The organism is Enterobacter sp. PI-10 (genome assembly GCF_027947695.1).
In the GTDB taxonomy this organism is placed as follows: Bacteria; Pseudomonadota; Gammaproteobacteria; order Enterobacterales; family Enterobacteriaceae; genus Enterobacter; species Enterobacter vonholyi.
Genome location: NZ_JAJNOG010000005.1, coordinates 1 through 115,343 on the forward strand (window position 1 = coordinate 1; position 115,343 = coordinate 115,343).

The 115,343-nt window shown below is 56.6% G+C and carries 101 protein-coding genes, 1 pseudogene and 1 other annotated feature (1 of these 103 running past the window's edge); of the genes and pseudogenes, 61 read left to right on the top strand and 41 right to left on the bottom strand.

The window, feature by feature from the left end; translation table 11 throughout:
• Positions 1-306: 306 nt before the first annotated feature.
• Complete coding sequence (locus tag LRM19_RS12760; protein WP_271369043.1) at positions 307-1,014, top strand: FadR/GntR family transcriptional regulator; 708 nt, start codon at positions 307-309, stop codon at positions 1,012-1,014.
• A complete protein-coding gene (gene mdtD / locus LRM19_RS12765; RefSeq protein WP_271369044.1) occupies positions 1,011-2,444 on the top strand; it encodes a multidrug transporter subunit MdtD in 1,434 nt (477 codons plus the stop codon). The genes LRM19_RS12760 and mdtD overlap by 4 nt, the downstream gene beginning before the upstream one ends.
• On the opposite strand, the gene rbsR is transcribed toward mdtD, so the two are convergent.
• From rbsR to kup, 7 genes are all read right to left on the bottom strand, one after another.
• Positions 2,410-3,402 (bottom strand): ribose operon transcriptional repressor RbsR, encoded by a 993-nt coding sequence (rbsR, locus tag LRM19_RS12770; RefSeq protein WP_111964226.1) that lies wholly within the window; start codon positions 3,400-3,402, stop codon positions 2,410-2,412. The genes mdtD and rbsR overlap by 35 nt on opposite strands.
• A 3-nt stretch (positions 3,403-3,405) precedes the next feature.
• Entirely contained in the window at positions 3,406-4,335 is a 930-nt protein-coding gene (rbsK, locus tag LRM19_RS12775) for a ribokinase (RefSeq protein WP_271369167.1), read from the bottom strand.
• A gap of 107 nt (positions 4,336-4,442) precedes the next feature.
• Positions 4,443-5,333 (bottom strand): ribose ABC transporter substrate-binding protein RbsB, encoded by an 891-nt coding sequence (gene rbsB, locus LRM19_RS12780; RefSeq protein WP_008503498.1) that lies wholly within the window; start codon positions 5,331-5,333, stop codon positions 4,443-4,445.
• 27 nt (positions 5,334-5,360) lie between these two features.
• Entirely contained in the window at positions 5,361-6,326 is a 966-nt protein-coding gene (gene rbsC / locus LRM19_RS12785; protein WP_021242657.1) for a ribose ABC transporter permease, read from the bottom strand.
• 4 nt (positions 6,327-6,330) lie between these two features.
• Complete coding sequence (rbsA, locus tag LRM19_RS12790; protein ID WP_271369045.1) at positions 6,331-7,836, bottom strand: ribose ABC transporter ATP-binding protein RbsA; 1,506 nt, start codon at positions 7,834-7,836, stop codon at positions 6,331-6,333.
• A gap of 7 nt (positions 7,837-7,843) precedes the next feature.
• Complete coding sequence (rbsD, locus tag LRM19_RS12795; protein ID WP_003862392.1) at positions 7,844-8,263, bottom strand: D-ribose pyranase; 420 nt, start codon at positions 8,261-8,263, stop codon at positions 7,844-7,846.
• Between the two features lie 216 nt (positions 8,264-8,479).
• Positions 8,480-10,348, bottom strand: coding sequence for a low affinity potassium transporter Kup (gene kup / locus LRM19_RS12800; protein ID WP_271369046.1), 1,869 nt, complete (start codon positions 10,346-10,348; stop codon positions 8,480-8,482).
• A gap of 222 nt (positions 10,349-10,570) precedes the next feature.
• Here kup and ravA point away from each other — a divergent pair, with 222 nt between their 5' ends.
• Together ravA and viaA are read left to right on the top strand one after the other, a co-directional pair.
• Positions 10,571-12,067: an ATPase RavA gene (ravA, locus tag LRM19_RS12805; RefSeq protein WP_115876782.1), complete on the top strand. Its 1,497-nt coding sequence runs from the start codon at positions 10,571-10,573 to the stop codon at positions 12,065-12,067.
• Positions 12,061-13,512 carry an ATPase RavA stimulator ViaA gene (gene viaA, locus LRM19_RS12810; RefSeq protein WP_271369047.1) on the top strand — a complete coding sequence of 484 codons (1,452 nt, stop codon included), beginning with the start codon at positions 12,061-12,063 and terminating at the stop codon, positions 13,510-13,512. Before ravA ends, viaA begins: the two co-directional genes overlap by 7 nt.
• Here the strand turns inward: viaA and asnA are convergent, their stop codons facing one another.
• Positions 13,513-14,505: an aspartate--ammonia ligase gene (gene asnA, locus LRM19_RS12815; RefSeq protein ID WP_133295375.1), complete on the bottom strand. Its 993-nt coding sequence runs from the start codon at positions 14,503-14,505 to the stop codon at positions 13,513-13,515.
• A gap of 151 nt (positions 14,506-14,656) precedes the next feature.
• Between asnA and asnC the strand changes: the two genes are divergently transcribed.
• The 21 genes from asnC (at position 14,657) to LRM19_RS12920 (ending at position 35,938) form a co-directional block, all read left to right on the top strand.
• Entirely contained in the window at positions 14,657-15,115 is a 459-nt protein-coding gene (asnC, locus tag LRM19_RS12820) for a transcriptional regulator AsnC (RefSeq protein WP_008500198.1), read from the top strand.
• A gap of 90 nt (positions 15,116-15,205) precedes the next feature.
• On the top strand, positions 15,206-15,655 hold the full coding sequence (mioC, locus tag LRM19_RS12825; protein WP_271369048.1) for an FMN-binding protein MioC: 450 nt from the start codon (positions 15,206-15,208) through the stop codon (positions 15,653-15,655).
• Between the two features lie 374 nt (positions 15,656-16,029).
• Complete coding sequence (gene mnmG / locus LRM19_RS12830; RefSeq protein WP_127732687.1) at positions 16,030-17,919, top strand: tRNA uridine-5-carboxymethylaminomethyl(34) synthesis enzyme MnmG; 1,890 nt, start codon at positions 16,030-16,032, stop codon at positions 17,917-17,919.
• 107 nt (positions 17,920-18,026) lie between these two features.
• Positions 18,027-18,650: a 16S rRNA (guanine(527)-N(7))-methyltransferase RsmG gene (rsmG, locus tag LRM19_RS12835; RefSeq protein WP_115876778.1), complete on the top strand. Its 624-nt coding sequence runs from the start codon at positions 18,027-18,029 to the stop codon at positions 18,648-18,650.
• 616 nt (positions 18,651-19,266) lie between these two features.
• Entirely contained in the window at positions 19,267-19,647 is a 381-nt protein-coding gene (atpI, locus tag LRM19_RS12840) for a F0F1 ATP synthase subunit I (RefSeq protein ID WP_008500194.1), read from the top strand.
• Positions 19,648-19,655: 8 nt separating this feature from the next.
• Positions 19,656-20,471 carry a F0F1 ATP synthase subunit A gene (atpB, locus tag LRM19_RS12845; RefSeq protein WP_008500193.1) on the top strand — a complete coding sequence of 272 codons (816 nt, stop codon included), beginning with the start codon at positions 19,656-19,658 and terminating at the stop codon, positions 20,469-20,471.
• A 49-nt stretch (positions 20,472-20,520) separates the two neighbouring features.
• Positions 20,521-20,760 (top strand): F0F1 ATP synthase subunit C, encoded by a 240-nt coding sequence (atpE, locus tag LRM19_RS12850; protein ID WP_000429386.1) that lies wholly within the window; start codon positions 20,521-20,523, stop codon positions 20,758-20,760.
• A gap of 48 nt (positions 20,761-20,808) precedes the next feature.
• Positions 20,809-21,279, top strand: a complete 471-nt coding sequence (gene atpF / locus LRM19_RS12855) for a F0F1 ATP synthase subunit B (RefSeq protein WP_014072436.1) — start codon at positions 20,809-20,811, stop codon at positions 21,277-21,279.
• Positions 21,280-21,293: 14 nt separating this feature from the next.
• Positions 21,294-21,827, top strand: coding sequence for a F0F1 ATP synthase subunit delta (atpH, locus tag LRM19_RS12860; protein WP_023309790.1), 534 nt, complete (start codon positions 21,294-21,296; stop codon positions 21,825-21,827).
• Between the two features lie 12 nt (positions 21,828-21,839).
• Positions 21,840-23,381, top strand: coding sequence for a F0F1 ATP synthase subunit alpha (gene atpA / locus LRM19_RS12865; protein ID WP_006808751.1), 1,542 nt, complete (start codon positions 21,840-21,842; stop codon positions 23,379-23,381).
• A gap of 51 nt (positions 23,382-23,432) precedes the next feature.
• A complete protein-coding gene (atpG, locus tag LRM19_RS12870; protein WP_024907886.1) occupies positions 23,433-24,296 on the top strand; it encodes a F0F1 ATP synthase subunit gamma in 864 nt (287 codons plus the stop codon).
• Between the two features lie 31 nt (positions 24,297-24,327).
• The gene (atpD, locus tag LRM19_RS12875; protein ID WP_003862362.1) at positions 24,328-25,710 is read left to right on the top strand and encodes a F0F1 ATP synthase subunit beta; all 1,383 of its coding nucleotides are present in this window, start codon (positions 24,328-24,330) and stop codon (positions 25,708-25,710) included.
• Positions 25,711-25,730: 20 nt separating this feature from the next.
• Positions 25,731-26,150 (top strand): F0F1 ATP synthase subunit epsilon, encoded by a 420-nt coding sequence (locus LRM19_RS12880; RefSeq protein WP_003862360.1) that lies wholly within the window; start codon positions 25,731-25,733, stop codon positions 26,148-26,150.
• 138 nt (positions 26,151-26,288) lie between these two features.
• Positions 26,289-27,659, top strand: coding sequence for a bifunctional UDP-N-acetylglucosamine diphosphorylase/glucosamine-1-phosphate N-acetyltransferase GlmU (gene glmU, locus LRM19_RS12885; protein WP_115876777.1), 1,371 nt, complete (start codon positions 26,289-26,291; stop codon positions 27,657-27,659).
• A gap of 226 nt (positions 27,660-27,885) precedes the next feature.
• Positions 27,886-29,715 carry a glutamine--fructose-6-phosphate transaminase (isomerizing) gene (gene glmS, locus LRM19_RS12890; RefSeq protein ID WP_048990817.1) on the top strand — a complete coding sequence of 610 codons (1,830 nt, stop codon included), beginning with the start codon at positions 27,886-27,888 and terminating at the stop codon, positions 29,713-29,715.
• A 321-nt stretch (positions 29,716-30,036) separates the two neighbouring features.
• Positions 30,037-31,077 carry a phosphate ABC transporter substrate-binding protein PstS gene (gene pstS, locus LRM19_RS12895; RefSeq protein WP_008500186.1) on the top strand — a complete coding sequence of 347 codons (1,041 nt, stop codon included), beginning with the start codon at positions 30,037-30,039 and terminating at the stop codon, positions 31,075-31,077.
• 128 nt (positions 31,078-31,205) lie between these two features.
• Complete coding sequence (gene pstC, locus LRM19_RS12900) at positions 31,206-32,165, top strand: phosphate ABC transporter permease PstC (protein ID WP_262809015.1); 960 nt, start codon at positions 31,206-31,208, stop codon at positions 32,163-32,165.
• Positions 32,165-33,055, top strand: a complete 891-nt coding sequence (pstA, locus tag LRM19_RS12905) for a phosphate ABC transporter permease PstA (RefSeq protein ID WP_111964235.1) — start codon at positions 32,165-32,167, stop codon at positions 33,053-33,055. Before pstC ends, pstA begins: the two co-directional genes overlap by 1 nt.
• A gap of 47 nt (positions 33,056-33,102) precedes the next feature.
• Complete coding sequence (gene pstB / locus LRM19_RS12910; RefSeq protein WP_008500183.1) at positions 33,103-33,876, top strand: phosphate ABC transporter ATP-binding protein PstB; 774 nt, start codon at positions 33,103-33,105, stop codon at positions 33,874-33,876.
• Positions 33,877-33,902: 26 nt separating this feature from the next.
• A complete protein-coding gene (gene phoU / locus LRM19_RS12915) occupies positions 33,903-34,628 on the top strand; it encodes a phosphate signaling complex protein PhoU (protein ID WP_008500182.1) in 726 nt (241 codons plus the stop codon).
• A 161-nt stretch (positions 34,629-34,789) separates the two neighbouring features.
• A complete protein-coding gene (locus LRM19_RS12920) occupies positions 34,790-35,938 on the top strand; it encodes an esterase (protein ID WP_271369168.1) in 1,149 nt (382 codons plus the stop codon).
• 31 nt (positions 35,939-35,969) lie between these two features.
• Here LRM19_RS12920 and yieH read toward each other — a convergent pair whose 3' ends face one another.
• Positions 35,970-36,635 (bottom strand): 6-phosphogluconate phosphatase, encoded by a 666-nt coding sequence (gene yieH / locus LRM19_RS12925; RefSeq protein WP_271369054.1) that lies wholly within the window; start codon positions 36,633-36,635, stop codon positions 35,970-35,972.
• A 165-nt stretch (positions 36,636-36,800) separates the two neighbouring features.
• Here yieH and adeP point away from each other — a divergent pair, with 165 nt between their 5' ends.
• Complete coding sequence (gene adeP, locus LRM19_RS12930; RefSeq protein WP_271369169.1) at positions 36,801-38,138, top strand: adenine permease AdeP; 1,338 nt, start codon at positions 36,801-36,803, stop codon at positions 38,136-38,138.
• Between the two features lie 91 nt (positions 38,139-38,229).
• Here the strand turns inward: adeP and LRM19_RS12935 are convergent, their stop codons facing one another.
• The 10 genes and pseudogenes from LRM19_RS12935 to LRM19_RS21220 all read right to left on the bottom strand — a co-directional run.
• Positions 38,230-38,796, bottom strand: a complete 567-nt coding sequence (locus LRM19_RS12935) for an NADPH-dependent FMN reductase (RefSeq protein ID WP_014833835.1) — start codon at positions 38,794-38,796, stop codon at positions 38,230-38,232.
• A 36-nt stretch (positions 38,797-38,832) separates the two neighbouring features.
• A complete protein-coding gene (locus LRM19_RS12940; protein WP_271369055.1) occupies positions 38,833-39,579 on the bottom strand; it encodes a 4'-phosphopantetheinyl transferase family protein in 747 nt (248 codons plus the stop codon).
• Between the two features lie 122 nt (positions 39,580-39,701).
• A complete protein-coding gene (gene yidZ / locus LRM19_RS12945; protein ID WP_111964239.1) occupies positions 39,702-40,673 on the bottom strand; it encodes an HTH-type transcriptional regulator YidZ in 972 nt (323 codons plus the stop codon).
• A complete protein-coding gene (locus LRM19_RS12950; RefSeq protein WP_271369056.1) occupies positions 40,642-41,817 on the bottom strand; it encodes an MFS transporter in 1,176 nt (391 codons plus the stop codon). The genes yidZ and LRM19_RS12950 overlap by 32 nt, the downstream gene beginning before the upstream one ends.
• Before the next feature lie 111 nt (positions 41,818-41,928).
• The gene (gene mnmE / locus LRM19_RS12955) at positions 41,929-43,293 is read right to left on the bottom strand and encodes a tRNA uridine-5-carboxymethylaminomethyl(34) synthesis GTPase MnmE (RefSeq protein ID WP_032644252.1); all 1,365 of its coding nucleotides are present in this window, start codon (positions 43,291-43,293) and stop codon (positions 41,929-41,931) included.
• A 72-nt stretch (positions 43,294-43,365) separates the two neighbouring features.
• A complete protein-coding gene (gene yidC / locus LRM19_RS12960; RefSeq protein WP_115876769.1) occupies positions 43,366-45,009 on the bottom strand; it encodes a membrane protein insertase YidC in 1,644 nt (547 codons plus the stop codon).
• Between the two features lie 2 nt (positions 45,010-45,011).
• Positions 45,012-45,269: a membrane protein insertion efficiency factor YidD gene (yidD, locus tag LRM19_RS12965; RefSeq protein WP_001307474.1), complete on the bottom strand. Its 258-nt coding sequence runs from the start codon at positions 45,267-45,269 to the stop codon at positions 45,012-45,014.
• Complete coding sequence (gene rnpA, locus LRM19_RS12970; protein ID WP_032640303.1) at positions 45,233-45,592, bottom strand: ribonuclease P protein component; 360 nt, start codon at positions 45,590-45,592, stop codon at positions 45,233-45,235. Before rnpA ends, yidD begins: the two co-directional genes overlap by 37 nt.
• 16 nt (positions 45,593-45,608) lie before the next feature.
• Entirely contained in the window at positions 45,609-45,749 is a 141-nt protein-coding gene (gene rpmH, locus LRM19_RS12975; RefSeq protein ID WP_000831330.1) for a 50S ribosomal protein L34, read from the bottom strand.
• A gap of 228 nt (positions 45,750-45,977) precedes the next feature.
• A pseudogene (locus LRM19_RS21220) lies at positions 45,978-46,028 on the bottom strand (hypothetical protein); the annotation flags it as partial.
• Between the two features lie 320 nt (positions 46,029-46,348).
• On the opposite strand from LRM19_RS21220, the gene dnaA reads away from it, so the two are divergent.
• The 4 genes from dnaA to gyrB are packed head-to-tail and all read left to right on the top strand — an operon-like array spanning position 46,349 to position 52,361.
• Entirely contained in the window at positions 46,349-47,743 is a 1,395-nt protein-coding gene (gene dnaA, locus LRM19_RS12980; RefSeq protein ID WP_010426558.1) for a chromosomal replication initiator protein DnaA, read from the top strand.
• 4 nt (positions 47,744-47,747) lie between these two features.
• Positions 47,748-48,848, top strand: a complete 1,101-nt coding sequence (dnaN, locus tag LRM19_RS12985) for a DNA polymerase III subunit beta (protein WP_223580806.1) — start codon at positions 47,748-47,750, stop codon at positions 48,846-48,848.
• A complete protein-coding gene (recF, locus tag LRM19_RS12990) occupies positions 48,848-49,921 on the top strand; it encodes a DNA replication/repair protein RecF (RefSeq protein ID WP_150326369.1) in 1,074 nt (357 codons plus the stop codon). The genes dnaN and recF overlap by 1 nt, the downstream gene beginning before the upstream one ends.
• A gap of 28 nt (positions 49,922-49,949) precedes the next feature.
• A complete protein-coding gene (gene gyrB, locus LRM19_RS12995) occupies positions 49,950-52,361 on the top strand; it encodes a DNA topoisomerase (ATP-hydrolyzing) subunit B (protein WP_127729011.1) in 2,412 nt (803 codons plus the stop codon).
• 34 nt (positions 52,362-52,395) lie between these two features.
• Here gyrB and LRM19_RS13000 read toward each other — a convergent pair whose 3' ends face one another.
• On the bottom strand, positions 52,396-53,331 hold the full coding sequence (locus tag LRM19_RS13000) for a LysR family transcriptional regulator (protein ID WP_271369059.1): 936 nt from the start codon (positions 53,329-53,331) through the stop codon (positions 52,396-52,398).
• A 109-nt stretch (positions 53,332-53,440) separates the two neighbouring features.
• On the opposite strand from LRM19_RS13000, the gene LRM19_RS13005 reads away from it, so the two are divergent.
• The 3 genes from LRM19_RS13005 (at position 53,441) to LRM19_RS13015 (ending at position 56,674) form a co-directional block, all read left to right on the top strand.
• Positions 53,441-54,466 (top strand): zinc-dependent alcohol dehydrogenase family protein, encoded by a 1,026-nt coding sequence (locus LRM19_RS13005; RefSeq protein ID WP_271369060.1) that lies wholly within the window; start codon positions 53,441-53,443, stop codon positions 54,464-54,466.
• A gap of 115 nt (positions 54,467-54,581) precedes the next feature.
• On the top strand, positions 54,582-55,394 hold the full coding sequence (yidA, locus tag LRM19_RS13010) for a sugar-phosphatase (protein WP_271369061.1): 813 nt from the start codon (positions 54,582-54,584) through the stop codon (positions 55,392-55,394).
• A 50-nt stretch (positions 55,395-55,444) separates the two neighbouring features.
• A complete protein-coding gene (locus LRM19_RS13015; protein WP_271369063.1) occupies positions 55,445-56,674 on the top strand; it encodes a DUF3748 domain-containing protein in 1,230 nt (409 codons plus the stop codon).
• On the opposite strand, the gene LRM19_RS13020 is transcribed toward LRM19_RS13015, so the two are convergent.
• Positions 56,671-57,003 carry a YceK/YidQ family lipoprotein gene (locus tag LRM19_RS13020; RefSeq protein ID WP_096150942.1) on the bottom strand — a complete coding sequence of 111 codons (333 nt, stop codon included), beginning with the start codon at positions 57,001-57,003 and terminating at the stop codon, positions 56,671-56,673. The two genes, LRM19_RS13015 and LRM19_RS13020, sit on opposite strands and share 4 nt — an antisense overlap.
• A 248-nt stretch (positions 57,004-57,251) precedes the next feature.
• Positions 57,252-57,323 (top strand) — a sequence feature (ROSE (Repression Of Heat Shock gene Expression) occurs in the 5'-region of heat shock genes and acts as an RNA thermometer to modulate expression.).
• Here LRM19_RS13020 and ibpA point away from each other — a divergent pair.
• From ibpA to LRM19_RS13035, 3 genes are all read left to right on the top strand, one after another.
• Positions 57,317-57,727 carry a small heat shock chaperone IbpA gene (gene ibpA, locus LRM19_RS13025; RefSeq protein ID WP_008500162.1) on the top strand — a complete coding sequence of 137 codons (411 nt, stop codon included), beginning with the start codon at positions 57,317-57,319 and terminating at the stop codon, positions 57,725-57,727. (Overlaps the previous feature by 7 nt.)
• Before the next feature lie 133 nt (positions 57,728-57,860).
• Positions 57,861-58,289 carry a small heat shock chaperone IbpB gene (gene ibpB, locus LRM19_RS13030; RefSeq protein ID WP_271369064.1) on the top strand — a complete coding sequence of 143 codons (429 nt, stop codon included), beginning with the start codon at positions 57,861-57,863 and terminating at the stop codon, positions 58,287-58,289.
• Positions 58,290-58,454: 165 nt separating this feature from the next.
• Positions 58,455-60,116: a putative transporter gene (locus LRM19_RS13035; RefSeq protein ID WP_271369065.1), complete on the top strand. Its 1,662-nt coding sequence runs from the start codon at positions 58,455-58,457 to the stop codon at positions 60,114-60,116.
• Here the strand turns inward: LRM19_RS13035 and LRM19_RS13040 are convergent.
• Positions 60,084-60,830 (bottom strand): GntR family transcriptional regulator, encoded by a 747-nt coding sequence (locus LRM19_RS13040; protein WP_023618235.1) that lies wholly within the window; start codon positions 60,828-60,830, stop codon positions 60,084-60,086. The two genes, LRM19_RS13035 and LRM19_RS13040, sit on opposite strands and share 33 nt — an antisense overlap.
• A gap of 221 nt (positions 60,831-61,051) precedes the next feature.
• Between LRM19_RS13040 and LRM19_RS13045 the strand changes: the two genes are divergently transcribed.
• The 4 genes from LRM19_RS13045 (at position 61,052) to LRM19_RS13060 (ending at position 64,770) form a co-directional block, all read left to right on the top strand.
• On the top strand, positions 61,052-62,674 hold the full coding sequence (locus LRM19_RS13045) for an alpha-glucoside-specific PTS transporter subunit IIBC (protein WP_271369066.1): 1,623 nt from the start codon (positions 61,052-61,054) through the stop codon (positions 62,672-62,674).
• A complete protein-coding gene (locus LRM19_RS13050; protein ID WP_271369067.1) occupies positions 62,671-63,993 on the top strand; it encodes a 6-phospho-alpha-glucosidase in 1,323 nt (440 codons plus the stop codon). The genes LRM19_RS13045 and LRM19_RS13050 overlap by 4 nt, the downstream gene beginning before the upstream one ends.
• Positions 63,994-64,085: 92 nt before the next feature.
• On the top strand, positions 64,086-64,433 hold the full coding sequence (locus tag LRM19_RS13055) for a YidH family protein (RefSeq protein WP_115876760.1): 348 nt from the start codon (positions 64,086-64,088) through the stop codon (positions 64,431-64,433).
• Complete coding sequence (locus LRM19_RS13060; RefSeq protein ID WP_271369068.1) at positions 64,423-64,770, top strand: DUF202 domain-containing protein; 348 nt, start codon at positions 64,423-64,425, stop codon at positions 64,768-64,770. Before LRM19_RS13055 ends, LRM19_RS13060 begins: the two co-directional genes overlap by 11 nt.
• 35 nt (positions 64,771-64,805) lie before the next feature.
• On the opposite strand, the gene dsdA is transcribed toward LRM19_RS13060, so the two are convergent.
• Together dsdA and dsdX are read right to left on the bottom strand one after the other, a co-directional pair.
• Entirely contained in the window at positions 64,806-66,092 is a 1,287-nt protein-coding gene (dsdA, locus tag LRM19_RS13065) for a D-serine ammonia-lyase (RefSeq protein ID WP_271369069.1), read from the bottom strand.
• A 17-nt stretch (positions 66,093-66,109) separates the two neighbouring features.
• Positions 66,110-67,447, bottom strand: coding sequence for a D-serine transporter DsdX (dsdX, locus tag LRM19_RS13070; protein ID WP_271369070.1), 1,338 nt, complete (start codon positions 67,445-67,447; stop codon positions 66,110-66,112).
• A 204-nt stretch (positions 67,448-67,651) separates the two neighbouring features.
• On the opposite strand from dsdX, the gene dsdC reads away from it, so the two are divergent.
• Both dsdC and LRM19_RS13080 read left to right on the top strand, forming a co-directional pair.
• The gene (gene dsdC / locus LRM19_RS13075; protein WP_271369071.1) at positions 67,652-68,578 is read left to right on the top strand and encodes a DNA-binding transcriptional regulator DsdC; all 927 of its coding nucleotides are present in this window, start codon (positions 67,652-67,654) and stop codon (positions 68,576-68,578) included.
• An 84-nt stretch (positions 68,579-68,662) separates the two neighbouring features.
• Positions 68,663-69,751 (top strand): cellulase family glycosylhydrolase, encoded by a 1,089-nt coding sequence (locus LRM19_RS13080; protein WP_271369073.1) that lies wholly within the window; start codon positions 68,663-68,665, stop codon positions 69,749-69,751.
• On the opposite strand, the gene emrD is transcribed toward LRM19_RS13080, so the two are convergent.
• From emrD to tisB, 4 genes are all read right to left on the bottom strand, one after another.
• On the bottom strand, positions 69,654-70,838 hold the full coding sequence (gene emrD, locus LRM19_RS13085; protein ID WP_248175547.1) for a multidrug efflux MFS transporter EmrD: 1,185 nt from the start codon (positions 70,836-70,838) through the stop codon (positions 69,654-69,656). The two genes, LRM19_RS13080 and emrD, sit on opposite strands and share 98 nt — an antisense overlap.
• Positions 70,839-71,013: 175 nt before the next feature.
• Complete coding sequence (locus LRM19_RS13090; protein WP_127729032.1) at positions 71,014-71,847, bottom strand: EamA family transporter; 834 nt, start codon at positions 71,845-71,847, stop codon at positions 71,014-71,016.
• A gap of 62 nt (positions 71,848-71,909) precedes the next feature.
• Positions 71,910-72,356, bottom strand: coding sequence for a GNAT family N-acetyltransferase (locus LRM19_RS13095; protein ID WP_021242692.1), 447 nt, complete (start codon positions 72,354-72,356; stop codon positions 71,910-71,912).
• A 64-nt stretch (positions 72,357-72,420) separates the two neighbouring features.
• Complete coding sequence (tisB, locus tag LRM19_RS21225; RefSeq protein WP_008500146.1) at positions 72,421-72,510, bottom strand: type I toxin-antitoxin system toxin TisB; 90 nt, start codon at positions 72,508-72,510, stop codon at positions 72,421-72,423.
• 523 nt (positions 72,511-73,033) lie between these two features.
• On the opposite strand from tisB, the gene ivbL reads away from it, so the two are divergent.
• The 8 genes from ivbL (at position 73,034) to LRM19_RS13135 (ending at position 80,863) form a co-directional block, all read left to right on the top strand.
• A complete protein-coding gene (gene ivbL, locus LRM19_RS13100; RefSeq protein WP_057979964.1) occupies positions 73,034-73,132 on the top strand; it encodes an ilvB operon leader peptide IvbL in 99 nt (32 codons plus the stop codon).
• Positions 73,133-73,238: 106 nt separating this feature from the next.
• Positions 73,239-74,927 (top strand): acetolactate synthase large subunit, encoded by a 1,689-nt coding sequence (ilvB, locus tag LRM19_RS13105; RefSeq protein ID WP_115876750.1) that lies wholly within the window; start codon positions 73,239-73,241, stop codon positions 74,925-74,927.
• Positions 74,928-74,930: 3 nt separating this feature from the next.
• Complete coding sequence (ilvN, locus tag LRM19_RS13110; protein ID WP_008500144.1) at positions 74,931-75,218, top strand: acetolactate synthase small subunit; 288 nt, start codon at positions 74,931-74,933, stop codon at positions 75,216-75,218.
• Between the two features lie 77 nt (positions 75,219-75,295).
• Positions 75,296-75,889, top strand: coding sequence for a transcriptional regulator UhpA (gene uhpA / locus LRM19_RS13115; RefSeq protein ID WP_271369076.1), 594 nt, complete (start codon positions 75,296-75,298; stop codon positions 75,887-75,889).
• Positions 75,886-77,391 carry a signal transduction histidine-protein kinase/phosphatase UhpB gene (gene uhpB / locus LRM19_RS13120; RefSeq protein WP_127729034.1) on the top strand — a complete coding sequence of 502 codons (1,506 nt, stop codon included), beginning with the start codon at positions 75,886-75,888 and terminating at the stop codon, positions 77,389-77,391. Before uhpA ends, uhpB begins: the two co-directional genes overlap by 4 nt.
• On the top strand, positions 77,384-78,703 hold the full coding sequence (locus LRM19_RS13125; protein ID WP_115876748.1) for an MFS transporter: 1,320 nt from the start codon (positions 77,384-77,386) through the stop codon (positions 78,701-78,703). Before uhpB ends, LRM19_RS13125 begins: the two co-directional genes overlap by 8 nt.
• Positions 78,704-78,843: 140 nt before the next feature.
• Positions 78,844-80,235, top strand: coding sequence for a hexose-6-phosphate:phosphate antiporter (gene uhpT / locus LRM19_RS13130; RefSeq protein ID WP_023309834.1), 1,392 nt, complete (start codon positions 78,844-78,846; stop codon positions 80,233-80,235).
• Between the two features lie 175 nt (positions 80,236-80,410).
• Positions 80,411-80,863, top strand: coding sequence for a DUF1198 domain-containing protein (locus LRM19_RS13135; protein WP_271369078.1), 453 nt, complete (start codon positions 80,411-80,413; stop codon positions 80,861-80,863).
• On the opposite strand, the gene LRM19_RS13140 is transcribed toward LRM19_RS13135, so the two are convergent.
• A complete protein-coding gene (locus tag LRM19_RS13140) occupies positions 80,860-81,780 on the bottom strand; it encodes a LysR family transcriptional regulator (protein WP_271369079.1) in 921 nt (306 codons plus the stop codon). The two genes, LRM19_RS13135 and LRM19_RS13140, sit on opposite strands and share 4 nt — an antisense overlap.
• Before the next feature lie 339 nt (positions 81,781-82,119).
• Here LRM19_RS13140 and LRM19_RS13145 point away from each other — a divergent pair, with 339 nt between their 5' ends.
• Positions 82,120-83,340, top strand: coding sequence for an MFS transporter (locus LRM19_RS13145; protein ID WP_271369081.1), 1,221 nt, complete (start codon positions 82,120-82,122; stop codon positions 83,338-83,340).
• Between the two features lie 91 nt (positions 83,341-83,431).
• Here the strand turns inward: LRM19_RS13145 and LRM19_RS13150 are convergent, their stop codons facing one another.
• A complete protein-coding gene (locus LRM19_RS13150; protein ID WP_127729040.1) occupies positions 83,432-84,430 on the bottom strand; it encodes an aldo/keto reductase in 999 nt (332 codons plus the stop codon).
• Between the two features lie 207 nt (positions 84,431-84,637).
• Here LRM19_RS13150 and nepI point away from each other — a divergent pair, with 207 nt between their 5' ends.
• The 3 genes from nepI to LRM19_RS13165 are packed head-to-tail and all read left to right on the top strand — an operon-like array spanning position 84,638 to position 86,398.
• Entirely contained in the window at positions 84,638-85,828 is a 1,191-nt protein-coding gene (gene nepI / locus LRM19_RS13155; protein ID WP_249576786.1) for a purine ribonucleoside efflux pump NepI, read from the top strand.
• Positions 85,829-85,884: 56 nt separating this feature from the next.
• A complete protein-coding gene (locus tag LRM19_RS13160) occupies positions 85,885-86,157 on the top strand; it encodes a type II toxin-antitoxin system Phd/YefM family antitoxin (RefSeq protein ID WP_041911702.1) in 273 nt (90 codons plus the stop codon).
• Positions 86,132-86,398 (top strand): Txe/YoeB family addiction module toxin, encoded by a 267-nt coding sequence (locus LRM19_RS13165; RefSeq protein ID WP_041911701.1) that lies wholly within the window; start codon positions 86,132-86,134, stop codon positions 86,396-86,398. Before LRM19_RS13160 ends, LRM19_RS13165 begins: the two co-directional genes overlap by 26 nt.
• 1 nt (position 86,399) lies before the next feature.
• On the opposite strand, the gene LRM19_RS13170 is transcribed toward LRM19_RS13165, so the two are convergent.
• The 6 genes from LRM19_RS13170 to LRM19_RS13195 all read right to left on the bottom strand — a co-directional run bounded on the left by LRM19_RS13170 (position 86,400) and on the right by LRM19_RS13195 (position 92,311).
• Positions 86,400-87,305 carry a DMT family transporter gene (locus tag LRM19_RS13170; protein ID WP_115876741.1) on the bottom strand — a complete coding sequence of 302 codons (906 nt, stop codon included), beginning with the start codon at positions 87,303-87,305 and terminating at the stop codon, positions 86,400-86,402.
• A 134-nt stretch (positions 87,306-87,439) separates the two neighbouring features.
• Positions 87,440-88,819 carry a carbohydrate porin gene (locus tag LRM19_RS13175; protein ID WP_111964264.1) on the bottom strand — a complete coding sequence of 460 codons (1,380 nt, stop codon included), beginning with the start codon at positions 88,817-88,819 and terminating at the stop codon, positions 87,440-87,442.
• A 138-nt stretch (positions 88,820-88,957) separates the two neighbouring features.
• Positions 88,958-89,260, bottom strand: coding sequence for a PTS lactose/cellobiose transporter subunit IIA (locus LRM19_RS13180; RefSeq protein ID WP_029741865.1), 303 nt, complete (start codon positions 89,258-89,260; stop codon positions 88,958-88,960).
• Between the two features lie 2 nt (positions 89,261-89,262).
• Positions 89,263-90,642: a glycoside hydrolase family 1 protein gene (locus tag LRM19_RS13185; RefSeq protein WP_271369084.1), complete on the bottom strand. Its 1,380-nt coding sequence runs from the start codon at positions 90,640-90,642 to the stop codon at positions 89,263-89,265.
• A gap of 17 nt (positions 90,643-90,659) precedes the next feature.
• On the bottom strand, positions 90,660-91,985 hold the full coding sequence (locus LRM19_RS13190; RefSeq protein ID WP_121426070.1) for a PTS sugar transporter subunit IIC: 1,326 nt from the start codon (positions 91,983-91,985) through the stop codon (positions 90,660-90,662).
• An 11-nt stretch (positions 91,986-91,996) separates the two neighbouring features.
• On the bottom strand, positions 91,997-92,311 hold the full coding sequence (locus LRM19_RS13195; RefSeq protein ID WP_032644367.1) for a PTS sugar transporter subunit IIB: 315 nt from the start codon (positions 92,309-92,311) through the stop codon (positions 91,997-91,999).
• A 293-nt stretch (positions 92,312-92,604) separates the two neighbouring features.
• Here LRM19_RS13195 and LRM19_RS13200 point away from each other — a divergent pair, with 293 nt between their 5' ends.
• The gene (locus LRM19_RS13200; protein WP_271369088.1) at positions 92,605-93,555 is read left to right on the top strand and encodes a LacI family DNA-binding transcriptional regulator; all 951 of its coding nucleotides are present in this window, start codon (positions 92,605-92,607) and stop codon (positions 93,553-93,555) included.
• A gap of 48 nt (positions 93,556-93,603) precedes the next feature.
• Here LRM19_RS13200 and LRM19_RS13205 read toward each other — a convergent pair whose 3' ends face one another.
• The gene (locus LRM19_RS13205) at positions 93,604-93,900 is read right to left on the bottom strand and encodes a YicS family protein (protein ID WP_115876738.1); all 297 of its coding nucleotides are present in this window, start codon (positions 93,898-93,900) and stop codon (positions 93,604-93,606) included.
• A gap of 141 nt (positions 93,901-94,041) precedes the next feature.
• Between LRM19_RS13205 and LRM19_RS13210 the strand changes: the two genes are divergently transcribed.
• The 6 genes from LRM19_RS13210 (at position 94,042) to LRM19_RS13235 (ending at position 111,513) form a co-directional block, all read left to right on the top strand.
• Positions 94,042-94,461 (top strand): GNAT family N-acetyltransferase, encoded by a 420-nt coding sequence (locus tag LRM19_RS13210; RefSeq protein WP_248175554.1) that lies wholly within the window; start codon positions 94,042-94,044, stop codon positions 94,459-94,461.
• Positions 94,462-94,607: 146 nt separating this feature from the next.
• Entirely contained in the window at positions 94,608-95,408 is an 801-nt protein-coding gene (gene nlpA, locus LRM19_RS13215) for a lipoprotein NlpA (RefSeq protein ID WP_271369091.1), read from the top strand.
• Positions 95,409-95,529: 121 nt separating this feature from the next.
• Positions 95,530-96,309, top strand: a complete 780-nt coding sequence (locus tag LRM19_RS13220) for an MBL fold metallo-hydrolase (RefSeq protein ID WP_248175555.1) — start codon at positions 95,530-95,532, stop codon at positions 96,307-96,309.
• A 26-nt stretch (positions 96,310-96,335) separates the two neighbouring features.
• A complete protein-coding gene (locus LRM19_RS13225; RefSeq protein WP_271369094.1) occupies positions 96,336-97,289 on the top strand; it encodes a GlxA family transcriptional regulator in 954 nt (317 codons plus the stop codon).
• 182 nt (positions 97,290-97,471) lie between these two features.
• Entirely contained in the window at positions 97,472-99,169 is a 1,698-nt protein-coding gene (locus LRM19_RS13230) for a ShlB/FhaC/HecB family hemolysin secretion/activation protein (RefSeq protein ID WP_271369170.1), read from the top strand.
• Positions 99,170-99,183: 14 nt separating this feature from the next.
• Entirely contained in the window at positions 99,184-111,513 is a 12,330-nt protein-coding gene (locus tag LRM19_RS13235; RefSeq protein WP_271369095.1) for a hemagglutinin repeat-containing protein, read from the top strand.
• Between the two features lie 617 nt (positions 111,514-112,130).
• Here the strand turns inward: LRM19_RS13235 and LRM19_RS13240 are convergent.
• The 4 genes from LRM19_RS13240 to LRM19_RS13255 all read right to left on the bottom strand — a co-directional run.
• Positions 112,131-113,219 (bottom strand): AAA family ATPase, encoded by a 1,089-nt coding sequence (locus LRM19_RS13240; RefSeq protein WP_271369097.1) that lies wholly within the window; start codon positions 113,217-113,219, stop codon positions 112,131-112,133.
• Between the two features lie 145 nt (positions 113,220-113,364).
• On the bottom strand, positions 113,365-114,324 hold the full coding sequence (locus LRM19_RS13245) for a YbgA family protein (RefSeq protein ID WP_111964276.1): 960 nt from the start codon (positions 114,322-114,324) through the stop codon (positions 113,365-113,367).
• A gap of 102 nt (positions 114,325-114,426) precedes the next feature.
• Positions 114,427-114,840, bottom strand: a complete 414-nt coding sequence (uraH, locus tag LRM19_RS13250; protein WP_271369099.1) for a hydroxyisourate hydrolase — start codon at positions 114,838-114,840, stop codon at positions 114,427-114,429.
• Between the two features lie 99 nt (positions 114,841-114,939).
• A protein-coding gene (locus LRM19_RS13255; protein WP_111964278.1) for a MerR family transcriptional regulator crosses the window boundary here: on the bottom strand, positions 114,940-115,343 show its 3' portion. The gene runs 322 nt beyond the window's last position; the window shows 404 of its 726 coding nt (coding positions 323-726); its start codon lies off the right edge, out of view; the stop codon is at positions 114,940-114,942.

Sequence of the window (115,343 nt, forward strand, 5' to 3'; positions counted from 1 at the left end):
CGCTTCGCTTTTCGCAGCGGCGCGGGGTGTGCATATTACGCCTTCCCGCTTCAGAGTCAAGCGTTTATTTACGCTATTCTCTGCTGACCCGGCGGCGTGTGTGCCGTTGTTCCGTGTCAGTGGAGGCGCATTATAGGGAGTTATTCCGACGTGACAAGAGGAAATTTAAAAAAAGTTTTCATCCGCGTTTTTTTTCACCACCAGAGGTGAAATCAAGCTACAAATTGTTCTATTTGATGTATCTGCAACCACAATCACATTCGAGGTGGCATAATTATCAGCATGTATCTTTAAGGAATAAAAGCGATGCCATTAAGCGCACAACAGCTGGCCGCCCAAAAAAACCTGTCGTACGTGCTGGCAGAAAAGCTGGCGCAGCGAATTTTAGCGGGTAAATATGCCCCCGGTAGCATCCTGCCGGGTGAAATGGAGCTGGGTGAGCAGTTTGGGGTGAGTCGTACCGCGGTTCGCGAGGCGGTAAAAACCCTGACGGCAAAAGGTATGGTGCTTCCACGTCCTCGCATTGGCACACGCGTAATGCCACAGAGTAACTGGAATTTTCTCGATCAGGAGCTGCTCTCCTGGTGGATGACGGACGATAACTTTCATCAGGTCGTCGATCACTTTCTGGTGATGCGCAGCAGCCTTGAACCTCAGGCATGTCTGCTTGCCGCTACGCTGGGAACAGCAGAGCAGAAAGCGCAGCTTAACGCGTTGATGGCAGAGATGGTGTTCCTGAAAAAACACTTCAACCGCGAACGCTGGGTTGAGGTCGATATGGCCTGGCATGAACACATCTATATGATGAGCGCCAATCCGTTCCTTACCTCTTTTGCCTCTTTATTTCATTCGGTGTATCACACCTACTTTACCTCTATTACACAAAACGAAGTGGTAAAACTGGATTTGCATCAGGCGATAGTGGATGCCATCCAGGAAAGCGACGGGCAACGAGCCCTGAGTGCGTGCCAGGCATTGCTGGCCGCGCCAACCCACCAGCAGGTAAATAAATGACAAAGAAAAAAGCGCGCAGCATGGCCGGATTGCCGTGGATTGCAGCCATGGCGTTTTTTATGCAGGCACTGGATGCCACCATCCTCAACACCGCGCTTCCCGCTATTGCGCAAAGCCTCAACCGTTCCCCACTGGCGATGCAGTCAGCCATCATCAGCTACACCCTGACGGTGGCAATGTTAATACCGGTCAGCGGCTGGCTGGCCGACCGCTTTGGCACCCGCAGAGTTTTCATGCTGGCCGTAACGCTCTTTACGCTCGGTTCGCTGGCCTGTGCGCTCTCCTCATCATTAACAGAGCTGGTTATCTTCCGCGTATTGCAGGGCATCGGCGGCGCGATGATGATGCCCGTGGCGCGCCTTGCCCTACTGCGAGCCTACCCGCGCAGCGAATTACTTCCCGTGCTCAACTTTGTTACCATGCCAGGCCTTGTTGGCCCGATACTTGGACCGGTACTCGGTGGCGTGTTTGTCACCTGGGCAAGCTGGCACTGGATCTTCCTGATTAATATTCCAATTGGCGTTGCGGGGCTGCTGTATGCCCGCAAATATATGCCGAACTTCACCACGCCAAGGCGCAGCTTCGACATGGGCGGCTTTTTCCTGTTCGGCCTGAGCCTGGTGTTATTCTCCAGTGGGATGGAGCTGTTTGGCGAGAAGATCGTCGCAACGTGGATAGCGCTCTCCGTTATCCTGGGCGGTATTCTGTTATTTCTTCTTTATATACGTCACGCGCGCCGCCACCCGACACCGTTAATCTCCCTGGGGCTCTTTAACACCCGAACCTTTTCCGTAGGGATTGCAGGCAACATTGCGTCTCGTCTGGGGACGGGTTGCGTGCCGTTCCTGATGCCATTAATGCTGCAGGTGGGTTTCGGCTACCCGGCCCTGATTGCTGGCTGCATGATGGCGCCCACGGCAATGGGCTCGATTCTGGCAAAATCAACCGTTACGCAGGTGCTGCGCTGGTTTGGCTATCGTAAGACGCTGATTGGCGTGACGGTCTTTATCGGTTTGATGATTGCGCAGTTTTCGCTGCAGTCCGCCGCGTTACCCGTCTGGATGCTGATCCTGCCGCTGTTTGTGTTGGGCATGGCGATGTCGACGCAGTTCACATCGATGAACACCATCACCCTCGCCGATCTGACTGACGAGAACGCCAGTAGCGGCAACAGCGTGCTGGCGGTAACGCAACAGCTGTCGATCAGTTTAGGGGTTGCCGTGAGTGCAGCGGTGCTGAGGTTTTATGAGGGTTTTGACAACGCAAATACCGTTGAGCAGTTCCACTATACCTTTATCACCATGGGCGCACTTACCGTGGTATCGGCGCTGGTCTTTATGCTGTTAAAACCGAAAGACGGCAGAAACCTGATTAAAGAGCGTCATAAAGAGAAAGCTAAACCGAACCGCGTTCCATCAGAACAGGAGTAAGCTGCAGGCGTTGTTGCTGCAGCGTGGGCTGCGCCATACGGTGGATCAACACATCTATGGCCAGCTCGCCCAGTTCATCCTTCGGCTGATGAATAGTAGTCAGCGGCGGCGTCATGTAGCGGGCAAGTTCAATATCATCGTAGCCAATCACCGCCATATCGTCCGGCACGCGTAGCCCCGCCTGGTACAACGCCTGATAGGCACCAAACGCCATCGCATCATTACCAATAAAGACCGCCTGCGGGCGCTGCGCTTGCGTCAGCAGTTTCTGCATAGCCTCGAAGCCACCGTTAAATTCGAAATCACCAGTGATCCGGTAGCCATCAGGAATGGCGAGCCCTGCTCGATCCATGGCGGAGAGATACCCTTCCAGACGCAAACGCGCCGGGGTTTTATCCAGCGGACCGGTAATACAGGCGATGCGGGTATAGCCTTTATCAATCAGATACTGAGTCGCCATATCACCACCCAGCAGGGAGTTATCCTGAATGAGATCGCTGGTTCCGTCGAATGGGGCCCAGTCCATCATCACGGTGGGAATAGAAGGATAGCGCTGGATGATCTCTTTCGAGGGCTGGTGCGTTTCGGTGCAGAGCAACAATAGCCCGTCGACGCGTTTTTGCATCAGCGTCTCCAGGTTACGATTCATGCGCTGCTCGTCACCTTCGGTGTTACACAGCACCAGGCTGTAGCCGCGCTCGAAGCAGCTGCGCTCCACGCCGCGAACCAGTTCTGAATAAAAGGGGTTGGTACTTGCGGTGATCAGCATACCGATAGTACGCGTCTGATTGAGCTTAAGGCTGCGCGCCAGCGCAGACGGCGCATAGTTGAGTTCTTTTACCGCAGCTTCGACTTTTTCCCGAATCGCCTCGCTGACGAAGCGATCTTTATTAATGACGTGGGAGACCGTCGAGGTAGAAACGCCCGCCATACGGGCGACATCTTTCATTGTAGCCAAGCGTTACCCCTGCTGACTTAAGAATTCATCGATCTCTTTACGCCACGGAACGGAAGGCTGGGCGCCCTTGCGCGTCACCGCAATCGCGGCAGCGGCGTGAGCGAAGCGAATAGCGTCATCCATTTTCTTGCCTTCCAGCAGCGCGGTCACCAGTGCACCATTGAAGGTGTCTCCCGCTGCAATGGTATCAATCGCCTTCACCTTAAAGCCCGGCACACGACGGCCTTCGCCATTGACGCTTGCCCACACCCCACGGCTGCCAAGGGTGATAATTACGGTGCCGATGCCCTTATCATGCAGTGCACGCGCGGCTCGTGCGGCATCGTCATCATTTTCTACGCGAATGCCCGTCAGCTTTTCGGCTTCGGTTTCGTTCGGCGTAATGATGTCCACCAGCGCCAGCAGCTCGTCTGATAATACACGTGCTGGGGCCGGGTTCAGTACAACAGTGGTATGATTTTCATGTGCAATTTTTGCGGCGGCCAGCACGCTTTCAACCGGTGATTCCAGCTGCATGAGCAGGGCTTCAGCTCCGGCGATGATTGCACGTTGCGCTTCTACGCGCTCCGTCGTCAGCGCAGCGTTAGCCCCAGCATGAATACCGATGACATTCTCACCTTCAGCGTTGACGAAAATCAGCGCCACGCCGGTAGATTCCCCTGCAACAACGCTGACCGGTGCGATATCAACGTTGTCGCTCGCGAGCTGCTTGCGTACACGCTCACCGGTATCGTCATCACCCGTGCAGGCGATAAACGCAATATTCGCCCTACTGCGACCCGCGGCCACGGCCTGGTTGGCACCTTTACCGCCAAATGCCACCTGATAATGATTACCCGTGACGGTTTCGCCCGGTGCAGGGAACGATTCAAGGTTAAGAATGTGATCGGCATTGATACTGCCAAGGACGACGAGGTTGCCTGCGGTTTTCATGGTTGGGTTGTCCATCTGAGAGCGCCACCGGTGTTACCCGGTGGCGTATGCCACACTTTTCTTTTATTGGTGTCCCTCAGGCAGCCAGCGACTGCCTGATTCGCCTTTTACTGCTTGATGACCAGCTTCAGGTCAACCGGGTATTTAGCCTGAACTTTTTCGCCCTTCAGCACTTTGTCGGCAGTTTCAACGCCAGTGGCGCCAATCTGCTCAGGCAGCTGAGCGATGGTCGCAGCCAGTTTGCCATCGTTTACCGCTTTTTCACCATCCGGCGTGCCGTCAAATCCGACAACCATCACATCAGATTTACCTGCAGTCTGCAGAGCACGCAGCGCACCGAGCGCCATTTCGTCGTTCTGCGCGAAGACCGCCTGCACATCAGGGTGTGCGGTCAGCAGGTTCTGCATGACGTTCAGACCTTTGGTACGATCGAAGTCTGCTGGCTGGCTCGCCAGCACGTTGAATTTGTGTGCAGCCACAGCCTGCTGGAAGCCTTCGCCACGCTCGCGGGCGGCAGACGTACCGGCAATCCCCTGCAGTTCGATAACTTTCGCGCCTTCGCCAGCTTTCTTCGCGATGTAATCACCCGCGATTTTGCCGCCCAGCACGTTATCAGACGCAATGTGGCTCACCACGTCGCCTTTGGTTGCCTGACGGTCCAGGGTGATCACCGGAATTTTCGCCTGGTTTGCCATTTTAACGGCGTTACCTACGGCGTCAGAGTCGGTTGGGTTGATCAGCAGAATCTTGGTGCCACGAACGGTTAAGTCCTGAACGTTAGCCAGCTCTTTCGCCGGGTTGTTCTGTGAATCCAGCACCACCAGGTTATAGCCCAGCTTGTCCGCTTCTTTCTGCGCACCGTCCTTCAGGGAGACAAAGAACGGGTTGTTCAGGGTTGAGACAACCAGCGCGATGGTATCTTTCGCCATGGCGTTAGCACTTACGGTTGCGCTCAGCGCGACAGCGGAAACCAGGGTAGCCAGTTTTTTCATGTTCATATCTAAGATGTCCTGTAGTGTCGTCAGTTACTGTTTTTTGTTGTCTACCAGTACCGCCAGCAAAATCACCACTGCCTTAACGATCATCTGGTAATAGGAGGAAACACCTAACAAATTCAAACCATTATTCAGGAAACCGAGAATCAGTGCGCCGATCAATGTCCCAACAATGCGACCTTTACCACCCGCAAGACTCGTACCGCCCAGAACCACTGCCGCGATAGCATCCAGCTCATACCCCGTACCCGCCGTCGGCTGCGCGGAAGAGAGGCGCGCCACTTCGATAATGCCCGCCAGTGACGCCAGCAGACCGCACAGGGAGTACACGATAACTTTGACTTTATTAACGCTGATACCGGACAAGCGCGTTGCCGCTTCGTTACCGCCCAGCGCATAAATATAACGGCCCAGACGGGTATGGTGCAGCATGTACCACGCCGCCAGGAAGACGATAGCCATGATCCAGACCGGTGTCGGAACACCCAGCGGGCGACCGATACCGAACCAGCCAAACAGATCGGCGTTATCGGTGAAGCCGGTATTGACCGGGCTGCCGTTGGTATAAACCATGGTCACCCCGCGCAGCAGCAGCATCATCACCAGCGTGGCGATGAATGCCTGAACGCGACCTTTTGCCACAATCACGCCGGTGACGGCGCCAATCGCGGCCCCTGCCGCCAGGGCCGCGGCCACGGCCACCAGGGCGTTGACTTCAATCCCGACAAGCGAAGCGGCGATCGCGCCGGTAAGGGCCAGCAGGGAACCGACGGACAGATCGATACCTGAGGTCAAAATTACCAGCGTCATGCCGACCGCCATAATGGCATTCACCGACGTCTGCTGCAGAATGTTGAACAGGTTATTAACGGTGAAAAAGTTCGGGCTCATGGTCGATACAATCGCGATCAGCACCAGCAGGGCAATCAGCGATTTTTGTTCCATCAGCCACGCCTTTGTGAAATAGCGGCGACCAGAAACAGCCTGGGTAGTCATCTTCTTACTCCTGATTCACGCGATTAAGCTTGCCCACAGCGGCAGCCATCAGAACTTCCTGGGTGGCCTGCTCGCGAGTGAATTCACCGCCGAGATGCCCTTCATGCATAACGATAATGCGATCGCTCATGCCTAATACTTCTGGCATCTCGGAAGAGACCAGAATGATGCTCAGACCGTCGGCCTTAAACTGGTTAATCAGCTGATAGATCTCTTTCTTCGCGCCCACGTCCACGCCGCGGGTTGGCTCGTCGAGGATCAGCACTTTCGGGCGCGTCATCAGCCCGCGCGCAATCGCCACTTTCTGCTGATTCCCGCCGGATAACAGGCCAATCGCCTGCTCCATCGACGGGGTTTTGACGTTAAAGAGGCGGATAAAATCACTGACCGCCTGCTGTTCGTCTTTATGCTTCAGGCTTCCACCGCTATGGCTGAAATAGCGCAGCGCGGTCAGGGACATGTTCTCTTTTACCGACATGCCCAGCACCAGGCCATCGCGTTTGCGGTCTTCGGAGATATAGACGATGCCGTTCGCCAGACCATCCTGCGGAGAGCGGGTGACCACTTCATGGCCGTCAAGGGTGACATAACCGCTGGTGCGCGGCAGTGCGCCGTACAACACTTTCATCAGCTCGGTACGTCCCGCCCCCATCAGGCCCGCCACGCCCAGGATCTCGCCCTGGCGCAGGGTAAAGGTCACGTCGTTCACGCCCGGACCGCAGAGGTTGTCTACCTTCAGGCGGATCTCTCCCGGCGCTTTATCCAGATGCGGATATTGATCTTCAAGCTTACGGCCCACCATCATTTCAATGAGCGTATCTTCGGTCAGCGTGGCCACTTCGCGCTCGGCAATAAACTGCCCGTCGCGGAAAACGGTGACGTCGTCGCAGATCTCGAAGATCTCTTTCATGCGGTGAGAGATATAGACAATCCCGCGCCCCTGCGACTTCAGCTCGCGGATAACGCGGAACAGGGATTCGGTTTCAGTATCGGTCAGGGCGTCGGTCGGTTCATCCATAATGATGACCTTCGACTCAAAGCTCAGCACCTTCGCGATTTCCACCATCTGCTGATCGCCAATCGACAAATCGCCTACCAGACGGTCGCTCTTAAAGCGCAGGTTCAGCTTCGCCAGCAGCTTGTCCGCTTCAGCATACATAGTTTTCCAGTCGATTTTGCCGAACCGGTTAACAAACTCGCGACCGAGGTAGATGTTTTCCGCAATGGTGAGCTGCGGGATCAGGTTCAGCTCCTGGTGAATAATGCCGATACCCGCTTCCTGAGAAGATTTCGGGCCAGTGAAGGTGGTTTCTTTACCCAGCCAGAGGAGTGAGCCAGCATCGCGTTGATAGATACCGGTCAGCACTTTCATCATGGTGGATTTGCCGGCGCCGTTTTCCCCCACCAGCGCCATTACGCGCCCGGGGTAGACGTTCAGCGCCGCGCCGGAGAGGGCTTTTACGCCCGGGAACGACTTATCGATCCCTTTGAGTTGCAGTAATGCGTCCATGATGGCCTCAGAAGGTGACGCCAGCACAGAGAATGATATTCGCATACGGGGAACACTCCCCGCTGCGAATTACCGCCTGACTGTCTGCGGTTTGTTGTTTGAACTGCTCGTGCGTTGTGTAACGAATTTCTATGGTGTTTCCCTGGTGTTGTTGCAGTTGCTCAATATGGCTGAGCAACGTTTCGTGGAGTTGCGGATTATGTTGTTTGATTTCCGCCGCGAGAATGGCTGCCTCAACCTGCATCTCCGCAGTCACGACTTCCAGTACTTGCATAAACGAAGGAACACCCTGCGTTAACGCCATATCAATACGGGTTGTGCTGCGCGGAACCGGTAAGCCTGCATCGCAAACCACCAGCGTATCGGTATGCCCCAGACGGGAAATAACCGATGAGATTTCTGAGTTGAGTACCGTGCCTTTCTTCATTTTCTTGCTCCACTAGCGAAACGTTTCGCTAAAAGTAGTGTAGCGCCAGAAATGTTCAGAAAACCATCATGACGTAACAGATTTGTGATCGACGTCGAAACGTTTCGCTAAGTGAAATATTGATGGGAGAAATAGCCCGACGGCGCTTCGCTTGCACGGGCCTACGGGTTTGGTAGGCCGGGTAAGCGCAGCGCCACCCGGCATTTTCGAAAGGACTTAAATCTCGACCTGCGTACCCAGCTCTATCACGCGGTTAGGCGGGATCTCAAACTGGTCAGGCGCGCGCAGGGCGTTACGCTGCAGGATCAGGTACAGCTTGCCGCGCAGGCGCAAATACCAAGGGCGCTTGCCGATGATAAGCGATTCGTGAGACATAAAGAACGACGTCTCCATCATCCGGCAGCTCAGCCCTTCAAGACCGCAGCGGTGGAACACCTCTTCCACGTTTGGCGTTTCACGCCAGCCGTAGCTCGCCACCACGCGCCAGAATGTCGGGGAGAGCTGCTCGATTTGCACACGACGCACGTTGTGAACGTAAGGCGCATCTTCAGTGCGCAGCGTCAGCAGGATCACGCGCTCGTGCAGCACTTTGTTGTGCTTGAGGTTATGCATCAGCGCGAAGGGAATGACGTTCAGGGCGCGAGACATGTACACCGCGGTGCCCGGCACGCGGACCGGCGGGGATTTCTCCAGAGAAGCGATCATCGCCTCAAGAGAGTTCCCGTGCTCGTGCATGCGGCGCAGCAGACGGAAACGCTCGCTTTTCCAGGTGGTCATGACGATGAACATCACCAGACCCAGCGTCAGCGGCAGCCAGCCGCCGGAGACAATCTTGTCGAGGTTTGCGGAGAACAGCGGCACGTCAATGCACAGGAAGCCCACCAGAATCATCGCCACGAGGAATTTATTCCAGTGCCAGTTTCGGTACGCCACCGTGGTGGAGAGAAGCGATGTCAGCACCATCGTACCGGTTACCGCAATACCGTACGCCGCCGCCAGGTTGCTGGAGTGCTCGAAGCTGATGATAACAATCACAACAGCGAAGTAGAGCAGCCAGTTAACGAACGGGATGTAGATCTGGCCCGACTCCATCTCAGAGGTATGGATGATGCGCATCGGAGAGAGATACCCCAGACGCACGGCCTGGCGCGTCAGAGAAAACACGCCGGAAATCACCGCCTGAGAGGCAATGACGGTCGCCAGCGTCGCCAGGATCAGCATCGGCACCAGCGCCCAGTCAGGCGCCAGCAGGAAGAACGGGTTCTTGATCGCTTCCGGATTTTTGAGCAACAGCGCGCCCTGTCCAAAGTAGTTCAGCACCAGCGACGGCAGCACCACAATAAACCAGGCCACGCGGATAGGCAGTTTCCCGAAGTGCCCCATGTCAGCATATAGCGCTTCAACGCCGGTAATGGAGAGCACGACGGCACCCAGCGCCACGAAGGAAACCACTTTGTATTCGAGGAAGAAATGCACGGCCCAGTAGGGGTTCAGCGCATGCAGCACTTCCGGGTTAGCAATAATGCTGCGCAAGCCAAGCGCGGCCAGGATAAGGAACCAGGCCAGCATAATTGGTGCAAACAGTTTACCCACCAGCCCGGTACCGTGCTTCTGGATCACAAACAGCAGCGTCAGCACGATTATGGCCAGCGGGACCACCCACGTATCAAGCTGCGGCGCAATGATCTCCAGCCCCTCTATCGCCGAGAGGACCGAAATCGCGGGCGTGATAACCACCTCGCCATAGAAGAAGCTGCCGCCAATCAGGCCGATAATCACCAGCACGGAGGTCATTCTGGCAGAGGTGTTGCGCCCTGCCAGGGACATCAGGGTCAGGATACCGCCTTCGCCCGCGTTATCAGCGCGCATAACGAAGGAGAGATATTTAACAGAAACCACCAGGATCAGCAGCCAGAAGATGAGGGACAGGAAGCCAAATACGGCATCGCGCTCAACACCAAAGCCAAACTGGCCGGACAGACATTCACGAAGCGTATAAAGCGGGCTGGTGCCAATATCACCGTAGACAACCCCGATCGCCGCAAGCGTTATTGCGGGTAATGATTGCTTATTATCAGTGCTCATAGACTAGTCTTTTCGTTTGAATAACAAATGTGTTCCTGGTCCCTTGGCCCACAAAAAGCGCACAGTATGCACGATTCAATGCAAAATCGTACCCCTAAATGCAACCGCATTAATGTAGCGCAAAGAAAATTGCGCCGCACTTCAGTCTATTACCAGCCCTGACTGAAACGTCTATACTCGCTTCAATTGGCCGCCACGACGGCGAAAGGATGCAAAACTATTATGGCTCACTCACATTTATTAGCAGAAAGAATTTCCCGCCTTAGCAGCGCGCTGGAGAAAGGCCTTTTCGAGCGTAGCCACGCCATTCGCCTCTGTTTACTGGCGGCGTTGAGCGGCGAGAGCGTGTTTTTGCTGGGTCCGCCGGGCATTGCCAAAAGCCTGATTGCCCGCAGGCTAAAATTTGCTTTTCAGAACGCCCGCGCCTTCGAATATCTCATGACCCGGTTTTCCACCCCAGAAGAAGTTTTTGGCCCGCTTTCCATTCAGGCACTGAAAGATGAGGGGCGCTATCAGCGTCTGACAGAAGGGTATCTTCCGGAGGCTGAAATTGTCTTTCTTGATGAGATCTGGAAAGCGGGACCGGCCATTCTGAACACCCTGCTCACGGCGATAAACGAACGTCGGTTCCGCAACGGCGCCAGTGAAGAAAAAATCCCAATGCGCCTGCTGGTGGCCGCCTCAAACGAACTGCCTGAAGCCGACAGCAGCCTGGAAGCGCTGTATGACCGTATGCTGATCCGCCTGTGGCTGGACAAAGTACAGGATAAATCCAACTTCCGCTCCATGCTGGTCAGCCAGCAGGACGAGAGCGAAAATCCGGTACCCGCTTCGCTGCAGGTGACGGATGAGGAGTACCACCAGTGGCAGCAGGATATTGGCAAAATCAAATTGCCGGACGCGGTATTCGAGCTGATCTATCTGCTGCGTCAGCAGCTTGATCACCTTCCCTCGGCGCCCTATGTCTCCGATCGCCGCTGGAAAAAAGCGATCCGTCTGCTGCAGGCCAGCGCCCTGTTCAGCGGCCGCGATGCCGTGGCGCCCATCGATCTGATCCTGCTGAAAGACTGCCTCTGGCACGACGCGGAAGGCATGAACCTGATGCAGCAGCAGCTTGACGTTTTGATGACCGGACACGCCTGGGGACAGCAGGCGATGCTCAATCAGTTGGGGGCGATTGCCCAGCGGCGCATCCAGCTCCAGCAGCAGCAAAGTGATAAAACCGCGCTGAAAGTGAATCGCCTGGGGGGGATGTTCGCACGCAAACCGCACTATGAATTACCCACCGAACTCACCAGCCCGACGCTGACCCTGCTGCTCCAACAGCCGCTTAAGCTGCATGATATGCAGGTGGTGCATGTGACGATTGAGCGCGAGGCGCTGGCACAGTGGCTGGATAAGGGCGGAGAGATCCGTGGAAAGCTCAACGGCATCGGTTTCGCGCAGCCGCTGAATATGGAAGTGGACAGCAGCCAGCACCTGGTGATCCGTGACGTCAGCCTGCAGGGCTCGCGTCTCGCGCTGCCGGGAACCGCCTCTGACAGCGTCCCCGAGGAGATTAAGCAGCAGCTGGAAGCGCTGGATACGGAATGGCACCAGCAGCACACCCGCTTTAGCGAGCAGCAAAAGTGCCTCTTTATTCATAGCGACTGGTTAGGTCGCATCGAAGCCAGCCTGCAGGACGTCAGCGCGCAGATTAAACAGGCGCGTCAATGCTAACTCTGGATACGCTTAACGTCATGCTGGCCGTCAGCGAGGAAGGGTTGATCGAAGAAGTGGTCATAACCCTTCTGGCTTCGCCGCAGCTGGCAGCCTTCTTTGAAAAATTTCCGAAGCTCAAAAAGGCGATGACGGACGATCTTCCGCGCTGGCGGGAAAATTTGCGTCAGCGGTTCAGGGAGACCGAAGTTCCGCCTGAGCTAACGGAAGAGGTGGCCTGTTATCAGCAGTGCCAGCGGCTCTCCACATCGCAGTTTATCGTTCAGCTTCCGCAAACCCTGACGCTGCTCGACAAGGTCCACTCTCCGTTTGCCAGCCAGGCCCGGGCGCTGGTCACGGATAACGCCACGTTCACTCCCGCACTGCACACCCTCTTCTTACAGCGCTGGCGCCTCAGCCTGGTGGTGCAGGCTACGACGCTAAACCAGCAGCTGCTGGACGAAGAGCGCGAACAGCTGCTCAGTGAAGTTCAGGAGCGCATGACCTTAAGCGGCCAGCTTGAGCAGGTGCTGGTGGAGAATGAAAACGCCGCAGGGCGTCTCTGGGATATGAGCGCCGGTCAGCTCCGGCGCGGGGACTATCAGCTGATCGTCAAATACGGCGATTTTCTGGCGCAGCAGCCCGAGCTGATGAAGCTTGCAGAACAGCTGGGTCGCTCAAGGGAGGCAATGTCGGTCCCAAAGAAAGATGCCCCCATGGAGACCTTCCGCACCCTGGTGCGCGAACCGGCTACCGTGCCGGAGCAGGTCGACGGGCTCCAGCAGAGTGATGACATTTTACGCCTGCTGCCCACGGAACTGAGCACGCTCGGGATGACCGAGCTGGAGTATGAGTTTTACCGTCGGCTGGTGGAAAAACAGCTCCTCACCTACCGGCTGCACGGCGAAGCCTGGCGCGAGAAGGTAAGCCAGCGCCCTGTGGTTCATCAGGATTTTGATGAACAGCCGCGCGGGCCATTCATCGTTTGCGTGGATACGTCCGGATCGATGGGTGGGTTTAACGAGCAGTGTGCGAAGGCGTTCTGTCTGGCACTGATGCGCGTGGCGCTCGCCGATCGCCGTCGCTGCTTCATCATGCTGTTCTCCAGCGAAGTCGTGGGCTATGAGCTGACGAACCAGCAGGGGATCGAGCAGGCAATCCGCTTCCTGAGCCAGCGTTTTCGCGGTGGAACCGATCTGGCAAGCTGTTTTCGCAGCATTGTGGAGCGTATGCAGGGCGGCGACTGGTACGACGCTGACGCAGTGGTGATTTCCGATTTTATTGCCCAGCGGCTGCCGGATGATGTGGTCAATAAGGTGAAGGAATTACAGCGGGTGCATCAACACCGTTTTCATGCGGTGGCGATGTCCGCCCATGGAAAACCCGGCATCATGCGCATCTTCGATCATATCTGGCGCTTTGATACCGGGCTGCGTAGCCGCCTGCTCAGACGCTGGCAGCGTTAATTACAGAAGAGAACCGACGCTTTCACGTACCTGCTGCGGCCAGACACCACACTGAACCTGACCGATATGAGGTAATTGCAGCAGCAGCATGGTCAGACGGGACTGGCCAATACCGCCGCCAATCGTCTGCGGCATTTCTCCGCGCAGCAGCGCCTGGTGCCACTCGAGTTTGAGACGGTCTTCATCACCGGTGACCGCCAGCTGGCGCTTCAGCGCGTCAGCATCCACGCGGATCCCCATAGAAGAGAGCTCGAATGCGTCTTCCAGTATCGGGTTCCAGACAAGAATATCGCCGTTCAGCCCGGCAAATTCGCCCTCACCCGCAGTACTCCAGTCATCATAATCAGGCGCACGAACGTCGTGGCGTTTGCCATCAGACAATTTGCCGCCGATACCGATCAGGAACACAGCACCTAATTCTTTGGCGATCGCACGCTCGCGGCCTTTGGCATCCAGATCCGGGAAACGGGTCAGCAGTTCCTGGCTGTGGACAAAGTGGATCGTATCCGGCAGGAACGTTGCCAGACCAAACTCTTTGCTCACTGCCGCTTCGGTTGCTTTGATCCCGGCGTAGATCGCCTCAACGGTGGATTTCAGCGTACCGATATGACGTTCACCATCACCCATTACGCGCTCCCAGTCCCACTGGTCAACGTAAACAGAATGAATCGGTGAAAGGCGATCTTCATCAGGGCGAAGGGCTTTCATGTGCGTGTAGAGCCCTTCGCCCGCGCTGAAGTCGTGTTGTCCCAGGGTCTGACGCTTCCACTTCGCCAGTGAATGAACCACTTCGAACTGGGCGTCTGGCAGTGTTTTCACTTTCACCTGTACCGCTTTTTCGCATCCAGAGAGGTTATCCTGCGTCCCGTCACCCACGCGGCTGAGGATCGGTGCCTGGACTTCAATCAGCCCAAGCTTCTCTTCCAGCTGGCGGGAAAAATGGGATTTTACGAAACTGATCTGGCGTTGTTTTGCGATGTAAGCGGTTTTCATTATTTATACTCCTGCGTCCTGTTGATATTGATTAAGCAACAGAAACGGCGACTTATTCAATAACCCATCAGCAAAAAGCCACCTTCATTTTTGATTCGATAAAATATAGCGCTAGAATAAAGTGATTCATTAATCTTCATAAGAAAAAGCTATGGAAAATTATCAGATCGACAATCTCGACCGCGGCATTCTGGAGGCCTTAATGGCTAATGCCCGCACCGCCTATGCCGAACTGGCAAAACAGTTTGGCGTCAGCCCGGGAACCATTCACGTTCGCGTAGAAAAGATGAAGCAGGCAGGGATCATTACCGGTGCGCGCATTGACGTTAGCCCAAAGCAGCTGGGTTACGACGTCTGCTGCTTCATCGGCATCATTCTTAAAAGCGCCAAAGACTACCCTTCTGCCCTGGCGAAACTGAACGCGCTGGATGAAGTCACCGAGGCGTACTACACCACCGGGCACTACAGCATCTTTATTAAAGTTATGTGCCGATCCATCGACGCGCTCCAGCAGGTACTTATCAACAAGATCCAAACAATCGATGAAATTCAGTCCACCGAGACCCTGATCTCCTTGCAAAACCCGATCATGCGTACCATCCGCCCGTGATCGGGCAAATTCATTCCCACATTTTCCACAGGTAGATCCCAGCTCGTTCACAGCGTACAATGGCCGTCTCTTTATCTGGGCGAGCGATCAATGGCGGACATTACCCTTATCAGCGGCAGCACCCTTGGTGGTGCGGAATACGTAGCGGAACATCTGGCTGAAAAGCTGGAAGAGGCGGGCTTTTCCACGGAAACCCTGCACGGCCCGTTGCTTGAAGATCTCCCGACTGACGGGGTCTGGCTGCTGATCACCTCCACGCACGGCGCGGGGGATCTGCCGGATAATCTGCAACCTTTATATGACGAACTGCTGGAACAGCAGCCCGACCTGTCAAACATCCGTTTTGGCGCAGTGGGGATCGGCAGTCGTGAATATGACACCTTTTGCGGGGCAATAGAGAAAGTCGAAGCCGCTGTTACCTCCTGCGGAGCAAAACAGCTGGGTGAAACGCTCAAGATCAACATCCTCGATCATGACATTCCCGAGGATCCAGCCGAGATCTGGCTCGCGGAATGGAAAAATTTACTCAAAAACGATTAAAGATCGCGCGAACAGATGTGGATAACTCTGGTTAAAAGCTCGTATTAACCCGTAGTTATCCAAATAACAACCGTAGCGCCGTTTTTGGCCTGTGTATAAAGTCGCGATCTGATCCCAGCTTATACGGTCCAGGATCACTGATCATTCACAGCAAACGATCCTTTCTAACTGCATGATCTTCTTTATGAGATCGGACTTATCCACACAGGTTCGCGATCCTAATAAGAGATCACAATAGAACAGATCTCTAAATAAAAAGATCTTCTTTTTAATAGCCCAGGATCCCAATGCTTTCTCGAAAGACTAAAGTTGAGTAGAATCCACGGCCCGGGCTTCAATCCATTTTCATACCGCTTTACGCGAGGCAGACCACCATGTTTTATCAGGATCCTTTTGACGTCATCATCATTGGCGGGGGTCACGCAGGCACTGAGGCCGCAATGGCCGCAGCGCGAATGGGTCAGCAGACCCTGCTTTTGACACACAATATCGACACGCTGGGACAAATGTCCTGTAATCCGGCGATTGGCGGCATTGGGAAAGGACACCTGGTAAAAGAAGTGGATGCACTTGGCGGCCTGATGGCGAAAGCGATCGATCGGGCCGGCATCCAGTTTAGGATACTAAACGCGAGTAAAGGTCCCGCTGTGCGTGCGACCCGTGCTCAGGCAGACCGCGTACTTTACCGTCAGGCGGTGCGTACCGCCCTGGAGAATCAGCCGAACCTGATGATCTTCCAGCAGGCGGTTGAAGATCTAATCGTTGAGAACGATCGCGTCGTGGGTGCCGTGACCCAGATGGGCCTCAAATTCCGCGCCAAAGCCGTGGTGCTGACCGTGGGTACATTCCTTGACGGTAAAATTCATATCGGTCTGGATAACTACAGCGGCGGCCGTGCTGGCGATCCGCCGTCTATTCCATTGTCTCGCCGTCTGCGCGAACTGCCGCTGCGCGTTAGCCGCCTGAAAACCGGTACGCCGCCGCGTATTGATGCGCGCACCATTGATTTCAGCGTGCTGGCGCAACAGCACGGTGATAACCCAATGCCGGTCTTCTCGTTCATGGGCAATGCGGCACAGCATCCGCAGCAGGTGCCGTGCTATATCACGCATACCAACGAGAAAACCCACGACGTGATCCGCAATAACCTCGATCGCAGCCCCATGTACGCCGGCGTGATCGAAGGGATCGGTCCGCGCTACTGCCCGTCGATCGAGGACAAAGTGATGCGCTTCGCCGATCGCAACCAGCACCAGATCTTCCTGGAGCCGGAAGGGCTGACCTCGAACGAAATTTACCCGAACGGCATCTCCACCAGCCTGCCGTTTGACGTGCAGATGCAAATTGTTCGCTCAATGCAGGGCATGGAGAACGCAAAAATCGTTCGCCCTGGCTACGCTATTGAGTACGATTTCTTCGATCCGCGTGACCTGAAGCCAACCCTGGAGAGCAAATTCATCCACGGTCTGTTCTTTGCGGGTCAGATTAACGGCACCACCGGCTACGAAGAAGCTGCTGCACAGGGCCTGCTTGCCGGTCTGAACGCCGCGCGTTTCTCTGCTGAGAAAGAGGGCTGGGCACCCGGCCGTTCTCAGGCGTATCTGGGCGTGCTGGTTGACGATCTCTGCACGCTGGGTACCAAAGAACCGTACCGTATGTTTACCTCTCGCGCGGAATATCGCCTGATGCTGCGTGAAGATAACGCCGACCTGCGTTTGACCGAAATCGGCCGCGAGCTGGGTCTGGTCGATGACGAACGCTGGGCGCGCTTTAACGAGAAGCTGGAGCGCATTGAACAGGAACGTCAGCGCCTGAAAACCACCTGGGTGAATCCGCAGGCGGAAACCGCTGCCGAAGTAAACGCTTACTTAACCGCGCCGATGTCGCGCGAGGCCAGCGGTGAAGATTTGTTGCGCCGTCCTGAAGTCACCTACGAGAACCTGGTCAAACTGACCGCGTTCGCGCCGGGCCTGGAAGATGCTGAAGCGGCAGAGCAGGTTGAGATCCAGGTTAAGTACGAAGGTTACATCGCGCGTCAGCAGGATGAGATCGAAAAACAGCAGCGTAACGAAAACACGCTGCTGCCGGAAATGCTGGACTACCGCCAGGTGACTGGCCTTTCCAACGAAGTGATCGCCAAGCTGAACGATCACAAACCGGTCTCGATCGGCCAGGCCTCACGTATCTCCGGCGTCACGCCTGCAGCGATTTCCATTCTGCTGGTGTGGCTGAAAAAGCAGGGCATGCTGCGCCGTAGCGCGTAAGGCCCGGAATATTGCCCGGTGGAGCAGCGCTTACCGGGCCTACTGAACCCGTAGGGCGGGTAAGCCAAGCGCCACCCGCCACCTAAGTTTTCCAACAGGTATTCACCGTGCTCAACAAACTCTCTCGTCTGCTGGATCAGGCAGGTATTTCGCTCACCGATCACCAGAAAAATCAGCTGGTGGCCTATGTCGATATGCTGAACAAATGGAATAAAGCGTACAACCTGACGTCTGTTCGCGACCCCAACGAGATGCTCGTTCGCCACATTCTCGACAGCATCGTGGTTGCCCCTTATCTGAAAGGTGAGCGTTTTATCGACGTGGGGACGGGCCCTGGTCTGCCGGGCATTCCGCTGTCGATTGTTCGCCCTGAGAGCCATTTCACGCTTCTGGACAGTCTTGGCAAGCGTGTGCGCTTTTTACGTCAGGTACAGCATGAGCTGAAGCTTGAAAATATTACGCCCGTGCAGAGCAGGGTAGAGGCGTTCCCGGCAGAGCCGCCGTTTGACGGGGTTATCAGCCGCGCATTTGCGTCGCTCAATGATATGGTGAGCTGGTGCAAGCACTTACCTGCTGAGAATGGCCGCTTTTATGCGCTAAAAGGGCAGTTGCCAGGCGATGAGATTGAACAGCTTCCGGACGGTTTTGCTGTTGAATCCATCGAGAAATTGAACATTCCTCAGCTCGATGGCGAACGTCATCTGGTGATAATTAAGCCAAACAATTTTTAAAAAATTAATAAAAAATGTGGAATTTGTGCTGTTCTTCGCATGTTAAAAAACAGCACAACTACAGGGGATTTACTGGTGAGCTTTTAACCTCGTTTTCACTAAGGTTTTTCTTCTGGTTAACCTGGTGACTATTCTTCCCCTGGAAGATAGTCATCTGTGAAAATATAAGTCTGCTAAAAGTGGAAAGCAGTAACCAGAACGCAATGTTAATTATTTATTAAGAATGTCAATAAAACGTTTTTGTTGTGTACCGGGCTGTTTTGAAAATAGTTGCGACATTTTGCGTTTAATTTCATAAAGATAAATTTCTGCGATTTGCGCCTTTGATAAATACAACCTTATCGCAAATGTGTGTTTTGTGATCTCGTGCACGCTTTATCGACAACGTTTTCGCGCTGTTTGCAGTTTTGGTCGAAGGTTGGTGCTTTACTCGAAAGTTAAAAAATAGCGGTGGGGAAAAATATTTAAACATTTATTCACCTTTTCGCTACTTAATGTTTGAAATCACGGGTGCGCACCGTATAATTTGACCGCTTTTTGATGCTTGACTCTGAGCCTTAAAGGACGTTTTATACGACACGCGGCATACCTCGAAGGGAGCAGGAGTAAAAACGTGATGTCTGTGTCGCTCTTGAGTAGAAACGTTGCTCGTAAGCTTCTGTTCATTCAGTTTCTGGCTGTGATAGCAAGTGGACTGCTGTTTAGCCTCAAAGACCCCTTCTGGGGCATCTCCGCCGTGTGCGGGGGTTTGGCAGTTGTGCTGCCAAACGTGTTGTTTATGATTTTTGCCTGGCGTCATCAGGCGCATACACCCGCCAAAGGCCGCGTGGCCTGGTCCTTCGCTCTCGGCGAAGTGTGTAAGGTGTTGCTGACCTTTGCTCTACTGGTGATGGCGCTGGCGGTTTTGAAAGTGGTCTTCATGCCGCTGATAGCAACGTGGGTTTTGGTGCTGGTGGTACAAGTTCTGGCTCCAGCTGTAATCAATAACAAAGGGTAAAAGGCATCATGGCTTCAGAAAATATGACGCCGCAGGATTACATAGGTCACCATCTGAATAACCTTCAGTTGGACCTGCGTACATTCTCGCTGGTGGATCCACATAACCCCCCGGCCACCTTCTGGACGATCAACATCGACTCCATGTTCTTCTCGGTGGTTTTGGGTCTTCTGTTCCTGGCCATGTTCCGCGGTGTTGCTAAACGAGCGACCAGCGGTGTACCAGGGAAATTCCAGACCTTCATCGAAATGATCATCGGCTTCGTCCATGGCAGCGTCAAAGACATGTACCATGGCAAGAGCAAGCTGATTGCTCCGCTGGCCCTGACCGTGTTCGTGTGGGTCTTCCTGATGAACCTGATGGACCTGCTGCCAATCGATCTGCTGCCGTTTATCGGTGAGCACATCTTCGGCCTGCCAGCGCTGCGTGTTGTACCGTCTGCGGACGTGAACATCACCCTGTCGATGGCGCTGGGCGTATTTATCCTGATTCTTTTCTACAGCATCAAAATGAAAGGCGTAAGCGGCTTTGTGAAAGAGCTTACCTTGCAGCCGTTCAACCACTGGGCGTTTATTCCGGTCAACCTGATCCTGGAAGGCGTTAGCCTGCTGTCCAAACCTGTTTCACTGGGTCTGCGACTGTTCGGCAACATGTATGCGGGTGAGCTGATTTTCATTCTGATCGCGGGTCTTCTGCCGTGGTGGTCACAGTGGGTTCTGAATGTGCCGTGGGCCATTTTCCACATCCTGATCATTACGCTGCAAGCCTTTATCTTCATGGTTCTGACGATCGTCTATCTGTCGATGGCGTCTGAAGAGCACTGATTTTTTACCAACACTACTACGTTTTAATTGAAACAAACTGGAGACTGTCATGGAAAACCTGAATATGGATCTGCTGTACATGGCTGCCGCTGTGATGATGGGTCTGGCGGCTATCGGTGCTGCGATCGGTATCGGCATCCTCGGGGGCAAATTCCTGGAAGGCGCAGCGCGTCAACCTGATCTGATTCCTCTGCTGCGTACTCAGTTCTTTATCGTTATGGGTCTGGTGGATGCTATCCCAATGATCGCTGTAGGTCTGGGTCTGTACGTGATGTTTGCTGTCGCGTAGTAGTAGTTTTAAAACCCTAAGCCACAGATATTAAAGAGGTATTGTGCTGTGAACATGAACGCAACAATCCTCGGCCAGGCCATCGCGTTTATTCTCTTTGTCTGGTTCTGCATGAAGTATGTATGGCCGCCTTTAATGGCTGCCATCGAAAAACGTCAGAAAGAAATTGCTGACGGTCTGGCTTCTGCAGAACGCGCTAAGAAAGATTTGGACCTTGCACAGGCCAACGCGACAGACCAGCTGAAAAAAGCGAAAGCGGAAGCTCAGGTTATCATCGAACAGGCTAACAAACGCCGTTCGCAGATCCTGGACGAAGCCAAAGCTGAAGCAGAACAGGAACGTACTAAGATCGTGACACAGGCTCAGGCAGAAATTGATGCTGAGCGTAAACGTGCTCGTGAAGAACTGCGTAAGCAGGTTGCGATTCTGGCTGTTGCTGGCGCCGAGAAGATCATCGAACGTTCCGTGGATGAAGCTGCTAACAGCGACATCGTGGACAAACTTGTCGCTGAACTGTAAGGAGGGAGGGGCTGATGTCTGAATTTGTTACGGTAGCTCGCCCCTACGCCAAAGCAGCTTTTGACTTTGCTGTCGAACACCAAAATGTCGATCGCTGGCAGGATATGCTGGCGTTTGCCGCTGAGGTGACGAAAAACGAACAAATGGCTGAGTTGCTTTCCGGTGCGTTAGCACCTGAAACTCTCGCCGCGTCGTTTATCGCCGTGTGCGGAGAGCAACTGGATGCCAACGGCCAGAACCTGATTAAGGTGATGGCAGAAAATGGTCGTCTCCGTGTGCTCCCGGATGTTCTCGAGCAGTTTGAGCACTTACGTGCCCTTAGTGAAGCAACCGCTGAAGTCGAAGTGACTTCTGCGACTGAACTGAGTAATGAACAGCTTGCGAAAATCACCGCCGCGATGGAAAAACGTCTGTCACGCAAAGTTAAGCTGAATTGCAAAATCGATAAGTCTGTAATGGCAGGCGTAATCATCCGTTCGGGTGATATGGTCATTGATGGCAGCGTACGCGGCCGTCTTGAACGCCTTGCAGACGTCTTGCAGTCTTAAGGGGACTGGAGCATGCAACTGAATTCCACCGAAATCAGCGAACTGATCAAGCAGCGCATTGCTCAGTTCAGTGTTGTGAGTGAAGCTCACAACGAAGGTACTATTGTTTCTGTAAGTGACGGTGTTATCCGCATCCACGGCCTGGCCGATTGTATGCAGGGTGAGATGATTTCCCTGCCGGGTAACCGTTACGCTATCGCACTGAACCTGGAGCGCGACTCCGTAGGTGCAGTTGTGATGGGTCCATACGCTGACCTCGCCGAAGGCATGAAGGTTAAGTGTACTGGCCGTATTCTGGAAGTACCGGTTGGCCGTGGCCTGCTGGGTCGCGTTGTTAACACCCTGGGTGCGCCAATCGACGGTAAAGGTCCGGTTGAGCACGATGGCTTCTCTCCAATCGAAGTTATCGCACCAGGCGTTATCGACCGTCAGTCCGTAGATCAGCCTGTTCAGACAGGTTATAAGTCCGTTGATGCCATGATCCCAATCGGTCGTGGTCAGCGTGAACTGATCATCGGTGACCGTCAGACCGGTAAAACCGCGATGGCTATCGACGCCATCATCAACCAGCGTGACTCCGGCATCAAATGCGTGTACGTGGCCATCGGCCAGAAAGCGTCCACCATTTCTAACGTGGTTCGTAAACTGGAAGAGCATGGCGCACTGTCTAACACCATCGTTGTGGTAGCGACCGCGTCTGAATCTGCTGCACTGCAATACCTGGCGCCATACGCCGGTTGCGCAATGGGCGAATACTTCCGTGACCGCGGTGAAGATGCGCTGATCGTATACGATGACCTGTCTAAACAGGCTGTTGCTTATCGTCAGGTTTCCCTGCTGCTCCGTCGTCCACCTGGACGTGAAGCGTTCCCTGGCGACGTATTCTACCTCCACTCTCGTCTGCTGGAGCGTGCTTCCCGCGTTAACGCGGAATACGTCGAGAACTTCACCAAAGGTGAAGTGAAGGGTAAAACGGGCTCTCTGACCGCTCTGCCGATCATTGAAACCCAGGCGGGTGACGTTTCTGCGTTCGTTCCGACCAACGTAATCTCTATTACCGATGGTCAGATCTTCCTGGAAACTAACCTGTTTAACTCCGGTATTCGTCCGGCAGTTAACCCGGGTATCTCCGTATCCCGTGTTGGTGGTGCTGCTCAGACCAAGATCATCAAGAAACTGTCCGGTGGTATCCGTACCGCGCTGGCACAGTATCGTGAACTGGCTGCGTTCTCTCAGTTCGCATCCGATCTGGACGAAGCAACCCGTAAACAGCTGAGCCACGGTCAGAAAGTGACCGAGCTGCTGAAGCAAAAACAGTACGCACCAATGTCTGTTGCTCAGCAGGGCCTGGTACTGTTCGCGGCTGAACGCGGTTACCTCGAAGATGTGGAACTGGCGAAAATCGGTAGCTTCGAAGCCGCTCTACTGGCTTACGTCGACCGTGATCACGCTCCGCTGATGCAAGAGATCAACCAGACCGGTGGCTATAACGACGAAATCGAAGGCAAGCTGAAAGCTATCCTCGATTCCTTCAAAGCAACCCAATCCTGGTAATCGTCCGGCGGCTTGTCTCAGGACAAGCCGCCTGGCATTGAGGAGAAGCTCATGGCCGGCGCAAAAGAGATACGTAGTAAGATCGCAAGCGTCCAGAACACGCAAAAGATCACTAAAGCGATGGAGATGGTCGCCGCTTCCAAAATGCGTAAATCGCAGGATCGCATGGCGGCCAGCCGTCCTTATGCAGAAACCATGCGCAAAGTGATTGGTCACCTTGCAAACGGTAATCTGGAATATAAGCACCCTTACCTGGAAGAACGCGACGTTAAGCGCGTGGGCTACCTGGTGGTGTCGACCGACCGTGGTCTGTGTGGCGGCTTGAACATTAACCTGTTCAAAAAACTGCTGGCGGATATGAAAGCATGGTCTGAAAAAGGCGTTCAGTGCGATATCGCAATGATCGGCTCTAAAGGCGTCTCTTTCTTTAACTCCGTTGGTGGCAACATTGTCGCTCAGGTGACCGGTATGGGTGATAACCCGTCCCTGTCCGAACTGATCGGCCCGGTTAAAGTGATGTTGCAGGCTTATGATGAAGGCCGTCTGGACAGACTGTACGTTGTCAGCAACAAATTCATTAACACCATGTCTCAGGTTCCAACGCTCACTCAGATGCTGCCGTTACCGGCATCAGAAGATGGCGAGCTGAAGCAAAAAACCTGGGATTACCTGTATGAACCCGATCCGAAACCGCTGCTGGATACCCTGCTGCGTCGTTACGTTGAATCTCAGGTTTATCAGGGCGTTGTAGAAAACCTGGCCAGCGAGCAGGCCGCACGAATGGTGGCGATGAAAGCCGCGACCGATAATGGCGGCAGCCTGATTAAAGAGCTGCAGTTGGTTTACAACAAAGCTCGTCAGGCCAGCATTACTCAGGAACTCACCGAGATCGTCTCGGGGGCCGCCGCGGTTTAACCAGGTTTACGAATTACGTAGAGGATTCAAGATGGCTACTGGAAAGATTGTCCAGGTAATCGGCGCCGTGGTGGACGTCGAGTTCCCTCAGGACGCCGTACCACGCGTGTACGACGCGCTTGAGGTACAGAATGGTAACGAGAGCCTGGTGCTGGAAGTTCAGCAGCAGCTCGGCGGCGGTATCGTGCGTACCATCGCGATGGGTTCTTCCGACGGTCTGCGTCGTGGTCTGGAAGTAAAAGACCTTGAGCACCCGATCGAAGTCCCGGTAGGTAAAGCAACACTGGGTCGTATCATGAACGTATTGGGTCAGCCAATCGACATGAAAGGCGACATCGGTGAAGAAGAGCGTTGGGCTATCCACCGCGCGGCACCTTCCTACGAAGAGCTGTCCAGCTCTCAGGAACTGCTGGAAACCGGTATCAAAGTTATCGACCTGATGTGTCCATTTGCGAAGGGCGGTAAAGTTGGTCTGTTCGGTGGTGCGGGTGTAGGTAAAACCGTAAACATGATGGAGCTGATCCGTAACATCGCGATCGAGCACTCCGGTTACTCTGTGTTTGCGGGTGTAGGTGAACGTACTCGTGAGGGTAACGACTTCTACCACGAAATGACCGACTCCAACGTTCTGGACAAAGTATCCCTGGTTTACGGCCAGATGAACGAGCCACCTGGAAACCGTCTGCGCGTTGCGCTGACCGGCCTGACGATGGCTGAGAAGTTCCGTGACGAAGGCCGTGACGTTCTGCTGTTCGTTGATAACATCTATCGTTACACCCTGGCCGGTACGGAAGTATCTGCACTGCTGGGTCGTATGCCTTCAGCGGTAGGTTACCAGCCTACGCTGGCGGAAGAGATGGGTGTTCTTCAGGAACGTATCACCTCTACCAAAACCGGTTCTATCACTTCCGTTCAGGCGGTATACGTACCTGCGGATGACTTGACTGACCCATCTCCAGCAACCACCTTTGCGCACTTAGATGCAACCGTGGTACTGAGCCGTCAGATCGCGTCTCTGGGTATCTACCCGGCCGTTGACCCGCTGGACTCCACCAGCCGTCAGCTGGATCCACTGGTTGTTGGTCAGGAGCACTACGACACCGCGCGTGGCGTACAGTCTCTGCTGCAGCGTTACCAGGAACTGAAAGACATCATCGCCATCCTGGGTATGGATGAACTGTCTGAAGAAGACAAACTGGTGGTAGCACGTGCGCGTAAGATCCAGCGCTTCCTGTCCCAGCCGTTCTTCGTTGCGGAAGTATTTACCGGTTCTCCAGGTAAATACGTTTCCCTGAAAGACACCATCCGTGGCTTTAAAGGCATCATGGAAGGCGAATACGATCACCTGCCAGAGCAGGCGTTCTACATGGTTGGTTCCATCGAAGAAGCTGTGGAAAAAGCCAAAAAACTTTAACGCCTTAATCGGAGGGTGATATGGCAATGACTTACCACCTGGACGTCGTCAGCGCAGAGCAACAAATGTTCTCTGGTCTGGTCGAGAAAATCCAGGTAACGGGTAGTGAAGGTGAACTGGGTATTTTCCCGGGTCACGCACCGCTGCTCACCGCCATTAAGCCTGGTATGATCCGCATCGTTAAACAGTTCGGTCACGAAGAGTTTATCTATCTGTCCGGCGGCATTCTTGAAGTGCAGCCTGGCAGTGTGACCGTTCTGGCCGATACCGCTATTCGTGGCCAGGATCTCGACGAAGCGCGAGCCCTGGAGTCGAAGCGTAAGGCTGAAGAGCACATTAACAGCTCTCATGGTGACGTGGATTACGCTCAGGCGTCTGCGGAGCTGGCCAAAGCGATCGCGAAACTGCGCGTTATCGAGTTGACCAAAAAAGCGATGTAACACCGGCTTGAAAAGCACAAAAGCCAGTCTGGATACCAGGCTGGCTTTTTTTTTCGGCCTTAATTCATGATGAAAAAGATGTAGAATTTTAAGCATCAAACGTTTTTACTTCACACTCAAACTACCGTCAGGATGCATATGTCAAACAGTGCGATGAGCGTGGTGATCCTTGCCGCAGGCAAAGGGACCCGCATGTATTCCGATCTGCCTAAAGTGCTTCACACGCTTGCTGGAAAGCCAATGGTGCAGCATGTCATTGATGCAGCGAATGAACTGGGTGCCAATCAGGTCCACCTGGTCTACGGCCACGGCGGCGATCTTCTTAAAAAGACGCTGAGCGACGACAAGCTCAACTGGGTGCTTCAGGCTGAACAGCTGGGCACAGGTCATGCGATGCAGCAGGCAGCACCGTTCTTTGCGGATGACGAAGACATTTTGATGCTCTACGGCGATGTCCCGCTGATCTCCGTTGAAACCCTGACTCGCCTGCGTGAAGCCAAACCGCAGGGCGGCATCGGTTTATTAACCGTCGTGCTGGACGATCCAACCGGTTATGGCCGTATCACCCGTGAAAACGGTAACGTCACGGGTATTGTTGAGCACAAAGATGCCAGCGACGAACAGCGCCAGATTCAGGAGATCAACACCGGTATCCTGATTGCCAATGGCGCGGATATGAAGCGCTGGCTGTCCAGACTCGACAACAACAACGCGCAGGGTGAATTCTACATCACCGACATCATTGCGATGGCGTATCAGGAAGGACGTGAGATTGCGGCGGTTCATCCGGCGCGTATTAGCGAAACCGAAGGGGTGAATAACCGCCTTCAGCTTTCCCGTCTGGAGCGTGTTTATCAGTCCGAGCAGGCTGAAAAACTGCTTCTGGCAGGTGTGATGCTGCGCGATCCGGCGCGTTTCGATCTGCGTGGTTCGTTATCTCACGGTCGTGACGTTGAAATTGATACTAACGTTATCCTCGAGGGTAACGTGACGCTGGGCAACCGCGTCAAAATCGGTGCCGGCTGCGTGATTAAAAACAGCATTATTGGTGACGACTGCGAAATCAGCCCGTACAGCGTGGTGGAAGATGCCCGTCTGGACGTGGCCTGTACCATCGGCCCGTTTGCGCGTCTGCGCCCGGGCGCAGAGCTGCTGGAAGGCGCTCACGTGGGTAACTTCGTGGAAATGAAAAAAGCGCGTCTGGGTAAAGGCTCGAAAGCCGGTCATCTGACCTATCTGGGCGACGCGGAAATTGGCAATAACGTGAATATTGGTGCAGGGACCATAACCTGTAACTATGACGGCGCGAATAAGTTTAAAACCATCATTGGTGATGATGTGTTCGTGGGCTCCGATACGCAGCTGGTGGCGCCTGTTACCGTGGGTAACGGGGTGACCATTGCAGCCGGAACAACCGTAACGCGCGATGTGGCCGAGAACGAGCTGGTGTTAAGCCGCGTTCCGCAGGTCAGCAAACAGGGCTGGAAACGTCCGGTGAAGAAAAAGTAACGGATTTACCCCTCTCCCCAAAGGAGAGAGGGGATCGTTCGGTGCGGTGTTTTTCTCCCTCGCCCCTTTGGGAAGAGGGCCGGGGTGAGGGGATAATATAATCCTCCCCCCACAAGCAGTACCCATAAAAATAACCCCACTCTCTACAAGGCTCGGGGCGCCCGGAAAGGGCAAATACAGGTCAGCGACAACGCAGGCATAATGCCTAAATTCGGAATCTAAAATTATGTGTGGAATTGTTGGCGCAGTTGCGCAGCGTGATATTGCTGAAATCCTTCTCGAAGGTTTACGTCGTCTGGAATACCGTGGTTACGACTCTGCCGGTCTGGCTGTCGTCGATGCAGAAGGTCATATGACCCGTCTGCGTCGTCTCGGTAAAGTGCAGATGCTGGCCCAGGCCGCGGAAGAACATCCGCTGCACGGGGGAACCGGTATTGCGCACACCCGCTGGGCGACGCACGGCGAACCGTCTGAAGGTAACGCGCACCCGCATGTGTCTGAACACATCGTGGTGGTGCACAACGGCATTATCGAAAACCACGAACCGCTGCGCGAAGAACTGAAAGCGCGCGGCTACACTTTCGTCTCAGAAACTGACACCGAAGTGATTGCTCACCTGGTGCACTGGGAGCTGGAGCAGGGCGGTACACTGCGTGATGCGGTGCTCCGTGCTATCCCTCAGCTGCGCGGTGCGTACGGTACGGTGATCATGGATTCCCGCGATCCGTCAACGCTTCTGGCCGCGCGTTCCGGTAGCCCGATGGTTATCGGTCTGGGCATGGGTGAAAACTTTATCGCCTCTGACCAGCTGGCGCTCCTGCCGGTTACCCGTCGCTTTATCTTCCTCGAAGAGGGTGATATCGCGGAAGTGACCCGTCGCAGCGTGACCGTCTTCGATACTAAAGGCGAGCAGGTGAAGCGTCAGGAGATCGAATCGAATCTGCAGTACGACGCGGGCGACAAAGGCGCTTACCGTCACTATATGCAGAAAGAGATTTACGAGCAGCCAAACGCCATCAAAAACACCCTGACCGGGCGCATTAGCCACGGTGAAGTGGATCTGAGCGAGCTGGGCGCAAACGCGAACGAACTGCTCAGCAAGGTCGAGCATATTCAGATCGTGGCCTGCGGCACCTCCTACAACTCCGGTATGGTTTCTCGCTACTGGTTTGAATCCCTGGCGGGCGTGCCGTGCGATGTGGAAATCGCGTCTGAATTCCGCTATCGCAAATCTGCGGTGCGTCGTAACAGCCTGATGATAACCCTTTCCCAGTCCGGCGAAACGGCGGATACGCTCGCAGCGCTGCGTCTGTCTAAAGAGCTGGGCTACCTGGGCTCTCTGGCCATCTGTAACGTCCCGGGCTCCTCGCTGGTGCGTGAATCCGATCTGGCGCTGATGACTAAAGCGGGCACCGAAATCGGCGTGGCTTCAACCAAAGCGTTTACCACGCAGCTGACCGTTCTGCTGATGCTGGTGGCGAAGCTTGCGCGTCTGAAAGGTGAAGATGCGTCCGTTGAGCATGACATCGTTCATGGTCTGCAGGCGCTGCCAAGCCGTATTGAGCAGATGCTGTCTCAGGACAAACGCATCGAAGCGCTGGCGGAAGATTTCTCTGACAAACATCACGCCCTGTTCCTGGGTCGTGGCGATCAGTATCCGATTGCGCTGGAAGGCGCGCTGAAGCTGAAAGAGATCTCCTACATCCACGCGGAAGCCTATGCGGCAGGCGAGTTGAAACACGGCCCTCTGGCTCTGATTGACGCGGATATGCCGGTCATCGTTGTGGCACCTAACAACGAACTGCTGGAAAAACTGAAATCTAACATCGAAGAAGTGCGTGCCCGTGGCGGTGTTCTGTACGTCTTCGCCGACAAAGATGCCGGTTTTGTCAGCAACGACAACATGCACATCATCGAGATGCCGCATGTGGAAGAGGTGATTGCACCGATCTTCTATACCGTTCCGCTGCAGCTGCTGGCTTACCATGTGGCGCTGATCAAAGGCACCGACGTTGACCAGCCGCGTAACCTGGCGAAATCAGTTACCGTAGAATAATCCCTTCAGGCTCCACCCTCGGGTGGAGCTTTTTTATCCCGCCCGGTTTGTTTTTAATCAATCCTGTCTCGTTTTTAATAATGACAATTTGTCATCTTCAGCTACTTTTTTCAGTGTCACATAAAGAAAATATTTCTGAAAACGTATTGTCATAAAAGTGGCTAACACGATGAAAATTAAGCTTTATTGAGCGATATTTTAAGTTAAATTTTCATTGTCATAAAACTGTCATAATTCGTACATTTATCTGTCACCTGTTTGTCCTATTTTGCTCATCGTAGCCACTAAACAACGATTTATGAAAATCTTGCAGGAGACATTATGAAAGTTATGCGTACCACTGTCGCAACTGTTGTCGCCGCGACCTTATCTCTGAGCGCGTTCTCTGTATTTGCAGAAGCAAGCCTGACTGGCGCTGGTGCAACCTTCCCTGCGCCGGTGTATGCCAAATGGGCGGATACCTACCAGAAAGAAACCGGTAACAAGGTTAACTATCAGGGTATCGGCTCCTCCGGTGGCGTGAAACAAATTACCGCGAACACGGTTGATTTCGGCGCATCTGACGCTCCGCTGTCTGATGATAAGCTGGCTCAGGAAGGCCTGTTCCAGTTCCCTACCGTGATCGGTGGCGTGGTCCTGGCGATCAACCTGCCGGGCGTGAAGTCGGGCGAGCTGGTGCTGGACGGCAAAACGCTGGGTGACATCTACCTGGGCAAAATCAAAAAATGGGATGACGAAGCGATCGCTAAGCTCAACCCAGGCCTGAAGCTGCCTTCTCAGAACATCGCCGTGGTTCGCCGCGCGGATGGTTCCGGTACGTCTTTCGTGTTCACCAGCTACCTGGCGAAAGTGAACGAAGAGTGGAAATCTAAAGTCGGCTCCGGCTCAACCGTTAACTGGCCTACCGGTCTGGGCGGTAAAGGTAACGACGGTATCGCCGCGTTCGTACAACGTCTGCCTGGCTCCATCGGCTACGTAGAGTATGCGTACGCGAAGCAGAATAACCTGTCCTACACCAAACTGGTGTCTGCAGACGGCAAACCGGTTAGCCCGACCGAAGAGAACTTTGCTAACGCTGCCAAAGGCGCTGACTGGAGCAAATCCTTCGCTCAGGATCTGACTAACCAGAAGGGCGAAGGTGCATGGCCAATCACCTCTACCACCTTCATCCTGGTGCACAAAGAGCAGAAGAAACCTGAACAGGGCGCTGAAGTGCTGAAGTTCTTCGACTGGGCATACAAAAACGGCGGCAAACAGGCTAACGCTCTGGATTACGCCACCCTGCCGGACAACGTGGTTGAGCAGATTCGTGCTGCATGGAAAACCAACGTGAAAGACAGCAGCGGTAAAGCGCTGTACTAACAGGATATATTTAACGAAGATGGCGGGTGGCGCTGAGCTTGCCCGCCCTACGGTTTAAGCTGTAGGCCCGATAAGCGTCAGCGCCACCGGGCATATTCGTAAAAACGTCTCAAACAGAAGAGTAATTTATGGCTGCAACCAAGCCTGCATTTAACCCTCCGGGTAAAAAAGGTGACATGATTTTCAGCGCGCTGGTCAAACTGGCTGCGCTGATTGTGCTATTGCTGCTGGGCGGCATTATCGTGTCTCTGATTTTCTCCTCATGGCCGAGCATCCAGAAATTCGGTTTATCCTTCCTGTGGACCAAAGAGTGGGACGCGCCGAACGACATCTACGGTGCCCTGGTGCCGATTTACGGCACGCTGGTAACCTCGTTCATCGCCCTGCTGATTGCGGTTCCGGTAAGCTTTGGTATTGCCCTGTTCCTGACGGAGCTGGCGCCAGGCTGGCTGCGTCGTCCGCTGGGTATTGCCATCGAACTGCTGGCAGCTATTCCGAGTATCGTCTACGGCATGTGGGGCCTGTTCATCTTTGCCCCGCTGTTCGCTACATATTTCCAGGAACCGGTGGGTAATGTCCTTTCTGCCATTCCGTTTGTGGGGGCCCTGTTCTCTGGCCCGGCTTTCGGTATCGGCATTCTGGCGGCAGGTGTGATCCTCGCCATCATGATAATTCCGTACATTGCGGCGGTCATGCGTGATGTGTTCGAACAAACGCCGGTGATGATGAAAGAGTCGGCCTACGGCATCGGCTGCACCACCTGGGAAGTAATCTGGCGCATTGTCCTTCCGTTCACCAAAAATGGGGTGATCGGGGGCGTGATGCTGGGCTTAGGTCGCGCGCTGGGTGAAACCATGGCGGTCACCTTTATCATCGGTAACACCTACCAGCTCGACAGCGCGTCGCTCTATATGCCGGGTAACAGTATTACCTCGGCGCTGGCGAATGAATTTGCGGAAGCGGAATCCGGGCTGCACGTGGCGGCGCTGATGGAGCTGGGTCTGATTCTGTTCGTTATTACCTTCATTGTTCTGGCGATTTCAAAGCTGATGATTATGCGCCTCGCTAAAAATGAGGGAGCACGCTAATGGCTACTCTCGAAATGCAAGCTACCGCTGAACTGGCGGAATCCCGCCGCAAGATGCAGGCCAGACGCCGCATGAAAAACCGCATTGCCCTGACGCTCTCAATGGCGACGATGGCATTCGGCCTGTTCTGGCTGGTCTGGATCCTCTTCTCGACAATCGTTCGTGGGATTGACGGAATGTCACTCTCGCTGTTCACCGAAATGACGCCGCCGCCGAACACGGCGGGCGGTGGCCTGGCGAATGCGCTGGCCGGCAGCGGGTTGCTGATCCTCTGGGCGACGGTCTTCGGCACGCCGCTGGGCATCATGGCGGGCATTTACCTGGCAGAATACGGTCGTAAATCCTGGCTGGCGGAAGTGATTCGCTTCATTAACGATATTTTGCTGTCAGCCCCGTCTATCGTGGTGGGTCTGTTCGTTTACACCGTTGTTGTAGCGCAGATGGAACACTTCTCCGGCTGGGCGGGTGTGATTGCCCTGGCGCTGCTGCAGGTGCCGATTGTGATTCGAACCACCGAGAACATGCTGAAACTGGTGCCGGACAGCCTGCGTGAAGCGGCTTATGCACTGGGTACGCCGAAATGGAAGATGATCTCTGCGATTACGCTGAAGGCGTCCGTATCCGGGATCATGACCGGTATCCTGCTGGCGGTTGCGCGTATCGCGGGTGAAACTGCGCCGCTGCTGTTTACGTCCCTCTCCAACCAGTTCTGGAGCACGGACATGATGCAGCCGATCGCCAACCTGCCGGTGACGATCTTTAAATTTGCGATGAGCCCATTCGCGGAATGGCAGCAGCTGGCGTGGGCCGGGGTGCTGATCATTACCCTTTGCGTACTGTTGCTGAACATTCTGGCGCGCGTCATTTTCGCGAAGAAGAAACACGGTTAATTTTTTACGGCGCGGCAGCTCGCGGCGCCGAATGAGGAAATGAGTCAATGAGTATGGTTGATACTGCCCCGGGTAAGATTCAGGTTCGTGATTTGAACTTCTACTACGGCAAATTCCATGCCCTGAAGAACATCAACCTGGATATCGCGAAGAACCAGGTCACGGCATTTATCGGTCCGTCCGGCTGTGGGAAATCCACGCTGCTGCGTACCTTTAACAAAATGTATTCGCTCTATCCGGAGCAGCGCGCTGAAGGGGAAATCATCCTCGATGGCGAAAATATTCTGACCCAGGCTCAGGATATCGCCCTGCTGCGCGCCAAAGTGGGAATGGTGTTCCAGAAACCCACGCCGTTCCCGATGTCCATTTATGACAACATCGCCTTTGGCGTTCGCCTGTTTGAAAAGCTCTCCCGCGCCGATATGGACGAGCGCGTGCAGTGGGCTTTGACCAAGGCCGCATTATGGAACGAAACCAAAGATAAGTTGCACCAGAGCGGTTACTCTCTCTCCGGTGGTCAGCAGCAGCGTCTGTGCATTGCGCGCGGTATTGCGATTCGCCCGGAAGTGTTGCTGCTGGATGAGCCGTGTTCAGCGCTGGACCCGATCTCAACCGGTCGTATTGAAGAACTGATCACCGAGCTGAAGCAGGATTACACCGTGGTTATCGTGACCCATAACATGCAGCAGGCTGCACGTTGCTCCGATCACACGGCGTTTATGTACCTGGGTGAATTGATTGAGTTCAGCAACACGGACGATCTCTTCACTAAGCCCGCGAAGAAACAAACCGAAGATTATATTACTGGCCGCTACGGTTGATTTGCCTTAGTGCATGTGGAGAAACCATGGACAACCTCAATCTTAATAAACACATTTCCGGCCAGTTCAACGCAGAGCTGGAAAGCATTCGCACCCAGGTGATGACCATGGGCGGTATGGTCGAGCAGCAGCTTTCTGATGCGATTACGGCGATGCACAACCAGGACAGCGAGCTGGCGAAACGCGTCATTGAAGGCGACAAAAACGTCAACATGATGGAAGTCGCTATCGACGAGGCCTGCGTGCGCATTATCGCGAAACGTCAGCCGACGGCGAGCGACCTGCGTCTGGTGATGGCCATTATCAAAACCATCGCCGAGCTGGAACGTATTGGTGACGTTGCGGATAAAATCTGCCGCACCGCGCTGGAGAAGTTCTCTCAGCAGCACCAGCCGCTGCTGGTCAGCCTGGAGTCGCTGGGCCGCCACACCGTGCAGATGCTTCATGACGTGCTGGATGCCTTTGCGCGAATGGATCTTGACGAAGCGGTGCGTATCTACCGTGAAGATAAAAAGGTCGATCAGGAGTATGAAGGCATCGTGCGTCAGCTGATGACCTACATGATGGAAGATTCCCGTACGATCCCAAGCGTACTGACCGCCCTGTTCTGTGCGCGCTCCATCGAGCGTATCGGCGACCGCTGCCAGAACATTTGCGAATACATTTTCTACTTCGTGAAAGGTCAGGACTTCCGTCACGTGGGCGGCGACGAGCTGGACAAGCTGCTGGCGGGTAAAGATCCGAAAGAGTAATCCTGTCATCTGATAACAACGCCGGTACTCACCGGCGTTGTTATTTCTAGTGTAATCACAATTTTCCCCTTCATCCGTTGCCTGACGTTCGAAACGCGCTAACGTGAGACGAAAAAAACAGCAAAGGATGGGATATGAAAAATTCATTAGCGTGCCTGGCGATGGCCATCATCATCGGGATCGGTACTGGAACAGACGTTATTGCCGCACCGTTGCCGGTCACACCTGACCAGACTACCCCGGTCAGCCACTATGTGACCCAGGTTAATGCGGATAAAAGCATTACGTTTCGCCTGTTTGCACCCGGCGCAACGCGAGTCTCCGTGGTGACGGGGTCAATGCCTGAAAGCCAGGTTTCCCATGATATGACGAAAGAGAAAAATGGCGTCTGGTCATGGAAAAGCGAGCCGATGGCCCCGAATCTCTACGAATATTATTTCGACGTCGATGGTTTCCGTTCAGTCGACACGGGAAGCCGCTATCAAAAACCTCAGCGGCAGGTGAATACCAGCCTGATTCTGGTTCCGGGCAGTATTCTCGACGATCGTCCTGTACCGCATGGCGATCTGACGACCCTGACCTGGCACTCGCCGTCGCTCAGGTCAGAGCGCCGCGTCTATGTATGGACTCCCCCTGGCTACAACGGCACAGGGGAACCCTTACCGGTTCTCTACTTCTACCATGGTTTTGGCGATACCGGGCTCTCGGCCATCGACCAGGTCCGTCTGCCGCAAATCATGGATAACCTGATGGCCGAGGGGAAAATCAAACCGATGCTGGTGGTGGTACCCGACACCGAGACGGAGAGCGCTGAGGCCATCCCCGAGAACTTCCCACCGGCAGAACGACGGAAGTCTTTCTATCCGCTTAATGCGAAAGCCGCAGACCGTGAACTGATGAGCGAAATTATTCCTCTGGTGGATACACGCTTCAACGTGCGTAAAGATGCTGACGGCCGGGCGCTGGCGGGACTGTCACAGGGCGGCTATCAGGCGCTGGTCTCCGGGATGAATCATCTGGACAGCTTCGGCTGGCTGGGAACGTTCAGCGGCGTTACCACAACAACCGTACCTGACGAAGGCGTGGCCGCACGCTTTAAGCAGCCTGAGGCCATTAATCGGCAGCTGCATAACTTCACCGTCGTCGTGGGAGAGCGCGATTCAGTGACCGGCAAAGATATCGCCGGTCTGAAAGCGGAGCTGGAAAAACAGGGCATCAAATTCGACTATAAGATGTACCCCGGTCTGAATCACGAAATGGACGTCTGGCGTCCGGCCTATGCTGAGTTTGTTCAAAAGCTCTTCAGATAAACCTGTCGCCCTCCCTGCAGGGAGGGGCAACTTAACGCGTAATATTCCACCCGCGAGCCTTCCACAGCGCGGGTAGCTGCGCCAGATCGGTGAAGGTCGTGACTTTTGGATGATCGATCGGCTTGTTGTGCGGGTCGGCGCAGAAGTAAAACACCTCCATTCCCGCATCAATCCCAGACTGCGCGCCCGCAGACGAGTCATCCACCAGAATGCAGTTCTCTACGTTAACGTTCATCGCTTTTGCCGCATGGAACATCAGCGCAGGGTCCGGCTTCCAGCGCTGGATATCGTAGCCGCTGAACAGTTTTTCCGGGAAGTGGTGCAGCATCTCAAGCTTGCCCAGCGAGTGCTGCATTTTGCTGACCGGACCGTTGGAGACCACGCAGATCGGCACCGTCATGGCATCCAGCAGCGCGTTTGCGCCCGGAATCACCTCCAGCTCCGAATCGAACAGGCGTGCAACCTCGGTGCGGTACACCGGTTCCAGAGCCGCCTTCTCAAGAACGACGCCGTGTTCTTCGTTAATGATGTCGATGATCTCGTAGAGCTTCACGCCCTTAAAGCGTTTAAACACCTCTTCGAGTTCCAGAGTAATGCCAAATTCCTGGAACATGGTGACATACGCGCGGGAACAAATGACCTCACTGTCGACCAGCGTACCGTCGCAGTCGAAAAATACCGCTTCAATTCCGGACATGCCTTTCCCTTTTAACAAGTTTAACGTTTACGTACGGCGGTTCACCGGGACGCAATCGTTGCCGTATAAGCAAAATCAATGAAAAAAGTATCACGTAACCGCCACTATTGTCGCATTTTGGTATAGGATAGCGACGAATTTTCCCTCCTTGTTCGGAAATTGATGATGAGTCAACAACACACTACCCAGACATCTGGTCAGGGTCTGCTTGAGCGCGTTTTTAAACTGCGCGAGCACGGCACAACGGCACGCACCGAAGTGATCGCTGGTTTCACCACCTTCCTGACGATGGTCTATATCGTTTTTGTGAACCCACAAATTCTGGGCGTTGCTGGCATGGATACCAGCGCCGTCTTTGTAACCACCTGCCTGATCGCCGCCTTTGGCAGCATTCTGATGGGTGTATTCGCTAACCTGCCGGTTGCATTGGCACCGGCGATGGGCCTGAATGCGTTCTTCGCGTTCGTGGTTGTTCAGGCGATGGGTCTGCCTTGGCAGGTGGGCATGGGCGCTATCTTCTGGGGCGCGGTTGGCCTGCTGCTGCTGACCATTTTCCGCGTACGTTACTGGATGATTGCAAACATTCCCGTGAGCCTGCGCGTGGGCATTACCAGCGGTATCGGTCTGTTCATCGGTATGATGGGGCTGAAAAACGCGGGTGTTATCGTGGCGAACCCGGATACGCTGGTGAGCATCGGTCACCTGACCTCGCATAACGTGCTGCTGGGCGTGCTGGGCTTCTTTATCATCGCGATCCTCGCTTCCCGCAATATTCACGCGGCAGTGCTGGTGTCCATCGTGGTGACCACGCTGCTGGGCTGGATGCTGGGCGACGTTCACTATAACGGCATCGTTTCCGCGCCACCGAGCGTTTCTACCGTTGTTGGTCATGTTGATCTGGCGGGTTCCCTGAACCTGGGCCTGGCGGGCGTGATTTTCTCCTTCATGCTGGTGAACCTGTTCGACTCCTCCGGTACGCTGATCGGCGTGACCGACAAAGCGGGTTTGGCAGATGAGAAAGGCAAATTCCCGCGCATGAAGCAGGCGCTGTTTGTGGACAGTATCTCCTCCGTGACCGGCTCATTTATCGGGACCTCGTCTGTTACCGCTTACATTGAATCCTCTTCCGGCGTGTCCGTGGGCGGCCGTACCGGCCTGACGGCGGTTGTGGTGGGTATTCTGTTCCTGCTGGTGATCTTCCTCTCGCCACTGGCGGGCATGGTGCCTCCGTACGCGGCGGCCGGCGCGCTGATCTATGTGGGGGTGCTGATGACCTCCAGCCTGTCTCGCGTGAAGTGGGATGATTTAACCGAAGCGGTGCCAGCGTTTATTACCGCCGTGATGATGCCGTTCAGCTTCTCGATTACCGAAGGTATCGCGCTGGGCTTTATCTCTTACTGCGTAATGAAGATCGGTACCGGCCGCTTCCGCGACCTCAGCCCTTGCGTCATCATTGTGGCGCTGCTGTTTGTGCTGAAGATTGTGTTTATTGACGCGCACTAAGGTGCGGTTTGTGGTGTCAGGTGGCGCTTCGCTTACCTGACCTACTGACGAGTGTAGGCCCGGTAAGCGCTAGCGCCACCGGGCTTTTTTATCAGGCTTTTACCCGCTTAATATAATCCCCGAACGCCGTCAGCTGGCCAGAGAGATGGTCGCGCGTGCTCTGATCCACCACCTCACCCGTTTGCGGGTCGACCTTGTTCTGAATCACACCGCCCATAAATTCCGGCTTGTTCATCACCATCGCATCCAGGAATACCAGGATCTGACGCAGATGATACTGGCAGCGAGCGCCGCCAATCGCGCCCATTGAGCTGGTCTGGATCAGCACCGGTTTGCCTGACAGAGGCTGTTCAGGTAAACGGGACAGCCAGTCGATGGCATTCTTCAGGCCACCCGGAACCGAGTAGTTATATTCTGGCGTGACGATGACCACGCCGTCAGCCTGGCGGATCTGCTCTGCCAGCGCCTCAACGCTCTGCGGGAACCCTTCTTCCTGCTGTACATCCGCATCATACAGCGGAATATCGCCAATAGACGGCAGGGCGCTAATTTCCATACCTGCCGGTGCCAGCTGTGGCAGCGTGCGGGCAACCATCCCGTTAAATGAACCTTTGCGCAGGCTTCCCAGTAACGTAACTACTTTCAACGTATCAGACATGATTACTCCTGTTTCATCATGATGACCCTGATTGGATCAGCTAAGGGTGAATGCTTTTTCTGTCGGTAAACTGGTTAAACGCATCAGGCGTGCGGCGGGCTCGTTGGCGCGCTCGGGCACATCAGGAAGGCTACGCCATCCCTGTTGACTGTCAAATTCCCAGATTTTCATGCGTTCGATGGCAGGGGTAACCGCAATGGACCAAATGAGCACATCCTCTGCGTCACTGAGTGCCTCCACCAGCGTGGCTTGGGCGGCACGCAGACGTCCGGAGCCAGGCAACAGCTGCAGCAGGCTGGCGTCGTCTGAGGCGCATCCGCAGAGCTTACGAATGCTCTGGCGCAGGGTAATGAGCTGGGCTCGGGCTTCGACAGGATCGTTCTGGTTGCGTACCCACAACTTCTCATTGCTGGAGAGCGGATAGTCTTCATGTGCGTTACCGCCATGGAAGCTGCGCGTTGCGCGCTGAAGTTCCATATCGAGCCCACAATCCCCTTCGGTGGTCAGCGCGACGCCAATGATATTGCCCGCGTAGGCAATCGAAAAACGAGGGAGATCCGGGTCGGCAAAGACCGGGCGGCCTTCGGGTTGGGTAATGATGTCCGGCAGCTCGCTGGTGCCGTACAGCATAAACAGCAGTTCTGCGAGAAGTGCTCTGGACGCTAAAAACCGCGTCCTCCGGTGTTCCGGGAGATCGAGTGCTTCACGGTGACAGGCTGAAGAAATTCTTGCCGATACGAGACGTCCTTCCGTAAGTATCCCTCTTGCAAAGTGTGTAGCCATTTTTCGCTCCTTGATAATGGTCGTAATCGGTTAAACGGTTACATGATTATCGCTTAACTTGACTCCTGTTTTAATCAGTAAATGGGAGTAAGAGAAGCCTTAGGACCGAACTTTACATTTTCTTAGGCAAAAATTGGATCGCTCGCACCGTACAGCGCCTTGATGGTTTCCCGCAACCATAGAATTTTCGGATTATGGCTGTTCCGTTTATGCCAGATCAGCGTGAAGGGAACGGTGAGCTTTTCAGCCTGCGCTTCGTCAATGGGAATAGGAAGCGCGATCAGCTTCCGCTGGTGGAGTTCATTGTAGTGATGGCAGTAATGCGGAGCCGTGGCGATATAGTTATGACCGGGCTGTGCTGCCATAAACATCGACTGCTCAAAGCCCGGCACGCTCATGGCAATGTTTCTCTCCCGACCCATCTCCTTTAGCACTTCGTCCAGTGCCCAGGTGTCGCTGCGTTCCCAGAAGATGCTGATGTGAGGGTAGCGCAGAAAAGTCTCGAGGTTCCATTCATCCTGTAGCGCGGGGTGATCCTCACGCAGATACACGCACGGACGGTCGCTGAACAGGATCTCATAGTCGATGAACCACGGCATTAGCTTCAGCAATTCACGCGATCGCGGGTGTGTTTCGCGTCCGGTGAATCCCAGGTCCACCTCTCCACGCGTAATGGCGTCCAGAGAGTCGTAATCCCAGTGGCGCATTTTAACCGTAGCCTGCGGATAGCGCTGGTTCACCTGCTCCAGCAGGGCATTGAAGCGGATCAGCATCAACGGCGTTTCCGCGGCCAGCACGAACGTCAGCCCGCCCGGAGAATCATGGTGGAATTTATCGAGGATCTGGTTGCCGATTTGCATCCAGTCAGCCAGATCCTGCTCAAGACTCACCGTCAGCGGCGTCGGCAGCAGCCCTAGCGGCGTTTTAACAAACAGCGGGTCTTCGAACCAGTCGCGCAGTTTGGCCAGCGATTTGCTTACCGCCGACGGCGTCACGTTCATCCGCTTTGCCGCTTTGGTGACGCTGCGCTCCTGCAGCAAAAGCTGCAGGCACAGCAACAGGTTAAGATCGAGACTGCTGATGGGCTTCTTCATAGTGCGCCGCGGGCTGGATGACCATAAGTAAGGTAATGCAGAGTATGCTACAGCCAATCAGAACCCCGATCAGCATATTCAGCGCGTTAAGCCCGATGACCGCCGCCAGCCAAATCCACAGCGACGAGCCGCAGACCTGCGCGATACCCAGCACCGAGCTGGCCACGCCTGCCCGCAGCGAGAAGGGACCAAGCGCCTGGCTCATCGCCACGCCAAAGCCAACCGAGAACCCGGCACAAATCAGCGTAATACCCGCCAGCATGACCGCATGTGAGCTGGTGGTCGCCAGGATCGCGCCGGCGGCGAGGAATAAAACCTGTGAGGTCAGCATCAATGTGCGCTGGCTGAAAACATTTAGCGCAAACGGCGTCGAAAACGAAACGGCCATACTGACCATCGCGGTTAATGCCATCACCGTTGAATACTGACCGCGATCGAAGCCCATGGTCTCCATCAGCAAAACCGGGGAAACGTTTACATAGGTCAGGATCACCGCCACGCTTAACGTGGTCACGGCCAGACGGCTAAGGAAAAAGCGGTTGATGAGCCTCTCTGCCGGGTGAATGGTTGCGGTATGGCCGGTATTCTGCGAGCCCGGGTGGGTCTCTTTCAGCACGGCGATCGACAGGACAAACACCAGCGCGCCCATCGCCGCCATGGTCCAGAACAGGCTCTGCCACGGGAATTTCAGCATGATCAGATAGCCCACGACCGGGGCCAGCACCGGGATGATGCAGGTAATGCCGTTCAGCATCGACAGCACTTTGGCGCGACGCTGGGCACTTAAGGTGTCGCGTAAAATGGCAAACGCCACCACGTAGCAACCGCCTGCCCCGATGCCCTGGATAAAGCGCCCGGTCAGAAACACGGTGCTGTTTTGCGCCTGTGAGCAGAGAAGGGACGCCAGGGCAAAAACGATGGCACCGGAGATAGCGACAGGCTGACGGCCTGCCTTATCCGCGATCTTCCCCGCAAACACCATCGACGACGCCATCCCCGCGAGGTAGGCCGAAAACGCGATGTGCAGCTGCGCTTCGCTGGCGCCCAGATCGCGGGCGATATGCGGTAATCCCACCAGATACATATCAATGCCTGACGGATAAAGCAGAACTAAAGCGAAACTACAAAACAGAAAACGCGCCATAAACCCCCCATAGATGAAGGCATGCAGGATAGGGGGTGAAAAGGGATTAGGCGAGTTGCCATTTGGATAATGGTGATTTCCCAGGAGGAAATCACCATTGATTAGCGGGAATTATTTACCAATACAGAAGCTTGAGAAGATCCGTCCCAGCAAATCGTCCGAGGTAAACTCCCCGGTGATCTCGCTCAGATTCTGCTGCGCCAGACGCAGCTCTTCCGCCAGCAGCTCGCCCGCCCACGCGCCGATCAGCTGCGCTTTACCCTGGACAAGGTGGTTAGCCGCCTCTTCCAGCGCCTGCAGGTGACGGCGACGCGCCAGGAAGCCGCCTTCCATGCTGGTGTCAAAGCCCATGCTCTGCTTAAGATGATTGCGCAGGTCGTCCACTCCCTCACCGGTCCGCGCCGACAGGCGGATTAGTGAGTGACCATTCACATCGCTGATGCCCAGAGTTTCGCCGGTCACGTCTGCCTTATTACGTACCACGGTGATCGGCAGTTTGGCCGGCAGGCGGGCAATAAAGTCCGGCCAGATCTCTGCCGGGTCAACGGCGTCGGTCGTGGTGCCGTCCACCATAAACAGCACGCGGTCGGCCTGCTCGATCTCCTGCCAGGCGCGTTCGATACCGATGCGCTCAACCTCGTCGCTGGCATCGCGCAGACCGGCGGTGTCGATGATGTGCAGAGGCATGCCGTCGATGTGGATGTGCTCGCGCAGCACGTCGCGAGTGGTACCGGCAATGTCGGTCACGATTGCCGCTTCACGGCCCGCCAGGGCGTTCAGCAGGCTCGATTTGCCGGCGTTAGGACGTCCGGCAATCACCACCTTCATCCCTTCGCGCAGCAGGCTGCCCTGGCGCGCTTCGGCGCGAACGGCGTCGAGATCGCTCATCACCTGGTTGAGCTGGGCTTCGATTTTACCGTCAGAGAGGAAGTCGATCTCCTCATCCGGGAAGTCGATAGCCGCTTCCACGTAGATGCGCAGGTGAGTAAGTGCTTCCACAAGGTGATTCACACGCGCGGAGAATGCCCCCTGCAGCGAGTTCAGGGCGGAGCGGGCCGCCTGTTCCGAGCTGGCGTCGATCAGGTCTGCAATCGCTTCTGCCTGCGCCAGGTCGAGCTTATCGTTGAGGAAGGCTCGCTCGGAGAACTCGCCCGGCTTTGCAATGCGCAGGCCAGGCAGGGTCAGGATCCGTTTTAACAGCAGGTCGAGGATAACCGGGCCGCCGTGGCCCTGCAGCTCCAGCACGTCTTCGCCGGTGAAGGAGTTAGGGCCGGGGAACCACAGCGCAATGCCCTGGTCCAGCGGCGTGCCGTCGGTATCTTTAAACGGCAGGTAATCAGCGTAGCGCGGCTTTGGCAGTTTACCCAGCACCGCTTCGGCCACCTCGCGCGCCTTCAGGCCGGAGATGCGCAGAATGCCTACACCACCGCGTCCCGGTGGGGTTGCCTGGGCGACGATAGTGTCGTTATGGCTCATGGTTGCTCTCGTTCAATACAAATAAAAAAGGCGGTCAATCGACCGCCCTTATTTTAGCGTTAACTTATCGGATCAGGACTTTTTCTTTTCGCGGCTATGCAGGCCACGTTTTTCCAGACCACGATAAATCAGCTGCTGCTGGATGATGGTCACCAGGTTGCTGACGATATAGTACAGCACCAGACCTGACGGGAACCACAGGAAGAACACGGTGAAGATGACCGGCATAAAGGTCATGATCTTCTGCTGCATCGGGTCGGTCACGGTGGTCGGCGACATCTTCTGGATGAAGAACATCGTCACGCCCATCAGGATCGGCAGGATGTAGTACGGGTCCTGTGCGGACAGGTCATGGATCCACAGAGCGAACGGCGCGTGGCGCAGCTCAACGGAACCCATCAGCATGTAGTACAGCGCAAGGAAGATTGGCATCTGAATCAGCAGCGGGAAGCAGCCACCCAGTGGGTTCACTTTCTCTGCTTTGTACAGGGCCATCATTTCCTGGCTCTGACGCTGTTTGTCATCGCCCAGACGCTCACGCATTGCCTGAATCTTCGGCTGCAGCATGCGCATCTTCGCCATGGAGGTGTACTGCGCTTTAGTCAGCGGGTACATGATGCCACGAACGATGAAGGTGATAACGATGATGGAGAAGCCCCAGTTACCCAGGAAGCTGTGGATGAACTTCAGCAGCTTAAACAGCGGCTGAGAGATGAACCACAACCAACCGTAATCCACGGTCAGATCCAGGTGCGGCGCAACAGCGGCCATTTTGTCCTGAATTTCCGGGCCGACCCACAGGGTGCTTGCCAGCTTACCGGTTTGACCCGGCTGTACCAGAACCGGCTGAGATTTGTAGCCGATGGCTGCAATACCGTTGCCCAGGTTCGCGGTATAGAAGTTGTTGGTACCGTCGTTATTTGGCACCCACGCAGTGGCGAAATACTGCTGCAGCATTGCCACCCAACCGCCTTTAGCGCTGACGTTCAGGTTTTCGTTATCGGCAATGGTGTCGAATTTGTATTTCTCATACTTCGCGTCTGGCGTGGAGTACGCCGCGCCACGGAAGGTATGCAGCGCAAAGTTACTGCTTCCGGTGTCACGGTGAGACGGCAGATTGATGGACTGCTTCAGCTGACCGAAGGTGGACAGTTCCAGCGGTTTCGCACTGGCGTTCTGTACGCTGTAGCCCACGTTCACCGCATACTCACCGCGTTTCAGGGTGAAGGTTTTGGTGAAGGTGTTGCCTGCGGCGTCGGTATAGGTCATCGGGATAACGAGTTCGTTCTGGCCATCAGCCAGCACAAAGGTGTCATTCTCGACGGTATACAGTGGACGCGCACCGTTAGCCGGGTTATCCGGGCCGTCACGACCGGTCAGGCCGCTCTGCGCCTGGTAGATAAACTCAGGCGTGGTTTCCAGTAACTGGAACGGTTCGTTAGACTTCAGCTCTTTCGGGTAGGTCAACAGCAGCGCCTGCTCAACATCACCACCACGGGTGTTGATTGTCAGCTCAAGCACATCGGTCTTAACCGTAATCTGTTTCCCCTGGCCACTGGCCGGTACGCCCTGGTCGGCGGCGCTACCCGCTGCGGTGGTCGTAGTCTGCGTGGTCTGCTGCTGGGGTTGAGGATTTTTATCCTGCTCCCATGCCTGCCAGATCATGAAAGACACGAACAACAAAGCGATGATAAGAAGATTGCGTTGCGAATCCATCGTTAGTGTTCTCTGGTATCAAAGGGTCCTGGAGGGACGGGGTCGTCTCCACCGGGGTGTAAAGGGTGGCATTTTAATACGCGTTTCACCGTCAACCAACTGCCTTTTATCACTCCAAACCTGCGCAATGCCTCAATTCCGTAGCTTGAGCATGTTGGTGTGAAACGGCAGTGCGGCCCGAGTAGCGGACTAATCAGGCGTTGATAGACCCGAATGAGGGCTATCAGGACCCGTGAGCCAGGCGACAGTGGCGGCGCCATAATTTTTCCAACGCTTCCGAGAGAGCACGGTTATCGAGGTCGGCAACCCCCTTTTTAGCCACCACCACGAAATCCATTGAAGGCAGTTCGTGCTGACGTAAACGGAAGCTTTCACGCGTCAGACGTTTAATCCGATTGCGTTCATGCGCACGCTTAACATTTTTCTTGGCGACTGTGAGACCGATGCGGGGATGCCCCAGCGAATTTTGGCGGCCGAGGATGGTGATTTGCGGCGTGCCAGCCCGTAGTGGCTGCTGGAAGACGAAAGTGAAATGAGCGGGAGTTAACAAACGTAACTCCCTGGGAAATGCTAGCTTAACCACTCAGGGGTTAGCTTTATTACTTGGAAACGGTCAGACGAGCGCGGCCTTTAGCACGACGACGTGCCAGAACCTGACGACCATTTTTAGTAGCCATACGAGCACGGAAGCCGTGAGAACGGTTGCGCTTCAGTACAGACGGTTGAAAAGTGCGTTTCATGGCGATTTCTACCTAAACTTGAATAAATTCACTGACTTTTGCGTATACCCGAACGAGTTTCGAACGACTAACGCCTCAGCGTGGGTGATTAAAGAGGCCGGATTGTAATAATTGTACACTCCGGAGTCAATTCTCTTTCCTTATTTCCCGCGTATTTCCGCACGTTTTCGCGTGGAAAATGAGCAACGGACGACGCAGGAAGATGAGCATCACGCGCCGGGTCGAGGATTATACGGGCTCACCGACAAAGCGCAAGGATCGTCCCGGATCTTCGTTAGATCATTTAAGCAATAAATTGTCTGTGCTCATTAATTTTTCCAATATGCGGACTAAATCGCGGGGCACTCGCGCCAGGATCGTTTACACTTACCCGGTTCTGGATCTTCCTGTGGATAAATCGGGAAGAATCTGTGAGAAACAGAAGATCTCTGGCTCAGTTTAGGCTATGATCCGCGGTCCCGATCGGGATCCCAGGATCCTGGTCAGGATAAATTGCAGATAGCAATTCGCACGTCCCCCTTTACACAGGGTCATGTCGATGTGCGCCAACAATCATGAATATTCAATAGTTTTCTTTTATTGTTCGAGTGGAGTCCGCCGTGTCACTTTCGCTTTGGCAGCAGTGTCTTGCCCGATTGCAGGATGAGTTACCAGCCACAGAATTCAGTATGTGGATCCGCCCGTTGCAGGCGGAACTGAGCGATAACACGCTGGCTTTGTATGCGCCAAACCGTTTTGTGCTCGATTGGGTAAGGGACAAGTACCTTAATAACATCAATGGACTGCTGAACGATTTCTGTGGGTCAGATGCCCCGCAGCTGCGCTTTGAAGTGGGCACAAAGCCGGTCACCCAAACCGTACGTGAAACCGTGAACGTCGCAGCGCCTGCTCAGGCCGCTCCTGCTCCGGCCCCTCGCGTCGCACCCGCTCGTCAGGGCTGGGATAATGTCCCTGCACCGGCTGAGCCAACCTACCGCTCTAACGTTAACGTGAAACACACGTTCGATAACTTCGTTGAAGGTAAATCGAACCAGCTGGCGCGCGCGGCGGCTCGTCAGGTTGCTGATAATCCCGGTGGCGCCTACAACCCGCTGTTCCTTTATGGCGGCACGGGTCTGGGTAAAACGCACCTGCTGCATGCGGTGGGCAACGGCATCATGGCGCGCAAGCCCAATGCCAAAGTGGTGTATATGCACTCCGAACGCTTCGTTCAGGACATGGTAAAAGCCCTGCAAAACAATGCGATCGAAGAGTTTAAACGCTACTATCGTTCCGTTGACGCGCTGCTGATCGATGACATCCAGTTCTTTGCCAATAAAGAACGATCGCAGGAAGAATTTTTCCACACCTTCAATGCCCTGCTGGAAGGCAATCAGCAGATCATTTTGACCTCGGATCGTTACCCAAAAGAGATCAACGGCGTTGAAGATCGTCTGAAATCCCGCTTCGGCTGGGGCCTGACCGTGGCGATCGAGCCACCGGAGCTGGAAACCCGCGTCGCGATCCTGATGAAGAAAGCCGATGAAAACGACATTCGCCTGCCGGGTGAAGTGGCGTTCTTCATTGCCAAGCGTCTGCGCTCCAACGTCCGTGAGCTGGAGGGGGCACTGAACCGCGTTATCGCCAATGCCAACTTCACCGGTCGTGCGATTACCATCGATTTTGTGCGTGAAGCGCTGCGCGATTTGCTGGCATTGCAGGAAAAACTGGTCACTATCGACAATATTCAAAAGACGGTGGCTGAGTACTACAAGATCAAAGTGGCAGATTTACTGTCTAAACGTCGTTCCCGCTCGGTGGCGCGTCCGCGTCAGATGGCGATGGCGCTGGCAAAGGAGTTAACCAACCACAGTCTGCCGGAAATTGGGGATGCGTTTGGTGGCCGTGACCATACGACCGTACTGCACGCTTGTCGCAAGATTGAGCAGTTACGCGAAGAAAGCCACGACATAAAAGAAGATTTTTCCAATTTAATCAGAACATTATCATCGTGACGCTATGAAATTTACCGTTGAACGTGAACATTTATTAAAACCGCTGCAACAGGTGAGTGGCCCATTAGGCGGTCGCCCAACGCTGCCTATTCTCGGAAACCTGCTGCTTCAGGTCGCGGACGGTACGCTGTCGCTGACCGGTACAGATCTGGAAATGGAAATGATCGCGCGCGTTACGCTGACGCAGCCGCACGACGCGGGCGCGACCACGGTTCCGGCACGTAAATTCTTTGATATCTGCCGCGGGCTGCCGGAAGGCGCTGAAATCGCCGTGCAGCTGGAAGGCGACCGTATGCTGGTGCGTTCTGGCCGCAGCCGTTTCTCGCTCTCCACGCTGCCAGCAGCGGACTTCCCGAACCTGGACGACTGGCAGAGCGAAGTTGAATTCACCCTGCCTCAGGCGACGATGAAGCGTCTGATTGAAGCCACGCAGTTTTCCATGGCGCATCAGGACGTTCGTTACTACTTAAACGGCATGCTGTTCGAAACCGAAGGTGAAGAGCTGCGTACCGTGGCAACCGACGGCCACCGTCTGGCGGTCTGTTCTATGCCGATTGGCGACTCACTGCCAAACCATTCGGTGATCGTGCCGCGTAAAGGGGTGATTGAGCTGATGCGTATGCTCGACGGTGGCGACACGCCGCTGCGCGTGCAGATCGGCAGCAACAACATCCGCGCACACGTGGGCGACTTTGTCTTCACATCGAAGCTGGTTGACGGCCGTTTCCCGGATTATCGCCGCGTATTGCCGAAGAATCCGGACAAAACGCTGGAAGCCGGTTGCGATAGCCTCAAGCAGGCGTTTGCACGTGCGGCCATTCTCTCTAACGAGAAATTCCGCGGCGTGCGCCTGTACGTGAGTGAAAACCAGATCAAAATCACCGCCAATAACCCGGAGCAGGAAGAGGCAGAAGAGATTCTGGACGTCACCTATTCCGGGGCTGAGATGGAAATCGGCTTCAACGTTAGCTACGTGCTGGATGTACTGAACGCGCTTAAATGCGAGAACGTGCGCATCCTGCTGACCGACTCCGTTTCGAGCGTACAGATTGAAGATGCCGCATCACAGTCGGCTGCCTATGTTGTCATGCCAATGAGACTGTAATGTCGCTCACCCGTCTGTTGATCCGCGACTTTCGCAATATCGAAAGCGCGGATCTCGCTTTATCCCCCGGCTTTAACTTCCTGGTTGGCGCGAACGGCAGCGGCAAAACCAGCGTGCTGGAAGCCATCTATACGCTCGGCCACGGCCGGGCGTTTCGCAGTTTGCAGATTGGTCGCGTTATTCGCCACGAGCAGGAATCCTTTGTTCTGCACGGGCGTTTGCAGGGTACGGAGCGGGAGACCGCCATCGGCCTGACCAAAGACAAGCAGGGCGACAGCAAGGTGCGCATCGACGGCACCGACGGCCATAAAGTGGCGGAGCTGGCGCTGCTGATGCCGATGCAGCTGATAACGCCCGAGGGGTTTACTTTACTCAATGGCGGCCCCAAATACAGAAGAGCGTTCCTCGACTGGGGATGCTTTCACAACGAAGCCGGATTCTTTAACGCCTGGAGCAACCTGAAGCGTCTGCTCAAGCAGCGTAACGCCGCGCTGCGCCAGGTGACGCGCTACGCCCAGCTGCGTCCGTGGGACATGGAGTTAATCCCTCTTGCGGAACAGATCAGCCGCTGGCGTGCCGAATACAGCGCTGGTATCGCCGAAGACATGGCCGACACCTGCAAACAGTTTTTACCTGAATTCTCTCTCACCTTCTCCTTCCAGCGCGGCTGGGAGAAAGAGACGGACTATGCCGAGGTGTTAGAGAGAAGCTTCGAGCGCGACCGCATGTTGACCTATACCGCGCACGGCCCGCACAAGGCGGATTTCCGCATTCGTGCTGACGGTGCGCCGGTGGAAGACACGCTGTCGCGCGGGCAGCTCAAGCTCCTGATGTGCGCGCTGCGCCTGGCACAGGGGGAGTTTCTCACCCGCGAGAGCGGAAGACGCTGCCTGTACCTGATAGATGATTTTGCCTCGGAACTTGACGACGCGCGGCGCGGGCTGCTTGCCAGCCGCTTAAAAGCCACGCAGTCGCAGGTTTTCGTTAGCGCGATAAGCGCTGAACACGTTATAGACATGTCGGACGAAAATTCGAAGATGTTTACCGTGGAAAAGGGTAAAATAACGGATTAACCCAAGTTGAAATGAGCGAGAAACGTTGATGTCGAATTCTTATGACTCCTCCAGTATCAAAGTCCTGAAAGGGCTGGATGCGGTGCGTAAGCGCCCGGGTATGTATATCGGCGACACGGATGACGGCACCGGTCTGCACCACATGGTATTCGAGGTGGTAGATAACGCTATCGACGAAGCGCTCGCGGGTCACTGTAAAGACATCGTGGTCACCATCCATGCGGACAACTCCGTCTCCGTCACCGATGACGGTCGTGGCATCCCAACCGGTATTCACCCGGAAGAGGGCGTCTCTGCAGCGGAAGTGATCATGACCGTCCTGCACGCAGGCGGTAAGTTCGACGATAACTCCTATAAAGTTTCCGGCGGCCTGCACGGCGTAGGTGTTTCGGTAGTAAACGCCCTGTCGCAGAAGCTGGAGCTGGTTATCCAGCGCGAAGGCAAAATCCACCGTCAGCTTTATACGCACGGCGTGCCGCAGGCACCGCTGGCCGTTACGGGCGACACCGACAAAACCGGTACCATGGTGCGTTTCTGGCCGAGCCTCGAAACCTTCACCAACGTCACCGAGTTCGAGTACGACATCCTGGCGAAACGCCTGCGTGAACTGTCGTTCCTGAACTCCGGCGTCTCGATTCGCCTGCGCGACAAGCGTGATAACAAAGAAGACCACTTCCACTACGAAGGCGGTATCAAGGCGTTCGTTGAGTATCTGAACAAGAACAAAACGCCTATTCACCCGAATATCTTCTACTTCTCCACCGAAAAAGACGGTATCGGCGTGGAAGTGGCGCTGCAGTGGAACGATGGTTTCCAGGAAAACATCTACTGCTTTACCAACAACATTCCACAGCGTGACGGTGGTACTCACCTTGCAGGCTTCCGTGCGGCGATGACCCGTACCCTGAACGCCTACATGGACAAAGAAGGCTACAGCAAGAAAGCGAAAGTCAGCGCCACCGGTGACGATGCCCGTGAAGGCCTGATTGCCGTGGTTTCCGTGAAGGTGCCGGATCCGAAGTTCTCCTCACAGACCAAAGACAAGCTGGTCTCTTCTGAGGTGAAATCGGCGGTTGAGCAGCAGATGAACGAACTGCTGAGCGAATACCTGCTGGAAAACCCGTCCGACGCGAAAATCGTGGTGGGCAAAATTATCGATGCGGCGCGTGCCCGTGAAGCGGCGCGTAAAGCGCGTGAAATGACCCGCCGTAAAGGCGCGCTGGACCTGGCAGGCCTGCCGGGCAAACTGGCTGACTGTCAGGAACGCGACCCGGCATTGTCCGAACTGTACCTCGTGGAAGGGGACTCCGCGGGCGGCTCTGCGAAGCAGGGTCGTAACCGTAAGAACCAGGCTATCCTGCCGCTGAAGGGTAAAATCCTCAACGTTGAGAAGGCGCGCTTCGACAAGATGCTCTCTTCTCAGGAAGTGGCGACGCTCATCACCGCGCTGGGCTGCGGTATCGGCCGTGACGAGTACAACCCGGACAAACTGCGCTACCACAGCATCATCATCATGACCGATGCGGACGTCGACGGCTCGCACATTCGTACGCTGCTGTTGACCTTCTTCTATCGTCAGATGCCTGAAATCGTTGAACGTGGCCACGTATACATTGCCCAGCCGCCTCTGTACAAGGTGAAAAAAGGCAAGCAGGAACAGTACATCAAAGATGACGAAGCGATGGATCAGTACCAAATCGCGATCGCCCTTGATGGCGCGACCCTGCATGCGAACTCCCACGCCCCTGCGCTGGCCGGTGAGCCGCTGGAGCGTCTGGTGTCCGAGTTCAACGCCACGCAGAAAATGATCACGCGTATGGAACGCCGTTATCCGAAAACGCTGCTGAAGGAACTGGTTTATCAGCCAACCCTGACCGAAGCCGATCTGAGCAACGAGCAGACCGTCACTCGCTGGGTGAACGCCCTGGTGACCGATCTCAACGAAAAAGAGCAGCACGGCAGCCAGTGGAAATGCGATGTTCAGCAGAATGCCGATCAGCAGTTCGAGCCGATCGTTCGCGTGCGTACTCACGGCGTCGACACCGACTATCCGCTGGAGCACGAATTTGTGACCGGTCCGGAATACCGTCGTATCTGCACGCTAGGCGAGAAGCTGCGCGGTCTGATTGAAGACGATGCGTTCATCGAACGTGGCGAACGTCGTCAGCCGGTAGCCAGCTTCGAGCAGGCGCTGGACTGGCTGGTGAAAGAGTCCCGTCGTGGTCTTGCGATCCAGCGCTATAAAGGTCTGGGCGAAATGAACCCGGAGCAGCTGTGGGAAACCACCATGGATCCGGAAAGCCGCCGCATGCTGCGCGTTACCGTTAAGGACGCGATTGCTGCAGACCAGCTGTTCACAACCCTCATGGGTGATGCGGTAGAACCACGTCGTGCCTTCATCGAAGAGAACGCCCTGAAAGCGGCAAATATCGATATTTAATCGACGTTATACCGCACGATAACTGGCCGCGCTTTTAGCGCGGCTTTTTTATGGGCGCAGCCATATCCAGCGACATCACGGAAGGTAAACGGCTCGCCAGCGTATCGATCGCAATTCTTACCCTCAGCGGCAGATGCGGCGTCTGCTGCCACACCGCATGAACGTCGAAATGCACATCCGGTGCCTGCTTTAAAAGCGGGACGAGTTTACCCTGATGGATTTCTTTAACGACCATCCAGCAGGGCAGCCATGCAATGCCGTGTCCGGCCAGCGCCGCGTCGCAGATCGCCTGCAAATCATCCATATTGAGCGACGATCGGGGTGTAAAGGTGTGCGAGGTCCCTTCATTATCCATCAGCTGCCAGGAGAGGACTCTGCCTGCGCGCAGATAGTTAATCGCCGTATGAAGGGGTAAATCAGCCACGCTTTGCGGCTGGCCTTTTTTCAGCAGATAATCCGGCGAAGCGCACAGCACCATGCGGTGTTCTCCCAGCTTTCTGGCGACCAGCACGCTGCTGTCCTGAAGCGTGCCGTTACGCACCGCCATATCAAACCCTTCCTCGACGAGATCCACCACGCGGTCGCTGAATGACATCTCCAGTTCAAGCCCGGGGTGTTCCTGTGCCAGCGCTATCAGCAGCGGCGCGACGCACTGGCGACCAAACAGCACCGGCATGGCAACGCGCAGGCGGCCACTGACCTGCTGTTTCCCTGTTTCAAGCAGCGATTCTGCGCCCCGAATCTCCTCCAGCGCGCGCAGGCAGCGTTCATAAAAAAGGGCGCCGTTATCGGTCAGTCTCTGGCTGCGGGTGGTGCGCTGAAAGAGCCGTACTCCCAGGCGTTCCTCAAGGCGAGCGATGCTTTTTCCTACCGCCGAGCGCGACAGGTGCAGGCGAACTGCGGCCTGAGCAAAACTTCCCGCCTCAACGGCAGCGACAAAAACAGGAATATCTTTCAGCGTATCGGTCATGGATTGTATCCATTCAGGCATCAATAAAGAGAAAACTTATCGCCACTGGAGATCATAAGTCAACGGTAGACTGTCAGGACCAAAGCTTACTTGATGGCCGGAGAAAAAAATGACCGAGACAATGCAACGCTGGACGATGAGCGCCCTCGGGCGCGAGAGCCTTACGCTTATTCAGGAGCCCATTCCACAGCCCGGTCCGGGTGAAGTGCGCGTAAGGGTGAATGCCGTCGCGCTCAACTATCGCGACAAAATGGTGATTGAAGGCACGATGCCGATTCCGCTTTCCTTCCCGTTTACCCCGGCGTCTGACATGGCGGGCGTCGTCGACAGCATTGGTGAAGGCGTCACGCGTTTCCAGCCAGGCGCCCGCGTCATCTCAACCTTCTTCCCGGAGTGGATCGACGGTAAACCGCAGGCTGACGCGCGCAATTTGCCCTATAAAACGTCCGGCGGATACTTCCAGGGAATGCTGGCCGAGTACGTGATTGTGAAGGAAGACGCGCTGGCGGCCTCCCCGGAGACCCTGGATGACGCCGAGGCCAGCACCTTACCCTGCGCAGGGCTTACCGCCTGGTTTGCGCTGGTGGAACGCGGTCAGCTGCGCGCCGGGCAATCGGTGCTGGTACAGGGAACGGGCGGCGTGGCGATTTTCGCCCTGCAAATTGCCAAAGCGCACGGCGCGGAGGTGTTTGTCACCTCGGGGAGCGATGAAAAACTGGCGCTGGCCAAAACGCTGGGGGCCAGCCAGGGCATCAACCGTCTGAAAGGCGACTGGGCTGAAAATACGCTGGCGCTGACTCAGGATCGCGGCATCGACCATATTATTGAAACCGTGGGCGGAGAGAACCTGAAGCATTCCCTGCGCGCCGTTGCCGTTCATGGACGCATATCGGTCATTGGCGTGCTGGCCGGGTCTAACATTTCGCTCTCTGCTGGCGAACTGTTGCTGAAATCTCCCGTCATTCAGGGGATCGGCGTAGGCCACCGCAGGGCGCTGGAAGATTTCGTTCGCGCTGTTGACGTCACGGGACTGAAGCCGGTGATTGAGCATCGCTACCGCTTTAACGAGCTTGAACAGGCACTTGGACATCTGGATCGCGGCGCGTTCGGTAAAATCGTTCTCACCCGCGAGTAAGCCTTTGTTCCCCGGAATAAACGTAAAAGGGGTGTTCCTGTTGCGCAATGTAGCTCTATTTTTGTGTGCTTAATCGCGTTAGCATGAGGCAGCACTCATTTATTCTGGGGAACTCATGGCTATCAAACTCATTGCAATCGATATGGACGGCACGCTGCTGTTGCCGGACCACACCATCTCTCCAGCCGTTAAAAACGCGATCGCCGCGGCGCGCGCAAAGGGCGTGAATGTGGTTCTGACCACGGGGCGTCCGTATGCGGGCGTGCACAGCTACCTGAAAGAGCTGCACATGAATCAGCCTGGCGACTACTGCATCACCTATAACGGCGCGCTGGTACAGAAAGCCGCGGATGGCAGTACGGTTGCGCAAACCGCGCTGAGCTACGATGACTACTTGTTCCTGGAAAAACTGTCCCGTGAGGTGGGCTCCCACTTCCACGCCCTCGATCGCAATACGCTTTACACCGCCAACCGTGATATCAGCTACTACACGGTACATGAATCCTACGTTGCGACCATTCCGCTGGTGTTCTGTGAAGCCGAGAAGATGGACCCGGCGACCCAGTTCCTGAAAGTGATGATGATTGACGAGCCGGAGATCCTGGATAAGGCGATTGCGCGCATTCCGGCCGAGGTGAAAGAGAAATACACCGTGCTGAAAAGTGCGCCGTACTTCCTCGAAATCCTCGATAAACGCGTCAATAAAGGCACCGGCGTTAAATCGCTGGCCGACGCGCTGGGCATTAAGCCGGATGAAATCATGGCCCTGGGCGATCAGGAAAACGACATCGCGATGATTGAATATGCGGGCATGGGCGTGGCGATGGAAAACGCTATTCCGTCGGTGAAAGAAGTGGCTAATTTTGTCACCAAATCCAACCTCGAAGACGGCGTGGCCTACGCGATCGAGAAGTTTGTGCTGAACTAAACACCCGCTTGCTATACCCTGATGCGATAACTGTGCATCAGGGTATCCTCATGAAACAAATCACCTTCGCTTCCCGCAACCACCAGCTGACCAACATCAATACCTGGACGCCGGACAGCCAGTGGCTGGTCTATGACGTGCGCCCGTCAGGTGCGTCGTTCACCGGTGAAACCATCGAGCGGGTCAACGTCGGCACGGGTGAGGTGGAGGTGGTTTATCGCGCCACTGACGGCGCGCATGTCGGCGTGGTGACCGTTCATCCCGCGCAGGAGAAATACGTGTTTATCCACGGTCCGAAAAATCCGGATGCAGACTGGCACTACGATTTTCATCATCGTCAGGGGGTGATTGCGCATCACGGCCAGTTGAGCAACCTGGACGCGATGGATATCACTTCGCCGTACACTCCTGGCGCGCTGCGCGGCGGAAGCCACGTCCATGTCTTCAGCCCGAACGGCCTGCTCGTCAGCTTTACCTATAACGACCACGTGCTCCACGAGCGCGATCCTAAACTTGATTTACGCAACGTCGGCGTGGCGGCGCCTTTCGGTCCGGTAAACCCGCAGGGGAACCATCCCCGTGAATATTCGGGAACCTTCTGGAGCGTACTGGTTAGCCGCACGACGCCCAATCCGCAGCCGGGCAGCGACGAGATTAACCGCGCTTACGAAGAGGGCTGGGTGGGCAACGACAGGCTGGCGTTTATCGGCGATACCCTGTCTGCAACGGGCGAGAAAGTGCCTGAACTTTTTATTGTTAATCTGCCCGAAGACGAGCAGGGCTGGAAGCGTGCGGGCGATGCGCCGCTACAGGGCACGACGGATACCCTGCCAGCGCCGCCAGCGGGAGTAGAACAGCGTCGTTTAACCTTTACGCATCAGAGGGCGTATCCGGGTCTGGTAAACGTGCCGCGTCACTGGGTTCGCAGTAATCCGCAGGGGACACAGATTGCGTTTCTGATGCGGGATGATAACGGTATTGTGCAGCTGTGGCTGATCTCGCCGGAGGGCGGCGAGCCGCGCCAGTTGACGCGAAACGGAAGCGATATCCAGTCTGCATTTAACTGGCATCCTTCCGGCGATCGTTTGGGGTTTGTGCTCGAAAATAGGATCGCGTGCTGCGATGCACAGACCGGAGAGGTGACGTTTTTGACGTCCGATCACGGCAATCCGCCGTCTGCTGATGCGGTCGTGTTTTCTCCGGACGGACGCGTTATTGCATGGATGGAAGAGACAGCCGGTTTCCGTCAGCTTTGGGTAACGGAAACCGCGCAGCGCTAGCGTGGAGGCATGTCAGCGGGCGGGATGACGGCGTTTGTCGCCAGATTCTCCTGCTCGCTTTTTTCTACCCGTGAACGTACGGAGTTGTCCTTACGAAACATATCCCACGGCAGCAGAAGCGTATCCGCCACGGCCGTAAACGGCATATCGAGGATTACCAGGGATTTGGTGCCCCAGTTTGTATCGTCATCGGAGAGCATCGTCGCGCTGGCTCGCGTCCCCGGATATGTTCCTTCTTTACCGCCGGTGTGAGACATCACGCTCGAACACCCGCAAAGTAAAACAACCCCGCTGAACGTCGTCAGCTTTATCAGAACATTTTTCATCATCACTCAGTCATCGTTAATGGCACTGCATAGACCTTCAACTCAGGGTTATAGCGAGCCTTATCCAAAATGGATAGCCCGATAACCCCGCACTGTGGCAGCCATCGCAATTTAACCCTTTGTGCTGTTGTCCCAGTCTAAGCGAGATGCAGGAAAGTGCAAAAAAAAGTGCAGGTGTCGTTCTTGAAAAGGCCGATTGCAGACCCATTTTAATCATGTGGCCCGATAACGAACTCGCCTGATGGGTGTTCGGGGGCGCAAAGGCCTGTCCATGGTGGAAGGCTTCAACTTCTCGCTGATTTCAGGAGTTTTATTTATGCGTAACTTCGATCTTTCTCCGCTCTACCGTTCTGCAATTGGTTTTGACCGCCTGTTTAATCATTTAGAAAATAACCAAAGCCAGAGCAACGGCTACCCTCCATACAATGTTGAGCTGGTTGACGAAAACCACTACCGCATCGCCATTGCCGTCGCCGGTTTTGCAGAAAACGAACTGGAAATCACCGCTCAGGACAACCTGCTGGTGGTGAAAGGTTCCCATACGGCCGAGCAGAAAGAACGTACCTACCTTTATCAGGGCATCGCCGAGCGCAACTTTGAACGCAAGTTCCAGTTAGCCGAGAACATTCACGTGAAAGGCGCGAACCTGGTCAACGGCCTGCTGTTTATCGAACTGGAACGTGTGATTCCGGAAGAGAAAAAACCGCGTCGTATCGAAATTAACTAATTATGCGGGTCGCGCGAGCGGCCCACCCGGACTTGCTTGCCGTAACGGGAGCATATGCGAATCCACCTGGATTTGCAGGAACAACTGCGCACAAAAAATTGTGCCGAACTCGCTTCTCAGAAGGAGATTTAGTATGCGTAACTACGATTTATCCCCCTTGCTTCGTCAGTGGATTGGTTTTGACAAACTGGCTAACGCCCTGCAAAACACCGCTGAGCAACAGACTTTTCCGCCTTACAACATCGAAAAAAGCGACGATAACCACTATCGCATCAGCCTGGCGCTGGCCGGCTTCCGCCAGGAGGATCTGGATATCCAGCTCGAAGGCACGCGTCTGACCGTGAAAGGTACGCCGGAGAAACAAGAGACCGAGACCACATGGCTGCATCAGGGGCTGGTTAATCAGCCGTTTAGCCTGAGCTTTACTCTGGCAGACCATATGGACGTCTCCGGCGCAACGTTTACCAACGGGCTGCTGCATATCGACCTGACCCGTAACGTGCCGGAAGCCATCGCGCCACAGCGTATCGCCATTAGCGACCGGCCGGCGTTAAACAGTTAACAGTGTGCGGGCTGGTGCCCTCACCCCGGCCCTCTCCCACAGGGAGAGGGTGAAAAGATAAAGCCCTGCCACGACAGGGCTTTTTTGTGCGCCATCGCCCATACAACCGCCCACGGCTCTGAGAGAATCCTTAGCATAACTAAGGTTATGCCAAGGAAGTGGATCATGAGTGATATCGCGTTAACCGTAAGCGTGTTGGCCCTGGTCGCTGTTGTTGGCCTGTGGATAGGGAATATCAAAATCCGCGGCGTTGGGTTTGGGATAGGCGGGGTGCTGTTTGGCGGCATTTTTGTCGGGCACTTTGCCGACAAGCTCGGGCTGGTCCTCAGCGCCGAAATGCTCCACTTTACCCAGGAGTTCGGCCTGATCCTCTTCGTTTATACTATCGGTATTCAGGTGGGACCGGGGTTTTTCGCCTCACTTCGGGTCTCCGGATTACGGCTCAACCTGTTTGCCCTCGGCATTGTGATAATGGGCGGGCTGGTCACCGCGATTCTGCACAAAATCTTCGATATCCCGCTCCCCGTAGTACTGGGCATTTTTTCCGGGGCGGTCACCAACACGCCTGCGCTCGGCGCGGGGCAGCAGATCCTTCGCGATTTGGGTATCGAACCCGGCATTGTCGACCAGATGGGGATGAGCTACGCCATGGCCTATCCGTTTGGCATTTGCGGCATTCTGCTCTCCATGTGGCTGGTCCGCGTCCTGTTTCGCATTAACGTCGACAAAGAGGCGAAGGACCATGAAACCACGCTCACCAACGGCCATATGCCGATCAAAACCATCAATATTCGGGTCGATAACCCTAATCTGAATAATATGGCGATTCAGGACGTGCCGATCCTGAACAGCGCCAATATCATCTGCTCCCGCCTTAAGCGCGACGATATGCTGATGGTCCCCGCACCCGGCACCGTCATTCAGCAAGGCGATCTGCTGCACCTTGTCGGTCAGCCCGGAGATTTAAATAACGCGCGGCTGGTGATTGGTCAGGAAGTGGATACCTCGCTCTCAACCCGCGGCACCGATATGCGGGTGGAGCGCGTGGTGGTAACAAACGAGCATGTTCTCGGCAAGAAAATACGCGATCTGCAGGTAAAAGAGCGCTATGACGTGGTGATCTCCCGCCTTAACCGTGCGGGTGTCGAGCTGGTCGCCAGCCCGGAGGCCAGCCTGCAGTTCGGGGATATCCTCAACCTGGTTGGGCGCCCCTCGTCCATTGACGCCGTAGCGGATATGGTGGGCAACGCCCAGCAGAAACTGCAGCAGGTGCAGATGCTGCCTGTGTTTATCGGTATCGGGCTCGGCGTGCTGCTCGGTTCTATTCCTGTGTACGTACCGGGCTTCCCGGTGGCGCTCAAGCTGGGCCTGGCGGGCGGGCCGCTGATTATGGCGCTGATCCTCGGGCGTATCGGCTGCATCGGTAAGCTCTACTGGTTTATGCCGCCAAGCGCTAACCTGGCGCTGCGCGAGCTGGGCATCGTGCTATTCCTGGCGGTGGTCGGGCTGAAGTCCGGCGGGGATTTTGTCGATACCCTGGTCAAGGGCGAAGGGATGAGCTGGGTCGGCTACGGCATCTTTATCACGGCGATCCCGTTGCTGACGGTGGGCATACTGGCGCGGATGTTCGCCAAAATGAACTACCTGACGCTGTGCGGCATGCTGGCGGGTTCCATGACCGATCCGCCCGCGCTGGCCTTTGCCAACAACCTCCACGCCACCAGCGGCGCGGCAGCGCTCTCCTATGCCACCGTCTATCCGCTGGTGATGTTCCTGCGCATCATCACTCCGCAGCTACTGGCGGTGCTGTTCTGGGGGATGAGCTAGCAGGTCGTCCGGGTGGATGCGCCGCAGATGGTAGTCCACCTGGTAATCACTGGTATTTCGGAACATCACTGAATAATTGAGGAACTCGCCGCTGTCGCTGTAGGAAAGAGACGTAATGCGCAGCAGCGGCGTCTGTTCCGGCAGGTTCATATAACCCGCCAGCTGCTTATCGGCCAGCACCGGCGTCAGGCTCTCGTAGTTGCCGCTGATGGTGATCCCGCACTCCTTCTCGATGTAATCAAACTTTGACCCTTCAAGATGCGCCAGCGACAGGTTGCGAAACAGCTTCACCGGCATAAAGCTGTCCTCCAGCATCAGCGGTTTTCCGTCCACGTAGCGCACCCGTCTGGAAAAGTAGATCCGCTCATCCACCTGAATCCGCAGCTGGCTGGCGATGGCGGGCGGGGCGGGCATCACTTCAAACTGCAGCACCTTGCTCTGCACCTCTTTTCCCTGCTGACGCAGCACCTCCACCAGCCCGGTCAGGTTGGTGGTTTCGTGGTGAACGTCTTTGCGCGACACAAACGTGCCGCTGCCGTGCCGCCGTTCAACCAGCCCCCAGCTCACCAGCAGATCCAGCGCCTTGCGGATGGTCATGCGCGCCACGCCAAACTCCTGCGCCAGCGCTTTCTCGCCCGGCAGCGGGCTGCCGATGTTGTAGTCCGACGAATTCAGCCGCAGCCGCAATCTGTCAGCAATGGATTTGTAGATCACCAGTAGACCTCTCTGCCCTTATCAGGGCGTAGATGGCGTCCTGACATGTCCATATTTACCACAAAAAGTAGACCTGATTGGTCAAAATAAAACCATGAATGCGATCACGAATCGCAGCGGCACGCCATGTTCGCGCATCAGTAAGTTCTTATGCTCACCTCAGGCCAGCAAAAAACCATAAAGGCCTCTACCCCTACAGGTTGTTTCATGAGGATTTAAAAATGCTCAGTCAAATACAACGTTTTGGCGGTGCCATGTTTACCCCGGTGTTGCTGTTTCCGTTCGCCGGGATCGTGGTGGGAATCGCCATCATGCTTCGCAACCCGCTGTTTGTCGGCGAAGCCTTAACGGCCCCCGATCATCTTTTCGCGCAGATTGTTCACATCATTGAAGAGGGCGGTTGGGCGGTGTTCCGCAATATGCCGCTGATTTTTGCCGTCGGCCTGCCGATTGGCCTGGCGAAGCAGGCCCAGGGCCGCGCCTGTCTGGCGGTGCTGATTAGTTTCCTGACCTGGAACTACTTTATCAACGCGATGGGGATGACCTGGGGCCACTTCTTTGGCGTCGATTTCTCCGCCGAACCGACGGCAGGTAGCGGGCTGGCGATGATTGCCGGGATCAAAACGCTCGATACCAGCATCATCGGGGCCATCGTGATTTCAGGCATCGTCACCGCCATCCACAACCGCTATTTTGACAAGCCGCTGCCGGTGTTTCTGGGGATTTTCCAGGGCAGCTCGTTTGTCGTTATCCTCGCGTTCTTCGTCATGATCCCCTGCGCCTGGCTGACGCTGCTGGGCTGGCCGAAAGTGCAGATGGGCATTGAGTCTCTGCAGGCGTTCCTGCGCTCTGCCGGGGCGCTGGGCGTGTGGGTGTATACCTTCCTGGAACGCATTCTGATCCCAACCGGATTGCACCACTTCGTCTACGGTCCGTTCATCTTCGGCCCGGCGGCGGTGGAAGGGGGAATTCAGGTCTACTGGGCGCAGCACCTGCAGGAATTCAGCCAGAGCACCCTGCCGCTGAAAACCCTCTTCCCGGAAGGCGGCTTCGCCCTGCACGGTAACTCAAAAGTGTTCGGTTCGATCGGGATTGCGCTGGCGATCTGGTACACCGCGTCGCCGGAAAACCGCGTCAAGGTCGCGGGGCTGCTGGTCCCGGCCACGCTTACCGCGGTGCTGGTGGGCATTACTGAACCGCTCGAATTCACCTTCCTGTTTATCTCGCCGCTGCTGTTTGCCGTTCACGCCGTGCTGGCGGCGACCATGGCGACGGTGATGTACGCCTTCGGCGTGGTCGGCAACATGGGCGGCGGCCTGCTGGACCAGTTCCTGCCGCAAAACTGGATCCCGATGTTCCATAACCACGCCGCGATGGTCTTCACCCAGATCGGCATTGGCCTCTGCTTTACCGGGATCTACTTCGTGGTCTTCAAAACGCTGATTGCGCGTCTGAACCTGAAAACGCCGGGCCGGGAAGAGAGCGAAATCAAACTCTACAGCAAGGCCGACTATAAGGCGGCGCGCGGGCAAACCACCGCCCCGGCGGCGGCCAGCCAGCAGGTCGGACAGGCCGCCGGGTTCCTGCAGGCGCTTGGCGGCGCGGCCAACATCGAAAGCATCAACAACTGCGCCACCCGCCTGCGCATCGCCCTGGTCGATATGGCGAAAACGCAAAGCGATGACGTCTTCAAAGCCCTCGGCGCCCACGGCGTGGTGCGACGCGGCAACGGTATTCAGGTGATTGTCGGCCTGCACGTTCCTCAGGTGCGCGACCAGCTGGAATCGCTGATGAAAACCCCCTTAACGAATGAACAAACCACCCTGACAGAGGCTATATCATGAAAAAATTCTCAGTTGTCATTGCAGGCGGCGGCAGCACCTTTACGCCTGGTATCGTCCTGATGCTGTTAGCCAACCGTGACCGTTTCCCGCTGCGCGCCCTGAAGTTTTATGACAACGACGGCGCGCGTCAGGAGACCATCGCCGAAGCGTGCAAAATCATCCTTAAGGAGCAGGCTCCGGAGATTGAATTCAGCTACACCACCAATCCGAAAGCGGCGTTTACCGATGTCGATTTCGTAATGGCGCATATCCGCGTGGGCAAATACCCAATGCGTGAAAAAGATGAAAAAATCCCGCTGCGCCACGGCGTGCTGGGCCAGGAAACCTGCGGCCCGGGCGGCATCTCCTACGGCATGCGCTCTATCGGCGGCGTGCTGGAGCTGGTGGATTACATGGAGCAGTACTCCCCAAACGCGTGGATGCTGAACTACTCCAACCCGGCGGCGATTGTCGCGGAAGCCACGCGCCGCCTGCGTCCGAACGCCAAAATCCTCAACATCTGCGATATGCCGATCGGCATTGAAGGGCGCATGGCGCAGATAGTCGGCCTGAAGGACCGCAAAGAGATGCGCGTGCGCTACTACGGCCTGAATCACTTCGGCTGGTGGACGTCGATTGAAGACCTGAACGGCAACGATCTGATGCCGAAGCTGCGCGAATACGTGGCGAAAAACGGCTATGTTCCGCCTTCGGAAGATGCGCACACCGAAGCGAGCTGGAACGATACGTTCGCTAAAGCAAAAGACGTGCAGGCGCTGGATCCGGACACCATGCCGAACACCTACCTGAAGTATTACCTGTTCCCGGACTACGTGGTCGCGCATTCCAACCCGGAACGCACCCGCGCCAATGAGGTCATGGATCACCGTGAAAAGCATGTGTTCAGTTCCTGCCGGGCGATTATCGAGGCGGGCAAATCCTCCGCCGGTGAGCTGGAAATTGATGAACACGCGTCGTACATCGTCGATCTGGCGACCGCCATTGCCTTTAACACCCAGGAGCGGATGCTTCTGATTGTGCCAAACAACGGGGCCATCCATAACTTCGATGCCGACGCGATGGTTGAGATACCGTGCCTGGTCGGCCATAACGGTCCTGAGCCGCTTACGGTGGGCGATATTCCACACTTCCAGAAAGGGCTGATGAGCCAGCAGGTAGCGGTGGAAAAACTGGTGGTGGATGCCTGGGAGCAGCGCTCGTACCAGAAACTCTGGCAGGCGATTACCCTGTCGAAAACCGTGCCGAGCGCGTCCGTCGCGAAAGCGATTCTGGATGACCTGATCGAGGCCAACAAGGATTACTGGCCAGAGCTGCACTGATCGTCCTGACCGACATCGCCCGATGTCGGTCTCCTTGTCCTTGTCGATTTACGCTATGCTGAAGCCTGCCCGTAGCTCGACAAGGAACCTTCATGAAAATTTCCCGCCTCGGCGAAGCGCCGGACTACCGCTTCTCGCTGGCTAATGAACGCACGTTTTTAGCGTGGATCCGCACCGCGCTGGGATTCCTTGCCGCAGGGGTGGGTCTCGACCAGCTCGCGCCTGATTTTGCCACGCCGCTGATTCGAGAGGTGCTGGCGCTGCTCCTGTGCCTGTTTGCGGGCGTGCTGGCGGTTTACGGCTATCTGCGCTGGCTGCGCAATGAGAAGGCGATGCGCCTGAAGCAGGATCTGCCCTATACGCGCGGGTTACTCATCATCAGCGCGGTTTTGCTGGCGGTGGCGGGCGTGGTGATGGTGCTGGTGTTCTATGGCGGATAGCCGCAAAGCGCGACGGGAAGCGGACCCCGGCCTGCAGCCGGAGCGGACGTCGCTCGCCTGGCTGCGTACGCTGCTGGGGTATGGCGCGCTGATTGCCCTGGCGATTAAGCACAACTGGCACCGCACCGGGGTGCCGTTCTGGATCTCGCTTGTTGTGCTGGCGCTGGTGGCGATCGTTTTATGGCGCTATACCCGCAGCCGTAACCTGATGGACGTGGCGCAGAACGACTTTGTGCAGCCGAAGGCGGTGCGGGATAAGTTCCTGATTGCGCTGGCCGTGCTGTCTCTGTCTTTACTCTTCGCAGTGACTCACATTCAGCAAATTGTGGGCTTTTAAAGCCCGGTGGCGGCTACGCCTTACCGGGCCTACGATTAGCGGCCTTTTGCTAAATACTTCGCCATCTCGTCTTCCGGCACCATCCCGCCGCCGGTCGCCCACACAACGTGGGTAACGTTCGCACCGGCACTGACGCGCACCGGCCCGGCCATCCCCGCCAGCGCCGACGGTTCCAGACGAATGCCTTCCTCCTGCGCCAGCCAGCCGAGCATGTCGTACATGCTCTGATCGGAAAGCGTATAGAACCCGTCGAGCAGGCGCTCCATCGCGCGACCCACGAAGCCAGACGCGCGCCCTACCGCCAGCCCGTCCGCCGCCGTCACGTTATCAATGCCCAGGTCCTGTACGGCAATCTCGTCGTGCAGGCCGGTGTAAACCCCCAGCAGCATGCACGGGGAGTGCGTGGGCTCCGCGAAGAAGCAGTGGACGTTGTCGCCAAAGGCCAGCTTCAGGCCAAACGCCACGCCGCCGGGGCCGCCGCCGACGCCGCACGGCAGGTAGACGTATAGCGGATGCTCCGCATCCACCACGCGGCCCTGTGCGGCAAACTGCGCCTTCAGCCGCTCGCCCGCCACCGCATAGCCCAGGAACAGGGTGCGGGAGTTTTCATCGTCAATGAAGAAACAGTTAGGATCGCTTTCCGCCGCTTTGCGTCCCTGCTCCACCGCCACGCCGTAATCCTGCTCGTATTCCACGACGATCACGCCGTGGCTGCGCAGTTTGGCTTTCTTCCACTCGCGGGCGTCGGCGGACATATGCACCGTCACCTTAAAGCCGATGCGGGCGCTCATAATGCCGATGGACATACCCAGGTTGCCGGTTGAGCCCACGGCGATGCTGTACTGGCTGAAGAAGTCCTTAAAGCGCGGCTCCAGCAGAACGCTGTAGTCGTCTTCAACGCTCAGCAACCCGGCTTCCAGCGCCAGTTTTTCCGCGTGGGTCAGCACCTCATAGATACCGCCGCGCGCTTTAATCGAGCCGGAGATCGGCAAATGGCTGTCTTTTTTCAGCAGCAGGGTGCCGGGAATGGCCTTGCCGGACTCTTTCTCCAGCCGCGCCTGCATTGCCGGAATCGCGACCAGTTCGGATTCAATAATCCCGCCCGTTGCCGCCGTCTCCGGGAAGGCTTTCACCAGATAAGGCGCGAAGCGTTTCAGGCGAGCGTGGGCGTCGTCCACGTCGGCTTTGGTCAGCCCGACATAGGGCAGCCCTTCAGCCAGCGTCGTGGTGCGCGGGTTAAGCCAGGTGGTTTCTTTCAGGGCAATCAGATCCTCAACCAGAGGAAACCGTGCGGTTAAAGTAGTGATAGTTGCGTTTTCCATAATACGTCTCTTCGCGCTCAGATAATGAAAGAAAGCAGGAATGTGCCGCCAAGTGCAAGCACCGAGGCGATAAACGTCGCCGTCGTATAGTATTTGAAGGTCTCATTCAGGGTCGCGCCGCAGTATTGCTTCACCAGCCAGAAGAGGGAATCGGTTACGATTGTGCAGCCAATGGCGCCGGAACCGATGGCAATGGTGATGATCTCCGGGCTCACATTCGGGTACAGCGGCAGCATCGGCGCGACTATCGCCGTGGCGCCCATCATCGCCACCGTCGCGGAGCCTACGGCGGCATGCAGCACCAGCGCCACCAGCCAGGCAAGCAGGATAGGGTGCATGTGCAGGTTCGAGAGAATATGCGCCAGCGAGTCCGCCAGTCCGCTGGTTTTCAGGATGGCGTTAAACGCGCCGCCCGCGCCGATAATCAGCAAAATGTTGGCGATAGAGCCGAAGCCGTGCTCGGTATGCGTCAGCATCGTGCCCATGCCCATATGCTGGCGGATGCCCAGCAGGTAGTAGGCGACAAACACGGCGATAAACATCGCGGTGATCGGGTTGCCGATAAACTCCAGCAGCGTATACAGCGTGCCTTCTTTTGCCATATTCAGCTCGGCAATGGTTTTCACCAGCATCAGGGCAATCGGCAGCAGCACCGTGAACAGCGTGGCGCTCAGCGACGGCAGGGTGTGCTCTTCCCGCACCTTCAGGTCTGAAAATTCCGCCGGAACCGGTTTAAACGGCAGACGGTTGCCGAGCAGTTTCAGGAACAGCGGGCCGCCGACCAGAGAGGCCATCAGGCCCACCAGCAGGCCGTAGACGATCACCGTCCCGATGTCCGCCCCTAATTTATTGGTCACAAACAGCGCAGCCGGATGCGGCGGCACCACGCAGTGCACCGCCATCAGCGCGGTACAGAGCGGAATGGCCAGCTTAAGCAGCGACGTGTGGGTCTTTTTGGCGATGGAAAACGCCAGCGGGATCAGCAGGACCACGCCCACTTCCACGAACAGCGTAATGCCGCAGATCAGGCCGACCAGCACCATAATCACGTCTGCTGACAGCCAGCGACAGCGCTGCAGGGCGATCCCGATGCGCTCTGCCGCGCCGGAAACCTCCATCATCTTGCCGAGAATGGTTCCAAGGCCGATAACCGCCGCCAGGAAGCCCAGCGTGCCGCCAATCCCGCTCTCGATGGCGTTTACCATATCCAGCGGGCTCATTCCCATCATTGCGCCGACGAAAAAGCTCGCCAGCAGCAGCGCGAGGAACGGGTGAAACTTCAGTTTTACGATGGTTAAAACAATCAACACAATGCTGACCAGCAGCGTTGCCACAACCCAGACCTGAGATCCCATATCTCACCTCACCCTTATGTCATCTGGGGGTATTGGACGAAAAAGCGGCGTGGGCTGACAAACGATATAAATTGGCGTTCAGGTGAGCCAGATTGAATCAACTGAGTGACTGCGCTCTAAAAAACGCACTTAATCCGCATTAGGTTCACATAAATTCACCCTTAAACAGTATGCTGAGCGCAGAAACCACGCGTGAGAATTGTGATGACCGATGCAAATGAAGCCAGAAACCGGCTGCTCAACGGCTGGCAACTGTCGAAAATGTACACCTTTGAAGTGGCGGCCCGGCATGAATCCTTCGCGCTGGCGGCGGAGGAACTGTCGCTTAGCCCCAGCGCGGTGAGCCACCGCATTAATCTGCTGGAAGAGGAGCTGGGTATTCAGCTGTTTGTCCGTTCGCACCGTAAAGTCGAGCTGACGCAGGAGGGAAAGCGCGTTTACTGGACGCTAAAATCGTCCCTCGACACCCTGAATCAGGAGATCCTGGACATCAAAAACCAGGCGCTGTCCGGCACGCTGACGGTCTACTCCCGGCCGTCGATCGCCCAGTGCTGGCTGGTACCCATGCTGGGCGACTTTACCCGCCGCTATCCGTCAATATCGCTCACCGTCCTGACCGGTAATGATTACGTCAATATGCAGCGAACGGGTGTCGATCTGGCGCTCTATTTCGACGATACGCCGCCAAACCATCTGTCTCATCACTTCCTGATGGACGAGGAGATTTTGCCCGTCTGCTCGCCGCAGTATGCCCGCGAGCATGAGCTGTTGAAAAACCCCGATAACCTCAGCCACTGCACGCTGCTGCATGACCGTCAGGCCTGGAGTAATGATTCCGGTACGGATGAGTGGCTGAGCTGGGCGCAGCACTTTGCGGTGAATATGCCGCCATCATCGGGAATTGGTTTCGATCGTTCCGATTTGGCGATCATTGCGGCCATTAATCACGTCGGCGTCGCGATGGGCAGAAAGCGGCTGGTGCAAAAACGGCTTGAACGGGGCGAGCTGATCGCTCCGTTTGGTGACAAGACCCTGAAATGTCATCAGCACTACTATATTTCGACGCTTTCTGGCCGGCAGTGGCCGAAAATAGACGCCTTTATCGGCTGGCTGAAAGAACTGGCAGGTTGAAGAATTATTACGCTTTCGCTCTACACCAAATGTGAAAAAGCGTGCTAAATACAGGTAATGCTTTCGATTTATCCAGGGTAAACCGTGTTAAAGCCTTTTATTGCCTGTGCATTACTGATCTCTTCCGGCTGGGCGATGGCCGCTGAGCCGCCGCTGACGGCTGCCCGTTATGCGCAGCAGCTGGGCGTCGGGATGGATGTGGACTGGGCGCGCACCGAGCGCGGCATACGTGAATTCGACCCGCTGGTGGTTCGCGATTTTCGTGCAAAAGGCATTACCCACGTGCGCATCCGCGTGGCCGATGAGCCGACGGAAGCGCGGTTAATTCACCTGCGCAAGCTGGTAGAAGCCTGCGAGCAGTATGGCGTGATCCCGATAATTGCTTATCAGGCTGATGAATATAAAAACGACCCGAAAGCCGATAACGAGAAAGAGACGGTCAACTGGTGGATTGCCGTGGCACACTATTTCGGCCAAAGCTATCCGCAGCTGGGTTTTGATCTCATCTATGAGCCGGCCGACAAGCTTAACCACAGCCTGGCGTCGCTAAACCGCGTGTATGAAAAATCTATTAAAGCGATCCACGACATCGACCCCCAGCGCATGATCTTTATTGCGCCGCGCCTGCGTGCCGCACCGGAGGATTTATCCAGCCTGAAGCTGCCTGCGCATAGTCAAAACTACCTGCTGGCGGAGTGGCATATTTTCCCGTGGGGGCCGCTGAAAAATGGTGGTAAATACCCGTGGACGTCCGGCACGGCGGCGGAGAAAGCGGCTATCCATAATCGCATCAATACCGCGCTGCGCTGGCAGCAAAAAACCGGGCACGTTAGCTGGGTCGGGGGCTGGGGCGTGGGGGAGTCAAACCACCTCACGCCAACCGCTTCGCAAATGGCCTTCGCCACCTTTATGGCCTGCGAACTGCAAAAAGCGAAAATCCCGTATGCGCTTAACGCGGATTTCCAGTTTTACGACGGGGAAGAGGGGGCCTGGCGGCCAGCGCCAGAGCCCTTACTGCAGGCGATGATAACCCCTGCCTGTGAAAAGCCCGGCGAGAAGCCGGGCCATCATGCGCTTAAACCGGCTGCTCGTGATGCGGAACGCGCGACGCCAGCGGCAGCCAGCACAGTAAAATCAGCAGCCCCATCAGCGTCATCAGCAACCCCAAACTAGACTGCCCGGTCTGCGGCATCATCGCCGACAGCCAGGCCAGCGCGCCGGAACCAATGTTCTGCAAACCGCCCACCAGCGCGCCCGCCGTGCCTGCGAGGAACGGGAACGGCTCCATCGCGCCGCTGGTGGCGAGCGGGAACAGCATCCCCGCGCCGAAGAAGAACAGCGCTGCCGGGATGAGCAGCGTCCAGACGGTCATCACGCCAAACAGCCCCGGGATCCACATCATCAGACCCGCCAGCAGGCAGCTGATCACCGACTGCCACATCAGGGTGGAGAAGCGCTTGTTCTGACGCCCGGCAAACCACGCGCCGAAGAACGCCGCCGGGATTGGCAGAATAAACAGAATGCTCACTACCATGCTGCTCAGGCCCAGCCCCGCGCCCAGCAGCACGCCGGAGCAGGCTTCAAACACCGCGATGCCCGCCAGGCCGCCGATCAGCATCAGCAGGTAGCAGGTGAACGCGCCGTTGCCGAACAGCGTTTTATAGCTGGCGATAAGCTTCGTGCGCGGCGCGTCCTGCGGCCGCGTTTCCGGCATCCAGCGCGCCATGCTGAAGGTGACAATCATGCAGAGCACCAGCAGGAAGGCGTAGCAGGCGCGCCAGGACCACATAGTGTCCAGCAGGCCGCCAATCAGCGGGGCCAGCAGTGGGCTCACCAGAATCCCCATATTCAACAGGCTGTTGGCATGACGAAGCTGAGTGCCCTGATACATATCGCGCGGTAGGGTTCGCGCCATTACCCCGCCGACGCCGGTCCCGACGCCCTGCAGGGCGCTGGCGGCAATCAATACGGTCAGGCTGTGGGTGGTCATCGCAATCACGGTCGCCACCATGAAAATGCACATACCGACTAAAATCACCGGACGGCGTCCGATACGGTCGGAGAGCGGTCCATAGAACAGCTGCGAAACGCCATAGGTCAGCAGGTAGGCTGCCATCACGCTTTGTACTGCGCCCTCGCGGACGTTTAATTCCTTTGCCATGTCGGCAATCGCCGGAATGTAGATGGTTTGCGCCATCTGACCGACGGCCACCAGTAACACCAGCATCAACAATAAGTTAACGTTCCTTTGTTTTTTCATGTCGCTGAATACTTTTGCCAAAAGAGAAAAATGTAGAATAAGTAACTGCGCATTCCCATAAATGCGCGAGGAATCTACCACAGAGAGATGGCAAATTAAGCATTGTCGTGGTGAATGAAAAAAACGTGAAAGGCAGGATTTGTAAACAATAACGGCAACTAATGTTGCCAGTGATTTACGCCAGGCGCAGCAGAATGGCGCCGCCGGCGATACCCAGTGCCGCCGCGATGCGCAGGCCCGCAACCTTCTCTTTTAAAAGGATAAAAGCGATCAGCGCGCCAAAGAGTATGGAGGTTTCACGCAGCGCCGCGACTACCGCCAGCGGCGCCTGCGTCATTGCCCACAGCGCCAGACCGTAAGAGCCCATGGTGCCAACCCCGCCGAGCAGCCCCTTTTTCCAGTGCAGGCGCAGGTAGCCGGACGCCTCGCGCCGACGCGCCACCATCGCCCAGCCGAGCAGGCAGAAGCCGTTCATAAAGAAGGTCCATAGCGTATAGCCCAGCGCGGTGTCCGACAGCCGCACGCCGGTGCCGTCCACCAGCGTATACCCGGCAATAAAGCAGGCATTCAGCAGCGCCAGCCAGATCCCTTTGCGTGACTGCATGCGCCCGTTCATCGCCATCGCCAGAATCGACAGGCAAATTACCCCGATGCCGGACCAGGCGAGCCAGGAGAGACGATCGCCGAGCGCCAGCACGCTGATCAGCGCCACCAGCAGCGGGGCGGTGCCGCGCATCAGCGGGTAGGTCTGGCTCATATCGGAGACCTGATAGGTCTTCGCAACCAGCACGGTGTACACCACCTGTAGGGCGCAGGAGACAATCAAAAACGGCCAGCTTTCTGCTGAAGGTTGTGGGGAAAACGGCAGTAAGACCAGAGCGATAACCGTGGCGGATCCGCTGACGCTTATTGCGGAATAGAGCTTGTCCGTTCCGGCCTTAACGATGGCGTTCCAGCTGGCATGCAGCAGCGCGGCGAAGAGCAAAATGCAGAATACGGTGATGGTCATGGCGTATCGGGTGATGAATTGTCACTCAACTGTAACATTCACGTCCTGAAGCTGCCAGCCGCTTACACCGCACAAAAAAGGCGGTGCGTCACCCGCGGTTCGTCCGAGACCAGCGTAAATCCTGCCTGGCGATAAAACCCGTAGGCAGCGTCCGGCGCATGGGTATTGAGGAAATCAAACCAGATGCTGGCATCGGCCATCACCACGGTCAAAAGCTGCTTGCCAATTCCCAGCCCGCGGCACTTTTCGCTGACGTAGAGATGGCGAATACGTCCGGCGCGCGGCTGCTGGCTGAACGGATCGCGATTCAGACCGCACACGCCGACCAGCTTGCCGTTGAGAAACGCGCCTAACAGCTTTTCGCCCGGCGCGTTAAAGCGGTTCTCACCCCGCTGCCAGCTCTCTTCGAGCCTGCGCAGCATATTGAAATTCAGTGCAATACTTTCCGCCTTCAGGGCGATATACCCCGGCTCGTCTGGCGTGACAGGCTCAATTAACAGACGCGACATAGCATTCCCTCGTTATTAAAGAGGGGCGGTTGCCCGCCCCTCTCAGGTGCGACTTGAAGCTGAATTACCGAACGAATTTCAGGACAGCATCAAGCAGTTGCAGTACAGCAACAATGAGTTTGAGGATAAGTATCACCATATCCACTACGCTCATACGCGTCTCCTTTTGGTTAAAAGGAGCACGATGCTGGCGTACCTTTCCGCCGCCTGTTGCCAGCACCTGGATTGACGTAACACAGTGTGCTCACTTCAGAGGGTTAAGGCACTGACGGCACCACCCGTTTCAGCCAGGACTTCGTTGCGCCGGTAGAACTGCGGCCCCCTCGCTCACTGCGAACACCCTCAGTATAGATAAATACTGTACGTATGAACAGTATTTTGTGGACAAAATCTGGATGGCGATCCATACTCAAAAACGTCAAAATCCGTGCCTCAATTGCGCGTTCGTCTTCGATCGCGTATACTTTTTTGCGTTGACGTAACACAGTGTGTTCTGCGGCGACCAACCGCAAAACCCTGATAAAAACCTCGCTTAGGCGGGGTTTTTTGTTTTCATCACCCAACAAACGAAACGTGATCCCTGACGCATTTTTGCGCAGATGAAAATTTTTCCATTGTCACGCCCGAAAACCTGTGTTTGTATAAATTCAATCAATGAATCCAAACACAGGTCCCCAATGACTTCATCCATCTTCACTTCGACCCTACTAAAAACTGCGCAACCAGCCGCAGTGGTCGTCGTGCGTGTGGTGGTGGTCGTCGGCAATGCGCCGTAGGGACTGGATCAACACACGAATCCAAAACCCCGCCGGCGCAAACCGGGCGGGGTTTTTCGTTTAGGACCCTCCCCGGAAAGTCGGCCCAGAAGAAAAGGACTGGAGCATGGCAAGTTCGGGCACAACATCCACCAAGACGCGTTTTACCGGCGCGCAGCTGATCGTTCATCTGCTGGAGCGACAGGGCATCACCACGGTTGCGGGCATCCCCGGCGGCACGGTGCTGCCGCTGTACGATGCGTTAAGCCAAAGCACGCAGATCCGCCACGTGCTGGCGCGTCACGAGCAGGGGGCAGGCTTTATCGCTCAGGGCATGGCGCGTACCCAGGGTAAACCGGCGGTCTGTATGGCCTGCAGCGGGCCGGGCGCAACCAACCTGGTGACCGCCATCGCCGACGCGCGCCTCGACTCCATTCCGCTGATCTGCATCACCGGCCAGGTGCCGTCCTCGATGATCGGCACCGATGCGTTCCAGGAAGTGGATACCTACGGCATCTCTATCCCCATCACCAAACATAACTATTTAGTTCGCGATATCAGCGAGCTTCCTCAGGTTATCAGCGATGCGTTCCGCATTGCGCAGTCCGGCCGCCCGGGCCCGGTGTGGATAGACATTCCTAAGGATGTCCAGACCGCAGAAATTGAGATCGACGTTCTGCCGGAGCCGGGTGAGCGAGCCCCCGCGCCGGAATTCAGCGCTGAGAGCGTGCGCGACGCTGCCGCCATGATTAACGCCGCCAAACGCCCGGTGCTCTATCTGGGTGGCGGGGCGATTAACGCCGCAGATGAAATCCGCGAGTTTGCAGAAAAAGCCAACCTGCCGACTACCATGACCCTGATGGCGCTCGGCATGCTGCCAAAAGCGCACCCGCTGTCCCTGGGGATGCTGGGGATGCACGGCGCGCGCAGCACCAACTACATCCTGCAGGAGGCGGATTTATTGATTGTTATGGGCGCGCGTTTTGATGACCGGGCGATTGGCAAAACCGAGCAGTTCTGCCCGAATGCGAAAATCATTCACGTGGATATCGATCGCGCCGAGCTCGGCAAAATCAAGCAGCCGCACGTGGCGATTCAGGGAGATGTGGCGGAAGTACTGACGCAGCTGATCCCGCAAACCGACGCAACCGACCGCGCCGACTGGCGTCAGCTGGTGGCCGATCTGCAGCGCGAGTTCCCGGGTGCCATCCCAACCGAAGGCGACCCGCTGAGCCACTATGGTCTTATCAACGCCGTGGCCGCCTGCGTGGACGACAGCGCGATTATCACCACCGACGTCGGCCAGCATCAGATGTGGACCGCGCAGGCCTACCCGCTGAACCGTCCGCGCCAGTGGCTGACCTCCGGCGGTCTGGGAACCATGGGCTTCGGCCTGCCTGCGGCGGTCGGTGCAGCGCTCGCCAACCCGGACCGCAAGGTCATCTGCTTCTCCGGTGACGGCAGCCTGATGATGAACATTCAGGAAATGGCGACCGCGGCCGAAAACCAGTTAGACGTGAAAATCATCCTGATGAACAACGAGGCGCTGGGGCTGGTGCACCAGCAGCAGAGCCTGTTCTACAAGCAGGGCGTGTTTGCGGCGACCTATCCGGGGATGATTAACTTTATGCAGATTGCTGCCGGCTTTGGCCTGCACACCTGCGATCTGAACGCGGAAGAGGATGCCCATGCGGCGCTGCAGGCGGCGATTTCTCGTCCGGGCCCGGCGCTGATCCACGTCCGTATCGACCCTGAACAAAAAGTGTATCCGATGGTGCCGCCGGGTGCGGCAAATACTGAGATGGTGGGAGAATAAGCCATGCAGAAACAACATGATAACGTCATTCTGGAACTCACCGTCCGCAACCATCCCGGCGTCATGACTCACGTCTGCGGGCTGTTTGCCCGCCGCGCGTTTAACGTGGAAGGCATTCTCTGTCTGCCGATTCAGGGCAGCGAGCACAGCCGCATCTGGCTCCTGGTGAACGATGACCAGCGTCTGGAGCAGATGATGGCGCAGATTGACAAGCTGGAGGACGTCACCAACGTGGCGCGCAACCAGTCCGATCCCACCATGTTTAACAAAATTGCGGTGTTTTTCGAATAGATCGCTCATTGCTTGAACACCCGCGCGCTTATCGTTAAGGTAGGCGCGTTTTTTTATCCGCCCGCCAGGAACGCGCCATGACCACCATCGCCCTTATCGACGACCACCTTATCGTCCGCTCTGGATTTGCCCAGCTTCTGAACCTCGAACCGGATTTTCAGGTGGTGGCCGAGTTTGGCTCTGGTCGCGAGGCGCTGGCGGGCCTGCCGGGACGCGGGGTGCAGGTCTGTATCTGCGATATCTCGATGCCGGATCTCTCCGGGCTGGAGCTGTTAAGCCAGCTGCCAAAAGGGATGGCGACGATCATGCTGTCGGTTCACGATAGCCCGGCGCTGGTCGAGCAGGCGCTTAACGCGGGCGCGCGCGGCTTCCTTTCCAAACGCTGTAGCCCGGACGAGCTGATTGCCGCCGTGCGCACCGTCTCCACCGGCGGCTGCTACCTGACGCCGGAGATCGCCATCAAGCTGGCGGCCGGCAGGCAGGATCCGCTCACCAGACGCGAGCGTCAGGTGGCTGAGAAGCTCGCGCAGGGGATGTCGGTGAAAGAGATTGCGGCTGAGCTGGATTTGTCGCCAAAAACCGTGCATGTCCATCGCGCCAACCTGCTGGAAAAACTCAACGTCAGTAACGACGTCGAGCTGGCGCGCCGCATGTTCGACAGCTGGCAATGAGTTCCGCTTTTTCACGGCTGATCGCCGTCGTTGCCAGCTTTTTTATCTTCTCTGCCGCGTGGTTCTGCCTGTGGAGCATCAGCCTGCATCTGGTGGAGCGCCCGGAGCTGGCGGTGCTGCTGTTTCCATTCGGCCTGCGTCTGGGGCTGATGCTGCAATGCCCGCGCGGCTACTGGCCCGTTTTGCTCGGGGCAGAGTGGCTGATGCTGGTCTGGCTGGCTCAGGAGGTTGCCCTCGCGCATCTTCCCTTATTGATGACCGGAAGCCTGCTCACGCTTCTCCCTGTTGCCCTCATTTCCCGCTATCGTCACCAGCGCGACTGGCGCACCCTGCTGCGGCAGGGGGCGGCGCTGATTGCCGCCGCACTGCTGCAGTCCCTGCCGTGGGTTGGCGACAAGGAGATGCTCAACGCTCTGCTGCTGACCCTCACCGGTGGCCTGACGCTGGCACCCACCTGCCTCGTGATCTGGCACTACCTCACCAGCACCGTCTGGCAGCCGCTCGGCCCGGGGCTGGTTTCCCAACCGGTGAACTGGCGCGCCCGGCATCTCATCTGGTATCTGCTGCTGTTCGTGGTGAGCCTCTGGCTTCAGCTGGGTTTGCCCGCCGAGCTTTCACGCTTCACGCCGTTTTGCCTTGCGCTGCCGATTATTGCTCTGGCCTGGCACTATGGCTGGCAGGGGGCGCTGATCGCCACCCTGATGAACGCCATCGCGCTGATCGCCAGCCAGACCTGGCACGACCATCCGGTGGATTTGCTGCTCTCGCTGCTGGCCCAGAGCCTGACCGGGCTGCTGCTCGGCGCGGGCATTCAGCGCCTGCGCGAGCTGAACCAGTCCCTGCAGACCGAGCTGGCGCGCAATCGCCGTCTGGCTGAACGCCTGCTGGAGACGGAAGAGAGCGTGCGGCAGGAGGTGGCCCGCGAGCTGCACGATGATATCGGCCAGACGATCACCGCCATCCGCACCCAGGCGGGCATTGTCCAGCGTCTTGCGGCGGAAAATGCGGGCGTGAAGCAGGGCGGGGCGCATATCGAGCAGCTTTCACTTGGCGTATATGACTCGGTGCGACGCCTGCTCGGCAGGCTGCGCCCGCGCCAGCTTGACGACCTGTCGCTGGAGCAGGCGGTACGCTCCCTGATGCGCGAGATGGAGCTGGAAAGCCGCGGCATTGTCAGCCATCTCGACTGGCGAATTAACGAATCTGCCCTGAGCGAAGGCCAGCGCGTGACGCTGTTCCGCGTCTGTCAGGAGGGGCTGAACAATATCGTCAAACACGCCAGTGCCAGCGCGGTCACGATACAGGGCTGGCAGCAGGACGAGCGCCTGATGCTGGTGATTGAAGACGACGGCTGCGGCCTGCCGCCGGGCTCCGGCCAACAGGGCTTTGGCCTGGCGGGCATGCGCGAGCGCGTCAAGGCGCTGGGCGGCACGCTGAACCTTTCCTGTACCCACGGGACGCGCGTCAGCGTCAGTTTGCCGTTAAGGACGCATCATGTTTAAAACCCCAGCCAGCGCAGCCCCATTAAGCAACAAAGCGGAAATTGATGCCCGCTACAGCTACTGGCGACGTCATATTCTGATTACCATCTGGCTCGGCTACGCGCTGTTCTACTTCACTCGCAAAAGCTTCAACGCCGCCGCGCCGGAGATCCTCGCCAGCGGCGTGATGACGCGCACCGATATCGGCCTGCTGGCGACGCTGTTTTACATCACCTACGGCCTGTCGAAGTTCTTCTCCGGTATTGTTAGCGACCGCTCTAACGCCCGCTATTTCATGGGCGTTGGGCTGATCGCTACCGGGGTGGTGAACATCCTGTTTGGTTTCTCCACATCGCTTTGGGCCTTCGCCCTGCTGTGGGCGCTGAACGCCTTTTTCCAGGGCTGGGGCGCGCCGGTCTGCGCCCGCCTGCTCACGGCGTGGTACTCGCGCAACGAGCGCGGCGGCTGGTGGGCCGTCTGGAACACCGCGCATAACGTCGGCGGGGCGCTGATCCCGATGGTGGTCGGCGCCGCGGCGCTGCACTACGGCTGGCGCGCGGGGATGATGATTGCAGGTGGCCTCGCCATTCTCGCCGGGCTGTTCCTCTGCTGGCGCCTCCGCGACAGGCCGCAAACCGTTGGCCTGCCTGCGGTGGGCGACTGGCGGCACGACGAAATGGAGATTGCCCAGCAGCAGGAGGGGGCGGGGCTGACCCGTAAGGAGATCCTCACCAAATACGTGCTGAAAAACCCGTACATCTGGCTGCTGTCGCTCTGCTACGTGCTGGTCTACGTGGTGCGCGCGGCCATTAACGACTGGGGCAATCTGTACATGTCCGAGACGCTCGGCGTGGACCTGGTCACCGCTAACTCGGCGGTGACGATGTTCGAACTGGGCGGGTTTATCGGCGCGCTGGTAGCGGGCTGGGGTTCGGATAAGCTGTTCAACGGCAACCGCGGCCCGATGAACCTGATTTTTGCCGCCGGGATTTTGCTCTCCGTCGGCTCGCTGTGGCTGATGCCGTTCGCCAGCTACGTGATGCAGGCGGCGTGCTTTTTTACCACCGGCTTCTTCGTCTTTGGCCCGCAGATGCTCATCGGCATGGCAGCGGCGGAGTGTTCCCACAAAGAGGCGGCAGGCGCGGCGACGGGCTTTGTCGGGCTGTTTGCCTACCTTGGCGCATCGCTCTCCGGCTGGCCGCTGGCGCGGGTGATCGATATCTGGCACTGGAGCGGTTTCTTCGCGGTGATCGCCATCGCGGCGGGAATTTCCGCCCTGCTGCTGCTGCCTTTCCTGCACGCGCAGGCCCCGCGCGAGATGGGTGAAGCGTGATGCGCCTCACCTTTCTGGCCCGAGTGGCGTAAAACTAAGAAATTTTCCCGGTTTTACCTGGACGCTGTCTCAGGCATCTCTCCTGGCTGATTTTTACAATGCCTGCCATTCGCAGGTAAAAATCAGCTCAGGAGCAAACCATGCTGGCCTTCCTCAACCAGGTGCGCAAACCGACCCTGGATCTGCCGCTCGACGTGCGGCGCAAAATGTGGTTCAAACCGTTCATGCAGTCCTATCTGGTGGTCTTTATCGGCTACCTGACCATGTACCTGATCCGCAAAAACTTTAATATCGCGCAGAACGACATGATCTCCACCTACGGGCTGAGCATGACGCAGCTGGGGATGATTGGCCTGGGCTTCTCCATCACCTACGGCGTGGGAAAAACGGTTGTGTCCTACTACGCGGACGGCAAAAACACCAAGCAGTTCCTGCCGTTTATGCTGATCCTCTCCGCCATCTGTATGCTCGGCTTCAGCGCCAGCATGGGCGCAGGGTCTGTCAGCCTGTTCCTGATGATCGCCTTCTACGCCCTGAGCGGCTTCTTCCAGAGTACCGGCGGGTCGTGCAGCTACTCCACCATCACCAAGTGGACCCCGCGCCGCAAGCGTGGTTCGTACCTCGGCATGTGGAACATCTCCCACAACCTCGGCGGAGCGGGTGCGGCAGGCGTGGCGCTGTTTGGCGCAAACTACCTGTTCGACGGCCACGTGATCGGCATGTTTATCTTCCCGTCGATTATCGCCCTGATTGTCGGCTTTATCGGCCTGCGCTACGGCAGCGACTCCCCGGAATCGTACGGCCTCGGCAAAGCCGAAGAGCTGTTCGGGGAAGAGATCAGCGAAGAGGACAAAGAGACCGAAGAGAACGAGATGTCCAAATGGCAGATCTTTGTTGAGTACGTGCTGAAAAACAAAGTGATCTGGCTGCTGTGCTTCTCAAACATCTTCCTGTACGTGGTGCGCATCGGCATCGACCAGTGGTCCACCGTGTACGCCTTCCAGGAGCTGAAGCTCTCTAAAGAGGTGGCGATTCAGGGCTTCACCCTGTTCGAAGTGGGCGCGCTTGTCGGCACCCTGCTGTGGGGCTGGCTCTCTGACCTCGCCAACGGCCGTCGTGCGCTGGTGGCCTGCGTCGCGCTGGCGCTGATTATCGCCACACTTGGCGTCTACCAGCATGCCAGCAACCAGTACGTTTACCTCGCATCCCTGTTCGCGCTTGGCTTCCTGGTGTTTGGTCCGCAGCTGCTGATCGGCGTGGCGGCAGTGGGCTTCGTACCGAAAAAAGCGATCGGCGCTGCCGATGGGATTAAAGGCACCTTCGCCTATCTGATCGGCGACAGCTTCGCCAAGCTGGGTCTGGGGATGATCGCTGACGGTACGCCAATTTTCGGCCTCACCGGCTGGGCGGGCACCTTCGCGGCGCTGGATGCGGCAGCGATCGGCTGTATCGTCCTGATGGCGATGGTCGCGGTGCTGGAGGAACGTAAAATTCGCCGTGAGAATCGTGCGCAGAAATTAAAAACAGCCTGAGTGTGCAGGTAACGTCTTTGCCCGGTGTGTGATGCCGGGCTTTTTTATTTCCGCCGACGGCATTAATACCTTATCCCCCGTCCCGCAACGTCTTTTCAGTGCACTATTCTGGTTCTGCCCGCTGTTGACGCCGTGCGTTTCCCGCTATGATGAGCGGCTATTCATAGGAGAACGCATGGTCTGGATAATGCTGGCAACGCTTGCCGTGGTGTTTGTGGTGGGATTTCGCGTCCTGACCTCAGATTCCCGCCGCGCCATCAAACGTTTAAGCGAGCGTCTGGGCATCACCCCGATGCCGGTTGAGTCGATGATCGATCAGTTCGGCAAAATGCCGGGCAATGAGTTTATCCGCTACCTTGAGCGCCCGGACGAAGCGCATCTGCAAAACGCCGCGCAGGTGCTGCTGATCTGGCAGGTCTGCATTGTCGACGCCAGCGAGGAGAACCTGCACGCCTGGTACCGCATGCTGCGAAAAGCCCGCCTTGCCGCACCCATTACCGATGCGCAAATTCGTCTGGCGCTTGGCTTCATGCGGGAGATGGAGCCCGATCCGCAGGAGCTGAACGCCTTCCAGCTACGCTACAACCAGCTCTTCCTGCCGGAAGAGGGTGTGTTTTATCTGCATTAAGGCATTTTCCCGCATAAGACATTCTGAGCGTTCAGAATCTCCTCTCTGTTTTCATTGAGGCGGGTGGCGACATAGATATCTATGTTTAACCTTTTTGCCTCCGCGTCCGTGAGTTCACGGTAGTAAAGTCCTTCCTGATTAAAGGTGCATTTCGACTGCGGCAGCAGCGCAAATCCTTTCCCTCTTGCGATACGGCTCAGCATCACGAGGGTATCATCCGGCTCTTTAATACGCTTCAGCGGCGCTTTTAGCGTATCAAAGTAGCTTTCGCATTTGTCGTAGAATGAAGGGTTTGCACTTCTGGAAAACCAGAATATGGGTAAATCACTGATATCTTCGAGGGAGACTTTCTCTTTGAGACTTGCAGGGTGTAAAGAGGGCATTGCGATGAGTAACGGCTCCTGGCAGACCCACCGGTACTGAACAATGTCTTCATGACCCGTTCCTTTTTCACCGGTCAGCACCAGATCCAGCATATTTTTAGACAAGCTTTGCAGCAGTTGCGCTGACGTCAGATCCGGCGTTTCGACATCATCTCCCGCGTTCATTTTTTGAAGCTGGGTGTTCACCGGTTCAATATATTCAAAATTAAGCGTCCGCGTCAGCCCGATTCGGAGGCTCGTTTCAGAGGAGAGCGTGTCTTCTTTTAAATTGCTGATGTCTTTGAGTATTTTTTCAGCCTGAACAACCAGCGCACGACCTGCTTCAGTGAGGCTAACGTCATGCGTGCTGCGGCTGAACAACTGACGTTTCAGAACAGCTTCAAGGCACTTTATCTGGCGCGTCAATGGCGGTTGAGTCATGCGTAGACGTTCGGCAGCCTTACGGAAATTCAGTTCATGTGCAACAGCGAGAAAGCATTGTAATTGTTTGATACTGGGCAGGTTATTGCTGATTAAATGTTCTGCTGTGGCCATACGTGAGTCCTGAATGCGAAAAGGTATTTAGTCTTTTTTCGATTTCGATATTACACGGTAACGCTATGAAGAAAAACCCAATTTAATAGTAATACAAAAAGTATATTACAAATTTAATAATTCCACTTATGCACTGAGTTGATAAATTAATTTCTGTTTTTTTCTTATTTTTATTAAAAGGATTTCTCTGTTCTAAAGTATCGCGTGGAAACTAAGTACGGCTCTCAGAAATATCATCGTTGGCCCGAAGATATTGAGTATCCCGTTTGTGGGTAACAACATTCAACATTTATCCAATTCGTAAAAGAATTTACTGATTAGTATATTGAGGTGGCGATTATGGCTGTAGAACGTTTTCCGCAAAAAATGACCTTAAAGTCATGGCTTGCTTTATTTATTCTGGCTATTTCAACGTTTACTATTGTTACCACTGAACTGGCGCCAGTAGGTTTATTAACCCCAATTGCAGATGGGCTACAGTCTTCGGAATCTGCAGTGGGTATGACCGTATCGCTTTATGCCTGGGTCGGGGCGTTGAGTGCGCTGTTTGCCTCCGTCTTTTTAGGGAATGTGTCCAGGAAGCGCCTTTTACTCGTGCTTACCGTGGTACTTCTGATTTCTAACGTCATGGCCGCGACCGTAGACACCTACAGCATGCTGCTTAGCGCCCGCGTACTGGGTGCGCTTGCTCACGGTGCATTCTGGGCGATGATCGGCGCGGCGGCGGTAGCTATCGTACCTGCCAGATATATTGGCGCGGCGACGTCAATCGTATTTGGAGGCGTTTCCGCAGCAAGCGTTTTTGGCGTGCCGGTATCCAACTATATTGGTATTCACTTCGGCTGGCGGCAGGCATTTTGGCTGATGGCCGCGCTGAGCGTAATTGCCTTTGTGGGTATTAGTGTGCTTGTTCCCCGGATCGTCAGCAAAAGTTCGCTTGGCCTGGATGCGCTTAAAGGCGTGCTAAAGTCGTCTACCTTGTGGAAAATTTACTCAGCAACCTTGCTGGCCGTTACGGCCCACTTTGCTGCTTTTACGTATATTGAACCCTGGCTACATGCGCAGAGTTCACTGTCCATCACCTTTATTCCCGCTGTGCTTTTTGTTTACGGCATCGCGGGTCTGGCCGGTAATTTCCTCACCGGCGTGTTGATTGATAAGTATCTCAAGCTGACGGTCTCGTTGTCTGTACTGCTGATCTGTGCAGTGCTGCTGTTCCTGGGTCTGTCAGGTTCCTCGCTCTCTGCTGCGATGATATTCACCAGCATGATTGTCTGGGGTATCGCCGTGTCAGGAATATTTGTCGGCTTCCAGACCTGGGTTTTATGTATGGCAGAGGATAAAGCCTTCCCCGCCTCTGCAATCTACGTTTCATTTTTCAATACCGCCATTGGTATCGGCGCGTCGGTCGGTGCCTGGATAGTTTCATCATTTTCACTGCCGCTCCTGTATATCGTCGCCGCCACGGCCATCGGCCTTTCCGTTCTGCTTATTGCGTTTATCCCTGCCACGTTGACCGCTAAACAATCCCGGATGGAGAAATCTTATGAGTCCAATTAATGCCCGCATCCGGCATGGATGAAAAATAATCATTGCTGACAACGGATAAAAAAACCGGGTAAACCCGGTTTTTTTATTTCATGATGAGGTATCAGGCGTTTACACCCTTCATTCCCTCTGCAGAATATCGTTCACCTTTTATCTCTATCTTTCGACGAATATCGTTCAGTGATTGAATATCGCTTTTTTCCAGAACAATGTCGGCTGAGTGTGCATTCTCTGCCAGGTAACGGGTGTGCTTAGTGCCCGGAATGGGAACCAGTTTATCGTATTGCGCCAGCAACCACGCCAGTGCAATTTGACCCGAAGTGCAACCGTATTTCTGCGCAAGCGGCGTAATCGCATCGAGCAACTGGCGATTATGATCAAGACTGGACTGAATAAAACGTTCGTTATTCTTGCGAAAATCACCCTCTGCAAAATCACTGTTGTTCAGGTATTTTCCAGTAAGGAAGCCTCTACCAAGAGGCGAGTAAGGCACCAGGCCGATATCCAACTCTTTCACGACCGGCAGAACGGTATCTTCAATATCACGCGTCCACAGAGAATATTCCGTTTGCAGCGCGGTGACAGGATGGACTTCATGGGCCCGTCGTAGCGTTGAAGCTGAAACTTCACAAAGACCAATATGGTTAATTTTACCTTCTTTAACGAGCGCACTGAGGCAATCCATGCTTTCTTCGACCGGTGTTTCGTTGCTTACTCTGTGAAGGTAAAAGAGATCGATGCGTTCAACGCCAAGGCGCTTAAGGGATTCGTTACAGCAACGGATGATATAGTCGGGTGTGTTATTAATGGAGCGGGCATAGGACTCGTCGGGAGAGCGATCGATACCGCACTTCGTGGCAATTTTAAACTGCTCGCGTGTGCTTTTATCCAGCCCGGCAAGAAAGTGACCGATCAGCCTTTCATTGTGACCGCGGCCATAAAGATTTGCGGTATCAATGAACGTCACGTTCAGTTCGATGAGCTTATGCAACACCTCAAGTGATGCATTGTCATCCGTCTGCCCGTAAAATTCACTCAGCCCCATCGCACCAAAGCCAATAGCACTAACACTAAGATTTTGAGATAAGTTACGTGTTTTCATAGTTTCTCCTTTTCAGACGCTATGATTGTTTCACCTCAAATGTGGATACTGAATTTTCATTTTCGTTATGCTGAAAAGGTATCAGTCGACGACGCTCTCCCTCCTGGCTCATTAAAAACGACAAAAGTTGTCAAATCGTTAAATCCGTCACACTTTTGATGATAAACTGCGCGACTTTTCCGCACGTTTTTATCTTCAGGTGACGCCATGACAGAACATATCCAGCCCACGACCAGACCGCAGACCAAAGAGGTTTCACGCCCCAACTGGTCGGCGGTTTTCTCCGTGGCGTTCTGCGTCGCCTGCCTGATTACCGTTGAGTTTCTGCCGGTGAGCCTGCTGACACCGATGGCGCAGGACCTGGGCATTTCCGAAGGCGTGGCGGGGCAGTCCGTTACCGTCACCGCGTTTGTGGCGATGTTTGCCAGCCTGTTTATCACCCAGGTGATTGGCACCATCGACCGCCGCAAAGTGGTCATTCTGTTCAGCGTGCTGCTGACGCTCTCCTGCCTGCTGGTCTCCTTCGCGGAAAGCTTTACCCTGCTGCTGCTGGGGCGCGCCTGTCTGGGACTGGGGCTCGGCGGCTTCTGGGCGATGTCCGCCTCGCTCACCATGCGCCTGGTGCCTGCGCGCACCGTGCCGAAAGCGCTGTCCGTCATATTTGGCGCGGTCTCCATCGCGCTGGTGATTGCCGCGCCGCTGGGCAGCTTCCTGGGCGGGATTATCGGCTGGCGTAACGTCTTTAATGCGGCGGCGGTTATGGGCGTGCTTTGCGTTATCTGGGTGTGGAAGGCGCTGCCGTCCCTGCCTGGCGAAGCGGCGCACCACAAACAGAACATGTTTAGCCTGCTGAAGCGTCCCGGCGTGCTGGCGGGGATGACCGCGATCTTTATGTCCTTTGCCGGGCAGTTTGCCTTCTTTACCTATATCCGCCCGGTGTTTATGACCATGGCGGGCTTTGACGTAGACGGCCTGACGCTGGTGCTGCTGAGCTTCGGTATCGCCAGCTTTGTCGGTACCTCGCTTTCGTCCCAGTTCCTGAAGCGCTCCCTGAAAGTGGCGCTGGCGGGTGCGCCGCTGGTGCTGGCTGCAAGCGCCGCGGTGCTGGTGCTGTGGGGCAGCGATAAGTGGGTCGCGTCTGCCATTGCGATTATCTGGGGCTTTGCCTTTGCGCTGGTGCCGGTGGGCTGGTCGACGTGGATCACCCGCTCGCTTGCCGATCAGGCGGAAAAAGCCGGGTCGATTCAGGTGGCGGTGATCCAGCTGGCAAACACCTGCGGCGCGGCGATTGGCGGCGTGGCGCTCGACCACCTGGGGCTGACGTCACCGCTGGTGATTTCCGGCACGCTGATGCTTTTGACCGCGCTGCTGGTGGCGGGCAAGGTTAAAGCACGTTGATTGATAAATAGTCACTTCATCGATATACTTGTACCGTAACTTGTACAGGAGGGAATATGCAGGTTGTGACGTTTACCGAAGCACGAAGCCGACTCAAAGATGTGTTGGACGACGTGAATGACAACGTGGAGACAACCATCATCAGCCGCCGAAACGGGGGGGATGCGGTGGTTATGTCTCTGCAGCACTACAACTCGATGATGGAAACCATCCATCTGATGAGTTCGCCTGCTAACGCCAGCCGACTGATGGAGTCAATCGCACAGGCAAATACCGGAAAAACCACGCAGAGGGATCTGATAGATGACCAGGCTACTGATTTGGACTGATAACGGCTGGGATGATTACCTGTGGTGGCAGGAGCAGGACAAGAAAACGCTTCGCAGAATCAATAAATTGATTGAAGATGCGAAGCGTCAACCTTTCGATGGCCTGGGTAAGCCGGAACCCCTTAAAGGTAACCTTTCCGGATACTGGTCCCGTCGAATCAATGATACCGATCGTCTGGTTTACGGGGTGTCAGATAGCGCTCTTACTATTTTAATGTGCCGCTATCACTATTATTCGTAGATCACGCCGATGTCCTCACCCGTCTTCTTGAATCCATCGAAATCAGTATAACCGACGACACGATAAGCAACGTCCCCAGCCAGTCCGGCAGGGTGAACGCCACGCCCAGCAACACCACCGACAGCAGCGCGCTGCTCAGCGGCTCGGCGCAGCTCAGAATGCTCGCTTTCGGCCCGCCGATCGTCTGCGCGCCTTTCAGATACAGGCTGAACGTCAGCGCGGTGCCGATCACGACCAGGTAGAAAAACGCCAGCAGCAGGCTGCCGTCAATGACGAAGGTCGTCCCGCGCCCGGCGTAGAACGGCGTCAGCATTAACCCGGCAATCAACATACTCCAGCCGACAATCGGCAATGTGCCGTAGCGGGCAATCAGCGTTGACGGATAGGTCGTGTAAAACGCCGCGGCAAACGCCGAGGCGATGCCGAAGAACAGTGCGGCAGGCGAGATGGAGAGCGAGGTCGGGTCGCCGTGGGTGACCAGCAGGAACGTCCCGACAAGCGAGGTCACAATCGCGGATAAAACAAACACGCCGGGGCGCTTTTTCCGCGCCAGCGCGAACCAGGCCACGATAATGGTTGGCGACAGAAACTGCAGCACAGTGGCCGTTGCCGCATTGGATTTTTCAATCGTCAGCAGGAAGGTGAGCTGCACGGTGAGCGCGCCGACCAGCGAGAAAAACAGCAGGCTGAGGGCGTCTTTGCGATGTTTGATGACCGAGAAAATCTTGTCGCCGTGTACGAAGGAGAGCGTCAGCAGGATCACGCCGGTAAACAGCAGGCGAACCATGGTCAGGTAAGGCGAAGAAATGTGGCTTTTCTCCATGATGTACTGCGCGCAAACGCCGGAACTGCCCCATAAAACGGCGGCGATCAGGACGTTCAGCATCCCTTTACGTGTAGAACCCATTTTCTCCCCTGTTATGTTGGTTTTTTTCTAGCATAACATGGGATCTTTCCGGGTGGCGCTACGCTTACCCGGCCTACAAAACCTTGTAGGCCCGTGCAAGCGCAGCGCCGCCGGGCGAAACAAACGGCGCTGTACTAGAACCACGCCTCCCACATCGCGCCGACGTTGAAGTCGTCGAGCGTTTCGTCTTTGGTGTTGTTCACGCGCGCGGTGCGTGCGTTATCCACCTTGCCGCCGGTCACGTAGAAGCGCAGCATCGGACGGAACTCTGGCCCCATGGCGATAGACATGTTCTGCGACAGGGTCAGCTTCCAGCCCTTGTTGTCGCCGCCGTTGTCGTAATCCACGTGCTGCCAGCCTGCTTCCAGCCAGGTGGAGTGAACGTCGTTCCACCAGTGCATCGGACGCACGATGGCGTTGTAGTTCTTACGGTTGTCGGTCTTATCGCGGCTGTTGTCGTAGTCGTGGAAGGCGAGGATATACTCCACCTGCGTGGCCTGGGTGAATTTGTACAGCCCTTCGAAGCTGGCGTAGACCGTGGTCAGATCCTCGGTTTTGTTGAACACGCTGTTGTCCGAATTATCGGAGTAGCGGGCAATCACCTTGTTCACGCCGCTGTCGTTGGTGTGGCTCAGCACCACGCCGCCCTGCCACGCGTTCAGACGTTCGTCGCTCTCCACCGCTTTGGAGTCAAAGCCGTAGTTGGCGTAAAGCTCCATGTCGATCGGTCCGAGCTTCATGCCGTGGATTTTTGAGGTCGCGGCGTAGTTGCCTTTGTCGCCCGTGCCGGACCCGCCGGTACAGGTGATGCGCGACGGGTTGGCTTCATCTTCCATCACTTCCGGGCTACAGGATTCCACCGCCGCCACGGCGGCGACGTCAAACTGCACGCCGCCGATGTCGAAGTTCTTCACCCCGGCGCCCTGGCCGTCGTGGTTCATCCAGAAGTAATCGTTGATGCCCTGCTGCGGACGCTGGTGGAAGTCACGACCGGCCCAGAAATAGGCGTTCGGGTTGGAGGCCATAATATTGGTCACCCCGGCGTAGGCTTTTTTCAGGTTAACTTCGTCGCCCCAGTGGTCGATCATCACGTTGATGTCCCAGATGGCGCCGTTTTCGCCTTTAAAGGCCTTGGAAAGCTGGAATTCCCCGCCGTTGCCTTCGTTGCCCAGACGACCAATGGCGGACGCGCCGTTGTATGAACCGTCCACCGCCACGTATTTCTGATCGGCGGCCTGGAAGTGCGCGCCGTATCGGGCGTAGCCGGTAAATTTAACCCCAAACGGAATCGCCATATCCGGAGATTGCGCCGCGCTTTGCGGCTCGGTCACCACGTCCGCTTTTTTCGCGACGGCAGCATCCATTTTGGCCTGACGTTCAGCCAGGGCTTTATCCACCGCTTTCGCCACAATGGCGTCGATTTGTTCCTGCGTGAATTCCTGTGCGAGCACGGAAATTGGGCAAAGCGCGGCGATAACCGCCATGGTTAATGGAAGTTTTTTAATCGTATTCATGGTTATCTCAATATAGTTTAATTTTATTCAGACAATAACCATCCCGCTCCGATCTGACAGAATATGTCGCTATCATCAGAACAAGTGGATTTCTAGTTTTAGGTACAGAGGTGTTACATTAATTTATTTCGACATAGGCTATCTCTGATATAAATGAATAATTTCTTCGGATAATTCACGCGCTAATAAGGAATTCATTAAATGATCCTGCGCGTGCACCATAATTAACGTCATCGGCTGGCGGCCTTCGCCCGCATCCTGCTCGATCAGTTTGGTCTGCATCTTGTGCGCCTGGCGCGCGTAGCCGTCGGCTTCGCGCAGCAGGCTTTTGGCTTCGTCAATGTTGCCCTGGCGCGCGGCGTGCAGGGCTTCAAAGCACAGGCTGCGGGACTGCCCGGCATTGACGATAATTTCCATTACGGCTTCTTCTAATGCGATCATAATCATGACTCTTTTTCAAAACTATTATTTAACGCGGTGGCGGCAAACCACTCCCCGCTTTTCTTAATGGTGCGTTTCTGCGTCTCTAAATCGAGCTGGATAAATCCGTAGCGATTTTTATACGCGTTGCACCACGACCAGTTATCTATAAACGTCCACATATGGTAGCCAAGACAATTACACCCTTCGCTAATCCCTTTATGCAGCCAGGCTAAATGTTCGGAAATAAACTCGATGCGGTATTGATCGTTAATCTGACCATTTTCAATAAAACGCTGCTCATTTTCGACGCCCATGCCGTTTTCGGAAATAAAGCAGCGAGGGTTGCCGTAATTGTCGCGCAGGTTAATCAGAATATCGTAGATACCCGGCTCGTAGATTTCCCAGCCGCGGTGCGGATTCATCTTGCGCCCCGGCATCTCGTAATTATCAAAGAACCACTCCGGCATAAATGGCGCCTGCGGGTTCACCGCGCTGTCGCGACACTTCACGCGACGCGGCTGATAGTAGTTAATGCCGAGCAGATCGATTTTCCCTTCCGCAATCAGGAAACCGTCTTTCGGCTTGCAGGCGGGTAATTGATCGTAGGATTTTAGCAGCGCCACCAGATCCGCCGGGTATTCGCCTCGCAGAACCGGGTCAAGGAAGCTGCGGTTAAACATCAGATCCGCAACGTGCGCCGCCTTCACGTCTGCCGGGTTCTGCGAGCGCGGATACGACGGCGTCAGGTTCAACACGATGCCGATCTCCCCCGCGTAGTGCCCGGCGCGGTAGGCCTGAACTGCCTTCGCATGGGCCAGCACCGTGTGATACGCCACGGTGGCCGCCCTGCGGAAATCCACTACGTTGGGGTAGTGGAAGTCGTACAGATAACCGCCTTCCACCGGCACGATCGGCTCGTTGAAGGTAAACCAGTGCAGCACGCGATCGCCGAACAGCTCGAAGCAAATCTGCGCGTAACGGGCGTACGCGTCCACCACGTCGCGGTTTTCCCAGCCGCCTATTTCCTGCATCGCCATCGGCATGTCGAAATGGAACAGAGTGATAAACGGCGTGATGCCCTGTTCGTTCAGCTTGTCAATGACCTGATTATAAAAATCGACCGCGTCCGGGTTCACTTCACCGATACCGTCGGGGATCAGGCGCGCCCAGCTAATCGAGGTGCGAAAGCTGTTGTGGTTCAGCTGCTTCAACAGCTGAATGTCCGTTTTCCAGTGCTGATAAAACGTGGAGGTCTGCTGTGGCCCCACGCCGTTGTGAAAACGGTTCGGCTCGCGGGCAAACCAGTAGTCCCAAGTGGTTTCCCCCTCTCTTGCCCCTTCCGTCTGGAGAGCGGAGCTTGCGCTGCCCCACCAGAAGTTATCGGGAAATGCGTATTTCATGACTCTTCCTCTTTGACTTAATTGCTGGCGGTCTCGGCGGCACCGACGGTTGCCTGGGCCTTCTGCTCTTCGTTTTTGATGAGCGTACGCTCATAGGCGCGCAGGAACGGCAGGTACATCAGCGCGGACATCACCATACAGACCAGGCACATCACCACCGGGCTCAACGCCCAGTTCGCCGCCCACGATGCGCCGATCGGTGCAGGGGTAGTCCATGGGGTCAATGACACAACCTGTGCCAGCCAGCCGAGCTTGGTTGCCGCGTACGCCAGACAGGCGTTGACCAGCGGAACGAACACGAACGGGATAAACAGCATCGGGTTCATGATGATCGGCGCGCCGAACAGAATCGGCTCGTTGATGTTAAAGAAGCTAGGCACCACGCCCATTTTGCCGATAGTGCGCAGGTGCGTAACGCGGCTACGCAGCAGCAGGAACGCCAGCGGCAGGGTGGAACCGACGCCGCCAATCAGCAGGTAGTGATCCCAGAAGCCCTGCAGGTAAACGTGCGGCAGCGCCGCGCCTGCGGCCAGTGCCGCCTGGTTTGCCGAGAGGTTGGCCATCCAGAACGGGTTCATGATGCCGGTAACGATCAGCGAGCCGTGGATACCCGCAAACCAGAAGATCTGGCACAGCAGCACGGAGAGCAGAATGGCGGGCAGGGAGTCAGAGGCGGACACCAGCGGCTCCAGCAGGTGCATAATCGCCTGCGGGATAATCATCCCGGTCTGCGCTTCAATGAACAGGTTCAGCGGGTGCAGCGTACCGATCACCACCATCACCGGGATCAGGATCTCAAACGAGCGCGCCACGCCGGTCGGGACTTCCTTCGGCAGACGAATGGTCACGTTGTTCTGCTTCAGCCACGCGTAAACGCGGGTGGAGTAGATCGCGGTAATCAGCGCGGTGAAGATGCCCTGACCGGAGAGATACTGGGTCGAGATTTTGCCATCGGCATACGGCGCGGCGACCAGCAGGAAGGCCATAAAGGCCAGCAGGCCGGACATCACCGGGTCGAGGTTAAACTGACGTCCCAGGCTCGCCCCAATCCCCACCGAGATGAAGAAGGTCATAACGCCCATGCTGAGGTTAAACGGCAGCATCAGCTGCTCGCGGTAGGTCTGGGAGAAATCCAGCCAGCCGCGGGCGAAGCTGTTGGTGGTATCCGCCGAGAACGGCGGGAAGATGAACACCAGCATAAACGAGCCGATGATCATGAACGGCAGCGCGGCGGTAAAGCCGTCGCGGATGGCAATCACATACTTTTGCTGGCCGAGCTTCGCGGCCAGCGGGGTAATTGACTGCTCAATCACCGCGACCATGGATTGATATAACGAACTCATGTGAACACCTTTTAGTGTGCCGCTTCGATGAGCGACAGAGCATAGTCCAGTACTTTATCGCCACGCTGCATGCCGTAGTCCATCATATCGATGGGCTGCACCGGAATGCCATGCGTCGCCGCCTTGTCTGAGAGTGTCTGTAACATGTATTTCACTTGCGGTCCGAGAAGGACAACCTGGTATTGCGGAAACTGCGTATCAAATTCGGAAACACCGTACGCATCAATCTTCACCGGCAAACCACGTTCTTTCGCGACATCGACCATTTTGCTGACCAACAGGCTGGTGGACATCCCGGCAGAGCAGCACAGCATAATCTTGAACATCGACAACCATCCTCTAAATGTAAAAAGTTATTGCGAGGATGATTGGACATGATACGGAAACCGGTTTCCATTTATAAAGAGCAGAACTGTGATAGCCATCAAGATCCAATACTTATGAGGCTAATTAACCGGATGTGTGTCACATAATTTGGCTGTTTTGACATCATTTTGAGTGGAAACGGAAAATCGGTTTCCATGGAAAACGGAAACGGATATACTCCGTTCTGGCTATAATGTGAGCCGAAGCGGTGATGGAATTTGCAGGCGCGAGGTAAGCCTGCCAGGGGAAAAAGATGTCGACAATCAATGATGTATCACGTCTTGCCGGGGTGTCTAAAGCCACGGTTTCGCGAGTGTTGAGTGGGTCGCGTGGCGTTAAGGAAGCCAGCCGTCAGGCCGTTCTGAAAGCTGTGGATGAGCTGAACTATCGTCCCAACGTGATTGCCCAGTCGCTGCTGAGCCAGTCGACGGGCTGCATTGGGGTCATTTGCGCGCAGGAGAATATTAACCAGACCACCGGTTATCTGTACGCGCTGGAAAAACAGCTCAGCCAGCATCAAAAACACCTGCTGCTGCGTTTCGCGCACAGCAAAGCGGAAGTGATGAACGCCCTTGAAGAACTTTCCTGCGGGCTTTGTGATGACATCCTGGTGATCGGCGCCCGTTTCCCGCTGGACGTCGATATGGACAACGTCATCCTGGTCGACTGCATGGAGTCTGATAATTCCAACAGCATCCAGTTCGATCACGCTTTTGCCGCAGAAACTGCCTGTAATTATCTCACCAGCCAGGGGCGTCGCCAGATTGCGCTGATCCACCCCCACGGCAGCGGTTTTGCCGACCAGGTGCTGCTCGGCTACAAGCACGCGCTGGAGAAAAATTTCCTGCCCTTTAATCGCAACCTGGTCTTTATGGACGCGACGTCTTCGTCCGTTGCGCTGCAGGAGCTGCTGAATAACGCCAGCACGCTGAACTTCAACGCGCTGCTGGTGGCGGACGAGCAGGAAGCCCAGCGGGTGATCCCGCAGCTGCAGGCGTTTAATAAATCGGTACCGGACGACATCATGGTCTTTAGCCTTGCCGGATCGCTGCACCTGCCGGGTATTCCGGTGATCCCGGCGATTGAATATTCCATGGATGCCATGGCGGCGCGCATTGTGGGCTGGCTGACGGAGAAAACGCAGATGCTGGGCTCGTATGTGCTGCGCGGAGATTTAATTATTCCGGATGTGCGTAAGCGTTAAACATGTTTTCCAGGCCGGGTAAGCGTAGCGCCACCCGGCAAGCAGCATTCAATAATCTTCCATACAATCCACCTGCCCAATCGCCCCCCAGTAGGCATCCAGGTTGTCGCGCTTCACGGCGGTAATGGCATTTTTGATTAGCAGCTGATTGGCCTCGGACGACAAAATCATCTCCTGCCAGGCTTTATCGCTCTGCTTTTTCTGTGGGGTACAGGTTTTCTTAATATCTTTAAGGACCTGCTGCTTTATTTGCGCCTCTTTCGCGGGATCTTCTTTTTCCTGAGCATGGACAAATGCGGCGAAGAGCAGACAAACCAGCAGGCAGACCAGGTGCGCAGCTTTCATCAACAACCCCCTTTTGACGTCACAGGCTTCCCATGAAATATATCGTTACATTCAGTGTAGCGACGCCAGCCGAAAGTATGAATTTTCTCCGTAAAGTATCTGTGAGATAGTCAAACAGCACACAAAAACAGGGAGAACGTCATGCAACTGAGCATTACCAATACGGTTACGCAGCAGGAAAAAGAAGAATTATTCGTGGGGCTGCGTGCCTACAACGCGCAATTTTTGGATATGGCGACCTTTAGCGGCGACGTTGGCGTTTACGTGCGTGACGATAATGGCGCCATGCTGGGCGGGTTAATCGGTGTGCGAAAAGGCGACTGGCTGAATATCGACTATCTCTGGGTGAGCGAGACCGTGCGCGGATCCGGCGTTGGCAGCCAGCTCATCAGAACGGCCGAAGAGGAAGCCAGACGCAAAGGCTGCAAGCACGCGCTGGTCGATACCGCCAGCTTCCAGGCGCGGCCGTTCTATGAAAAACAGGGGTACCAGTTGCAAATGTCTTTGCAGGATTATCCTTATCCGGGCATGCAGCGACATTACCTGGCGAAAGCCCTTTAGCTCTGAATCCGCAGGCCGGGTAAGCGCAGCGCCACCCGGCTATACCCGCATATAACTTATCCTTCTTATTGATTCTTTTTCGGTTTTTATTTCACCGCCTCGTTGTCGATATAGTCATTACAACATTCAGCAAAAGGAACTGTCTTGTGAAACGTCGATTGGGTGCTCTGGTACTGGCTGGCCTGTTGCTGGCAGGGTGCGATCAAAGTGGCAGCGATGCCAAACGCATTAAAGTCGGCGTCATCAACGGCGCCGAGCAGGACGTGGCGGAAGTCGCCAAAAAGGTGGCGAAAGAGAAATATGGCCTCGACGTGGAGCTGGTGGGCTTCAGCGGCTCGCTGTTGCCTAACGATGCCACCAACCAGGGGGAACTGGATGCCAACGTCTTCCAGCATCGCCCGTTCCTTGCAGAGGATAACAAGGCGCATGGCTACAAGCTGGTGGCCGTGGCGAACACCTTTGTTTTCCCGATGGCCGGCTATTCCCGCAAAATCAAATCCGTCTCTGACCTGAAGGACGGAGCGACCATTGCCATTCCAAACGACCCTACAAACCTGGGCCGCGCGCTGCTGCTGTTGCAAAAAGAGAAGCTCATCACCCTGAAGCCGGACACCGGGCTGCTGCCAACGGCGCTGGATATTACCGCCAACCCTAAACAGCTGAAAATCATGGAGCTCGAAGGGGCGCAGCTGCCGCGCGTGCTGGACGACCCGAAAGTCGATGTCGCCATCATCAGCACTACCTATATCCAGCAAACCGGGCTGTCGCCGGTGCATGACAGCGTCTTTATCGAAGACAAAAACTCGCCGTACGTGAACATCGTTGTGACGCGCGAAGAGAACAAAGACGCGGAGAACGTGAAGGAATTTATCAAGTCGTATCAGTCGCCTGAAGTGGCGAAAGCGGCGGAGACGATCTTTAACGGCGGGGCGGTGCCGGGCTGGTAACAATCTGATGGAAAAAGGGTTGCTTAAATTGGCCCGATTCCATCGGTAATCGCCCTTTAACCCACAGCGTCAGCTGAGACGGCTGGCTATTCTCCTTATCACACCAACCGGAGGATAGCCCATGAACATTACCCACATTCGCAACGCCACCCAGCTGATTACCTACGCCGGAAAACGTCTTTTAATCGACCCGATGCTGGCCCCTAAAGGGGCTTACCCGGGCTTTCCCGGCACTGCGTATGCCGAACGCCGTAATCCGACTGTCGAGCTCCCCGTTGACGTCAACACGCTGCTGGACGCCGACGCGGTGATCGTCACCCATACTCATGACGATCACTGGGATCGCGCCGCGGCAGAGCTGATCGCCAAAGATAAGCCGATCTACGTGCAAAACGAGCGTGACGCCGCGCTGCTGCGCAGCCAGGGGTTTAGCAACCTGACGGTCATGACCGACGCGACCTTCTTCGGCGATATTCTGATTACGAAAACCCACGGTGGGCAGCACGGGACCGATCGCGCATATGCCGTGCCCGAACTGGCGGAGCGGCTGGGCGAGGCCTGTGGCGTGGTGCTCCGCCATCCTGATGAGAAGACGCTCTATATTGCCGGGGATACCGTCTGGCGTGACGAGGTGGCGGCCGATCTGCAAAAGCATCAGCCGGACGTGGTGGTGCTGAACGCCGGCTATGCTCACGTCATTGGCTTTGGGCCCATTATTATGGGGCAGGAGGACGTGCTCAACGTCCATTTCCTGCTGCCGCAGGCCAAAATTGTGGCGAGCCATATGGAAGCCATTAACCACTGCCTGTTAACCCGCAGCGCGCTGCGTGAGTACGTTGAAGCCAACCAGGTGAGTGACGCAGTGAGCATTCCCCAGGATGGCGAAACCGTTATATTCTGAGTATCTAAAAGGGAAAGGAGAGACAAATGCCGCTAGCCAACGTCGCGATTGTCGCGGTAGACGGGTTCAGCCCGTTCCACTACTCCGTTCCCTGCATTCTGTTTGGCGACTCGGTCTCCGGAGAAAAGCGCTTTAACGTGACGATCTGCGCCGAAACGCCGGGATTCCTCACCTCAAAAGACGGATTTGCCCTCAACGCCACGCAGGATTTTACCGCCATTGGGCAGGCCGATATTGTTGTCGTTCCCTACTGGCAGCACGTTTTTGAACGCCCGCCACAGTCGCTGCTCGATAGCCTGGTGCAGGCGAGAGACCGCGGCGCAGAAATCGTCGGGCTGTGTCTGGGGTCGTTTGTGCTGGCCTGGGCGGGGATCCTCGACGGTAAGCGTGCGGCCACCCACTGGGAGTTCGAACGTCAGTTTCAGTCCCTCTTCCCGAACGTTCGGCTGGATATTAATGCCCTTTACGTGGATGACGGCAATATCATTACCTCTGCCGGGACTGCCGCCGCACTAGACTGCTGCCTGTATATCATTCGCCAGCGCTTTGGCAGCGTGGTCGCCAACCAGATTGCCCGCCGGATGATTGTACCGCCCCACCGCGAGGGCGGTCAGGCGCAGTTCATCGCCCAGCCGGTACCCAAAGATACCCGCGACGGACGCATTAACTGCCTGATCGACTACCTGCAGCAGCACATCACCGAACCGCATAGCCTGGACTCGCTGGCGGAGGTCGTCTCGATGAGCCGCCGCACCCTGACCCGTCATTTTGTTAACGCTACGGGGATGAGCGTCGCCGACTGGCTGACCGCCGAACGCCTGCGGCGCAGCCAGATCCTGCTTGAAGCCGGAAATATGCCGATTGAGCGCGTGGCTGAGCTGGTGGGATTTAATTCCGCCGTCACCTGGCGACAGCAGTTTAAGGCTCGTTTTGGGGTGAGCCCTGCGGAATGGAGAAAAACCTTTCGTCTTCACAGCTAGTTTATTTGGGCTAACTCAAGATTTAAGGCCTAGTTAAATAATTTATTATTTTTTCTTAATCGACCTCTCATTTTTCTAAAAAAATATTTTATTTGATGAGCCCTAACGCAAATTAGATATACTCGCATTAAGAATGCTCTTATATTTCGAAAATATTAATTGCGAATAATTTTGTGGCATGGATGAATAGCAATAAAATAAAAAAGAGAATAATTTCATTAGCAAATTATATTATTTTTATCTTATCGGTTGCGCTTTTTTCAGCGAGCGCTAACGCTGCCCCCTTGTCTCCAGCCGATCGCGATTCCATCCAGCAGCAACAGCAGCAGCTTTTATTACAGAACCAGCAACAGCGTGAGGAGCTGGAGCGGAGTATTCCTCGTCCCGCGCCCGCCAGACCGCTGCCTGCTACCGGTGCCGGGCCCTGCTTCACCATTAATACCATTACCCTTTCCGGTGCGACCCTAATCTCCCCGAAAACCCGGCAGGCCCTTGTCGCGCCGTGGCAGGGCCGGTGTCTGGATATGGCAAAAATAACGGAGCTTCTCGCCCATATTTCTGACTGGTATATCAGCCGGGGATATATCACCAGCCGCGCTTTTCTTACCGAGCAGGATCTCTCCGGCGGTCAGCTGAATATTGTGGTGCTGGAAGGACGGCTGGAAGCGATCCGTCTGGAAGGCGAAACGCCGCACATGCTGAAAATGGCGTTTCCGGGACGGGTCGGCGGCATCCTTAATTTACGCGACATCGAACAGGGCATGGAGCAAATTAACCGTTTGCGTGCCGACCCGGTTCAGATTGAAATTCTTCCGGGAACGCAGGCCGGATATTCCATCGTTAACCTCACGGCAAAACCGGAATTTCCCTTAAGTGCATCGGTAAGCCTGGATAATAGCGGGCAGAAAAGTACCGGCGAAGATCAGCTGAGTGGCGTGCTCACCGCCAATAATATGCTTGGGCTGGCGGATAAATGGTTTGTCAGCGGCGGGCGCAGCAGCGATTTTGCCAGCGCGTACGATGCGCAGAATTTCCAGGCGGGCGTCAGCGTGCCGTTTGGCTACGGCCTGCTGGACTACAGCTACGCCTGGAGTAACTACCGGACCACCATCAGTAACCAGGGATTCAACTGGCTCTCCACGGGCGATACCAAAACCCACCGCGTTAACGCGTCCTGGGTGGTCTTCCGCAACGGGGAGGTGAAAACCGGCATTGCGGCTGGCGTGGTTCAGCGATCCAGCCGCAACTGGCTCAACGACGCGCCGCTTCAGAGCAGCACGCGCAACCTCTCCAGCCTGATTCTGGGCATTACGCACACGCAAAAAATGCTGGGCGGCGTGGCGACCTTCAACCCGACCTGGAGCCACGGCATGCCGTGGTTCAGTGCCGAAACCGACGAAGATAAGTCCGGGGATGTGCCGCGCGCGGAATTCCGTAAATGGAGTCTGAACGCCAGCTTCCAGCGGCCGATTACCCGTAATGCCTGGTGGCTGACCAGCGCCTACGGCCAGTGGTCGCCCGACCGGCTGTACGGCTCTGAGCGCCTGACGCTCGGCGGCGAAAGCTCCGTGCGCGGTTTTAAAGAGCAGTACCTGTCCGGGGATAACGGCGGCTACTGGCGTAACGAGCTGGGGTACTCCCTCTTCACCCTTCCGGTGATTGGCGCAGTGAGCGCAACGGTCGCCGTTGACGGCGGCTGGCTGGAAAAAGACCGTCAGGACCGCTTTGCCTCCGGCACGTTATGGGGAGGCTCGGTGGGGCTGAGCAGCGCAGGGCGCTGGTACAGCAGCCAGATTTCGGTCGGTACGCCCCTGCACTACCCCGACTGGCTCGGCCCGGATCATGTGAGCGTTAACTGGCGCATTGCCTTCATGCTTTAAGAGACTCTACGACTATGGATACCCGTCACCCACCCGTTCGTTTCTCACAGCGTCTGATCAGCTGGATTGTCTGCGGCCTGATGGTCTGGCAGCCGATGGCGCCTGCCGTCGCGGCGGCGCTCACGCCGACCGGGCAGACCACGGTCGATCGGGCGGGGAACGGGGTGCCGGTCGTCAACATCGCCACGCCCAACGGGGCGGGTATCTCGCATAACCAGTTCGGTGAGTATAACGTCGGCAAAGAGGGGCTTATCCTCAACAACGGTACGGACCGTTTAACCCAGACCCAGCTGGGCGGGCTTATCCAGAACAACCCCAACCTGCAGGCCGGGCGGGAAGCGAAAGGCATTATCAACGAAGTCACGGGTGCCAGCCGCTCGCAGCTACAGGGCTACACGGAAGTTGCCGGTAAAGCAGCAAACGTCATGGTGGCCAACCCGTACGGCATTACCTGTAACGGGTGCGGATTTATCAACACCCCGAACGTCACCCTGACCACGGGGAAACCGCAGTTCGACGCCAGCGGTAACCTGCTGGCGCTGGAGGTGACGAAAGGGGCCATCACGGTTGAAGGCCAGGGGCTGGATGCCAGCAAGAGCGACGCGCTGTCGATTATTGCGCGCGCGACGGAAGTGAACGCCGCGATCCACGCGAACGACCTGACGGTGACCGCAGGGGCGAACCGCGTGGGGGCAGACGGCAGCGTCAGGCCGATTGCCGGTGAGGGCGCCGCGCCCGTGGTGGCCGTGGATACCGGCGCGCTCGGCGGGATGTATGCGAACCGTATTCGCCTGGTCTCCAGCGAGACGGGCGTGGGGGTGAACCTCGGCAACCTCACCGCGCGCCAGGGCGACATTCAGCTGGACGCGGGCGGGAAACTGACGGTCACGAACAGCCTGGCCAGCGGCTCGATTACCGCGAACGGCGCGGGGGTGGCCCTCAGCGGCAGCCATCAGGCCGGGGGGGCGCTGAGCGTGGCCAGCTCGCGGGATGTGGAGCTCAGTAACAGCACGCTCGCCAGCCAGGGCGATATGCGCCTTTCCGCTGCGGGGAAAGTGCAGACGACAGGCGGCGGGACAAACAGCGCGGGCGCGCTGGCGGTGAGCAGCGGGCAGGGGATGATGCTCAGCAATACCTCCCTGGTTTCCCGCGGCGCGGCGACGCTGGACAGTAAAGACACCCTGACCGTCAACGGCGGCGGCGTGTCGGCACAGGGCGGGGCGCTGACCGTCACGAGCAAACAGGGAATGGCGCTTGCGGATGCGACGCTGACGGGTCAGGCCGACACCACGCTGTCCACCGGCGGCAGCCTGACGCAGCGCGGCGGCAGCGTCACCAGCAAAGGCGCGCTCAGCGTGGCGACCGGGAAGGATATCACCCTGACGAATACCCGCAGCGGAAGCAATACCCGCGCGACGCTCAGCAGCGGCGGCACGCTGTCCTCCACGGCCAGCGCGGTCTCGGCAGGAGAAAGTCTGTCCCTGAGCGGCGGGCAAATAGTCCTGGACGGCCAGAGCCGGGCCGATGCCGCGGGCGATGTCCGCCTGACGGGCAGCGCCGTCAGTAACCAGGGGCAGGTGAATGCGGGGCGCGACATTGCGCTCTCCGGCGACAGGGTGTCCAGCAGCGGCCAGCTGGCGGCGAAAGGCCGCCTGGACGTGAACGCGGGAGAGCTGACGAACGGCGGCACGGCGCAGGGTAACGACGTCACCCTGAAGGGGCAGACGGTCACTAACAGCGGTACCCTGCAGAGCGCCGGCAACCTGGCGCTGAGCGCCGGTACCCTGGAGCAGCGGGGCACGCTCAGCGCGAAAGGCAACGCGAACGTCACGGCGCAGCAGACCCTGCGTAATAGCGGCAGCCTGCTGGCTGACGGGACGATGAGCGTGACGGCAGACGCGCTTGAACAGAATGGCACCCTGTCCGGCGCGACGGCGCTGACGGCGCAGACCGGCACCCTGACCAGCGGTCAGGCGTCCCGTACCACCAGTCAGGGCAATGTTCAGATTACCGCGGCCCGCAGCGCCAGCCTGAACGGGCAGACGGACGCGGCGGGGGCATTAACCGTCAGCACCGGCGACCTGAGCACCGGCCAGGATGCGCATCTGCAGAGTGGGCAGGCGCTCACTCTGCAGGCGCAGAATGCCGCGCTGAACGGCACGCAGGCGGCGAAGGGTGCTCTGTCGGTGACGGCGGGCACGATTGCGCACGCCGGGAAATCCACCGGTAACGCGCTGAGTTTTAACGCAACCGGCGACCTGACCAGCGGCGGCGAGCTCACCGCCGGTACCCTCAGCCTCAGCGGAAATAACATCCTCCACTCCGGCGTCGCAAAAGCGGACCGCATGACCCTGACGGCCCCCGGGCGCATCACCAGCAGCGGTACGCTGATTGCCGGTACGCTGGCGCTGGACGGTGCCTCGGTGGAGAACGGCGGGCTGCTGCAGGGAACCACCCTGCTCGACCTGAAGACCGGGTCGCTCACGAACCTCGCGGGCGGATCGGTCTACAGCACGCAGGATTTAACGCTGAACGTTCCGGTGCTGTCTAACAGCGGGCTTATCACTACCGACGGCACGCTGCGCATTAAAGGCGACACGCTGACAAACCAGGGTGAAATCAACGGCGTCAGCCTGAGCAGCGACTACCTCAGCCTGACCAACAGCGGACGCCTGCTGGCGGACGACCGGCTCACCCTGAACGGCACTGCGTTTGCTAACGCGGGCAATATTGCGGCCGGCGACCTGCACATCACGGCGGACAGCCTGCAGAACCAGGGCACCGTCGGGGGGGACTCGGCGCTGACGCTCGGCGTGGCAGACCTCACTAACCGGGGCGCGCTGCGCAGCGGCGGAACGCTCACGCTTAACGGTGAAACGCTGGCCAACAGCGGCGAGCTCAGCGCCACCGCGCTGCTGCTGAACCTGACCCGCCAGGCCAGCAACGATGCCGACGGGCGGGTGATTGCCCGGGACGGCCTGACGCTGACCGCCGCCAGCCTGACGAACGGCGGCCTGATGGCCGGTACTGACGCGCAGTTTAACAGCGCGTCGGTGACCAACGGCGGCACGCTGCAGGGGACCCGTTCCCTGACGGCGACCGGGGCACAGCTCAGCAACCTGCAGGCGGGCATGCTGCTCTCCGGCGGCGCGCTCGGCCTGCGCCACACCACCCTGACCAACGCCGGGCTGCTGCAGGGCAACACCCTGAACCTGGCCACCGGCGAGTGGATGAATACCGGCAACGCGCTGGGGGAAGCGGGCGTGACGGCGGCGGTGACCGGCACGCTGACCAACAGCGGCAAGGTGCTCAGCCAGCAGGCGCTGGACGTCCAGGCCGGCAGGACCGATAACCGGGGCCAGCTGCTGGCGAAAGTGCTGACCCTGCGGGGCGACCTGCAGAACAGCGGCCTGCTTCAGGGCAGCAGCACGCTGGCCTGGTCCGGCAACACCTTCACGAACCAGCCTCAGGGCCAGGTGACGGGCGGCGAGACCCTGACGCTCAGCGGACAAACGCTGAGCAACGCGGGCAGCCTGCAGGGGCGCCGCGCGACGCTGGACGCCGCGAGCCTGAATAACCAGGGCAGCGTTCAGGCGCTGGACGCCCTGACGCTTTCCGCGACCGGCAGGCTGGATAACACCGGCGCCCTGCTCAGCCAGAACCTGTTCACGCTGACGGCGGCCCAGCTGTTCAACGACGGCCAGCTGGCCGGGAAGGCGCTGACGGTGAACGCCGCGCAGCTGACCAACACCGGCATGCTGCAGGGCAACGACACGCTGGCGCTGACCACCCGCGCGCTGAGCAACGGCGCCACCGGGCAGCTGATTAGCGGCAGTTCTCTGGACCTGTCCCTCGACACGCTCGATAACGCCGGCCTGCTGCTGGTGAACGGCGGGTTTACCCTGCGGGGCAGCGACCTGACGAACCGGGGCGATATTCAGGCGCAGAGCCTGGATTTGGGCCTGAGCAGTGCACTGACCAGCACGGGGAACATCGTTGCCACCGGAGATGCCGCGCTTCACGCGACAACGCTGACCAGCAGCGGCACGGTGGCGGGCAAAACGCTGACAGCTGGCGCGACGGAGCTGCGCAACAGCGGCCTGATGCAGGGCAGCAGCGCGGTTAACGCCGCCGCCGACCGCTTTATCAACGAGCTGAACGGCAAATGGCTCTCCGGCGGCGGCTTCACGCTGACGGGGGGAGAGCTGACGAACGCCGGTACGCTGCAGGGCGCGACGCTGGGCATGACCGGCACCACCCTCACCAACAGCGGCACGGTGAACGGGCAGACGGGACTTGGCGGCACGCTCAGCGGGGCGTTAACCAATACCGGGCTGCTGCAGAGCGGCGGCACAACCACCTTCACCGCGGACACCCTGGCGAACCCGGGGCGCATCACCGGCGGCACGCTGTCCCTCACCGCCCGCGATATGAACAACGGCGGGCTGATGCAGGGAACGAATGGCCTGGCGCTCACCGGCACCACGCTGACCACGGGCGCGACCTCGCGCACCCTCTCCGGCGGCATGCTGACGCTGGACGCAGGCCAGCTGACCACCCAGGGCACGCTGCAGGGGAACGGCGCGGACATCCGCGCCACCGGCGACTGGACGCACGGCGGGTCCCTGCTCAGCCAGGGAGCGCTGACGGCCACGACCGGCGGCACGCTGACCTCAGCCGGCTCGCTGATGAGCCAGGGGCGGGCGGATATCACCGCACAGACGCTGGACAACCGCGGGCAGCTCCTCAGCGAGGGGGATGTGACGCTCGGCGGCAGCACGCTTAAAAACAGCGGCACCGTGCAGGGGAACACCCTCACGCTGCATCAGAACAGCATTAACAACCAGGGCACGCTGACCGGCCTGCAGAGCCTGACCGTTCAGGGGGAGCAGCGGCTGATGGCGCGCATGGCGATGGCCGCGCCGCAGCAGGCGCTGATTAACGGCGCAGGCGGCAGGCTTCTCACTCAGGGCGTGCTGACCATGGCATCCGGCGCGGTGACCAACGCCGGGAGCTGGCAGGCGCAGAACATTCTGCTTAACGCGCAGTCGCTCACCAACAGCGGCACGGTGCAGAGCGCCGACGGGCTGCAGATGACGCTGGCCGACACGCTCACCGGAACCGCGGGCAGTAAGATCACCGCGCTGGGTGCGGCGACGCTGCAGGCCGCGACGCTGGCGAACCAGGGGCAGTGGGCGGCGAAAAACCTGACGCTGACGGGCGGCACGCTCAGCAACAGCGGCGCCATCAGCGGCGTGAATGGCCTGACCCTCAGCCAGACCGGCGCGGTCAGCCAGCAGTCTGGCGGCACCCTGCTGTCCGGCGGGGCGCTGAACGTCACGGCGGCCTCCGTCACCAGCGACGGCAAAATGCAGGGGGGCACGCTCGGCATCACCACCGGGGCGCTCACCAACGGCGGACGTCTGCAGGGCGATAACGGCGCGACGCTGGCCCTCAGCGGGACGCTCACCAACAGCAGCGGAGGCGAAATCGTCAGCCGCGATGCGCTGACGCTGACCACGCCCGCGCTGTTTAACTACGGCCTGATTCAGGGCGGCGGCGAGACGCGCGTGACAGCCTCCTCGCAGGCGCGTAACGACGGCAGGCTGCTCTCCGGCGCGCGCCTGACGCTCGGCACGCCGCAGTTCACCGGCACCGGCTGGCTGCAGGCCACCGACCTGATACTCAATGCGGCAAACGCCACCAACGGCGGCACGTGGGTGGCCGATCGCGCCACCCTGACCGGCACCGCGTTTGCCAGCCAGGGCACCACCCAGGCGGGACAGCTGACGGTTAACTACGGCCAGCTGAACAACAGCGGCACGCTGCTCGGCAACGCGCAGCTGAACATCAATGCCGACCAGGTAATCCAGAGCGCGGGCGGCAGGCTGCTGAGCGGCGGCAACCTGTGGCTGCAGAGCCGGGGGCTGGACCTGACCGGCCAGCTGGTGTCCCTGGGGGACTTAACGCTGCAGCTGACGAACGCGTTTACCAGCCGGACCGCCGTGGCGGCAGGCCGAACCCTGACCATCAGCAGCGGCGGCGACATCGATAACCGCAGCGTGCTGCAGGGGCAGGCGGTTAACCTCAGCGCGGGCGGGCAGCTCAGCAACAACGGACAAATCACCACCGGCGGCGGCACCAGCACGCTCTCCGGCAGCAATGTGGCGCTGAACGCCGCGGGCTCGGTGCAGGGCGGGGGCGACATCACCATTGCCAGTAGGGGCAATATTACCGTCGACGGCTTCACCGGCACGCGCGGCTCGCTGACCCTCAGCGCGCCGGGCTCCATCGTTAATACCGCGCTGCTGTACGCGGCGAATAATCTGGCGCTGTTTGCCGACAGCATCACTAACCAGCGCGGCGACATCATGGCGGGGAACAACCTGTGGATGCAGCGGGATGCGGCGGGGAATGCGAACAGCCAGGTGGTGAACACGTCGGGGAATATTGAGACGCAGGGGGGTGATATTGCGATCAGAACGGGGCATTTGCTGAATACCCGTGATGGACTTTCGGTAAATAGCTGGACGGAGACTTCACAACTGGCTGAAAACGTCGGTGATGCAACGATTGAACTGCTTGTCCTGAGTCTCCCTTCAACGTCTTACAGAATCAGCAATACGAAAACCAAAGGATATCGCAACTGTACTTGTGCAATTGAGTACGATATTTACAGTTCATCTTTTGTTCCTACCGCAGAGAGCAGCCAAATGCGCTTTGCTGGCTCAGTGGTACATCTTGATGTAAGTGCGAGCGGTGGCGCGGGGCGCATCGCTTCCGGGCGCGATTTGGTTATCAATGCTGGTACTCTGGAAAATAAATCAAGTCAAATACTGAGTGAACGTAACGCATCTCTTTCAGGCTCGCAGCTGAACAATGAGAGCTATCAATCGGGAACAACGGGGACTTTTTATAATTATAAGTATCTCAGTTCTACTGGGGGTTCATCTTCGGAATCGGGATATCCTGGACCAAAAGCTAACTCGACCTTTATTTATGAGTTACAAGGTCTGACGACTGAATCTGTGGAGGGCGAAACCTTACGCGCCGTCATCCAGGCGGGCGGCAACGTCACCGCAAACTTCACCAGCAACATCAGCAACACTAATACCACCGCTAACGCGGGCGGCGTCAGCAACGTTATCTCCACCCCGTCGCTGAACACCCTCAGCAACCAGACCATCGGCAGCGGCGTGCAAAAACAGGGGCTGAACGCTACCGGCACCGTGGCGGTGAACTCGCCGCAGTGGAACGATCGGCTCCAGGGCGCGCTGCAGCAGCTTAACGGCGGCGGCGCGCTGGAAAACGGCGGCGCGTCCGGCACGCTTCTCAGCAACATTGCCACCACGCAGAAAGGCAACGCGAACCTCGGCCAACTGGGCGCGCTGGCGAACGCCGGGGTCACCACCGCCGATCTCCGAACCGCTCAGGGCGGCGCCGTCGGGCATTATCAGGGCCAGCGCGTCGATACCAGCGCTTACCCGCTGCCGTCGGGCAACAACGGCTATTTTGTCTTCTCCGACAACCCGAAAAGCCCGTACCTGATCAGCATCAACCCGAAACTGAACGGTCTCGGACAGCTTGATCCCGCCCTGTTTGCCGACCTGAACGCGATGCTCGGGATCAAAGCGTCGTCCACTGCGCCGCAGGAGACGCGGCTGGCGTTTACGGACGAGAAGCAGTTCCTCGGCTCGTCTTACATGCTGGGCCGCCTCAACCTGAACCCGGACTACGATTACCGCTTCCTCGGCGATGCGGCGTTCGATACCCGCTACGTTTCCAACGTGGTGCTCAACCAGACCGGTAACCGTTACCTGAACGGTATCGGCTCCGATCTGGATCAGATGCGCTACCTGATGGACAACGCCGCGGCGGCGCAGCAGTCGCTGGGCCTGCAGTTTGGCGTCTCGCTGACCGCCGATCAGATTGCCGCGCTCGACCACAGCCTGCTGTGGTGGGAGAAAGCCACCGTCAACGGCGAAACGGTGATGGTACCGAAACTCTACCTGTCGCCGAAGGACGTCACCGTCAACAACGGCAGCGTGATCGCAGGCAACAACGTCACCCTGAAGGGCGGCAGCATCACCAACGGCGGCAGCACGCTGCTGGCGAAAAACAGCCTGACGCTCGACAGCCAGAACAGCATCAGCAACCTCAGCAACGGCCTGATGAAAGCGGGCGGCGACCTGAACCTGAGCGCCATCGGCGATATCAATAACATCAGCTCCACCATCAGCGGCAAAACGATCGCGCTGGAGAGCCTGGACGGCAGCATCAATAACCTGACCCAGGTTGAGCAGATTGATATCAACGCCGGCGGGAAGTACGGCAACATCGGCCTGAAAGACACCCTGCTGGGCAACACGGCATCGATTACCGCGCAGGATGGTCTGTCCCTTGAGGCGGGGAAAAACATCACCGTTACCGGGGCGAACCTGGCCTCCGGCGGCGATATGCTGCTGAACGCGTGGGGCGATATTGCCGTCAACGCGAATCAGATCAACGACGCATTCAGCTCCAGCCGGGCGAAAACCAGCCGTTCGTCCGTCACGTATCAGGGCAGTAACGTCACCGCGGGCGGTAACCTGCTGGTGAATGCCGGGCACAACCTTGACGTGACCGCCAGCGACCTGAAGGCGGGCGGCAGCGCGGGGCTGAGCGCGGGCAACGACCTGAACCTGAACGCAGAGCAAACCAGCGAAAGCAGCCGGAAAGGGAAAAGCGAGTCCCACAGCACCGGGCTTGACCGCACCACGATTTCCGCAGGCGATAACCTGGTGTTGAAGGCCGGGCAGGATATCAACGCTCAGGCCGCCGCGCTGGCAGCGGAGAAAAGCGTCGGGCTGCAGGCGGGTCGCGACGTGAATCTGGCGGCGGAAGAGACCACGCAGGGCGACAGCTATAGGTCAGGCAAGAAAACCGTCATCAACGAATCGGTACGCCAGCAGGGAACCGAGATCGCCAGCGGGGCGAATACCCAAATCCTCGCGGGGCGCGATGTCACCACCGAAGCCGCGCAGGTGACGGCGAAGGGCGATATCGGCGTGGCGGCAGGCCGTGACGTCAATCTCAATACCGCAACCGAAAGCGATTATCACTACAAAGAGCAGACCAAAACCAAAAAAGGGTTCCTGAGCAAGAAAACCACCCACACCATCGAGGAGAACAGCGCGACGCGTGAATCCGGCTCTTTGCTGAGCGGCGACAACGTGCAGGTGGTTGCGGGCAATAACCTGTTGGTGTCAGGCTCCGCTATCGCGGGCGATGGCGACGTGCAGCTGAAGGCAGGCAACAACGTTGATATCGTGGCGGCCACCAACACGGACACCTCCTGGCGCTTTAAGGAAGAGAAAAAATCCGGCCTGATGGGCTCGGGCGGGATTGGCTTCACCATCGGCAGCAGCAAAAGCACGCACGATCTCCGTGAGAAGGGCACCACCCAGAGTCAGAGCTTCAGTACGGTGGGTTCGACGGGGGGTAACGTCGCGATTTCTGCCGGAAACCAGGCCCATATCGGCGGTGCGGATCTTATCACCGGGAAGGATTTAAGCCTCAGCGGCGACAGCGTCATCATCGAGCCGGGGCACGACAAGCGCACCCGGGATGAAACCTTCGAGCAGAAGAAAAGCGGGCTCACCGTGGCGCTCTCCGGCACCGTCGGTAGCGCTATTAACAATGCCGTGAGCGCGGCGCAGGAGACCAAAGAGCAAAGTGATGGCCGTCTGAAAGCCCTTCAGGCCACCAAAACGGTGTTGTCCGGCGTGCAGGCCGGGCAGGCAGCGGATATGGCGGCAACCACCGGCGATCCGAACGCAATGGGTGTGAGCCTCTCGCTGACGACCCAGAAGTCGAAATCACAGCAGCATGCTGAGAGTGATGCGGTGGCAGGCAGCACGCTGAACGCAGGCAATAATCTCTCCATCACCGCGAACGGTAAAAACAAAGGCGCGAACAGCGGGGACATCGTGATTGCGGGCAGCCAGCTGAAAGCCGGGGGCGATACCACGCTGGATGCACAGAACGATATTCTGCTGTCCGGCGCGGCGAATACCCAAAAGACCAGCGGCAAGAACAGCAGCAGCGGTGGCGGCATTGGCGTGAGCATCGGTGCCGGAGGCAGCGGCGCGGGTATCAGCGTGTTTGCCAACGTCAACGCCGCGCACGGCAAGGATAAAGGCAACGGTACCGACTGGACCGAAACCACAATCGACAGCGGCAAAAACGTCACCCTTAAAAGCGGGCACGACACCGTGCTTGATGGCGCTCAGGTTAACGGCAATAAAATCGTGGCAGACGTTGGTCACGACCTGCTGATGCGCAGCCAGCAGAACAACAGCGACTACGACAGCAAGCAGACCAGCGTTGCAGCGGGGGGCAGCTTCACCTTCGGAACCATGTCCGGTTCAGGCTATATCAACGCCAGCCAGGACAAGATGAAGAGCCGCTTTGATTCGGTGGCCGAACAAACCGGGCTGTATGCCGGGGACGGCGGCTTCGACATCACCGTCGGGCATCACACCCAGCTTGATGGCGCGGTTATCGCCTCTACCGCCACGCCGGATAAAAACAGCCTCGACACCGGGACGCTGGGCTTCAGCGATATCCACAACGAGGCGGACTTTAAAACCTCGCACTCCGGTATCAGCCTGAGCGGCGGCGGCAGCTTTGGAGATAAATTCCAGGGTAACCTGCCGGGCGGCATGATCTCCGCTGCGGGTAATAAAGGCCATAAGGAGGGCACCACGCAGGCCGCCTTAGCAGAAGGCTCCCTCACCATCCGCGACAAGGCAAACCAGAAGCAGGACGTGGCCGATCTGAGCCGCGACACCGAACATGCTAACGACAGCATCAGCCCCATCTTCGACAAGGAGAAAGAGCAGAACCGCCTGAACGCGGTTGGGATGATCAGCGAAATTGGCAGCCAGGTAGCGGATATTGCCAGGACGCAGGGTGATCTTAACGGGCTGAAGGCGGCCCAGAAAGAAACCGGCGCAACACTCCCGGCAAACGCGACAGAAAAAGAGCGCCAGGATTATCTGGCGAAACTGCGAGATACCCAGGCATACAAAGAAGTGATGGTGACGTACGGAACCGGCAGCGCCATGCAGCGCGGCATCCAGGCGGCCACGGCAGCGCTGCAGGGACTGGCGGGCGGCAATATCGGAGGGGCGCTGGCGGGCGCATCGGCACCGGAGCTGGCGAATATCATCGGCCATCATGCAGGCATTGATGACGATACGGCGGCAAAAGCGATTGCCCATGCCATCCTCGGCGGCGTAACCGCAGCCCTTCAGGGCAACAGTGCCGCAGCAGGCGCTGTGGGGGCCGCATCCGGCGAACTGATTGCGACAGCAATCGCCAGACAGTTCTATCCGGACACAGACCCGTCGAAACTGACGGAAGAGCAGAAGCAGACCGTGAGTACGCTGGCATCTGTTTCAGCGGGCATAGCAGGCGGGATTGCTGGAGGAAATACGGCTGGTGCGGCGGCTGGAGCCAGTGCCGGGAAGAATAGTGTTGAGAATAATTTCCTTGGTGCGACATCTTCGGACAAGCTTGATAAAGCTATTGAGAAAATAAAGCAGGGGGATAGATCGCTGGCGGCGGCTAATGACGTGATTAAACTGGAAAATGCTGATAAACGTAGTGATGCGCTAATGGATAAGTTTCGGCGCGATCCTTCTTCATTATCAGAATCTGAACGAACCGAATTAAGTACCTATGTTAGAGTCTATGCTGCTGAAATGCAGAACATTTATGGTGCAGATAGAGCTAAAGAGATGGTGCAGAATCTTTTTGCTTATCCTGGTTATGAACGTAATCCTGACAATGGAGTTTTGAATCAGGCCCAGAGCATTGTAAATACCTGGGGCTACCATGAGTCTAATGCCAGTATTGGTGATGCGCCTCTTATGTTTGGTAGTAGCGTGCTGGGAATTACAATAAGAGAAGGTATGGCTGTTAATGCTGCGATAGGAACAGCAGTGAATACTGGTTTTCAACTTAGTGGAAATGAACCATTCAGCTACGTTGATGCCATTATGGCGGGAGTGGCATCTGCCGCAACTACGGGGAAAGGCTGGAAAGTATCAGCGGCAATCAATATGGGGGGGGCTGCGATTGGCAGTGCGATTAAAGGGGAAGACCCGACTAACTCTGTGATAAGTACTGGATTTGGAAGTTTAGCTGGTAGTTTAGGAGGGAAAGTTGTTGATTCATTGTCTCCAGTAGCTGATCAAGTGACAAAGGATGTTATTGGTGCAGTTACAGGTTCTACTGCTTCTGAATTTACAGGGAAAGTGGTAAAAGATGAGTTAGACAAACGGGAGAAGAAGCAATGAGTGTCTTCAGTAAGGTTGGTATCTTTTGGCTACTTTTCTTAGTTGTGTACTGTACATTTTTAGTCACTATTGTTCTGTTCATATGCCAGTTCGGAGTGTCAACAATTTTTTATTTTAACGATGGTGAATTCCTTTTTTCATGGAAAAAGGCATTACATATCGCATTAATAAAAGGGAGTATTACAGGATTAATATTAGGTGTAGGGATATGGTTAAAAAATAAATTGCATGAGTATCGCCGGAAAAATAGTCGCTGAGGATAGCTCACTGAGCGACTTGCTGGATGAAGTATCTCACTGCAAAACGGCCCGGCAGATGGCGCAAGAGCGTGTCGAAGCAGAAAACGAATGAGTTTTATAAGAAAAAATTGTGCCGTTTTATAGAAGCACACAGTGCGCTTGATTATCTCGCCACTGTTATCGGGATTATAACGTGTGCAGGTGATGTTGCTGGCAAAGTAATTAAGGTGCAGGAAAACTCAACTACAAAAGTTTAAGTGGATGAGAATTAAAATAGAAAAATGAACCGCTCACCAGCATTCGTCGTCGGATAGAATTGTTATCGAGGATAGTTAGCATGAGCGAGATGCGAAAAAACAGTCTCCGTGCCCCTGGAGACTACCCCAGCCTCTCCACCCTCGTCTCCCCCTCCGCCATAGACAGCTGATACAGCGAAAACGATCGCTGCTTCTCAATCAACTGCGCCAGCTCCGGCGAGTGGCTGGTGAGCCAGATCTGAGAGTAGCGGCTGGCCTCGGCGATTAAGCTCGCCAGGGCGGGCAGCATCTGCGGGTGCAGGCTGTTTTCCGGTTCGTTCAACGCGATAAACGCCGGTGGGCGCGGGCTTAACAGCGCTACCGCCAGGCACAGAAAGCGCAGGGTGCCGTCGGAGAACTCCGCCGGTTCCAGCGGCCTGCTCAGCCCCTCCCGCTGCATCATCATGCGAAAACGTCCGCCGGCGTTGTCGCTGTAAAACACGCAGCCGGGGAAGGCCTGGTCAAGGATGCGCATCAGCAGCAGCTCGTCGCCAATCTCGACAATGGTCTGAAACGCGGCCGCCAGGTTAGCGCCGTCGCTGGCCAGCACCGGAGAGCGGAAGCCGACCTGCGGAGCCCGCATCGCCGAGCCGATTGATACAGAAAACTCATGATAAAATCGCCAGTTACGCAGGGACTCGCGCATCTGCGACACTTCCGGGTAAAGGTGCGGTTCGCCGAGCTGTCCGAATACCGATTCGTTCTCGTACAGCGTGCCGCTGTGGGTCACCTTCTCGTGATGCACGTTATTCAGAAATACGGCCTGATTCCTGCGCTTCATCAGCTGGGACGAAGGACGACGGTGCTGGCCGCTCAGCCAGATGGACTCCTCTTTGATCACCGGGTCGAGCTGAAACTGCGAGGGATAGGGCAGCTTCTCCACAAACCCGACCTGCAGCTCGTATTCGTAGGCCTCTGTTTCTACCGCGAGGTTCATCCGCCGCAGCTGGTCGCTGCGGGTTTTGCCTGCCCAGAACACCTTCAGAATGCCGCCCTCGTTCGCCAGCGCCTGGGAAAACTGCCCCTGAGCGGCGCTGTGCATCAGGTGTATCGCCTTGTAGATATTGGATTTCCCGGTACCGTTCGGGCCGAAGACGATGTTGAGCTGCTCAAGCTCCAGCGACATGTCGCGGATGGAGCGGTAGTTTTGAATGTGCAGGGTGTTGATCACAGGCAGGCCCCTTTCGCAGAATAAGCCTGTATATAATCACAGTCTTTGAGATGAAATGCAAAAAAGAGACGACAGTGAGGATGTCGTCTAAACGGGGTACTGCTTTGGGCCTCTGTGGGTCAATGGGGCCTTCGCATTTTTTTCATCACTTGACTGCCAGACGCAGACCCAAATCATCAGGATAGGGATCAAAGTAGTTTTGCGTCATCAGATACCGGTCGGGATATTCGGCCAGGTAGTGCTTCAGCAGCGTGATCGGGGCGAGGATAGGCAACTGTCCGTTGCGATAATGCAGGATCACATCGCGCAGCTCGCCGCGCTGGCGGGTGTTGAGCTGGTTACGAAAATAGCCCTGAATATGCATCAGCACGTTGGTGTGATTCTTCCGCGAGGCGGGTTTCTTCAGGATGGTCATCAGCTTTTCCCGGTACGCCACGAAGAAGGCGTCCAGGTCTTCCCACTCGTGCAGCGAGGCAACGAACGGGCCGATTTCACGGTAACCCGCCTGATGGTGCGCCAGCAGCTGGAGTTTGTAACGGCTGTGGAAGTCCAGCAGCGCGCGGCGCGTGAGGCCATTTTTACGCAGCGTGTTCAGTTCGTGCAGGGCAAAAACACGTTCGACAAAGTTTTCCCGCAGCACCGGATCGTGCAGGCGTCCATCCTCTTCCACGGGCAGCCACGGCCAGGTTTCAAGGAGGGCAGCGGTGAACAGCCCGACCCCCTCCTTGCGGCCCCGGTTGCCGTTTTCATCGTACAGCCGCACGCGTTCCAGGCCGCAGCTTGGGGATTTTGCACAGACGATAAATCCCGACAGATCGCCGATTTTTGGCAGATAGTCCGCCGTAAAGTCGGCCATTTTCTGCGTGAGGTCATCATGAGGCGGCTTGCTAAAACGGAGCTGCGTTTCGCCGCTTTCCGTCAGCGTCAGGCGTATGGCCGGGCGAGGCGTCGGCAGACCGATGGCCATCTCAGGGCAGACGGGCCTGAAATTTACCCACTGGGCCAGCTCATCCATGACGAAGCCCATACGCTTGTGTCCGCCGTCAAAGCGAACGGCGGATCCGGTCAAACATCCGCTAATACCCAGCACTGGTTTCGTCGTCATGGTGTCGTCCTCCCGTTCATATAATTAAAACTTACACAAAATGACTAATTTGTCCAAGTATTCGCGGAACTATTTTTTTTATTCCTTTAGAATCAATGCGTCTTAGCTGCCCTTATAGGTCGAGTAACCGTACTGGCTCAGCAGAAGCGGGATGTGCAGCTTCTCGTTGGTGCGGGTCACGGTAAACAGCACCGGGATCTCCGGGAAGAAGGAGTCCAGTTTTTTGCCGTGGAAGTACTCTGCGGTTTTGAAGGTCACTTTATACACGCCAGGCTGCATGTCCTGGTTCTGCGGATAGAGTGATTTGATGCGTCCGTCCTGGTCAGTTTTACCGCTGGCGATCGGGGTCCATTTGTCCTGCTGCTGCTTTTCCAGCGTGACGGTGACGCCCGGTGGAGGCGTGCCGGTTTGCTGGTCGAGGATGTGTACGCTCAGGGTGCCGGCCGGGGCGGCGCTAAAGGCGGCAGGGGTAAAGGCCATCGCGGCCAGCATCAGCAGAGGGACAGTTTTTTTCATGGTATTTTCCTGTGGAGTTATACGTCACAGGAAAACGTTAGCATCTGCGGCGCGGGAAAATATTCAACTTTTCGTGAAGATTCCCGCAGGAGAAAATTATCAGAGGATAATTACTTCAAGCGATACCTGCTGCTGCCACTGCTCCACCTGCTTTTTCCGCGCGGCGGTGAGCTTGCCGCTGGTGACCAGCAGCCATTTACGCTCCGGGAAAATTTCCGGTGCCAGCGCGTCAGGCGGAACCGGCAGGATGTCGATGCGGTGGCCCTGGCCGGTGCGCGTTAGGGCTTCGAGCCAGATCTCGCACGGGTCGTTCAGGTGCCAGCCGCTGAGCAGAATATTATCGCCCGGCGCTTTTTTATCGCCTTCGAGGCAAAACGAGGTGTAGGCCATGATGATGCCGTCGAGGATCGCGCGCAGGGTCATGGCGGCGGCGACGTTGGCCGAGACCTGGCTGCGCAGCGGGCGCAGCACGTTCGCGACCAGCTCTGGCCTTGGGTACTCGC

Coding starts and splice junctions, on each gene's coding strand:
- mnmG (WP_127732687.1), top strand. CDS start 16,030: ATGTTTTATCAGGATCCTTTTGACGTCATCATCATTGGCGGGGGTCAC.
- ibpA (WP_008500162.1), top strand. CDS start 57,317: ATGCGTAACTTCGATCTTTCTCCGCTCTACCGTTCTGCAATTGGTTTT.
- atpB (WP_008500193.1), top strand. CDS start 19,656: ATGGCTTCAGAAAATATGACGCCGCAGGATTACATAGGTCACCATCTG.
- mdtD (WP_271369044.1), top strand. CDS start 1,011: ATGACAAAGAAAAAAGCGCGCAGCATGGCCGGATTGCCGTGGATTGCA.
- LRM19_RS13165 (WP_041911701.1), top strand. CDS start 86,132: ATGACCAGGCTACTGATTTGGACTGATAACGGCTGGGATGATTACCTG.
- asnC (WP_008500198.1), top strand. CDS start 14,657: ATGGAAAATTATCAGATCGACAATCTCGACCGCGGCATTCTGGAGGCC.
- yieH (WP_271369054.1), bottom strand. CDS start 36,635: ATGTCCGGAATTGAAGCGGTATTTTTCGACTGCGACGGTACGCTGGTC.
- LRM19_RS13245 (WP_111964276.1), bottom strand. CDS start 114,324: ATGACGACGAAACCAGTGCTGGGTATTAGCGGATGTTTGACCGGATCC.
- atpD (WP_003862362.1), top strand. CDS start 24,328: ATGGCTACTGGAAAGATTGTCCAGGTAATCGGCGCCGTGGTGGACGTC.
- yidC (WP_115876769.1), bottom strand. CDS start 45,009: ATGGATTCGCAACGCAATCTTCTTATCATCGCTTTGTTGTTCGTGTCT.
- LRM19_RS13135 (WP_271369078.1), top strand. CDS start 80,411: ATGGTCTGGATAATGCTGGCAACGCTTGCCGTGGTGTTTGTGGTGGGA.
- LRM19_RS13180 (WP_029741865.1), bottom strand. CDS start 89,260: ATGATCGCATTAGAAGAAGCCGTAATGGAAATTATCGTCAATGCCGGG.
- LRM19_RS13095 (WP_021242692.1), bottom strand. CDS start 72,356: ATGTCGCGTCTGTTAATTGAGCCTGTCACGCCAGACGAGCCGGGGTAT.
- rbsC (WP_021242657.1), bottom strand. CDS start 6,326: ATGACTACCCAGGCTGTTTCTGGTCGCCGCTATTTCACAAAGGCGTGG.
- ivbL (WP_057979964.1), top strand. CDS start 73,034: ATGACTTCATCCATCTTCACTTCGACCCTACTAAAAACTGCGCAACCA.
- LRM19_RS13140 (WP_271369079.1), bottom strand. CDS start 81,780: ATGGCCACAGCAGAACATTTAATCAGCAATAACCTGCCCAGTATCAAA.
- LRM19_RS13020 (WP_096150942.1), bottom strand. CDS start 57,003: ATGATGAAAAATGTTCTGATAAAGCTGACGACGTTCAGCGGGGTTGTT.
- LRM19_RS13190 (WP_121426070.1), bottom strand. CDS start 91,985: ATGAGTTCGTTATATCAATCCATGGTCGCGGTGATTGAGCAGTCAATT.
- ibpB (WP_271369064.1), top strand. CDS start 57,861: ATGCGTAACTACGATTTATCCCCCTTGCTTCGTCAGTGGATTGGTTTT.
- LRM19_RS13205 (WP_115876738.1), bottom strand. CDS start 93,900: ATGAAAGCTGCGCACCTGGTCTGCCTGCTGGTTTGTCTGCTCTTCGCC.
- LRM19_RS13230 (WP_271369170.1), top strand. CDS start 97,472: ATGAATAGCAATAAAATAAAAAAGAGAATAATTTCATTAGCAAATTAT.
- rbsD (WP_003862392.1), bottom strand. CDS start 8,263: ATGAAGAAAGGCACGGTACTCAACTCAGAAATCTCATCGGTTATTTCC.
- LRM19_RS12950 (WP_271369056.1), bottom strand. CDS start 41,817: ATGGCGCGTTTTCTGTTTTGTAGTTTCGCTTTAGTTCTGCTTTATCCG.
- yidD (WP_001307474.1), bottom strand. CDS start 45,269: ATGGCGCCGCCACTGTCGCCTGGCTCACGGGTCCTGATAGCCCTCATT.
- LRM19_RS13225 (WP_271369094.1), top strand. CDS start 96,336: ATGCCGCTAGCCAACGTCGCGATTGTCGCGGTAGACGGGTTCAGCCCG.
- LRM19_RS12880 (WP_003862360.1), top strand. CDS start 25,731: ATGGCAATGACTTACCACCTGGACGTCGTCAGCGCAGAGCAACAAATG.
- ilvN (WP_008500144.1), top strand. CDS start 74,931: ATGCAGAAACAACATGATAACGTCATTCTGGAACTCACCGTCCGCAAC.
- LRM19_RS13125 (WP_115876748.1), top strand. CDS start 77,384: ATGTTTAAAACCCCAGCCAGCGCAGCCCCATTAAGCAACAAAGCGGAA.
- uraH (WP_271369099.1), bottom strand. CDS start 114,840: ATGAAAAAAACTGTCCCTCTGCTGATGCTGGCCGCGATGGCCTTTACC.
- LRM19_RS13005 (WP_271369060.1), top strand. CDS start 53,441: ATGACCGAGACAATGCAACGCTGGACGATGAGCGCCCTCGGGCGCGAG.
- nepI (WP_249576786.1), top strand. CDS start 84,638: ATGACAGAACATATCCAGCCCACGACCAGACCGCAGACCAAAGAGGTT.
- LRM19_RS13235 (WP_271369095.1), top strand. CDS start 99,184: ATGGATACCCGTCACCCACCCGTTCGTTTCTCACAGCGTCTGATCAGC.
- viaA (WP_271369047.1), top strand. CDS start 12,061: ATGCTAACTCTGGATACGCTTAACGTCATGCTGGCCGTCAGCGAGGAA.
- LRM19_RS13035 (WP_271369065.1), top strand. CDS start 58,455: ATGAGTGATATCGCGTTAACCGTAAGCGTGTTGGCCCTGGTCGCTGTT.
- LRM19_RS13200 (WP_271369088.1), top strand. CDS start 92,605: ATGTCGACAATCAATGATGTATCACGTCTTGCCGGGGTGTCTAAAGCC.
- emrD (WP_248175547.1), bottom strand. CDS start 70,838: ATGAAAAAACAAAGGAACGTTAACTTATTGTTGATGCTGGTGTTACTG.
- glmU (WP_115876777.1), top strand. CDS start 26,289: ATGTCAAACAGTGCGATGAGCGTGGTGATCCTTGCCGCAGGCAAAGGG.
- LRM19_RS12935 (WP_014833835.1), bottom strand. CDS start 38,796: ATGTCTGATACGTTGAAAGTAGTTACGTTACTGGGAAGCCTGCGCAAA.
- LRM19_RS13150 (WP_127729040.1), bottom strand. CDS start 84,430: ATGAAAACACGTAACTTATCTCAAAATCTTAGTGTTAGTGCTATTGGC.
- LRM19_RS13045 (WP_271369066.1), top strand. CDS start 61,052: ATGCTCAGTCAAATACAACGTTTTGGCGGTGCCATGTTTACCCCGGTG.
- LRM19_RS13060 (WP_271369068.1), top strand. CDS start 64,423: ATGGCGGATAGCCGCAAAGCGCGACGGGAAGCGGACCCCGGCCTGCAG.
- dsdX (WP_271369070.1), bottom strand. CDS start 67,447: ATGGGATCTCAGGTCTGGGTTGTGGCAACGCTGCTGGTCAGCATTGTG.
- yidA (WP_271369061.1), top strand. CDS start 54,582: ATGGCTATCAAACTCATTGCAATCGATATGGACGGCACGCTGCTGTTG.
- tisB (WP_008500146.1), bottom strand. CDS start 72,510: ATGAGCGTAGTGGATATGGTGATACTTATCCTCAAACTCATTGTTGCT.
- kup (WP_271369046.1), bottom strand. CDS start 10,348: ATGAGCACTGATAATAAGCAATCATTACCCGCAATAACGCTTGCGGCG.
- glmS (WP_048990817.1), top strand. CDS start 27,886: ATGTGTGGAATTGTTGGCGCAGTTGCGCAGCGTGATATTGCTGAAATC.
- adeP (WP_271369169.1), top strand. CDS start 36,801: ATGAGTCAACAACACACTACCCAGACATCTGGTCAGGGTCTGCTTGAG.
- dsdA (WP_271369069.1), bottom strand. CDS start 66,092: ATGGAAAACGCAACTATCACTACTTTAACCGCACGGTTTCCTCTGGTT.
- uhpA (WP_271369076.1), top strand. CDS start 75,296: ATGACCACCATCGCCCTTATCGACGACCACCTTATCGTCCGCTCTGGA.
- LRM19_RS13090 (WP_127729032.1), bottom strand. CDS start 71,847: ATGACCATCACCGTATTCTGCATTTTGCTCTTCGCCGCGCTGCTGCAT.
- pstB (WP_008500183.1), top strand. CDS start 33,103: ATGAGTATGGTTGATACTGCCCCGGGTAAGATTCAGGTTCGTGATTTG.
- LRM19_RS13175 (WP_111964264.1), bottom strand. CDS start 88,819: ATGAATACGATTAAAAAACTTCCATTAACCATGGCGGTTATCGCCGCG.
- LRM19_RS13220 (WP_248175555.1), top strand. CDS start 95,530: ATGAACATTACCCACATTCGCAACGCCACCCAGCTGATTACCTACGCC.
- ravA (WP_115876782.1), top strand. CDS start 10,571: ATGGCTCACTCACATTTATTAGCAGAAAGAATTTCCCGCCTTAGCAGC.
- uhpT (WP_023309834.1), top strand. CDS start 78,844: ATGCTGGCCTTCCTCAACCAGGTGCGCAAACCGACCCTGGATCTGCCG.
- atpG (WP_024907886.1), top strand. CDS start 23,433: ATGGCCGGCGCAAAAGAGATACGTAGTAAGATCGCAAGCGTCCAGAAC.
- phoU (WP_008500182.1), top strand. CDS start 33,903: ATGGACAACCTCAATCTTAATAAACACATTTCCGGCCAGTTCAACGCA.
- rbsK (WP_271369167.1), bottom strand. CDS start 4,335: ATGAAAACCGCAGGCAACCTCGTCGTCCTTGGCAGTATCAATGCCGAT.
- atpI (WP_008500194.1), top strand. CDS start 19,267: ATGTCTGTGTCGCTCTTGAGTAGAAACGTTGCTCGTAAGCTTCTGTTC.
- dnaN (WP_223580806.1), top strand. CDS start 47,748: ATGAAATTTACCGTTGAACGTGAACATTTATTAAAACCGCTGCAACAG.
- pstA (WP_111964235.1), top strand. CDS start 32,165: ATGGCTACTCTCGAAATGCAAGCTACCGCTGAACTGGCGGAATCCCGC.
- LRM19_RS12920 (WP_271369168.1), top strand. CDS start 34,790: ATGGCCATCATCATCGGGATCGGTACTGGAACAGACGTTATTGCCGCA.
- mnmE (WP_032644252.1), bottom strand. CDS start 43,293: ATGAGCCATAACGACACTATCGTCGCCCAGGCAACCCCACCGGGACGC.
- LRM19_RS13160 (WP_041911702.1), top strand. CDS start 85,885: ATGCAGGTTGTGACGTTTACCGAAGCACGAAGCCGACTCAAAGATGTG.
- LRM19_RS13170 (WP_115876741.1), bottom strand. CDS start 87,305: ATGGGTTCTACACGTAAAGGGATGCTGAACGTCCTGATCGCCGCCGTT.
- LRM19_RS13015 (WP_271369063.1), top strand. CDS start 55,445: ATGAAACAAATCACCTTCGCTTCCCGCAACCACCAGCTGACCAACATC.
- uhpB (WP_127729034.1), top strand. CDS start 75,886: ATGAGTTCCGCTTTTTCACGGCTGATCGCCGTCGTTGCCAGCTTTTTT.
- mioC (WP_271369048.1), top strand. CDS start 15,206: ATGGCGGACATTACCCTTATCAGCGGCAGCACCCTTGGTGGTGCGGAA.
- pstC (WP_262809015.1), top strand. CDS start 31,206: ATGGCTGCAACCAAGCCTGCATTTAACCCTCCGGGTAAAAAAGGTGAC.
- LRM19_RS13145 (WP_271369081.1), top strand. CDS start 82,120: ATGGCTGTAGAACGTTTTCCGCAAAAAATGACCTTAAAGTCATGGCTT.
- atpA (WP_006808751.1), top strand. CDS start 21,840: ATGCAACTGAATTCCACCGAAATCAGCGAACTGATCAAGCAGCGCATT.
- recF (WP_150326369.1), top strand. CDS start 48,848: ATGTCGCTCACCCGTCTGTTGATCCGCGACTTTCGCAATATCGAAAGC.
- dsdC (WP_271369071.1), top strand. CDS start 67,652: ATGACCGATGCAAATGAAGCCAGAAACCGGCTGCTCAACGGCTGGCAA.
- LRM19_RS13055 (WP_115876760.1), top strand. CDS start 64,086: ATGAAAATTTCCCGCCTCGGCGAAGCGCCGGACTACCGCTTCTCGCTG.
- LRM19_RS13050 (WP_271369067.1), top strand. CDS start 62,671: ATGAAAAAATTCTCAGTTGTCATTGCAGGCGGCGGCAGCACCTTTACG.
- yidZ (WP_111964239.1), bottom strand. CDS start 40,673: ATGAAGAAGCCCATCAGCAGTCTCGATCTTAACCTGTTGCTGTGCCTG.
- rbsA (WP_271369045.1), bottom strand. CDS start 7,836: ATGGACGCATTACTGCAACTCAAAGGGATCGATAAGTCGTTCCCGGGC.
- LRM19_RS12940 (WP_271369055.1), bottom strand. CDS start 39,579: ATGGCTACACACTTTGCAAGAGGGATACTTACGGAAGGACGTCTCGTA.
- asnA (WP_133295375.1), bottom strand. CDS start 14,505: ATGAAAACCGCTTACATCGCAAAACAACGCCAGATCAGTTTCGTAAAA.
- LRM19_RS13000 (WP_271369059.1), bottom strand. CDS start 53,331: ATGACCGATACGCTGAAAGATATTCCTGTTTTTGTCGCTGCCGTTGAG.
- LRM19_RS13210 (WP_248175554.1), top strand. CDS start 94,042: ATGCAACTGAGCATTACCAATACGGTTACGCAGCAGGAAAAAGAAGAA.
- rbsB (WP_008503498.1), bottom strand. CDS start 5,333: ATGAACATGAAAAAACTGGCTACCCTGGTTTCCGCTGTCGCGCTGAGC.
- pstS (WP_008500186.1), top strand. CDS start 30,037: ATGAAAGTTATGCGTACCACTGTCGCAACTGTTGTCGCCGCGACCTTA.
- gyrB (WP_127729011.1), top strand. CDS start 49,950: ATGTCGAATTCTTATGACTCCTCCAGTATCAAAGTCCTGAAAGGGCTG.
- LRM19_RS13185 (WP_271369084.1), bottom strand. CDS start 90,642: ATGAAATACGCATTTCCCGATAACTTCTGGTGGGGCAGCGCAAGCTCC.
- atpH (WP_023309790.1), top strand. CDS start 21,294: ATGTCTGAATTTGTTACGGTAGCTCGCCCCTACGCCAAAGCAGCTTTT.
- LRM19_RS13195 (WP_032644367.1), bottom strand. CDS start 92,311: ATGTTCAAGATTATGCTGTGCTGCTCTGCCGGGATGTCCACCAGCCTG.
- ilvB (WP_115876750.1), top strand. CDS start 73,239: ATGGCAAGTTCGGGCACAACATCCACCAAGACGCGTTTTACCGGCGCG.
- LRM19_RS12760 (WP_271369043.1), top strand. CDS start 307: ATGCCATTAAGCGCACAACAGCTGGCCGCCCAAAAAAACCTGTCGTAC.
- atpE (WP_000429386.1), top strand. CDS start 20,521: ATGGAAAACCTGAATATGGATCTGCTGTACATGGCTGCCGCTGTGATG.
- rpmH (WP_000831330.1), bottom strand. CDS start 45,749: ATGAAACGCACTTTTCAACCGTCTGTACTGAAGCGCAACCGTTCTCAC.